This window comes from Microvirga calopogonii, from assembly GCF_003347665.1.
Classification (GTDB): Bacteria; Pseudomonadota; Alphaproteobacteria; order Rhizobiales; family Beijerinckiaceae; genus Microvirga; species Microvirga calopogonii.
Genome location: NZ_QDGA01000023.1, coordinates 1 through 81,275 on the forward strand (window position 1 = coordinate 1; position 81,275 = coordinate 81,275).

At 60.7% G+C, this 81,275-nt stretch carries 60 protein-coding genes and 2 pseudogenes; 29 read left to right on the forward strand and 33 right to left on the reverse strand.

Features of this window, described 5'->3' with window-relative positions; all coding sequences use genetic code 11:
* Positions 1 to 264: 264 nt before the first annotated feature.
* The 18 genes from DDF70_RS17680 to DDF70_RS17765 form a co-directional block, all read right to left on the reverse strand.
* Positions 265 to 1,608, reverse strand: a complete 1,344-nt coding sequence (locus tag DDF70_RS17680) for an erythromycin esterase family protein (RefSeq protein ID WP_114946178.1) — start codon at positions 1,606 to 1,608, stop codon at positions 265 to 267.
* A 127-nt stretch (positions 1,609 to 1,735) separates the two neighbouring features.
* Positions 1,736 to 5,680, reverse strand: coding sequence for a cadherin domain-containing protein (locus DDF70_RS38770; RefSeq protein ID WP_114946179.1), 3,945 nt, complete (start codon positions 5,678 to 5,680; stop codon positions 1,736 to 1,738).
* A 167-nt stretch (positions 5,681 to 5,847) separates the two neighbouring features.
* Entirely contained in the window at positions 5,848 to 7,596 is a 1,749-nt protein-coding gene (locus DDF70_RS17690; RefSeq protein ID WP_114946180.1) for a M14 family zinc carboxypeptidase, read from the reverse strand.
* Positions 7,593 to 8,450, reverse strand: coding sequence for an ABC transporter permease (locus DDF70_RS17695; protein WP_114946181.1), 858 nt, complete (start codon positions 8,448 to 8,450; stop codon positions 7,593 to 7,595). Before DDF70_RS17695 ends, DDF70_RS17690 begins: the two co-directional genes overlap by 4 nt.
* Positions 8,451 to 8,455: 5 nt before the next feature.
* Positions 8,456 to 9,376, reverse strand: coding sequence for an ABC transporter permease (locus DDF70_RS17700; RefSeq protein WP_114946234.1), 921 nt, complete (start codon positions 9,374 to 9,376; stop codon positions 8,456 to 8,458).
* Between the two features lie 108 nt (positions 9,377 to 9,484).
* Positions 9,485 to 11,011, reverse strand: a complete 1,527-nt coding sequence (locus DDF70_RS17705; RefSeq protein ID WP_114946182.1) for an ABC transporter substrate-binding protein — start codon at positions 11,009 to 11,011, stop codon at positions 9,485 to 9,487.
* Between the two features lie 27 nt (positions 11,012 to 11,038).
* Positions 11,039 to 12,919, reverse strand: coding sequence for an ABC transporter ATP-binding protein (locus DDF70_RS17710; protein WP_114946183.1), 1,881 nt, complete (start codon positions 12,917 to 12,919; stop codon positions 11,039 to 11,041).
* 171 nt (positions 12,920 to 13,090) lie between these two features.
* The gene (locus DDF70_RS17715) at positions 13,091 to 14,356 is read right to left on the reverse strand and encodes an aminopeptidase (RefSeq protein ID WP_114946184.1); all 1,266 of its coding nucleotides are present in this window, start codon (positions 14,354 to 14,356) and stop codon (positions 13,091 to 13,093) included.
* Between the two features lie 83 nt (positions 14,357 to 14,439).
* On the reverse strand, positions 14,440 to 15,546 hold the full coding sequence (modC, locus tag DDF70_RS17720) for a molybdenum ABC transporter ATP-binding protein (RefSeq protein WP_114946235.1): 1,107 nt from the start codon (positions 15,544 to 15,546) through the stop codon (positions 14,440 to 14,442).
* On the reverse strand, positions 15,546 to 16,241 hold the full coding sequence (gene modB / locus DDF70_RS17725) for a molybdate ABC transporter permease subunit (protein ID WP_114946185.1): 696 nt from the start codon (positions 16,239 to 16,241) through the stop codon (positions 15,546 to 15,548). Before modB ends, modC begins: the two co-directional genes overlap by 1 nt.
* A complete protein-coding gene (gene modA / locus DDF70_RS17730; RefSeq protein ID WP_114946186.1) occupies positions 16,238 to 17,053 on the reverse strand; it encodes a molybdate ABC transporter substrate-binding protein in 816 nt (271 codons plus the stop codon). The genes modB and modA overlap by 4 nt, the downstream gene beginning before the upstream one ends.
* Positions 17,054 to 17,117: 64 nt before the next feature.
* Entirely contained in the window at positions 17,118 to 17,762 is a 645-nt protein-coding gene (gene msrQ, locus DDF70_RS17735; protein ID WP_114946187.1) for a protein-methionine-sulfoxide reductase heme-binding subunit MsrQ, read from the reverse strand.
* The gene (msrP, locus tag DDF70_RS17740) at positions 17,762 to 18,706 is read right to left on the reverse strand and encodes a protein-methionine-sulfoxide reductase catalytic subunit MsrP (protein ID WP_114946236.1); all 945 of its coding nucleotides are present in this window, start codon (positions 18,704 to 18,706) and stop codon (positions 17,762 to 17,764) included. The genes msrQ and msrP overlap by 1 nt, the downstream gene beginning before the upstream one ends.
* Positions 18,707 to 18,787: 81 nt before the next feature.
* A complete protein-coding gene (locus DDF70_RS17745) occupies positions 18,788 to 19,462 on the reverse strand; it encodes an N-acetylmannosamine-6-phosphate 2-epimerase (protein ID WP_114946188.1) in 675 nt (224 codons plus the stop codon).
* 10 nt (positions 19,463 to 19,472) lie between these two features.
* Positions 19,473 to 20,327 carry a carbohydrate ABC transporter permease gene (locus tag DDF70_RS17750; RefSeq protein WP_114946189.1) on the reverse strand — a complete coding sequence of 285 codons (855 nt, stop codon included), beginning with the start codon at positions 20,325 to 20,327 and terminating at the stop codon, positions 19,473 to 19,475.
* Entirely contained in the window at positions 20,324 to 21,256 is a 933-nt protein-coding gene (locus tag DDF70_RS17755) for a carbohydrate ABC transporter permease (RefSeq protein ID WP_114946190.1), read from the reverse strand. The genes DDF70_RS17750 and DDF70_RS17755 overlap by 4 nt, the downstream gene beginning before the upstream one ends.
* A 62-nt stretch (positions 21,257 to 21,318) precedes the next feature.
* Entirely contained in the window at positions 21,319 to 22,566 is a 1,248-nt protein-coding gene (locus tag DDF70_RS17760) for an extracellular solute-binding protein (protein ID WP_114946191.1), read from the reverse strand.
* Positions 22,567 to 22,643: 77 nt separating this feature from the next.
* Positions 22,644 to 23,519 (reverse strand): hypothetical protein, encoded by an 876-nt coding sequence (locus DDF70_RS17765; protein ID WP_162820470.1) that lies wholly within the window; start codon positions 23,517 to 23,519, stop codon positions 22,644 to 22,646.
* Between the two features lie 158 nt (positions 23,520 to 23,677).
* Between DDF70_RS17765 and DDF70_RS17770 the strand changes: the two genes are divergently transcribed.
* The 3 genes from DDF70_RS17770 to DDF70_RS17780 all read left to right on the forward strand — a co-directional run bounded on the left by DDF70_RS17770 (position 23,678) and on the right by DDF70_RS17780 (position 27,331).
* Complete coding sequence (locus DDF70_RS17770; protein WP_114946193.1) at positions 23,678 to 23,995, forward strand: hypothetical protein; 318 nt, start codon at positions 23,678 to 23,680, stop codon at positions 23,993 to 23,995.
* A gap of 54 nt (positions 23,996 to 24,049) precedes the next feature.
* Positions 24,050 to 25,885 (forward strand): DEAD/DEAH box helicase, encoded by a 1,836-nt coding sequence (locus DDF70_RS17775; RefSeq protein WP_114946194.1) that lies wholly within the window; start codon positions 24,050 to 24,052, stop codon positions 25,883 to 25,885.
* A 240-nt stretch (positions 25,886 to 26,125) separates the two neighbouring features.
* The gene (locus DDF70_RS17780) at positions 26,126 to 27,331 is read left to right on the forward strand and encodes an extracellular catalytic domain type 1 short-chain-length polyhydroxyalkanoate depolymerase (RefSeq protein ID WP_114946195.1); all 1,206 of its coding nucleotides are present in this window, start codon (positions 26,126 to 26,128) and stop codon (positions 27,329 to 27,331) included.
* Positions 27,332 to 27,454: 123 nt separating this feature from the next.
* Here the strand turns inward: DDF70_RS17780 and DDF70_RS17785 are convergent, their stop codons facing one another.
* Complete coding sequence (locus DDF70_RS17785; RefSeq protein WP_114946237.1) at positions 27,455 to 28,264, reverse strand: DUF1194 domain-containing protein; 810 nt, start codon at positions 28,262 to 28,264, stop codon at positions 27,455 to 27,457.
* Between the two features lie 288 nt (positions 28,265 to 28,552).
* Between DDF70_RS17785 and DDF70_RS17790 the strand changes: the two genes are divergently transcribed.
* Positions 28,553 to 28,792 (forward strand): hypothetical protein, encoded by a 240-nt coding sequence (locus DDF70_RS17790; RefSeq protein ID WP_162820471.1) that lies wholly within the window; start codon positions 28,553 to 28,555, stop codon positions 28,790 to 28,792.
* 771 nt (positions 28,793 to 29,563) lie between these two features.
* Here the strand turns inward: DDF70_RS17790 and DDF70_RS17795 are convergent.
* A complete protein-coding gene (locus tag DDF70_RS17795) occupies positions 29,564 to 30,034 on the reverse strand; it encodes an HU family DNA-binding protein (protein ID WP_114946238.1) in 471 nt (156 codons plus the stop codon).
* A gap of 405 nt (positions 30,035 to 30,439) precedes the next feature.
* Between DDF70_RS17795 and DDF70_RS17800 the strand changes: the two genes are divergently transcribed.
* From DDF70_RS17800 to DDF70_RS17810, 3 genes are all read left to right on the forward strand, one after another.
* Positions 30,440 to 31,336, forward strand: coding sequence for a sugar kinase (locus DDF70_RS17800; protein ID WP_114946197.1), 897 nt, complete (start codon positions 30,440 to 30,442; stop codon positions 31,334 to 31,336).
* Positions 31,337 to 31,372: 36 nt separating this feature from the next.
* The gene (gene eda / locus DDF70_RS17805) at positions 31,373 to 32,038 is read left to right on the forward strand and encodes a bifunctional 4-hydroxy-2-oxoglutarate aldolase/2-dehydro-3-deoxy-phosphogluconate aldolase (RefSeq protein ID WP_114946198.1); all 666 of its coding nucleotides are present in this window, start codon (positions 31,373 to 31,375) and stop codon (positions 32,036 to 32,038) included.
* An 89-nt stretch (positions 32,039 to 32,127) separates the two neighbouring features.
* Entirely contained in the window at positions 32,128 to 33,768 is a 1,641-nt protein-coding gene (locus tag DDF70_RS17810; RefSeq protein WP_245435539.1) for an acyl-CoA synthetase, read from the forward strand.
* Between the two features lie 10 nt (positions 33,769 to 33,778).
* Here DDF70_RS17810 and DDF70_RS17815 read toward each other — a convergent pair whose 3' ends face one another.
* Entirely contained in the window at positions 33,779 to 34,579 is an 801-nt protein-coding gene (locus DDF70_RS17815) for an enoyl-CoA hydratase (protein ID WP_114946200.1), read from the reverse strand.
* A 128-nt stretch (positions 34,580 to 34,707) separates the two neighbouring features.
* Here DDF70_RS17815 and DDF70_RS17820 point away from each other — a divergent pair, with 128 nt between their 5' ends.
* Positions 34,708 to 35,280: a peroxidase-related enzyme gene (locus DDF70_RS17820; protein ID WP_114946201.1), complete on the forward strand. Its 573-nt coding sequence runs from the start codon at positions 34,708 to 34,710 to the stop codon at positions 35,278 to 35,280.
* A gap of 5 nt (positions 35,281 to 35,285) precedes the next feature.
* Here DDF70_RS17820 and DDF70_RS17825 read toward each other — a convergent pair whose 3' ends face one another.
* Positions 35,286 to 36,674: an FAD-binding oxidoreductase gene (locus DDF70_RS17825; protein WP_114946202.1), complete on the reverse strand. Its 1,389-nt coding sequence runs from the start codon at positions 36,672 to 36,674 to the stop codon at positions 35,286 to 35,288.
* A 105-nt stretch (positions 36,675 to 36,779) separates the two neighbouring features.
* A complete protein-coding gene (locus DDF70_RS17830) occupies positions 36,780 to 37,568 on the reverse strand; it encodes an SDR family NAD(P)-dependent oxidoreductase (RefSeq protein WP_114946203.1) in 789 nt (262 codons plus the stop codon).
* A gap of 432 nt (positions 37,569 to 38,000) precedes the next feature.
* Here DDF70_RS17830 and DDF70_RS17835 point away from each other — a divergent pair, with 432 nt between their 5' ends.
* From DDF70_RS17835 to DDF70_RS17875, 9 genes and pseudogenes are all read left to right on the forward strand, one after another.
* Entirely contained in the window at positions 38,001 to 39,089 is a 1,089-nt protein-coding gene (locus DDF70_RS17835) for an ABC transporter ATP-binding protein (RefSeq protein ID WP_114946204.1), read from the forward strand.
* 10 nt (positions 39,090 to 39,099) lie between these two features.
* On the forward strand, positions 39,100 to 40,200 hold the full coding sequence (locus DDF70_RS17840) for an ABC transporter ATP-binding protein (protein WP_114946205.1): 1,101 nt from the start codon (positions 39,100 to 39,102) through the stop codon (positions 40,198 to 40,200).
* On the forward strand, positions 40,197 to 41,093 hold the full coding sequence (locus DDF70_RS17845) for a carbohydrate ABC transporter permease (RefSeq protein ID WP_114946206.1): 897 nt from the start codon (positions 40,197 to 40,199) through the stop codon (positions 41,091 to 41,093). The genes DDF70_RS17840 and DDF70_RS17845 overlap by 4 nt, the downstream gene beginning before the upstream one ends.
* A gap of 122 nt (positions 41,094 to 41,215) precedes the next feature.
* Positions 41,216 to 41,974, forward strand: a pseudogene (locus DDF70_RS17850) (carbohydrate ABC transporter permease); the annotation flags it as partial.
* Between the two features lie 10 nt (positions 41,975 to 41,984).
* Positions 41,985 to 42,266: a DUF2160 domain-containing protein gene (locus tag DDF70_RS17855; RefSeq protein WP_114946207.1), complete on the forward strand. Its 282-nt coding sequence runs from the start codon at positions 41,985 to 41,987 to the stop codon at positions 42,264 to 42,266.
* Positions 42,267 to 42,420: 154 nt separating this feature from the next.
* Positions 42,421 to 44,124: an ABC transporter substrate-binding protein gene (locus DDF70_RS17860; RefSeq protein WP_425374089.1), complete on the forward strand. Its 1,704-nt coding sequence runs from the start codon at positions 42,421 to 42,423 to the stop codon at positions 44,122 to 44,124.
* A 134-nt stretch (positions 44,125 to 44,258) separates the two neighbouring features.
* Complete coding sequence (locus DDF70_RS17865) at positions 44,259 to 45,179, forward strand: S1C family serine protease (RefSeq protein ID WP_114946209.1); 921 nt, start codon at positions 44,259 to 44,261, stop codon at positions 45,177 to 45,179.
* A 350-nt stretch (positions 45,180 to 45,529) separates the two neighbouring features.
* Positions 45,530 to 45,730 (forward strand): annotated as a pseudogene (locus DDF70_RS38120) (helix-turn-helix domain-containing protein); the annotation flags it as partial.
* Positions 45,731 to 45,798: 68 nt separating this feature from the next.
* Positions 45,799 to 46,824, forward strand: coding sequence for a S1C family serine protease (locus tag DDF70_RS17875; RefSeq protein ID WP_114946210.1), 1,026 nt, complete (start codon positions 45,799 to 45,801; stop codon positions 46,822 to 46,824).
* Between the two features lie 48 nt (positions 46,825 to 46,872).
* Here the strand turns inward: DDF70_RS17875 and DDF70_RS17880 are convergent, their stop codons facing one another.
* The 4 genes from DDF70_RS17880 to DDF70_RS17895 all read right to left on the reverse strand — a co-directional run bounded on the left by DDF70_RS17880 (position 46,873) and on the right by DDF70_RS17895 (position 53,852).
* Complete coding sequence (locus tag DDF70_RS17880) at positions 46,873 to 48,108, reverse strand: adenylate/guanylate cyclase domain-containing protein (protein WP_114946211.1); 1,236 nt, start codon at positions 48,106 to 48,108, stop codon at positions 46,873 to 46,875.
* Positions 48,109 to 48,208: 100 nt separating this feature from the next.
* On the reverse strand, positions 48,209 to 51,394 hold the full coding sequence (locus DDF70_RS17885) for an efflux RND transporter permease subunit (RefSeq protein WP_114946212.1): 3,186 nt from the start codon (positions 51,392 to 51,394) through the stop codon (positions 48,209 to 48,211).
* 23 nt (positions 51,395 to 51,417) lie between these two features.
* Positions 51,418 to 52,566, reverse strand: a complete 1,149-nt coding sequence (locus tag DDF70_RS17890; RefSeq protein ID WP_114946213.1) for an efflux RND transporter periplasmic adaptor subunit — start codon at positions 52,564 to 52,566, stop codon at positions 51,418 to 51,420.
* Positions 52,567 to 52,787: 221 nt separating this feature from the next.
* Entirely contained in the window at positions 52,788 to 53,852 is a 1,065-nt protein-coding gene (locus tag DDF70_RS17895) for a patatin-like phospholipase family protein (RefSeq protein ID WP_114946214.1), read from the reverse strand.
* Positions 53,853 to 54,144: 292 nt separating this feature from the next.
* Between DDF70_RS17895 and DDF70_RS17900 the strand changes: the two genes are divergently transcribed.
* The 4 genes from DDF70_RS17900 (at position 54,145) to DDF70_RS17915 (ending at position 59,325) form a co-directional block, all read left to right on the forward strand.
* The gene (locus DDF70_RS17900; protein WP_114946215.1) at positions 54,145 to 55,029 is read left to right on the forward strand and encodes a glycosyltransferase family 2 protein; all 885 of its coding nucleotides are present in this window, start codon (positions 54,145 to 54,147) and stop codon (positions 55,027 to 55,029) included.
* Between the two features lie 528 nt (positions 55,030 to 55,557).
* The gene (locus DDF70_RS17905) at positions 55,558 to 56,907 is read left to right on the forward strand and encodes a polysaccharide biosynthesis/export family protein (protein ID WP_114946216.1); all 1,350 of its coding nucleotides are present in this window, start codon (positions 55,558 to 55,560) and stop codon (positions 56,905 to 56,907) included.
* A gap of 127 nt (positions 56,908 to 57,034) precedes the next feature.
* Positions 57,035 to 57,913, forward strand: coding sequence for a ParB N-terminal domain-containing protein (locus tag DDF70_RS17910; RefSeq protein ID WP_162820472.1), 879 nt, complete (start codon positions 57,035 to 57,037; stop codon positions 57,911 to 57,913).
* Positions 57,914 to 58,002: 89 nt separating this feature from the next.
* Positions 58,003 to 59,325, forward strand: coding sequence for an O-antigen ligase family protein (locus DDF70_RS17915; RefSeq protein WP_114946218.1), 1,323 nt, complete (start codon positions 58,003 to 58,005; stop codon positions 59,323 to 59,325).
* A 29-nt stretch (positions 59,326 to 59,354) separates the two neighbouring features.
* On the opposite strand, the gene DDF70_RS17920 is transcribed toward DDF70_RS17915, so the two are convergent.
* A complete protein-coding gene (locus DDF70_RS17920; RefSeq protein ID WP_162820473.1) occupies positions 59,355 to 60,392 on the reverse strand; it encodes a glycosyltransferase family 4 protein in 1,038 nt (345 codons plus the stop codon).
* Positions 60,393 to 60,569: 177 nt separating this feature from the next.
* Positions 60,570 to 62,831, reverse strand: coding sequence for a GNVR domain-containing protein (locus DDF70_RS17925; RefSeq protein WP_114946220.1), 2,262 nt, complete (start codon positions 62,829 to 62,831; stop codon positions 60,570 to 60,572).
* A gap of 851 nt (positions 62,832 to 63,682) precedes the next feature.
* Here DDF70_RS17925 and DDF70_RS17930 point away from each other — a divergent pair.
* The 3 genes from DDF70_RS17930 (at position 63,683) to DDF70_RS17940 (ending at position 66,932) form a co-directional block, all read left to right on the forward strand.
* On the forward strand, positions 63,683 to 64,486 hold the full coding sequence (locus DDF70_RS17930; RefSeq protein WP_114946221.1) for an exopolysaccharide biosynthesis polyprenyl glycosylphosphotransferase: 804 nt from the start codon (positions 63,683 to 63,685) through the stop codon (positions 64,484 to 64,486).
* A gap of 65 nt (positions 64,487 to 64,551) precedes the next feature.
* Entirely contained in the window at positions 64,552 to 65,796 is a 1,245-nt protein-coding gene (locus tag DDF70_RS17935) for a hypothetical protein (protein WP_162820474.1), read from the forward strand.
* A gap of 20 nt (positions 65,797 to 65,816) precedes the next feature.
* A complete protein-coding gene (locus DDF70_RS17940) occupies positions 65,817 to 66,932 on the forward strand; it encodes a glycosyltransferase family 4 protein (RefSeq protein WP_114946223.1) in 1,116 nt (371 codons plus the stop codon).
* 52 nt (positions 66,933 to 66,984) lie between these two features.
* Here DDF70_RS17940 and DDF70_RS17945 read toward each other — a convergent pair whose 3' ends face one another.
* Positions 66,985 to 68,124, reverse strand: coding sequence for a glycosyltransferase family 4 protein (locus tag DDF70_RS17945; RefSeq protein ID WP_114946224.1), 1,140 nt, complete (start codon positions 68,122 to 68,124; stop codon positions 66,985 to 66,987).
* A gap of 482 nt (positions 68,125 to 68,606) precedes the next feature.
* On the opposite strand from DDF70_RS17945, the gene DDF70_RS17955 reads away from it, so the two are divergent.
* Positions 68,607 to 70,172 (forward strand): hypothetical protein, encoded by a 1,566-nt coding sequence (locus tag DDF70_RS17955; RefSeq protein ID WP_162820475.1) that lies wholly within the window; start codon positions 68,607 to 68,609, stop codon positions 70,170 to 70,172.
* Positions 70,173 to 70,199: 27 nt separating this feature from the next.
* Here DDF70_RS17955 and DDF70_RS17960 read toward each other — a convergent pair whose 3' ends face one another.
* Together DDF70_RS17960 and pth are read right to left on the reverse strand one after the other, a co-directional pair.
* Positions 70,200 to 71,696 (reverse strand): hypothetical protein, encoded by a 1,497-nt coding sequence (locus DDF70_RS17960; protein ID WP_114946227.1) that lies wholly within the window; start codon positions 71,694 to 71,696, stop codon positions 70,200 to 70,202.
* A 69-nt stretch (positions 71,697 to 71,765) separates the two neighbouring features.
* Complete coding sequence (pth, locus tag DDF70_RS17965; RefSeq protein WP_114946228.1) at positions 71,766 to 73,721, reverse strand: aminoacyl-tRNA hydrolase; 1,956 nt, start codon at positions 73,719 to 73,721, stop codon at positions 71,766 to 71,768.
* Positions 73,722 to 74,138: 417 nt separating this feature from the next.
* Here pth and DDF70_RS17970 point away from each other — a divergent pair, with 417 nt between their 5' ends.
* Positions 74,139 to 75,281 (forward strand): glycosyltransferase, encoded by a 1,143-nt coding sequence (locus tag DDF70_RS17970; RefSeq protein ID WP_162820476.1) that lies wholly within the window; start codon positions 74,139 to 74,141, stop codon positions 75,279 to 75,281.
* Positions 75,282 to 75,458: 177 nt separating this feature from the next.
* Entirely contained in the window at positions 75,459 to 76,880 is a 1,422-nt protein-coding gene (locus tag DDF70_RS17975; protein WP_281024370.1) for a lipopolysaccharide biosynthesis protein, read from the forward strand.
* A 53-nt stretch (positions 76,881 to 76,933) separates the two neighbouring features.
* Here the strand turns inward: DDF70_RS17975 and DDF70_RS17980 are convergent, their stop codons facing one another.
* On the reverse strand, positions 76,934 to 78,583 hold the full coding sequence (locus DDF70_RS17980) for a calcium-binding protein (RefSeq protein ID WP_114946231.1): 1,650 nt from the start codon (positions 78,581 to 78,583) through the stop codon (positions 76,934 to 76,936).
* A gap of 430 nt (positions 78,584 to 79,013) precedes the next feature.
* On the opposite strand from DDF70_RS17980, the gene DDF70_RS17985 reads away from it, so the two are divergent.
* Together DDF70_RS17985 and DDF70_RS17990 are read left to right on the forward strand one after the other, a co-directional pair.
* Positions 79,014 to 79,901: a glycosyltransferase family 2 protein gene (locus tag DDF70_RS17985; protein ID WP_114946232.1), complete on the forward strand. Its 888-nt coding sequence runs from the start codon at positions 79,014 to 79,016 to the stop codon at positions 79,899 to 79,901.
* A gap of 495 nt (positions 79,902 to 80,396) precedes the next feature.
* Positions 80,397 to 81,275, forward strand: an 879-nt coding sequence (locus DDF70_RS17990; RefSeq protein ID WP_114946233.1) for a right-handed parallel beta-helix repeat-containing protein, incomplete at its 3' end; no start/stop codon positions are given.

Here is an 81,275-nt window from a genome sequence, read left to right on the forward strand (position 1 = left end):
CCTGAGGAGCCGCGCCAGCGGCGTCTCGAAGGAGGCTCCAGCGCGCACGGGAGACGCCCTCGTGCCCGGACAGCGTCCGGGACCTCGAGACGGTCACTGACATGACCTCCTCAGGATGAGGGCTGTAGGGGTGACACGACAGACCGGGATGGCCGGGACTGATCCCCGGATCAAGTCCGGGGACGGCCATGACGTGGAGGGGCGGCATTGAGGCGCTCATCCCCTCTCTCGTGGAAGAGAGGGGCAGGGTGAGAGCGAGCCGGATCAAAGCCCGAACGGGTAGGTCTCCGGCATCCCCTGCCCGTGGGCGTGGGTGAGTGGCGTGACGGCCCTGGTCTCCTCGAACCAGACGAAGGCGTCGAATTGCTCGGCCAAGACCGCCTCGAAGTAATGGCTGTAGAGTTCCGTCTCCGGGCGGTAGACGACGCCGATGGCCCGCTCCAGCCGAGGACGAGACAGAATCGCCGTGAGCTCGGCTTGGCCGTTCTCGCGCCAGTCGGTCAGGAAGCTTCCAAGCCCTGTCTCCCGGAAGATGCGCTCGTGGCTGTCGGGCCGTGCGGGCCGCACGGTATTGACCTGCATGGGCTCGTCCCAGTCGTCGGCGGCTGCCACCGTGCCTCGGTCGGTCCCGAAGCCGACGAGGACGGCCTCGTTGTGGTAGGCCTTGCGGCAAAGCTCGCCGATATTGAACTCGCCCTGCCAGCCCATGGCCGTGGCGTCCGCATTGCCGATATGCGAGTTGTGGGCCCAAACGACCGCCTTGGCGTTGTCACGCCGCGCGAGCAGGCTCTGCAGGGTCTCGAACATGTGCCGGTCGCGCAGGTTCCAGGATTCCGTCGCGCCTTCGTACATGATCCGGTAGTAATGCTCGGCTGCGTGGACGATCTTGGCGTTCTGCACCGCATCGAAAAATCCCTCGCCGCCATCGGCTTGGAGATAGTCCATGCGTTTGTCGAGAATGTCCTGCAGTTGGCGGAGCAGTGCCTCGTCGCAGGGCTTCTTCTGTCCGGTCAGCACGGCGCGGCCGTAACGGGCAGGGTCGGATTGCCACGGACTGAGGCAGCCGTAGCGAGCCCTCGCCTCCCGGGCCTCTTCCGGATCGACCTTGTCGAGATAATCGAGTACGGAACGGATCGACGTGTTCAGGCTGTAGACGTCGAGCCCGCGGAACTCGACACGCTCATCCTCCGCCCGCTCCTTGTTGAAATCGCGCATCCAGTTGACGAAGTCGTAGACCTCCTCGTTGCGCCACATCCATGTGGGAAACCGCTGGAAGGCCGTATCATCACCGTCGGCAACTGGGCGGTGGCGCACATAAGCGTCGATGCGCGCCGCGTCCGGCCAATCGGCCTCGACGGCGACGATGGTAAAGCCGTGCTGCTCGATCAGGCGTTTCGTGATCGCGGCACGAGCTAGGTAGAATTCCGACGTGCCGTGGGTCGCCTCGCCCAGGAGCACGACCTTGGCGTCGGAGAAGCGGTCGAACATGGCGCCGAAGGCTTCGCCGTCATCGAGATTCGGAAGCGCCTCGCCGTGATCCCTGACCACCGCGACCGCCTCATGAATCGAGCGCTCGGATTCGGGTTCCCTGAAAGAGAGACGGGCCATGACATACCTCACGCTATTGCCGCCGACGTGCCGGACCCGAGCCGCATCCACTGGACCAGGATCAGCTCTCTCTTCGAATTTCGTCCCCTGTTGAGGGCGAACCAGATTTACCACGCACGGGTGGTGTTTAACGACGGCGCGAGGGACGCGGTTCCTTTCGTGTGGTTGTCTGTGAACAAGAGCTGCGCCTCTCATTCAACTCTGACGAGGTGAAGCGGGAGCGCTCAACCGGCTCAGATCCGGCTGCGACTGCCGACGCTTTTTTTCTTTGCCGCTTCAGTCCTGTCCTGGGCCCAACTTCGGCATGACGGAACTGGAACGCCATCCTTGGAAGCGTCACATTCCACACAACAAAAGACCCTCTCCGTTCATATGACGGAGAGGGTCGAGGGGAAGCTCGTTCATTCAGATGATGTCGAAATCCGAAGCCGTCAGCTTGAGATTCTTCTGGAGGATCCCGATCTGCACCTGGGCTGCAGCGCCAGTCCCGTCCTTCGTAGGACAGAATCCCGGTTTTCTTGTCGTAGATGATCCGGTCCGACGCATCGTGGGCGACCTTGCCCGTGTAGAATGCCGCAGCCTTCAGCTTGCCGGGATGATCCTCCGTGCCCTTCCCGGCCTTGAAGTACTTGTCATCCAGCCAAATCCTGTCTTCCTTCGGCTTGAAATCGGCGAGTTTCTTGATGTTGGAGAAGGTCGGCTTCGCATTGAAGACGAACACGTCCTTGCCGGATCCGCCTGTGAGGACATCTCTCCCGCCGGCGCTCATAATGGTGTCGTCGCCGTCACCGCCCTGGATGGTATCGTTGTAATTCTCGGACCTGATGACGTCCCCAGACGATTTGGCGGCAATTCTCTCGTTCTTGATGTTGTTCACCGCGATCGTGAAGACCTTATCGAAGGACAGCCCGCCCTGGTCGGTCACGCGCAGCGTCACCTGGTGTGAGGTCTTGGTTTCGTAATCGATATTCGCGTTGGCGCGTACCTGGAGCTGGTTACCGACCACCTGGAACTTGGCGTCCGGATCGCTCACGAGCGCATAGGTGAAGGTGCTGCCCGCGTCGGGATCGGTGGCACCAAGCGTGCCGACCACCGCTCCGGCAAGGCTGTTCTCGTTGATGCGCGTTCCGGAAAGCGTAAGGCTGGCCGGCGCTTCATTGACGTTGTCTACGGCAATGGTGAGAACCTTGTCGAACGATAGTCCGCCTTGGTCGGTTACGCGAACGGTGACTTGATGAGCGGTCTTGGCCTCGTAATTCAAGCTGGCGCCGTTTCGCACCTGGAGCTGGTTGCCGACGACCTGGAACTTTGCATCCGGATCGCTCACGAGGGCGTAGGTGTAGGTTCCGTTCGCATCCGGATCCAACGCCCCGAGCAGCCCTACCGTTGTAGCGCCCGCGCTGTTTTCGTCGACACTGGATTTGGACAGGGTGACGCCGGTCGGAGCCTCGTTCACGTTGTTGAGCGTGATCGTGAAGGTTTTCTCGTAGCTGAGATTCGACTGATCCGTGACGCGGATCCGAACGTCGTGCGAGGTCTTGGCCTCGTAATCGAGAACCGCGCCGCTGCGGACCCGAAGCTCGTTGCCGACCACCTGGAACTTGCTGTCGGGATCGCTCACGACAGCGTAGGTAAACGTGTCGCCAGGAGTGTCCGTGGCGCTCAGAAGCCCGACGAGGGGGGCATTCTCATTCACGCTCGTTGCCGAAAGAGCGATGTCGGTCGGCGCCTGTGTGCCCGTCCCCTCCGGTTCGATGTTGTTGACGGCGATGGTGAAGGTCTGGTCCTTGTAGAGCCCACCCTGATCGGTCACCCGAACGGTGACCTGATGGGAGGTCTGCGTCTCGTAATCCAACGTTGCGCCGGTCCGCAGGCGAAGCTCGTTGCCCACAATCGCGAACTTGCTGTCGGGATCGTCGATGATCGTGTAGCTCAGGGCGCTGCCCGCATCGGGATCCGTTCCGGTCAGCACACCGATGGAAGAGCCGCCCGTCCTGTTCTCGTCGATGCTGGCATTGGACAACGTCAGGTTTGTCGGCGTTTCGTTGACGTTGTTGACGACGACCGTGAAGGTCTGGTCCTTGTAGAGCCCGCCTTGGTCGGTCACCCGGACGGTAACCTGATGTGAAGCCTTCCCCTCGTAGTCCAGCGTTGCGCCGCTTCGTACCTGAAGCTGGTTGTTGAGGATCTGAAACTTGCCGTCCGGATCGCTCAGGATCGAATAGGTCAAGACGCTGCCGGCATCGGGGTCGGTGCCGACGAGTGTCCCGATGGCGGCGCCACCGGTCCGATTTTCGTCGATGCTGGCGCTCGACAGGGTCAGGCTTGTCGGAGCCTCGTTGATGTTGTTCACGACAATCGTGAAGGTCTCGTCATAGGTCAGGTTCCCCTGATCCGTGACCCGGATCGTCACCTGATGCGAGCCCTTGGATTCGAAATCGAGCGTTGCTCCAGCCCTGACCTGAAGTTCGTTGTTCAGGATCTGGAACTTGCTGTCCGGGTCATCGACGATCGTGTAGGTGAATGTGCTGCCCGCTGTATCCGTAGCGCTCAGGGTGCCGATGGCATATCCGCCAGCCCGCGTTTCGTCCACGGACGTGGCCGACAGTGAAATATCGGTCGGAGCCGTGTTCGGATCGGTCGTTCCGGTGAGTGAAATCGTCTGGTCGGCGAATTGGGCGAACTGGACGTTGCGAAGCGTATCGACCCCGTCCTTGCCGGCGCGGGTATCCGTCACGGTGATGCTGCCGTCGCCGTTGACCACGAGCGTGTAGTTCGACCGGTTGCCTGAGAAAACGGCTGTGTTCGTGCCCGTTCCGCCGTCGAGGGTGTCGTTGCCCCACACGCCGGTCAGGGTGTCGTTCTCCGACCCGCCGTTCAGTACGTCATCGCCAGCACCACCCCACAGGACGTCATTGCCCGCCGATCCATTGAGGGTGTCATGGTTGTAGCCGCCATCCAATTTGTCTGCAGCAGAGGTGCCATTCCAAGTAAGGCCGGTCACATGCGCCGGGCTGCTGTAGCCGGCTGTAATCACGGCATTTGCCGGCTTGTTCTGCGGCGTGTAGTCGATCGTCTGGACCCCGTGAGCCTCAGGGTTTTCGAAGGGATGATAACTCCAAAGAAAAGCGCCATCGAGCCACTGGCCGCTGTAGTTCTTCATCACATGGTACAGAGCCTGATAGGCGTCCTGCTGTTCCTGGTAATCGACTGTGCCGCTGCCGGCCCAGAGACCGGGATCCTTGTTCGCCCCGTCCATGCTGCGGTAGCCGACCTCCGTGAAGAGCACCTGCTTTCCATACTGCTCCGCAAGCGACTTATAATAGTTGATCGCCGATTTGCCCTGATAGAGCGTGTCGCGGATCCAGCTATTGGCATGCGGCAGAATCCAGGCATCGATCATCTGGGCGACTGTCGGGGTGTTGCTGGTGGTGAGCGGAAGATAAGCGTCGACGCCGATGAAATCGACGCGATCCCAGAAGCTGACCTTCGTCACCTCGTCATAGGTGGCTGCATAGGTGATCTTGCCACCGTAGACGGCGCGGATTGAATCGATGAGCTCCACCCACTTGTCGCGATAGGTCGTGGTGCCGTTGCCGCCTTGGGCGGTCGGGATGATCCCGGGGCCGCTCAGACTCTTCATCTCTGTTCCGATGCAAAGGATCGGCGCGCCCGTCTCCTGCGCAAGCTGAGCGTATTGCAGCATCATCGCTTTGTAGTTCTGGAACCACAGCGGGATGTTCGTCGGCTGGATCTCCGCACGCCACGCATAGTCCTTGGACTCGACGTGCGGCTTCAGCATTACGTTCATGCCGCGAGAGGTCACGTCCAGCATCGCCGCCCGGGTCTGTGCGATGGTCTCGCTTTTGAACTGGCTCGTATCGGCCAGCCCCATCGTGTTGCCGTACTTGTTCTCCATGTAAAACGACGGGATGATCGCAACCGAACTCGCGCCGGTGTTGCGGATCTGGTCGAATGCCACGTCGGCCGTCGCGGTGCCCCAGTTGCCGCCCCAGTAGGATGGCAGGCTGATCCCCTCATAGGTAAGAATTTGATCCCCGGACATCGGCATGGTTCAACCCTCCTATGGCACCTTCTATTACGTTACAACATTGCTATAACAATGCAAGAGACGGTTTTTGGAGAAACTCCTCTCTTGCCGCGACAACACGTCCCTTATGCGAGCCTTGGGCTCCTGAGACGGCATGGACCAAGGCCCGCAGGCTCGGGCAGCGGATTTCAGGAAGTGCTTCCCATGAGTGCGCTATAGGCCTCCTCGGCTGCGATGACGGTGGCCATCTGGACCGTATGGGCGAAGCGGTAAGCCTCGCCGTAGATCGTCTCGTCCGGGAACTCCGTGATGAGGGTCAGCGGCGAGGGATGACGCTCATCGGCCGTGATCAGGCAGGGAATGTCGTTGATGATCTCGTACGGCGTCCCGCCGGAATGGATCGCGCAGATCTCGACTTGGCGGCGGTTGAACTCGGCCAGTCCCGGCACCGCCGAGAGGCCCGTCGTCACGGCTTCGACCAGGGTTCGGGCCGTCTCGCCCCATGAGGGATGATGCCTCATGACCAGGAAGAAACCCTTCGGGATCGACCAGAGCTCGAAGCCGCGCGGCAGATAGCCGGTAAACGGCCTCGTCCATTCGTGGGCCGGGTAGCCGTGGAAGTTGAGGTGCAGCTGAGCGCCGGAGAGTTCCAGCGCCTGGTTGCGCGCGCCGATCTCGTAGAGCGGCTCCTTGCGCCCGTATTCCAGATCGCAGCCGAGCGAGGTGTAGCGCGCCGCATGATGCATATGGCGCGGATTACTCTCGCACAGCCGCCCATGAAGGGCATAACCATCGGGATTCTCGACCGGAACATAAGCGACGTTGGTCTCGGGATTGGCCAGCAGACGGCGCACGGCTCGCAACGTTCCCACGGGAGCCGAGGTCTCGTTGGCATGCTGTCCGCTGGTGACGAGGACGGCCGGACGGGAGCCCGCACGGTAAATGCCTCGCACCGGACGTCCCTCCCGGGAGATCCCTTCAAAGGTTTCGCCGGGAAACGCCGCGAGTTCGCGATAGATCTGCTCGAGCCCAGGCGCGGCATCGGCCGTCTCGATGTCCTGCTCCGGTCTCGCCGGGTTTTGGGGCGGCCCGAAGGAGCGCAGCGTCACGCGGACATGCGCATCGCCGTCCCCGGCGCGGATATCGGGCACGATCTGGCCCGGCTGCACGCTGCGGTCCTCCGGCGGACGGCCCGACTTGCGCTTGAAGAACTCGAGCAGGGAGAAATAGAAGTCCTCGTGCAGCGCCTCGCGCGTGCTCATCACCTCGTCGCCGTAATCGAGCGGGCGCTCGATGCCGGGGATCGTCACGTCGATGGCGATGGTCTCCGCATAGGGCTCCGTGTCGGGCCAGTCATGGGCTGCGGCGGCTGCCATTACCTTGTGGAAGACCTGCTCGATCTCGGTCTCAAGCGGCTCGTCGAGGTCCGGCGCAGCATCCGGCCGCCCGGCGACCTTCAACCACCCGGTCGGCGTGAGGTCGACCTGATCGAGATGGTTGGGGCGCAGGCGGTTCGGCGCGAAGACCGCATGCTCCGCCACACGTCCGTCCTTGTCTTCGAGCGTGACACGATAGGTCAGATCGGCAACACCGGGTTCGAAGATGGTCTCGATGCCGTCAAGCAGGGCCGCCAGAGGATAAGCCTCCGAGAGGAAGCGGAGACGGTCGGCCTCCTCGTGCACCGGGTAGCGCACGGTGACGCGCCTCAGATTGCCGGTATCGAATTCTTCGAGGAAGGCATGGACGAGCGGCTTGTAGGCACTGCGCAGCCGTGCCCTGACGCCCGCTTCCGCCAGCACGGCTTCCGCCGCGCGCCGCGCCGCCTCGTCCTCGAAAAGCCAGGCTTCGAGCCGCACGCCGCGATGATCGTTCCTGGCCCATTCACGCAGGAGGGAATCGAGAGTGCGCGAGATACGCTCGTCGAGCAAAATCGTCATCGTGATGTCTGTCCTGTCGGATCGAGAAGGTCGCGCAGCCAATCACCCAGAAGGTTCAGGCCGAGCACGGTGAACATGATGGCAAGTCCCGGAAACACGCTGACCCACCAGGCCGTCTGCAGATAGGTGCGGCCGTCGGCCAGCATGCCGCCCCAGCTTGGGATGAGCGGATCGACGCCGAGGCCGAGGAAGGTAAGACTGCTTTCGAGGAGGATGTTGTTGGCCACGTTGAGCGTCATCAGGATGACGATGGGGCCGAGCACGTTGGGCAGGATGTGGGTGAAGATGATGCGACCGTTGCCGACGCCGATGGCACGGGCCGAGAGGATGAACTCCCGGTCCCGCAGCGCCAGCACGGAGCCGCGCACGAGCCGTGCATATTGCACCCATTGGGCGACGATCATGAAGAAGATGATCTTGTCGACGCCGGTGCCGAGAATGGCCAGGAACATGATGGCGAGCAGGATGAAGGGCAGCGCCAGCTGGATGTCGGCGAAGCGCATCAGCAGAACCTCGGCGATGCCGCGATAATATCCGGCGACGAGACCGACGATGGTACCGACGATGACCGCTCCCACCACCGAGAGAACGCCGACCGTGAGCGAGATCCGGCCGCCGACGATCACGCGCGCCAGCACGTCGCGGCCGAGCGGGTCCGTGCCGAGGGGATGCGCGAGGTCCTGGAACGGCGGCGTGAGACGGGCCATGAGATCCATGCTCTCGCCGCCATCCGGGAACAGGAAGCCCGAGAACAGCACGGCCAGGCCCATGCCGGCGGTCAGCAGGAGACCGAGGACGAGCTCGAACGAGCGGAAGTGCCGGCGCGCCGACGATACAGCCTGAGCGGCAGCCATGGACCCTACTCCGTCCGGATGCGCGGGTCGATCAGCCCATAGGCGATATCGACCAGAAGATTGATGAGAACGATGAAGAGCGCGAGCACCGTGATGGTGCCCTGGAGCACCGGGTAGTCGCGGTTCGAGATGGCGTCGAAGGCGAGCGTGCCCATGCCGGGCCAGTTGAACACCCGCTCGATGATGACGATGCCGCCGATGAGGCCGCCGAACTGAAGGCCGATATAGGTGACGAGCGGAATGGCCGAGTTGCGCAGGGCATGCTTGTAGAGGACGATCCGGTCGCGCAGGCCCTTGGACCGGGCCACCATGATGTATTGCTGCGAGAGCGTTTCCAGCATGGAGGTGCGCACGAGACGAACATTCGTGGCGGTGAGGATGATCGCCATGGTCAAGGCCGGCATGACGAAACTCTCCGGCCCCTCCATGCCGCTCGGCGGCAGCAGACCGAGCACGATGGAGAACAGGAGCACCATCATGATGGCGAGCCAGAAGTTCGGAAAGGACAGGCCGACGAGCGACAGAATGCGGATCATCTGATCCGGCCAGCGCCCGCGGTTCACCGCGGCATAGACGCCGAGAGGCACCGACAGGACGATGGAGACGATCAGGGACGTGAACGCCAGCAGGAGGGTGGCCGGCAGCGCATTGGCGATGAGCATGGAAACGGGCGTGCCGCCCATGAAGCTCTTGCCGAAATCGCCTATTGCCATGCCTTCGAGAAAGTCGAGGTATTGAACGAGGAACGGCCGCTCGAGGCCGAGCGCCTGCCGAATGTTCTGCAGATCCTGCTCGGTGACGTTGCCGCCGCCCATCAGCATGATCGCGGGATCGCCCGACAGCCTGATCGCGAAGGAGACGATCAGAGTCACTGCGAGGACCACGAAAACAGCCTGCAACAATCGTTTAAGGATGAAGCCCGCCATCGGGTGGTCCTTCTTGCACTCGGAAAAACGGCCCCGCAAACGCGAGGCCTCATCTTGAAACTCAACGCCCCGGACACTCACCGCGAAGGGGATGTCCGGGGCAACTTTTTACTCCACCGTCGTTTCCGTGAAGCGGAAGCGTCGGTCGGCGGGGGCGTCGAAGTTCTTCACCCGCTTGTTCACGCCGTAGAGCGTGTTCTGGTTGTAGAGCGGAATCTCGAGCGCCTGATCGGCCACGTAGCGGGCGATCTCCTGGAGAACCTTCTCACGCTCCTTCACGTCGTACATCGTGCGCTGCTTTTCGAGCAGGGCGTTCAGCTTGGGATCGTTGTCGTACGGGTTCCACTTCTCGCCCGAGTGATACATCAGGTAGGCGGTGTTGTCGTAGTCGAAGGTCCATCCGCCCCAGGCGTTGTGCCAGGCTTCGCCGGTCTTGCCGTTCGGAATGATGTCGTTGAGCAGAACCGGAGGCTCATGCGGCTGGAGCGAAGGCTTGAGGCCGAGAGCCTGGAGGAAGCCGGCGGCGGCCTGCGCGACCTCGCGGAAGGTCGCGTCGTTGCCGCGGAAGTCGATCCGCACCGGGGCGCCGGCGGGAACCTTGGCCTGCTGCAGCATCTGCTTCGCCTTCGCGAGATCGAACGGCAGCGGCTTCATGCTCGGATCGTAGCCGAAGGACAGGTCGGACTGGAAGCTTGCAATCGGCTTTGCGTGACCGAGGAGAACGGCCTTGATGATCGCGTCACGGTCGATGCCCATGATCAGCGCCTTGCGGACGTTCACGTCCTTCGTGATGCCTTCCTTGGTATTCAGGCGCAGCGCGACGACGGTCGGACCGGTGATGCTGATCAGACTCAGGTTGGGGCTTTTCTCGACCGTCGGCGCAAGACCGAACGGGATGAGGGTCGCCACATCGATGCGGCCTGCCTGCAGCTCGGCCACCTGGGTGTTCGCCTCGGAGATGAAGCGCGTCACGACCTTGTCGAGCTTCGGCGCGCCGCCCCAATGCTCGGGGAAGGCTTCGAGCGTGAGGCTGACCTTGGGCGTGTATTCCACGAACTTGAACGGCCCGGTGCCGACCGGGTTCATGTTGAAATAGGCGTCGCCCTTTTCCTGGATGTACTTCGGCGGCACGATCATGCCGCCATAGCCGGCGAGCTTCGTCAGCAGGACGGGATCCGGCTGCTTCATGACGAAATCGACCGTTGAATCGTCGACGACCTCCACATGGTCGATGGAGTTGTAGTTCGATTGCTGCGGGCCCTTCTTACCCTCCTCGCCGAGGAGACGGTCGAAGGTGAACTTCACGGCTTCCGCATTGAACGGCTCGCCGTTGTGGAACTTCACGTTCTGGCGCAGCTTGAAGCGGATCCGGTTGTTGTTGTCGAGGAACTCCCACGACGTCGCGAGACCGGGCTTCAGCTTCATATCCGCGCCGCGAGCCGTCAGTCCGTCGAAGATGTTGTTGGCGGCGGACGACCAATCGACAAGGAACGTGTCGATGGGATCCCAGCTGCCCGGATCGATGGCGACGGCGGTGGTGAGCGTTCCGGCGGCCTGGGCGCCGGATGCCATCAGCGGCGCCAGCGCGACGGCGGCCGTCAGGCCGAGCGCTTTCATCGTAGCAGAGAACTTCATTTTCTTATCTCCCTTATCATTCGCTTCTCAAGCAGCCCCGCGGAGCTGATCGGTCTCGATGGCAACCCAATGACCCGGCTCGACCTCGCGCATGCGATGGATGGCGGGCTCCTGTCCCACCGGGCGCACGGGGCTCGGAATTTCGCCCTCTATCCGCGTCCTGGCTCGCTCGCGCTGCGGATCGGCGATCGGCACGGCCGAAAGCAGCTTGCGGGTGTAGGAATGCTGCGGGTTCTCGAAGATGGCCTGACGGGTGCCGAGTTCCACGATCTGGCCGAGATACATCACCGCGACGCGATGGCTGATCTTCTCCACCACGGCCATGTCGTGGGTGATGAAGAGGTAGGACAGCCGCTTCCGCTCCTGGAGTTCCATGAGCAGGTTGACGATCTGCGCCTGGATCGACACGTCGAGCGCGGACACGGATTCGTCCGCGATCACGAGCTTCGGGTTGCTCGCAAGCGCCCGTGCGATGCAGACGCGCTGCCGCTGGCCACCCGAGAACTCATGCGGATAGCGCTTGGCATGCTGCGGCTGCAATCCGACCTGCTCCAGTAGCTCGTGCACCCGCCGCTCCCGCGCCTTGCGGTCGCTGATCAGGCCATGGACGATGATCGGCTCCGCGATGCTGTAGCCCACCGTGTGGCGCGGATCGAGCGACGCGAAGGGATCCTGGAAGATGTACTGGATTTCCTGCCGCAGACGCCGTCTTTCGCCCTGGCTCATGGCCGCCATGTCGCGCCCGTCGAAGCGCACGGTGCCGCCCGTCGGTTCGACGAGCTGCTGCAGCGTGCGCCCGATGGTGGACTTGCCGCTGCCGGATTCTCCCACCAGCGCCAGCGTCTCGCCAGGATAAATGTCGAAGCTCACCTCCTCGACCGCATGGACCCGGTGGGTCACGCGACCGAAGAAGGTCTTGCCCACATCGAAGCGCGTTGTGAGCTTGTCTACCTGGAGGATGGGCTTCGTGTAATCGGCCGTGTTCTGCTCATGGGTCTCGCCCACCGCCTTGGCCACACCACCATCCATCACCATCACGGGCGTGCGCTTCGGGAAAGGCAGTCCCTTCAGGCTGCCCAGGCGCGGCACTGCGGACAGAAGGGCTCTGGTGTAGGGATGCTGAGGCGCGGCGAAGATGTCACGCACCGGCGCCTGCTCCACTTTCTCGCCCTTCCACATCACCACCACATCGTCGGCCATCTCGGCCACCACGCCCATGTCGTGCGTGATGAAGATGACGGCGGTGCCCATCTCCTGCTGGAGATCGCGGATGATGTTGAGGATCTGCGCCTGGATCGTCACGTCGAGCGCGGTCGTCGGCTCGTCGGCGATCAGGAGCTTCGGATTGCAGGCGAGCGCCATGGCGATCATCACGCGCTGGCGCATGCCGCCGGAGAGCTGGTGCGGGTAGCGGTCGAGCAGCTTGTCCGCGTCGGGCAGTCGCACCTTCTGCAGAAGCTCCTTCGCGCGCTGGCGCGCATCGCGCGCACCCAGGCCCTGATGCAGGATCAGGGTTTCGGAAATCTGGTTGCCGATGGTGAAGACGGGATTGAGCGACGTCATCGGCTCCTGGAAGATCATCGCGATGTCGTTGCCGCGAATATCCCTCAGTTTGGCATCCAACGCCTTGACGAGATCGATCGCGTCGCCCCCGTCGGGGCGGAACAGAACCTGTCCGCCGGTGATGCGCCCGCCCGTGTAGTCGGTCAGGCGCATGATCGCCAGCGAGGTGACGGATTTGCCGGACCCGGACTCGCCGACAACCGCCAGGGTCTTGCCCGGCTGCACATCGAAGCTGACGTCCTTGACGGCTTTGAAGGCGCCCTCCCCCTTGCCGAACTGCACCGACAGGGAGCGAACCGACAGGAGGGCTTGGTCCTGAGACCTACGATTGGCAGTATCCGTCATCTATCCATGCTCGCGAGATGGCACGGAGCTTAAAATGCATAAGCTCTGTACCTCTTTGATACCTGTCTTCCATCACAGTGGCGGACCCGGTCCGTCAAGCTCTGTTTGCGTCGGATCAGGCAATCTTCGGCGGCATAGGTGCCGAAACCGCTGCAATACGCCAGACTCGCGTTATGACGTAACCCATTCACCGCCGCGCATGAGAGGCTCGGGCCTTCCGCCCTGCGTAATGCCATCCACGTCGATCTGGTCTGAACCGATCATCCAATCGATATGGATCAGGCTCTTGTTGGAACCCCGCGAGGCGAGTTCCTCCTCGCTCATCGTTCCACCGTCGCGGATGCACTTGCTGTAAGCTTGGCCGAGCGCGATGTGGCTGGAGGCGTTCTCGTCGAAAAGAGTGTTGAAGAAGAGAAGCCCGCTTTGCGAGATCGGCGACGAATAGGGCACGAGAGCCACCTCGCCGAGGCGGCGTGCGCCCTCGTCCGTGTCGAGAACCTTGTTCAGAACGGCCTCGCCGGTGCGCGCCCTGCTCTCGACGATCCGGCCGGCCTCGAACCGCACCTGGATGTCCTGGATCAGGGTCCCGTTGTAGGAGAGCGGCTTGGTGCTCGACACATGCCCGTCCACCCGGTCCTTGTGCGGCGTGGTGAAGACCTCCTCGGTCGGGATGTTGGCATTGCAGACGACGCCGTTCTTCGCCTTGGTCGAACCGCCGTTCCATTCATGCCCGTCCGCCAGGCCGATACGGAGATCGGTGCCGGGCCCGCGGAAATGGAGCGCGGCATAGTTCTTCCCGTTGAGCATGCGCGTGCGCGCCTGGAGGTTCGCGTTGTGCGCCTCCCATGCGGCGATGGGATCGGGCGTATCGACGCGTGAGGCCGAGAAGATCGCCTGCCAGAGCTTGGCGACGGCCACGTCCTCCGGAACGTCCGGGAACACGGTCTTCGCCCAGGCGGGGGTCGCGGCGGACACGATGGTCCAGTTGATGTCGAACCCGGCGATCATGTTGAGGGCCGGCATGTAGGCCTTCGAGCGCGCCCGGTTGGCGCGGGAGACCTTCTCCGGATCCTCCTTGGCGAGCAGGGACGGATCCTCGCCGACGATGGCGAGTCGCGCCGCGCCGTTCCTGTAGGCTGCCGCCATGCCTTCGTAGAGCCAGGCCGGAGCCGTGTCGAAGCTCTCGTCACGGGCATTCCGGAAGCGCATCAGCGCGCTCTCCTCGTCGGAGAAGATCGTCGTGACGAGGGAGGCCCCGGCCTTGTAGGCGTGTTCCGTGATGCGCCGCACGAGGGCGACGGCGTCGAGCGGCGCGGTCACGACCAATTCCTGCCCGGGCTTCAGCCCCAGTCCGACGCGGACGGCAACCTCCCCCAAGCGGTCGAGAAGCTTGGCATGGGATGCGGCATCGGTCGGATCGCGGAATTGCTCGTTCATGGTCTGACGCTCTCGAAGCTGGAAACATTGGCCGGAGAGGCTACACGGCTCTGCCGCCGACGCAACCTCGACGGGAGGGAATATCACATATGCTGCGGCACTACGGTCCCGAGAGCTTCCGGATCGAAGGCAATGCTCTTGATGATGGCGTGGACGGGAAGCCCCGGAGCAAGGCCGAGTTCGCTCACCGATTTGCGGGTCACGCGGGCCACGAGATTGTCCCCGCCGCAATCCAGCATCACGTCGACGCTCGGACCGCCGGCATCGTCGATGGAGGAAATGAGTCCGGGCAGGACGTTGAGTGCGCTCAGCCCCTCGGGCCGGTGCAGCGAGAGGATGATGTCGCGGGCGCGAAGGCGAACACGCAGGGAGGTGCCGATGGGGCGGTCGATCCGCGGCACGGTCAGGGGACCGGCCTTGGCCTGAAGGATGGTCAAACCGAAGCTGTCCTCATGGCGCAGGACTTGGGCCTCGACCAGGGCGCCGGCTTCCGCCGGACCGGCTTGCGCGAAGAGATCGGTATGCCGCAGGATTTCCGACGCGGAGCCCGATGCCGTGACCCGGCCTTCGGACAGGACGACGATGGACGTGGCAAGCCTTGCGATCTCGGCCACGGAATGGCTGACGAGAACGATGGGCACCCCGCCCTCGTCGCGCAGCCGCTCGATATAGGGATAGATCTCGGCCTTTCTCGCCTCGTCCAGGGAGGCCAGCGGCTCGTCCATCAGCAGCAATTGCGGGTCGGCCAGAAGCGCCCGACCGATGGCGACCCTCTGCTTCTCGCCGCCCGACAACGTGGACGGCCGCCGTTCGAGCAGATGGCTGATGCCGAGAAGATCGACGACATGATCGAAGCTCGTCGTCCTTTCTCCCTTGGGCGTGAACCAGCGCCCGAAGAGCAGATTCCGGCGCACATCGAGATGAGGGAAGAGGCGTCCTTCCTGGAAGACATAGCCGATCCTGCGCCTGTGCTTCGGCACGAAGACGTTCTTCTTCGTGTCGACCAGCACGCGATCCTGCACGACGATCCTGCCGTAGTTCGGTCGGACGAGGCCGCCGATCGCATTCACGATGGTCGTCTTGCCGGAACCGGACGGGCCGAACAGGGCCGTCAGCCTGCCGCCGGATCGAAAGCTCGCCTGCAGGACGAACCCGCCCTGCTCATGCCGGATGTCGACCCCGAGGATCATCACGCATGGACCCGTAAGCGCGCGCGGCGGGCCAGCCATTCGGACATCCAGAGCGCCGCAATGGATATAACGATCGAAACGAGCGTCAGCCGCATCGCTCCGCTCTCGCCTCCCGGCACCTGCGTATAGGCATAGATGGCACTCGGGATGGTCTGCGTTTCACCGGGGATGTTGGATACGAAGGTGATCGTTGCGCCGAACTCGCCCATCGCCTTCGCGAAGGACAGCACCATGCCGGCGATGATGCCGGGAATGATCAGCGGCAGCGTCACGACCGCAAAGACCCAGATTGGATGCGCGCCCAACGTGCCGGCGGCATCCTCAAGCTTGCGGTCGACCGATGCGATGGACAGGCGGATGGCACGCACCAAGAGCGGAAAGCCCATGATGGCGCAGGCGAGTGCGGCGCCCGTCCAGCGAAACGACAGGACGATACCGAACTGCTCGGCAAGAAAGGAGCCGATGGGCCCGCGGCGGCCGAAGCCGATGAGAAGAGACCAACCCACCACGACTGGCGGCAGGACGAGCGGGAGGTGTACGACCACGTCGAGCGCCTGCCTTCCCCAGAAGCGGCCGCGTTCCAACAGCATCGCCATGGCGATGCCCGGAACGAGGCTTGCGGCCATCGCCACGAAGGCGACCTTCAGGCTGAGGCGGACGGCCGTCCATTCCTCGGGGGAAAGCCAATCCGTCACGAACCCGAGGTCGCCTTGCCGACGAACGTGAAGCCCTGCTTGTCGAAGAACGGCTTGGACTTGTTCGAGCGCAGGAAGGCCAGGAACACCGCGGCGTCGGGATTGGCCGAGTCCATCGTGAGCGCGACCGGATAGACGATCGGCGGGTGGCTCTCCTTCGGGAACGTCGCGACGATGCTCACATTCGGATCGGACACGGCATCGGTTCTGTAAACGATGCCGAGCGGCGCCTCACCACGGGACACAAGCAGGAGAGCGGCGCGAACGTTGTCCGCCTGCGCGACCTTGTCCTTCACGCCGGCCCAGGCGCCGAGATGCTCGAGCGCGGCCTTGCCGTATTTTCCCGCCGGAACCGCATCCACATGGCCCATCGCCAAACGATTGCTGCCGAGGATGGCAGCGAGATCGACGCCAGGCTGGAGCGCAACCTGCATGGTCGAGCCCTTGACCGCGACGAGGACAAGCGCATTGCCGAGCAGGCTGACGCGGCTCTCCGGCTTGATCAGTCCCTTCGAGGCCAGATAATCCATCCAGTCGAGGTCGGCGGAGAAGAAGACATCCGCCGGGGCACCGGCCTCGATCTGCTTGGCGAGCGCATTGCTGGCCGCATAGGAGATCGTGACCCGCTTGCCCGTCTCACGCATCCAGGAGGCTCCGGCGTCGTCGAGCGCATTCTTCAGGCTCGCCGCCGCGAAGACGATGACATCCTTGGTCTGGGCCGACGCCGCGCCGACCAGCGTGAAGCCGGAGAAAAGCAGGCCGACAAGAACCGTCTTCGCAAATTTGCCAATCGAAAGACGCGTCCAACCCATCTTCAGTCTCCCGCTTGCAGGTGGCCCGCTCGGTAAAGACATCCTAGTGAAGTCGCCGGGGTCTTCAAGCGGCGCGCCGCCTCGAAGAGGGCTTCTTCACCATCGGGCGGACCAGCCGATAGCCGAGCAGAACGGCGACAATGGCCGTGTAGACAAGCGGTTCGGGCGGCCAGGACTTCACCACCAGGAGGAAGTGCAGCGCCGCCCCGATGGCCGCGAGATAGACAAGGCGGTGCAGCTTCGCCCAGGCCTGTCCACCCATGCGCCGGATCGCAGCGTTGTTGGAGGTCACCGCCAGGGGGATGAGGATGACGAAGGTCGCCATGCCGATGGTGATGTAGGGCCGTTTCACGATATCGGCCACGATCGCCGCAAGATCGAGGCCCTGGTCGAGCACGAGATAGGTGGTGAGATGCAGGGCGGCATAATAGAACGCCAGCAGGCCCAAGGCGCGGCGGTAGCGCAGCAGGTTGATGTTGAAAAGCTGGCGCAGCGGGGTGATCGCCAGGGTGGCGATCAGGAAGCGCAGAGCCCAAAGACCCAGCGCCTGCTCCAGGTAGCGCATCGGGTCGGCCCCGAGCCGGTCGTTGATGCCCGCATAGAACAACCAGACCGCCGGGATGAAGCCGACGATGTAGACGGCGATCTTCGGCACCTGAGGCAGGGCAAAGCCTTTCCTCTCGCCCTGAACGGAGGCTCGTCCCGCCATCAGTAGAGCTTTCGCAGGTCCATGCCGGTGTAAAGGCTCGCCACCTGCTCGGCATAGCCGTTGAACATCAGCGTCGGCCGACGCTTCGCGAACAGGCCGCCCTCCCCGATGCGCCGCTCCGTCGCCTGGCTCCAGCGGGGATGGTCCACGCTGGGGTTCACATTGGCATAGAAGCCGTATTCGCTCGGCGCCTGCTTGTTCCAGGAAGTTGCCGGCTGCTTGTCGACGAAGCTGATCCGGGTGATCGACTTGATGCCCTTGAAGCCGTATTTCCACGGAACGACGAGACGGATCGGGGCGCCGTTCTGGTTCGGCAAGGTCTCGCCATAAAGCCCGACTGCCAGGAGGGTCAGGGGATTCATGGCCTCGTCCAGGCGCAGCCCCTCCACATAGGGCCATTCGAGCACCGGAAAGATCGTGTCCATGCCGGGCATCTGCTCCGGCCGGAAGGCGGTCTCGAAGGCGACGTATTTCGCGCTGCCCAGAGGCTCCACCCGCTTGATCAGGTCCGCCAGCGGGAAACCGACCCAGGGAATGACCATGGACCAGCCTTCGACGCAGCGCATGCGGTAGATGCGCTCCTCCAGGGTCGACGACTTGATGAGATCCTCGACGGCGAACTCGGCAGGCTTACCCACCATGCCGTCGACCTTGACCGTCCAGGGGGAGGTCTTGAGGCTGCCGGCCTTTGCCGCCGGATCCTCCTTGCCGGTGCCGAACTCGTAATAATTGTTGTAGCTCGTGACGTCCTCGCGGCTCGTCTTCTTCTCGTCCGTGGAGAACGGGCTCTTGGCGGCGGACAGGGGCGCGGCTTCCAGGCCCTTCGGCAAAGCCGCCGCCAATGCCAATCCGGCAGCGCCTGCCATCCATTGGCGGCGATTGAAATAGACCTCCCGAGGCGTGATTTCGGAAGGCAGGATATCGTCTGGGCGGCGGATCAGCACGGCATCACCTCGTTTGGAACCCATTGTGAATGGGTACACCCGAGAACGCCAGAAGTAGTCTCACTTTTCCGTTACAAGTTTTCATTCAAGGCTGGTGGGCTGGACGAACCGCCTGGTGATTTCGCGCGGGTTCGTGATGGCAGTCCCCACCACCACCGCATGGGCTCCACGCCGAAAAGCTTCTGCAACGAGATCAGGCGTATCGAACCGCCCTTCCGCAACGACCGGCACCGGCAGTCCCGCAACGAGCGCTGACAGAAGCTCCAGGTCAGGTCCCGGGCCCTTGCGGGAGGCTGTTTCCTCCGTATAGCCGGCGAGCGTCGTTGCGACATAGGTCGCGCCGGCGGCATGGGCGGCCCGCCCCTCTTCCAGGGTCGCGATGTCGGCGAAAACCTCCCGGCCCAGTTCCGTCCGAATGCGGCCGATCAGGCGCTCCACCGGATCGCCATCGCGCGCGCGCGGCGTGGCGTCGATGCCGATGATGTCAGCGCCCGCCATCGCGATCTGCTCCGCCTGCGCGAAGCCGGGGGTGATGTAGACCGGAAAACGGTCGTCCCATACCTTCGAAATCCCGATGATCGGGAGGTTCGTCACAGCACGGATCGCCGCCACGTCCGCCTCGCCGTTGGCACGTATGCCTTTCGCGCCGCCCGCCTCCGCGGCCCGTGCCATGGCGGACATGTAGACGGGACCGTGCAGCGGATTGTCGGCCCGAGCCTGGCAGGAGACCACGAGAGCGCCTTTCGGGATCAGCATTGTCCGTCTCCTACTTCACGGCGCCTGCGGTCATGCCCTGGATGAACTGGCGCGACAGGGCGATGTAGAGGAGCGTGATGGGCGCGGCCGCGATGGTGAGACCCGCAAACAGCATGCCCCAATCGGTGGTGTATTCGCCCATGAAGGTGGTCAGGCCCTGCGGCAGGGTCTTGCGCGCATCGGTCTGGATGAAGACCAGCGGAAAGAAGAAGTCGTTCCAGATCGGCACCGCGTTCTGGATGGCCGCAATCGCCATGGGCGGGCGCGCCAGCGGCAGCATGACCGACCACATGATGCGGGGCTCGGACGCGCCGTCGATGCGCGCCGCGTCCTCGAGTTCCGCCGGCAGGGTGCGCAGGAAACCCGCCATGATGAACACGGTGGATGGCAGACCGATGGCCGTGTAGGTGACGATCAGGCTCCAGCGGCTGTCGAGGAGACCAAGGTCGCGCAGAAGGATGAAGAGCGGGATTACCGCGAGCTTCAGGGGCAGCATCAGTCCTGCCAGGAAGAACAGCAGGATGAACGTGTTGGTACGCGACTCATAGCGCGCCACCGCGTAGCCCGCCATGGTGCCCAGCACCAGGATCAGGATGATCGAGGTGCCCGTCACGAGAACCGAGTTGACGAAATAGGTCGGCATCGCGGTTTCGCCGAGCACCTTGGCGAAGTTCTGAACCTGCGTGAAATCGGGCAGCGCGAAGGGATGCTCGAAGATCTCGCCCGTCGTCTTGAAGGCGGACAGCACCATCACCACGACCGGATAGAGCATGATGAAGGAGTTCGCGATCAGGATGACCTGCGCGAGCAGGACGAACGGAATGGCTTGGCGCGTTGCCGGCGTATCGGACGTGATGGCGGTCAAAACTGGATCTCCCGACGGCGCAGCCACAGGGTCAGCATGGACGCGAAGACGACGATGAAGAGAAAGAGGAGCGTGGCGAGTGCCGAGCCCATGCCGAAATTCTGGATGCTGGCGCTCTGGTTTCCGAAGGCGGTGCGGTAGAAGACAAGGCCAAGCACGTCCGTGGAGCCGAAGGGCGAGCCGTCGAGACCGACCATCACATAGGGAATCTCGAACCAGTTGAATGCGCCGATGAAGAGCAGCGTGAAGAGAATGGTGGTGCTCGGCGCCACCAGCGGCCACACGATGTTCTTCAGAAGCTGCCACTCGTTGGTGCCGTCGAGCCGCGCCGCCTCGATGACCTCCGGCGGGATGCGCTGCATGCCCGCGAGATAGACGAGCGCCGGGAAGCCGACGAAGTGCCAAGCGTTGGCGAGGATGAGCGCCCCAAGGGCCGTCGAGGAATCGCCCAGCCAAGGCTTGGCCCACGAATCGAGCCCAAGCGAATAAAGGGCCTGATTGATGATGCCGAAATTCGGATTGAGAAACAGCTTCCAGAGGAAGCCGACGATGATCGTCGACAGCACCACGGGCACGAAGACCGCGATGCGGTGGAAGCGGAAACCGAAGGGCTCCTTGTAGAGAAGCCAGGCGAGCAGGAACCCGCCGCCGTTCTGGATGATCATCAGCGCAATCAGAGCATAGACGTTGTGCAGGAACGCGTTCCACACCACCGGCGCCATGGTGGTGCCGAACAGCACTTCCTTGAAGTTCTTCAGGCCGACGAAGGGCCCGCGCGCCAGTCCCTGCCAGTCGTAGAAGGCATAGGCGAAGGCCGACAGGATCGGATAGACCACGAACAGCGACATGAAGGCGATGGGCGGGACGACGAGAAACGCCACCCATAAACGGTGCTTCAGCGTGCGGGGCTGTTGGCGCGAGGCTTGCATAACATGCATTCTTTCAGAAAAAGGCGGCAGGCCTCACAGCATGCCGCCTTTTCATTGGTGTCTTACTTCTGGAACGGCTTGTAGTAGGTCGCGATGCCCTTGTTGATCTCGGCAGCGGCCTGCTCCGGGGTCTGCTGGCCGGCGAGCATCTTCTGCACGTTCGACTGCAGCAGCACCGAACCGCTCGGCTCCTGATAGCGGAAGCGCACGAGCATCAGGTACGACATGGAGTTCTCGGCGAGCTTCGCCACGTCCTGCGTGATCGGATCCTCGATCTTGATGCCCTTGATCGGCGACAGGTTCTTGAGCGTGTTGGTGAAGGCCGTGCCGTATTCCGGCGTGGCGAGGAAGCGCACGAACTTGAGCGCCGCGTCCTTCTTCTCGGTCTTCGCATTCACCGCATAGCCGCCGTCGTAATAGGTGGCGATCAGCGCCTGGTCGCCCGCCTTCAGGACGGGAGCCGGGAACACGCCGAGATCGAGGGTGGGGTTCTGGTTCTTGAAGTTCGCCACCTCGTAGGAGCCGCCCGCGAACATGGCCGCGCGGCCCGCCACGAAGAGCTGCTGCGAGGACGGGTAATCCACGCCGGTGAAGTTGGGCGCGAAGTACTGGCTGATGTCCTTCAGCTTGGCGAGGGCGCTGACGAAGCGCGGATCGGTGAAGTTCGCCTTGCCGGACACGATGTCGGCCTCGAAGTCCTTGCCGAGCATGGACGAGAGGAGGCCGCCCACGATGGTCTCGTTCTGCCAGGCCGTTGCCGTGCCGTTGGAGAACGGGTTGATGTTCTTGGCCTTCAAGGCTTGCGCCAGGGACATCATCTCGTCCCAAGTCTTCGGCGGGTTCAGGCCGTTATCCTTGAAGATCTTCTTGTTGTAGACGACGAGCTGCGCCTGCATGGCGAAGGGAACCGCATAGACCTTCCCGTCCGAGCGCAGGGTCTCGGCCGCGAGCGCCGCTTCCGGGAAATTCGCCAGTTCCGGCACGTTCTGCTTGTCGAGGGCGAGCAGATAGCCCGGGGTCGCGATGGTCTCGAGGTTGCCGTAGGCGCGAACCTGGATCACGTCCGGACCGCGACCGGCGGCGAGCGCAGTGGACAGGATGGTCTGGTAGTTCTCCGGCGCGTAGGTCTCGAACTTCACCGTAATGCCCGGCTCGGCGGCCTGGAATTTCTTGATGATGTCCTGGTAGAAAGCCTTGTCTTCCTGGCGCCAGCTCCAGAAGGTCAGCTCGGTCTGGGCCATGGCGGCCGTGCCTGAGAGCAGGAAGCCCGCGGCGGCAGCGCCCATCAGAATGCGTCGGGTCAGTTTCATTGTCGGTTCCCTCATCGTTGAAGTCCTTGTCCTCCCACCACCCGGCCTGATTCTCGGCCATGCCGGGCGGAATTCCTTCAGCCATATGGCTCGGCTGAGATCACGAGAAACGTCGCGTCGTCGTGGGTTTTAACACGAGGATAAGCGCCCGCCATGAGGTCGCCCCGCTCTCTTTCCCGCAATTCCTGCATCAGCTCGGTCCCCTTGCCTGCCGCAAGCCGGGCATGCAGGGTACTGTCCGAGTACGCTCCGAACACATCGACGAGCCTCATGAATCCGTCGGTCGCCACGACGATCGGGGCGCCCGCTTCCACCTGCGCGTCGAAGCGCAGTTCTCGCCCGGCCCATGGGCGGCGCGGGTTCACGACCCAATAGCCGTCCGGCCGATTGAGCCTGGCACGGTTCTCGAGGATCTGGCGCCTGACTGCCTCGGGGATGGAGCCTGGCTCATGCTCCCGGGCCCCGAGGGCCGCCAGGGTCTTCCTCTCGAAAGGCTTCGCCCGTTCGTCGCTCCAGCGAACAATCCCCTGCTCCGTGGGCACGAGAGCGATCACGTCGCCGAGGAACCGGCCCTGCACGGCGATGCGCCCTCTCTCCCCAGCTCCAGCCTCGATCAGGCCGAGGCAGGCGGAGGGCGCCTGATGGTCGTCAATTTCCTGCAAATGGGCCGTGACCTCCCGAAAGACCGCATCGATGGCGGCTTCGAGCCGGCTCAGCATCGCATCGGCATCCATTTCCCCGGCGAGGTGCATCAGCCGGTCGCCGACGGTTCCGGCGAGCCAGGCGGCATCGCTGCCTCCGGAGGTGAGCTTCTCGTCCGAAAGCCCGGTCGCCCCGTCGATGACCCAGGCAAAAGGTCCGTGCAGGCCGATCCCGTCCTCATTGACGCGGGAGCCTGGCAGGGACAGCCGGTCCAAAGACCGGAAATGGGGAATGAGTCCAGTCGGGTTCACGAATTAACTGGTCTCATATTGGTCGCTTCGTGTCTATACTGGTCTTAAGTGCTTTTCACATGCTTCGCGAGACCGGAAAGTCTTGAGGCCTTTCGGTTTGATCGAATTCCGCACCTAGGCGTTAGTGCTTTGATCAACCTATTGTCGAAGGAAGAGCCATGGTCACCCTGGAAATCGACGGCAAGGCGGCCGCCGTGACGAACGCGGACGAGGAACAGGCCCGCGAACTCTTTTTCAGTGAGAGCTTTAAAGATGACCTAAAGTCGTTTAAGAGCGAGGGCCGGTCCCTCTGGGACGGCTCAGCTGCCTTGACGACACGGCCCGCATCGGAACATGAGATCGATGCCTTCTATGAGGCCCTGGATGAAGAGGACGAGGTCGACGAAGACGACGAAGACAATGACGGCGACCTCGATATCGATGTCGTGTTCCTGGTGTCCATCGACGAAATTGACGACGCCGCCGCCTCCGGCTGATCATTCCTAACGGAGCCCTTGGTAGGCTCCCCAACACGGTTCAGCCCTATTCACATGCCTTTTCCCAAGACCAATCCCAGCCTCGAACGCGCCCTTGCCGACCGAGGCTACAACGACCCGACCCCGGTCCAAGCCGCCGTGCTGGAGCCGGATGCCCGTGACCGCGACCTCCTCGTCTCCGCCCAGACCGGCTCGGGCAAGACCGTTGCCTACGGCCTCGCCATGGCATCCACTCTCCTGGGCGACGCCGAGCGCTTCGACGCCCCGCGCGAGCCTCTGGCCCTGATCATTGCCCCGACCCGCGAGCTCGCTCTCCAGGTCAACCGCGAACTCATCTGGCTCTATGGCCCGGCGGGTGCGCGGGTGGTTTCCTGCGTCGGCGGCATGGACGTGCGCCGGGAGCAGCGGGCCCTGGCCGACGGCTGCCATATCGTCGTCGGAACGCCGGGCCGCCTGCGCGACCACCTGGAGCGCGGCCGCCTCGACACCTCGAAGATGCGCGTCGTGGTGCTCGACGAGGCGGACGAGATGCTCGATCTCGGCTTCCGCGAGGATCTGGAGTTCATCCTCGACGCCACGCCCGAGGATCGGCGTACGCTCCTGTTCTCCGCCACCCTGCCGAAGAACATCATCACCCTGGCCCGACGCTATCAGCGCGAGGCGCATCGCATCGACACCTTGGTCGAGAACGAGCCGCATGGCGATATCGAATATCGCGCGCTCAGGATCGCGCCCAACGAGGTCGAGCATGCGGTCGTCAACGTGCTGCGTTTTTACGAGAGCCGGGGCGCCATGGTGTTCTGCCATACCCGCGAGGCGGTGCGTCACCTGCATGCCAGCCTGATCGAGCGCGGCTTTGCGGCGGTCGCCATCTCGGGCGAGCTGACTCAGAACGAGCGCAGCAACGCCCTGCAGTCGTTGCGCGACGGCCGCGCCCGCGTCTGCGTGGCGACCGACGTGGCGGCCCGCGGCATCGACCTGCCCGATCTCGGCCTCGTGATCCATTTCGACCTGCCGAACGATCACGAAACGCTCCTGCACCGCAGCGGCCGCACGGGCCGCGCGGGCCGCAAGGGCGTGTGCGTGATGCTCGTGCCCTATACGCGCCGGCGCAAGGCCGAGAGGCTGATCGACATGGCCGGCGTCGACGTGACCTGGGCCGGTCCGCCCACCGCCGATGAAATCCGCCAGCGCGACCGCGAACGCATGATGCAGGATCCGATCTTCTCCGAAGAGGCGACGGAAGAGGATCTCGCCATGGCGCGGGCTCTCCTTGCAGAACGCTCGGCCGATGACATCGCCAATGCCCTGGCGCGGTTCTTCCGCGCGCGTCTGCCTGCGCCGGAAGAAATCGTCGATGCAGGCGCAGATCGCGAGCCACGCCAGCGCAAGGACAAGCGCGAGCGGCAGGACGAGCGCCAGCGCGGTTTCAAGGAGAGAGGCCGCGGTTCGTCCGACGAGGGCTTCGAACGCTCGTCCGAGGATATGGTGTGGTTCCGCATGAGCGTCGGGCGCCGCAACAACGCCGACCCCCGCTGGCTGCTGCCGATCATCTGCCGCCTGGGTCACGTGACGAAGAAGGAAATCGGCTCGATCAAGATCTTCGATCGCGAGACCAAGTTCGAGATCGCCAAGTCGCATGCGCCGAAATTCGCCGCAGCCGCGCGCAAGTCCAATGACGAGGACATTCGCATCGAGCCCGCAGATGCGGGACCGGGCAAGTCACACGACAGGCGCCCCCGTGAGGGCAAGCCGTGGGACAAGCCGAAAGGCAAGCCGTCCCAGGAGAGAGGCGGACCTCCTCCGTACCGGACGGCCAAGGACAGCAAAGGTCCGAAGGACCAGAAGCGCCCGAAGGACAAGAAGAGATCTTCGGAGAAACGCTCCTGATGAAGGAAACAGGCCGGGACAGCAGCGTGTCCCGGCCTGAATTTTTTGCGCTCAACGATGGTGAGGCGATATCACGCTGTCCGTCTCCGTTTCGTAGGAGAAGTGGGCAAGCTCCTGAGACGGTCTCCAGGGAAGCTGCTTGCATTGCGCATTGCAGCGAGACTATTGTGCGATGCAACATAAACCCCATATGAGGCGTTGGCTTTGAGATAACTCCTTACCCGAAAGGGCCCAGTCATTATGCAACGCTTAGGGCAAATGATTCGCCAATTGGCACATTACCGCCGCCAGTGGGAAACCGTTATGAACGCGGCGAACGCCGCATCCCCTGCGATGGGAACTCCATCGGTGCCTTCGCGGCTGAACGAAGTCAGCGGATTCGGCTCCAATCCCGGCAATCTGAGAATGTTGACTTACGTTCCGGAAAGTCTGCCGCCTTCACCCGCCCTCGTGGTTGTCCTGCATGGATGCACGCAGACGGCGGCAGGCTATGATCATGGCTCGGGCTGGTCGGCGCTCGCGGACCGCTACGGGTTCGTTCTGCTCTATCCCGAACAGCAGGAGACCAACAACCCGAAGCGCTGCTTCAACTGGTTTCAGCTTGCCGATATCGAGCGGGACCGCGGCGAGGCTCATTCGATCCGGCAGATGGTCGAGCACGCGATCGAGCGGCACGGCCTTGATCGCCGCCGGATCTTCGTGACCGGGCTCTCGGCCGGCGGCGCAATGACCTCGACCATGCTCGCTGCCTATCCGGAGGTCTTCGCCGGGGGCGCCATCATTGCCGGCCTGCCCTATCGCTCCGCCACCAGCATTCCGGAGGCCTTCGAGTGCATGTTCCAGGGGCAGACGCGTTCCGCCGAGGAATGGGGAGCCCTCGTACGGGAAGCGTCATCCCACAGGGGACCGTGGCCCAAAGTGTCCGTGTGGCACGGCAGCGCAGACGCGACGGTCAAGCCGATGAATGCGGGCGAGATCATCAAACAATGGACGAATGTGCACGGGCTTCGTGCCGAAGCGAGCCGCAGCGACGTCGTGGACGGCTACCCGAGACGCGCCTGGGCCAATGACGCAGGCGACGAGATCATCGAGGAATATGTCATCACCGGCATGGCGCACGGCACGCCCTTGGCCGTCGGCAACGACGAGCACAATTACGGTACGGCCGGCCCCTTCCTGCTCGATGTGGGCATCTCGTCGAGCTACCGGATCGCGAAGTTCTGGGGGCTGACGGAACCCTTCGAAGGGAGAGTATCGAGCCAGAGCGCCGATGACGCTGCCGCCCGCGACACGACAGCGACCGTTCACGTGCTCCCCTCCGCAACGGAAGCGCCCGACATGGAGAGCCCTGCGCACGCTGCGCAGCGGAGCAAGCGGCCGCCGTCTCAGTTGGATATCGGCGCGGTGATCACGAAGGCACTCAGGTCCGCTGGCCTCATGAAATGAGCATGGAGGTGGCTCCACGCGCGTGGAGCCAACTCATCCTTGCGGGGTCGCATTCTTTGGCGATGGATCGGATCCACTCCATCGAAAATTCTCCCGGTGGGCACAGAGGAGTTGGAGCGCCCTTCAGGGCTTCTTATCCTGGCTCAGCAGATCTTCCTGCTTGCGTCTTTCCCCCGTGATGCAGTTCATGCTTCCCAACTGGGCCGGCATGATCAAGGACCGCGCATCGCCAACCCCCGCGACCTCCCGCATGATCTTTGTGCGGACCATCATGGCGAACTGCTCCGGATCATGCAGGGGAAGCACGAAGGAGCCGACGCCCCCGATCACGCACTCCCTGTAGTAGAGATCCAAATCCTCCTGCTCTGCAGTGCCGGTGCCACGAGTGAACATGATGGGCAGGCCGTTGATGATGATACCGTCCGCGACTGCCTCGTCGCGCGCATAGGTGACATGGCGGCCGTCGTTGTTGGGACCATCTCCCGATATGTCGATGACGCGGCGGACCGGACTCCCTCCTAGCTGCTCGAAGAGCTTGCGGCTTTGGTCGATGATTCCGGAAATCGAGGTCATTCCCGCTTGGCGAATCGGCTGATAGGCGAGCTGGTTGGAGAACGACATCGCCTTTTCAGGGCTGTCGATGATCGTCCACGGCACGATGACCCGCTGATCCTTGACACCGGACCATTCCACATAGGTGACGGCGATGCGGCCGTTCAGGCCGCTCCCGATGGCCTCATGGACGAGAGAGGATCGGAAGGCATCGATGAAACCTTCGCGCTGAAGACCCTGCTCGTCACTTTCCATCGAGGACGATACATCGACCGCGATCACGAGGGCGACATCGAGCTGGGTTTCCGGAGCGGGTCCGCCAGCAAGAACATCACCGGCCAGAAGAAAGAACGCGAGAGTACTCAGGAACATATTCGCCATGACCATCTCCGTTCCCGGCCTTCAATCGCGCGATCCGCGGCCAAGATTACTGTCTGTCAACGTTTCAATCAGGCATTTGATACGCAAACTTGGCCGATAAATTGGCGAGTTTACTTGGCGTCGCGAATACTCCCCTTTTCCCGACGGCTGCGAAACGGCGGGCAACCGCCGACCATTCGTTTTCGGAGCACGCCCGGAATACGTAACAAAATCCACCCTCTATACGCAGAGCAGACAGGGATGACCCGTTCGAGTAGATATTTCTTACGCTACGCAAAGGGCAAAACCATGAAACCGGATATGGATCTGATCGGCGCTCTCACCAGCTTCTCCGTCGGTACGCTCGACGGCCGCGACGCGATGATGGTGATCGAACTCGCGACAACGCCTGAGGAATACGAGCGCGGCATCCGCCACCAGATGCCGGTTGCCATGACGCCCGAGCACGCCCGGGAACTCGGCGAGGCTCTGCTGCTCGCAGCCAAGGCGGCCCAAATGGGCGAGGCTCCGAGCTACGCGTTCAACTGATCTATCCTTCGCCTCCAAAAGCGCGAAGATCAGTCGATCATGGGTCACACGCCGAGCATGCGTTCAGATCGGAATGAAGATGATCATGGTGAGCCCGAACGCAGTCGCGGCCGAGTGCGGAATCAACAATTTGCGTAGCGCTCTTCAAAGAGAGGAGCATCGGATAGCATCCCAAAAGTACAATCCACTTTCAGGTCCGATGCCCTAGAGTGCACCGTACGCCCCTGTGGGCCGCTCCAAACGATGCTCTGGGGTGGGAAGAAACGACGCTGATAGTTGAGCGTTTCTACCGGCCCAATTGTGCTCGACCAGAATCAAGTATCCATAAGCCAGAGTATACCTGCAGCATCGATGGCAGTTTCGTTGCGCTGGACGCTTGCGCGGTGATTGACGCCATGACGGGCGTACGTGCCGAGATGTGTGCCCGAGGAAGGTTTCCTGCCCAAAGTGCTACCGGGTCGTCGGGCGAAGGACATGTGACTCGAACAGCGCCCGGCCATCCTGTGCATGCAAGGAGGCGAGGCCTCTCAATCCAGTCTTACTGAGAAGCGGGAGGCTTTCATCGCGACACTCAGGAAGACGCCACCGCCCCAGAGCTGTCTCCACTTGCGAGGAAGCCTCTCTCCTCCGCGCCGGGCCGCATTCTGCCGCTGAACCGGACCCCTTCACCGAACAATACCCTCAACGAACAGAGCAAGGCGGATGGCCGCCTTGCTCCCTGTCGGAAACCTGATGGGACATGCGTCGGGCGCTGTCCCCGTCGCTCAAGGATCAGATGGATTCCTTGAGGTCCTTGGCAGCGCGGAAAGCGATCTTCTTCGAAGCCTTGATCTTCACCGGCTCGCCGGTCTGAGGGTTGCGGCCCATGCGAGCGGCGCGCTTGCGCACCTGGAGGATGCCGAGGCCAGTCAGGCGAATCTTGTCGCCCTTCTTCAGGCTCTTGGCGATCATCTCGACAACCTGGGTCAGCATCTCGTTGGCTTGGCGCTTGGGAACCTCGTGCAGCTCGGAGAGCTTCTCAGCGATGTGGCGCAGCGTCAGGATCGGGGACGATGCCGAGGAGGAAGCCTTCGCAACCTTCTTCACGGCCGCCTTCTTCGCCGGAGCCTTGGTCGCAGCAGCCTTGCTGGCGGCCTTCGCGGGTGCCTTTGCAGCCTTCGACGATGCCTTCGCTGCAGCCTTAGGGGCCGCAGCCTTCTTGGCCGGGGCCTTCTTGGAAACCTTGGTTGCAGTCTTGGCCATCAGAAACTCCTTATTGTAGATGGTGAATGCATAAGACAGCAGAATCTCAATAACGCTTTCAGCCAAGAATTAAAGATGGCAAAGCCGGCTTTCCGCACAATAGTACGAGTTACTTGTCGATTTCTCGTCAAGAATGGCCTGAATGCTAGCTCCGCAAGGCTTTGAAGCGCGCTCCGTATCCGACGCCTGACAGGAATCGCATGCAAAGAAACGTCGCCGGCAGAACCGCATTTCGAGTCCGGATAGGGGTTATCCCACGGTTGCCCTGTCTCTTTCTCGTCTTAGGTCTGGACATCCGGGGATATTTTGATGTCCCCTCTCCTGTCGCAAAATTGCAGTATTCCGGTTATTGGATCGGCAACGGGCTGAGGCTCTCCACGTTCCGAAACGCGCCACGGTGAAATTATGACAAAAGTCGCCTGCATCGGTGAATGCATGATCGAGCTTCGGGAGGAGGCCGATGGCCGGCTGTCCAGAGGCTATGGCGGCGACACCTTCAACACGGCCGTCTACTTGGCCCGTCTCGGAACCCGGACCGACTACATCACCGCGCTGGGAGACGACAGCTGGAGCGACGAGCTGATCGCGGCCTGGAACAAGGAAGGCGTTGGGACGCAACAGGTGCTGCGCCTGCCCGGGCGTCTCCCGGGACTCTACATCATCCAAACCGATCCGAAGGGCGAACGCCGTTTCTCCTACTGGCGCGAAACCGCAGCCGCGCGTCTGCTGTTCCAGGCGCCGGAAGCCGCGAGCGTCATCGAATCCATCGGCACCTACGATCTCGTCTACCTCTCGGGCATTTCGCTTTCTCTCTACGGGGAGAGCGGCCGCGAGCGTCTGTTCGACGTTCTTCGCGACGCCCGGTCCAGGGGCCGGCGGGTTGCATTCGACACGAATTTCCGCCCGCGCGGCTGGCCGGATCCGGAGGTCGCGAGGGCTGCCTTCCGTCAGGCCTTCGAATGCGCCGACATCATCCTCGCGTCCACGGAAGATCTCGATCTCCTGTTCGGCGACAAGGGTGTGGACGAACTGCTGGCTTTCTCCGACCGGGCGGAGATCGTCCTCAAACATCCCGACCTGACCTGCCGCGTCCTATCGCAAGGTGAGGACATTCTCGTGCCCGGCAAGCCTGCGGAAGACGTGGTCGACACCACGGCGGCCGGCGACAGCTTCGCCGCCGCCTATCTGAATGCACGCCTGTCGGGGGAGACTCCTCGTTCCGCTGCGGCGGCAGGACATCGCCTCGCCGGACAGGTCGTGCGCTATCGCGGCGCGATCATTCCGCGCGAGGCCATGCCATAGAGCCTTTCGATCATCTCCATCCAGGGAGTTCCTGTCATGCCTCAAGACCAGAAGGACCTCGCCAGCGCCCGCAGCAAGACGCTGGCCGATCTCCTCCGCGCCGGCCCCATCGTTCCGGTGATCACGCTGGAGCGTGTGGAGGATGCCGTTCCCCTCGCGCGGGCTCTCGTAGCGGGCGGGCTGCGCCTGCTGGAAATCACCCTGCGCACTGCCGCTGCAGCAGAATCCGCAGCCGCCATCATCCGGGATGTGCCGGAGGCCATCGTCGGCATCGGGACCGTTCTGACCCCGAAGGATCTGGAGCGTGCTCAGGCCCTCGGCGCACGCTATGCCTTGAGCCCCGGTGCCACGCCGGACCTGCTCGAAGCGGCGAGCCGGAGCGAGATGCCGTTCATTCCCGGCATCGCGACTGCCTCCGAGCTGATGGCAGCCCTCGCCCATGGCTTTCAGACCGTCAAGTTCTTCCCGGCGGTTGCAGCCGGCGGCATTCCGGCTCTCAAGGCCCTTGCCGGACCGTTCCCGCAGGCGCGCTTTTGCCCGACGGGCGGGATCGACGAGAAGAACGCCCGGGACTGGCTCGCCCTGTCGAACGTCGTGGCGATCGGCGGATCGTGGGTCTGCCAGCCCTCGGATATTCGTGCCCAGGCCTGGGGCGAGATCACGGCGAAAGCGCAGCGCGCCATGATGTCGATCAAGGAATGAAGCTCCGCGGGTCGTTCAAAGGCTGACATTTCGTAGGATTGTCAGTGTCCTTCCCCCTGGCGATACTCGTCGGCGGGGGAGGAATGCCCGTGACCTCAACGATCTACGATACGAACCTCGACAAGAATCCGGCAAATTTTCAGCCGCTGACGCCGCTCTCCTTCCTGGAGAGGGCCGCGAGCGTTCATCCGGATCGTCCGGCCGTGATCCACGGCTCTCTCGTTCGCAGCTATCGTGACTTCTACGCCCGGGCCCGGCGCCTAGCGTCCGCGCTCGCCAAGCGCGGAATCGGTCGCGGCGATACCGTCTCGGTCATGCTTCCCAACACGCCCGCCATGCTCGAATGCCATTACGGCGTCCCCATGGCCGGCGCCGTGCTCAACACGCTGAACACGCGCCTCGACGCCAAGATCATTGCCTTCTCTCTGGAGCACAGCGAAGCCAAGGTGCTGATCACGGACCGGGAGTTCTCGGCCACCATCAAGGCGGCGCTGGCGCAATCTTCGGTTAAACCCCTCGTCATCGACTATGACGACCCTGAATTCACCGGCCCCGGCGAACGGCTGGGTACCATGGAATATGAGGAACTGCTGGCCGAGGGCGATCCTGAGTTTGCCTGGAATCCACCTCGGGACGAGTGGGACGCGATCACCCTGAACTACACCTCAGGCACCACGGGCGACCCGAAGGGCGTCGTCTATCACCATCGCGGCGCCTACCTGCTCGCCATGGGCAACATCCTCACCGCCGGCATGGGGCAGCATCCCGTCTATCTGTGGACATTGCCCATGTTCCACTGCAACGGTTGGTGCTTTCCCTGGTCGCTGTCCATCGTCGCGGGCACTCATGTCTGCCTGCGCGCAGTCCGCGCGAAGCCCATGTACGACGCGCTTGCCGACCACGGGGTCACGCATCTCTGCGGTGCACCCATTGTCATGTCGACGCTGCTCAATGCGCCTGCTTCCGAGAAACGCCCCCTGCCCCATGCGGTCAAATTCCTGACGGCCGCGGCTCCCCCGCCGGAAGCTGTGCTCGCGGCCATGAAGGCAGCGGGCTTCGACGTGACGCATCTCTATGGCCTGACGGAAGTCTATGGTCCGGCGGTCGTCAACGAGTGGCATGAAGAATGGGATGCGCTCGACTCAAGCGGCTATGCGGCCAAGAAGGCTCGTCAGGGTGTGCGCTATCCGGTGCTGGAAGCCCTCGACGTGCTCGATCCGGAAACGATGCGCCCGGTACCTGCCGACGGGCAGAGCCTCGGCGAGGTCATGTTCCGCGGCAATGTCGTCATGAAGGGCTATCTCAAGAATCCGTCCGGCACGGCAAAGGCCTTCGAGGGCGGCTGGTTCCATTCCGGCGACCTCGGCGTGAAATATCCCGACGGCTACGTGCAGTTGAAGGACCGCTCCAAGGACATCATCATTTCCGGCGGCGAGAACATCTCGTCCATCGAAGTGGAAGATGCCCTCTACAGGCATCCTGCGATCCAGGCGGCTGCCGTCGTCGCGATGCCGGACGAGAAATGGGGCGAGACGCCCTGCGCCTTCGTGGAGCTGAAGCCCGATCAGTCACTCCCGGCGGAGGACATCATAGCGTGGTGCCGGCAGCATCTCGCCTCCTACAAGTGCCCCCGCACGGTCATCTTCACGGAGCTGCCCAAGACCTCCACGGGCAAGATCCAGAAGTTCCAGCTGCGGGAGATGGCCCGGGCTCACAAGGCCGGAGTTTGATCGGGGCGATTCATCGCCCCTTCCACACGGGCTTACGTTTCTCGATGAAGGCATCGATCCCCTCGGCGGCATCTTCAGCCATCATGTTGCAGGCCATGACGTCTCCGGCATAGGCATAAGCCTCCTCCAGGCTCATGGAGCGCTGACGGCTGAACATGGCCTTTCCCGTCCGGATCGCAACCGGGCTCTTGGCACAGATATCCGCCGTCAATGCGGCAACGGCCTCGTCCAGCATGGCATCGGGCGCTACCCTGTTGATGAGCCCGAAAGACAGGGCCTCGCTGGACGAAATGAAACGCCCGGTCACCAGCATGTCGAAGGCGTGCTTGGGTGAAACGTTGCGGGAAAGCGCCACGGCCGGCGTGGAACAGAACAGACCCACATTGATGCCCGAGACGGCGAAGGTCGCGCTCTCGGCGGCAACAGCCAGATCGCAGGAAGCAACCAGCTGGCAGCCCGCGGCGGTCGCCATGCCATGCACGCGAGCAATGACCGGAACGGGCAGGTTGATGATCCCCTGCATCACCCGGCTGCACTGCGCGAACAGCGCCTGATAATACGCCTGCCGCGGGTTGGCCCGCATCTGCTTGAGGTCGTGCCCCGCACAGAAGGCCCTGCCTGAAGCGGCAAGAACGACGCAGCGGACCGCGTCGTCCTCCTTCAACTCGTCCAGCGCTTCCTGGAGCGCCGTCAGCATGTCCTCGGACAAAGCATTGAACTGGGCAGGACGGTTGAGAGTCAGCGTCACGACCCCATCCTGCTCGTCGCGCATCAGAATGTCATGGCTGGACGCGGCCTGCTGGGCACTCATCGGCGTTCTCCTCCAGATCGGTTCTCGCACATTGTATGGAGGATCCAACCTGAATAAGCTCGATCTGGCAATAAGACCTCGAGGCACGCCACCTCGTATACAGGGTCTTACTCGAAGAGGTGCCAGTCGTGAGCAAGCCGCCGATCAGCCGCTTTCCCGTCCCTGAGATCTCCGGCCTCCCGGAGGATATCCGCACACGGATCCTTGCGGTTCAGGAGAAGTCGGGCTTCGTGCCGAACGTCTTTCTCGTGCTGGCTCGCCGACCGGACGAGTTCCGCGCCTTCTTCGCCTATCACGACGCCTTGATGGACAAGCCCGGCAATCTGACCAAGGCCGAGCGAGAGATGATCGTGGTGGCGACAAGCAATGCCAACCAATGTCAATATTGCGTCGTCGCCCACGGGGCGATCCTGCGGATCCGTGCCAAGAACCCGCTGATCGCCGACCAGGTCGCGATCAACTACCGCAAGGCCGACATCACGCCCCGCCAAAAGGCGATGCTGGATTTCGCCATGAAGGTCGCGCTGGAGGCTTATTCGGTCGGCGATGAGGATATTGCGACGCTCGCCTCTCACGGCTTCTCGGAGGACGATGTCTGGGACATCGCGGCCATCGCGGCATTCTTCGCCATGTCGAACCGCCTCGCCAATGTCACCAGCATGCGGCCGAACGACGAATTCTATTCGCTCGGCCGTGGCTGAGCCCCTCAGACCGAAAGCACCTTGCCCGGATTGAGACGGTTGTCGGGGTCGAGCGCCCGTTTCACTGCACGGGCGAGCTCCATCTCGGGAGCTGCGCGGTAGCGTGCCAGCTCGCCCACGCGGTACTGGCCTATGCCGTGCTCGGCCGAGATGCTGCCGCCGAAAGCCGCCACCACGTCGTGCACGATGCGGTTCACCAGGCCTGCGTCGTGGCCTGCATCCACGAGAACATTGTAGTGGATGTTGCCGTCGCCGAGGTGTCCGAAGGCGTTCACGCGCGTGCCCGGTGCGCCGGCGGCCAGCGCCTCTCCCGCTTCGATGAGGAATCGTGGCACCTCGGTGAGCGGAACGGAAACGTCGTGCTTGACGCTCTTGCCCTCCCGCGCTTCGGATTCCGTCACGTGCTCGCGCAGGGCCCATAGCTGGGCGGCCTGAGCGCCTGATTCGGCGATGACGCCGTCGAGTGCGATCTCCTGCTCGAAGGCCGTGCCCAGCATGGTTTCGGCAGCTTCACGCAGGCCAGCGAGGCTGGAAGCCGCTTCGATCAGCACGAACCATTCGCCCTCGGCGATGGGTGCTTTCAGGCCAGCGTGCCTGGCGACGAGCTGCATGGAGGTGGCCGAGATCAGTTCGAAGGCCGAGATCTGATCGCCCAGTTCGTCCTGGGCGAGTTCCAGAAGGCGCAGGGCCGCTGCAGGGTTTGCCACCGAGAGCAAAGCCGTCACCGCATGCTTGGGGCGCGGCAGAAGCCTCAGGACCGCCGCCGTGACGATCCCGAGCGTTCCCTCGCTGCCGATGAAGAGCTGTTTCCAATCATAGCCCGCATTGTCCTTGCGCAGTTTCCGCAATCCATCGACGAGCGTGCCGTCGGGCAGGACGACCTCGAGGCCGAGCACGAGGCTTCGGGTCATGCCGTAGCGCAGAACGTTCACGCCACCCGCATTGGCCGCGATCACCCCGCCAATGGTGGCCGAGCCCTCGGCCGCCAGGCTGATCGGCAGAAGGCGCCCCGCCGCCGCAGCGGAATCCTGGGCGACTTTCAGGATGCACCCGGCCTCGGCCTCGATGGTCAAGCCGACAGGATCGACGCTGCGGATGGCCGCCATGCGGTTGAGCGACAGAACGACCTGTGTGCCGGACGCATCCGGCACCGCCCCGCCAGCAAGCCCCGTGTTGCCTCCCTGCGGGACAATTGCGGCACCCGCCTCGCGGCAGATCTGCACGATCTGGGCAACCTGCTGGGCCGTGGAAGGACGGACGACGCAGGCGGGTTTGCCCGGAAAGAGCCTGCGCCAGTCGATCGCGTAAGGCTCGAGATCCGCCCCCTCCGTGATGACGACCGAAGGGCCGAGAAGGCCGGTCAGGCGTTGCAGCAGGTCCGTCGCGTTGGCCATGGAAAAATCCCTCGCGGTTTCACCACCGCTCCTGACTGATCAGGATGCAATCGTCAACGTAGCAACCGCGAGGAATTCATGGGAGCATCCGCAACAAGGTGGCGATCAGCGCTTGCCCGACCCCGGCTCGGCCATCTTGCGGTGCTGTTCGGCGAGCATGCCGGCCGGTGTCACATTGGCAAGAATCGTCGTGAACTTGTTCTTCCACCCGCTCACCACGTCCCCCTCGCCGTTCATCATGGCGTCGAAGCCGACCTTCGCCACGGTGGCGGGATCGTCCTTCTTGTCCTGACCGATCCGCGTGTCTTCCATGCCGGCGCGTTCGAAGAACTCGGTATCGGTCGCGCCTGGCATCAGGCAAGTCACCGTGATGTTCGTATCCTTCAGCTCATTCCGCAGGGCAAAGGAGAAAGAATCGATGAAGGCCTTCGTGCCGTTGTAGACGGCCTGGAAGGTGCCCGGCATGAACCCGGCGATCGAGCCGGTAATGAGGATCTTGCCCTCGTTCCTGGCTCGCATGTCCCGGCCGACCTTCTGGATCAGATAGATCGTACCGGTGATGTTCGTGTCGATCACGTGGCGTGCTTCGGAAAAATCCTGATCGAGGAAGCCATGACCGAGCCCGTGCCCGGCATTGGCCAGGAGCGCACCGACCGGCCGCCCTTGAGCCGCAGCGTAAAGCTTGTCGACGCCCTCGAGAGTAGCGAGGTCGGCCTCGACAGCATGGACCTTTGCCCCGAGAGCCTGGAAGTCCTTCGCCGCATCGTGGATGGCAGTTTGATCAGCCGCAATCAGCAGATCGTACCCGTTCCGGGCACAAAGCTTCGCGAGTTCGTACCCAATGCCCGAGGAGGCACCTGTCACGATGGCAAGCGGCTTTGCGGTATCTGGCATAGCATTCTCCCAGCCGATGATAAGGATGGACCCGGCCACAAGTGGAGAGAAGCGCAACCGGCATGTGGTGCTTGAACTCCTGAAAGGCGCTACAGTTCAATTGCGCATCAAGCAGCCAGCCGTCCGGCGCGAATAACCTTGACAGTTCGGTCCGGTCAAAGACCAGTTCCGTGAGGGTATTGGACAGTTGCTTTCGCAATGGGGGCAAGATACCTTCACCATAACAATAAAAGAAAGCTTACGCCCTTAAGGGCTGTGGCTGGGAGAAGCGCTCTTGGGTTCGCAAGAATCGGCGACGTTCGGCGTCGCGGTGAGTGGTCGCGCATGCGGGCATGACATTGCCCGAAACGCGGTGGGGCGTGACCCCGCGACGATCCCTCCATATCCTGTCCTTGACGCTCCCCATGCAGCTCACGGCGGAGGGGCGCGCCGATGACCCTTGCCCTGGAAGGCGTATCGAAGAAGGTCGGATCAGCCACGCATATCGATGATGTCAGCCTGACCCTGGAGCGCGGCTCCCTCAACGTCCTGCTTGGGGCGACGCTCGCGGGCAAGACCTCACTCATGCGGCTCATGGCCGGACTCGATTCACCAACGAGCGGCCGTGTCCTCGTCGGTGGGCAGGACGTGACTGGATGGCCCGTGCAGCGCCGCAGCGTGGCCATGGTCTATCAGCAGTTCATCAACTACCCGTCGCTCGATGTCTACGAGAACATCGCGTCGCCCCTACGCGTTGCAGGCCTGCCGAAAGATGAAATCGACAAGCGCGTCCGCGAGGCCGCCAAGCTTCTGAAGCTCGAGCCTTATCTCGACCGCAAGCCGCTGAACCTCTCAGGCGGTCAGCAGCAGCGCACCGCGATCGCCCGGGCGCTGGTGAAGCGCGCGGATCTCGTCCTGCTCGACGAGCCCCTGGCGAATCTCGACTACAAGCTCCGCGAGGAATTGCGCGAGGAGCTGCCACGGGTCTTCGCGGCATCGGGCGCCGTTTTCGTCTATGCGACGACGGAGCCGTCGGAGGCTCTGCTCCTGGGCGGCAACACGGCGACTCTGTTTGAGGGCCGAGTGACCCAATTCGGACCGACGCCGCAGGTCTACCGTCGTCCGCGCGATCTGACCACGGCGCGGGTTTTCTCCGATCCGCCACTCAACACCCTGAAAGCCCGTAAAGCGGGCGGCAAGGCGGTCCTGAGCACGGGGGCAGAGATCGACACGGCGGGCCCGCTCGCAGCCGTCCCTGACGGGGAGTACACGATCGGCTTCCGGGCTCATCACCTCACCCTCGAACCGGCAGGCCCCGATGGGATCCCCATTCCGGCTGTCGTTTCCGTGTCCGAGATCACCGGGTCGGAGAGCTACGTCCACCTCGATGCGCGCGAGCATCGCCTCGTTGCGCTCATGCCCGGCGTGAGGCGGTTGGAGCCGAAATCCACCGTCACGGCCTATATCGATCCGCGACACCTGTTCCTGTTCGACACGGAAGGCCGCCTGGCCGCCGTCGACCCGGCCCAGAAGGCCGCGTGAGGAGAGACGGATGGCCCGCATCACCCTCGATCATCTCGCCCATGCCTACAGGCCCGATCCCCGCACGGCGGACGATTACGCCCTGAAGGAAATCAACCATGTGTGGGGCCAGGGCGGCGCCTATGCGCTGCTGGGGCCGTCCGGGTGCGGCAAGACCACCCTGCTCAACATCATCTCAGGGCTGGTCCGTCCCACGCGCGGGCGGGTTCTCTTCGACGACCTCGATGTCACGGATCTCCCGACGGAGGCGCGCAACATCGCCCAGGTGTTCCAGTTCCCCGTGGTCTACGACACGATGAGCGTGCGTGAGAACCTGGCCTTCCCGCTCAAGAACCGACACGTCCCCCGCGACAGGACCACCCGGCGTGTCGAGGAGATTGCGCGTCTTCTCGACCTGACCCGGGTGCTCGACCGCAAGGCGAGCAACCTTACGGCGGACATGAAGCAGAAGATCTCTCTCGGACGCGGCCTCGTGCGTCCCGACGTGGCAGCCATCCTGTTCGACGAGCCCCTCACGGTGATCGACCCGCACCTGAAATGGCAGCTGCGCTCGACCCTCAAGGAGATCCACCGCGCCCTCGACATCACCATGATCTACGTGACGCACGATCAGACGGAGGCGCTCACCTTCGCCGACAAGGTCGTGGTCATGCATGACGGCGCCGTGGTGCAGACCGGAACGCCCGACGAGCTGTTCGAACGCCCGGCCCACACCTTCGTCGGGCATTTCATCGGCTCGCCGGGCATGAACATTCTTCCCTGCAAGGTCGAAGGCGCCACGGCCTTCATCGGCAATCAGGCCATTCCTCTGCAGCGGATCTATCGCACGCTCTCCGACGGTGAGCGGGTCGAACTCGGCATCCGGCCCGAATTCGTGCGCCTTCAGCCGAGAGGCTCCGGACTGCCCGTCCGGGTGCGTCGCATCGACGATATCGGTCGCGCCCGCATCGCCCGCGTGGAGATGAGCGGACGACCTCTGGCTGCCAGCGTCCCGGACGATATCCCCATCGACGGGAATGAGGCATCCCTCGCGTTCGATCCGCGCCAGATCCACATCTATGCCAACGGGCACCTCGTCTCGGGAGAGCCCATCGGAGGGGGGCGGGTATGACGAAGACCGTCAACAACAGAGCTTGGTTCTTCGTTCTTCCGGTCTTTGCCATCGTGGCCTTCTCGGCCGTCCTGCCGCTGATGACTGTGGTGAACTACTCGGTCCAGGACACTTTCGGCAACAACCAGTTCTTCTGGAATGGAATCGGCTGGTTCCTGGAACTGCTCGATCCATCGACGGAACTCGGAGGACGCTTCTTCGGCGCCCTCTGGCGCACCCTTCTCTTCTCGGCGATCATTCTCATGATCGAGGTGCCGCTCGGCATTGCGGTGGCGCTCGCCATGCCGCGAGAGGGCTGGACCGTCGCGCTCTGTCTCGTCCTGATGGCTCTGCCGCTGCTCATTCCATGGAACGTGGTCGGCACGATCTGGCAGGTTTTCGCCCGTGGCGATATCGGCCTGCTCGGCTGGACGCTCAGTCGCATCGGCATGGATTACAACTACACCAACGATCCCATCGACGCCTGGGCGACGCTGATCGTGATGGATGTGTGGCACTGGACGAGCCTCGTCGCGCTTCTCTGCTATGCCGGACTGAAATCCATTCCCGATGCTTATTATCAGGCCGCCCGTATCGACGGCGCATCGCGCTGGGCCGTCTTCCGAACGATCCAGCTGCCCAAGATGCGTCGCGTTCTGCTGATCGCCGTGCTCCTGCGGTTCATGGATTCCTTCATGATCTACACGGAGCCCTTCGTGATCACCGGCGGCGGCCCGGGCAACGCCACCACGTTCCTGTCCATCGATCTGGTGAAGCTGGCCCTCGGCCAGTTCGACCTCGGCAAGGCGGCGGCCATGTCGCTGGTCTACAACCTGATCATCCTCGCCATCTGCTGGGTCTTCTACACCGTCATGACCAACGTGGATGCCGAGCGGGAGAGAGTCGAAGCATGACCGGGACCATCGCCGTCGGCACCTCAGAAACAAGACCCGTCGCCACCCCTCTCGCCGCGAACCGTGCCCTGTCCGGCCCGCGCGTCAACGGCCGCGTGGTGGTGATGACGCTCTACCTCCTGTTCCTGATGCTGCCGATCTACTGGCTCGTGAACATGAGCCTGAAGACGAACATGGAAATCACGTCCGGCCTTACCCTCTGGCCGAGGGAAATCACCTTCGACAACTATATCAGGATATTCACCGATCCGAGTTGGTACTCGGGGTACATCAACTCGCTGACCTATGTCGTCATCAACACGGTCCTGTCGATCTCCTTCGCGCTCCCGGCGGCCTATGCCTTCTCGCGCTACAGATTTCTCGGCGACAAGCACCTGTTCTTCTGGCTGCTCACCAACCGCATGGCGCCGGCTGCGGTCTTTGCCCTGCCCTTCTTCAATCTCTATTCCGCCATCGGGCTCTTCGACACGCCCTGGGCTGTGGCCCTTGCCCATTGCCTTTTCAACGTGCCGCTGGCCGTGTGGATCCTGGAAGGCTTCATGTCGGGTGTTCCGCGGGAGATCGATGAAACCGCCGCCATCGACGGATACTCGTTTCCCCGCTTCTTCGTGAAGATCTTCATGCCGCTGATCGCCTCGGGCATCGGAGTCGCGGCCTTCTTCTGCTTCATGTTCTCATGGGTCGAACTGCTGCTGGCGCGCACCCTGACCTCGGTCAACGCCAAGCCCATCGCCGCCACCATGACCCGCACCATCTCGGCCGCCGGCATGGACTGGGGGCTGCTCGCCGCTGCCGGCGTCCTCACCATCGTGCCGGGCGCGCTCGTGATCTGGTTCGTCCGCAACTACATCGCCAAGGGCTTTGCCCTGGGTCGGGTTTGAGGAGAGCGCCATGCCTGATCTCGCCTGGATGGCCTGGACGTGGCAGACTGGCCTCTTCTTCGCCGGCATCGCGAGCCTCCTGCTCGTCATGACCCTGCTGGCAGTCCAGCGCCCGGAGACGGAACGTATCGGCGTGTTGCGCATTCCCACGACCCGTGGCGACCGCCTCTTCATCTCGCTTCTCGGTGCAGCTTTCATCCACCTCGCATGGCTGGGCCTCATTGGCCCGGACCTGTGGTGGGCTTCCGGCCTGTCCCTGCTCTACGCAGCAGCCGTGTTTCGCTACGTCTAGGAGGGATGGCTCAAGAAAGCTCTTCGGTTAGCCCGGACCGGAGGGAAACAAGACCAGCATACAAGCCGGCCAGGGCATTACCTGGGAGGAATGAATGAAACTCACCCAATCTCACCGGCACTTGAAGCTGTTTGTCACAACAAGCGTCCTCGCCATGGCGCTTGGCTCCAGCGCCGCTCTCGCGGGCATGGAAGAGGCCCGTCGCTGGATCGACAGCGAATTCCAGCCTTCCACTCTCTCCAAGGATGAGCAGTTGAAGGAGATGGAATGGTTCGTGAATGCGGCCAAGCCGTTCGTGGGCCAGGAGATCAACGTGGTCTCCGAGACCATCACGACCCATGAATACGAGGCCAAGACCCTCGCCAAGGCCTTCACGGAAATCACAGGCATCAAGATCAATCATGACTTGATCCAAGAAGGCGACGTGGTGGAGAAGATCCAGACGCAGATGCAGTCCGGCCGCAACATCTACGACGCCTGGGTCAACGATTCCGATCTCATCGGCACCCACTTCCGCTACAAGCAGGCTATCCCGCTCGACGACTGGATGGCGGGCGAAGGCAAGGACGTGACATCGCCCACTCTCGATGTTGCCGATTTCATCGGCAGGTCGTTCACCACGGCGCCCGACGGCAAGATGTATCAACTGCCGGACCAGCAATTCGCGAACGTCTACTGGTTCCGCTACGACTGGTTCCAGCGCCCGGAATTCAAGGAGAAGTTCAAGGCCAAATACGGCTATGACCTCGGTGTGCCGGTGAACTGGTCGGCCTATGAGGATATCGCCGAATTCTTCACCAACGACATCAAGGAGGTCGACGGCGTCAAGGTCTACGGCCACATGGATTATGGCAGGAAAGACCCGTCGCTCGGATGGCGCTTCACCGATGCCTGGCTCTCCATGGCCGGGAACGGCGACAAGGGCATTCCGAACGGTCTGCCGGTGGACGAATGGGGCATCCGGATGGAAGGCTGCCGCCCCGTCGGCTCCTCCATCGAGCGCGGCGGCGACACCAACGGCCCCGCAGCCGTATATTCCATCGCCAAATATCTCGAATGGATGAAGAAATACGCTCCGCCTCAAGCGCAGGGCATGAACTTCTCCGAGTCGGGGCCGGTGCCGGCACAAGGCAACATCGCCCAGCAGATCTTCTGGTACACGGCCTTTACCGCCGACATGGTGAAGCCCGGTCTTCCCGTGGTGAATGCGGACGGCACGCCTAAATGGCGCATGGCGCCCTCGCCTCACGGCTCATACTGGAAGGAAGGCATGAAGCTCGGCTACCAGGACGCCGGCTCGTGGACGCTGCTGAAATCCACTCCTGTCGATCGCCGCAAGGCGGCCTGGCTCTATGCGCAGTTCGTCACGTCCAAGACGGTTTCGCTGAAGAAGAGCCATGTGGGTCTCACCTTCATTCGTGAAAGCGACATCTGGGACAAGAGCTTCACCGAGCGAGCGCCCAAGCTTGGCGGGCTGATCGAGTTCTACCGCTCTCCCGCCCGCGTGCAATGGACCCCGACCGGCAACAACGTGCCCGATTATCCGAAGCTCGCGCAGCTCTGGTGGCAGAACATCGGCGATGCGGCTTCCGGCGCGAAGACGCCGCAGGAAGCGATGACTTCGCTCGCCAATGCGCAGGACGAGGTGCTCGGTCGCCTCGAGCGCGCCAACGTGCAGGGTGAATGCGGCCCGAAGCTGAACCCGAAGACCTCCGCCGAGGAGTGGTTCAAGAAGGCTGAAAGCGCCGGCACCATCGCGCCCCAGCGCAAGCTCGCGAACGAGAAGCCCAAGGGCGAGACGGTGGATTACGACACGCTCATCAAGAGCTGGCCCGCCTCCCCGCCGAAGCGCAGCTGACGCATAGAGGCCCCGCCCGGCGGGCGGGGCCTTTTCTCGTGTCGGGGGCAGCCACATCACCTAGCCGCCCGGCCAGTATCAGGGAAGGACGTTTGCCTGCAGGATCGCCCGGACGATGACCGAAAGGGTTTGTCATGCCAGATCCAACAGCCGGCTTCTCCCTCGACACGATCTCGAACCATGTTTCTGATTTGCTCGATGGTATCGCGCCACGGCTCGTGACGGTCCGTGGGCGCCGACGTGGGACCTCGAGCGGCTTTCTCTGGCGCCCCGGCCTCATCATCACCGCGGAAGAAGCCTTGGAGGCGGACGAGGACATCGCGGTCATGCACCCCGATGGGAGCAAAGTCGCGGCAGGCCTCGTCGGTCGCGATCCAAGCACGGATATCGCCCTTCTCCGTATAGAAGAAAGTCCGCTGGAGGATATCGCCTTCAGCCCGACGGATGGTCTACGCGCCGGTCATCTCATTCTGGCGGCGGGGCGACAGCCGGAAGGGCCGAGTGCGGCACTGGGGATCGTGTCCCTTACAGGCGCGGCTTGGAAGAGTCTGCGCGGCGGCCATATGGACCGCAGGATCCATCTGGATCTCAGGCTCGACTTCCAATCGGAAGGCGGGGTTGCCCTCGACACGAGCGGGCAAATCGTCGGCATGACGGTATTCGGTCCATGGCGCCGCGTCCTCGTCATCCCGTCGGAGACCATCGAGCGCGTCGCTCCTCAGTTGCTTGATAAAGGTCGTGTCGCTCGTGGCTATCTGGGCCTCGGACTCCAGCCGATCCGCATCGACAAGGCCGCAGCCGACACGGCAGGACTCAGCGAGCCGCGCGGCCTGATCGTCGTCAGCATGGACCAGGACGGGCCGGGGCAAAGGGCCGGTATTCGCCAAGGCGACATTCTCATCCGCTGGAACCATGACGCCCTGCCCTCCGTCCGCCGGGTCTACAGGCTCCTCGGGCCTGAGAGCGTGGGTCAATCGGTCGATCTTGGAATCGTGAGGGCGGGTGAACATATCACTCTTGCCGTCGAGATCAGGGAGCGCCCGACACCTCAATAGCCCATTGACGTCACGAGGGTGAAGCCTTGCACAGGGTGGCACTTCACATCGACGATGAGAGCCTGCTCGACCGCATCACCGCGATCCTGGCCGACGAGGCCGGCATCGATCTCCTGAACCCGGTTAACCCCGATGTGGTGATCACGGACCATCTGCCGTTCTCAGAGGCGGCGCCAACGATCGTCCTGGGCGATGAGTTGAGCGGATTCGAGATGCTCAAGGCCGGAGCAAGCGGGGTTCTCTCCCGCCATATCGACGCCTCGGGCCTTATGCTGGCCGTGGAGACCGTGAAGAGAGGCTTCGCCATCCTGCCGCGAAGCGGGATGGGAAGCGGCCAAGACCCGTCACGGGACGATCTGCTCACCGCGCGCGAGCTCGAAGTTCTGCGGCTGCTGGCGGAAGGCGCCTCGAACAAGCTCATCGCTCGCAAGCTTGGGATTTCATTCCACACCGCGAAATTCCACGTCGCCTCCATCGCGGCGAAGCTCGACGCGACAGGACGAACGGATGCAGTCGCCCAAGCCGTCCGCCTCGGTCTCATCCTGTTGTGATCCGGCCCTTGGCCTTAACGCCCCGCATCACCACATGATGTGAAATAGCGTTAACCTTGGAGGGCTCAATGCTCGATCGCACTCCAACCTTTCTACTCAACACCGATGAATCCGCAACCACCTCGCAGCCGATCTCCGTTCCTCCCGAGGACGATATTCTGCTCGATTCCTACTCGCAGGCCGTGACGAGGGTGGTGGACCGGATTGGTCCCGCGGTGGTGCGGGTCGAACCACAAATCTCTGGCCGTACGGCCGGGATGGGTTCCGGTGTCCTCATTTCGCCCGACGGGCTCCTTCTCACCAACAGCCATGTCGTGCAGGGAGCCAAAGAGGCGAAGCTCACGGGCTCTGATGGGCGCACCATCGAGGCACGGGTCATCGGGGACGATCCGGACACGGATCTCGCCTTGTTGCGCGCCAGCGGCGACAGACTTCCCTTCGCTACCCTGGGCGATTCCAAACGGCTGAAGCGTGGTCAGATCGCAATCGCCATCGGCAATCCCCTGGGGTTCGAATCGACCGTCACGGCGGGCGTGGTTTCGGCCCTCGGACGGAGCCTGCGGGCGAAATCGGGACGGCTCATCGACGACGTGATCCAGACGGATGCAGCCCTGAACCCGGGCAATTCCGGCGGTCCGCTCGTGGCGACCTCCGGCGAGGTGATCGGCATCAACACTGCCGTCATCATGGGAGCGCAGGGCATCTGCTTTGCCGTCGCAAGCAACACGGCGAATTTCGTCGTTTCGGAGCTGATCCGCCACGGTCGCGTCCGCCGCGCCTCGATCGGCATTGCCGGACAGACGGTGCCCCTGCCGCGGCGCATCAGCTATGCGGCCGGATTGGCCGGGACCCACGGCGTGGTCATCGCCGCCGTGGAGCCGGACAGCCCCGCCGACCAGGCCAAACTGGAACAGGGTGATGTCATCCTCTCGCTCGACGGAGAGCCGGTCGGTGGTGTCGACGATCTCGTACGCCTGCTGAACGGCGAACGGATCGGACGCTTCGTCGAACTCGTTCTGCTCAAGAAGGGCGAAATGCGCACCGTGACGATCACCCCGGTGGAGCGCAGGATGAAGACGGCCCGCTCCGAGTGAGCGGCGACAGGAATTTTGAGCGGATCTCCGGGTCTGTTCCGGGTCCGCTCAAGTCTGACTTTCGTCCAGCCATGCAGGATCGAGCGTGAACAGCTCCTGCGGCCGGGCGATGCCCCGAAGGGCATACCGGCCGACCGACACCAGACATTCCCGGTCCTCCTCCGCCGCTGCCGAGAAGAAGGCGGACGACACCAGAACATCCCTCTCGACGGAGCGGCACAGTGCGCCGATTCGACTCACCTCGTTCACGGCAGGTCCGACCACCGTGAAATCGAGCCGATCCTGGCTGCCGATATTCCCGTAGAACACCTCGCCGATGTGCAGGCCGAGATAGGCCGAGGTAACCGGCAGGTTGCACGACAGGCGCTCTTCGTTCAGCGCCCGTATCCGTGACTGCATCAAACGCTCCGCCTTGAGAGCGCACCGGCAGGCCTGGCTTGGATCCTCCTCCTTGAAGATCGCGAGCGCCCCATCGCCGATCAGCTTCAGGACATCGCCGCCCGCCTCGTAGATGGATGAGATGATCGCTTCCGAATAATCGTTGAGGAAGGGTATGATCTGCTCGGGATCGGCCGTCTCCGTAATGTGGGTGAAGCTGTGCAGGTCGCTGAACCACAGGACGGACTGGATCCGGTCCGTGACGCCACGGGCGATCCGGCCGCTCAGGACGAGCCGCCCGGCATCGCGGCCGAGATAGGTCTCGACAAGGGTTTTCGCGATGCGCGCCAGCGAGGCGCATTTCACGGCCAGCATCAAGGGCGATGCCAGCTCACGCAACAGCGTGATCTCTTCGTCTCCGAAGCCGGAAGGCACATCCGTCGTCCACGAAGAAAAAAAGGAATCCATCTCGCCGATGGCCCCTTCGGCTTCGAAGCGATGGATCAGGACCAGATAATCCGTCTGCCCCTCGGCGCGGAGATCCGTGAGAACCGAGAAGTCCTCGATGTGACCTGGACCGAGCCGCCGACGCAGGAAATCCTCACCGCTTGCCCAGAGATGATAAAAGGTGCTGCGGCGCCAGTTTTCCGCCGCCTGCCCTTCCACGTTGGTACGGCCATATTCGATGATCGAATTGAGACCGTCCTGATCGTCACGATGCCATCGGAAAACCCGACCTTCGTGGATCGGGTGCAGCGTATCGATGATGATGTTCACCCGGCAGACAGGCAGTCCTTCCTGAGCAAGGCGGGTGCAGAAGCCGCGCAGGAGCTCCAGCTCGGACATGCCGGCCAAGCCGGCCTCGGTGACCCATTTCGCGATGTGTGCTGCCTGGGCTGTGTCCATAGAAATCTCTTCACGATATCAATGCGTCCGACCTTTCATGCCAGCATATGGGGCGCCGGGTAAAGTCGAACAGCGATCACGCGGGCCGCACGGCCCTCGCCTACTCGGCCGGGGACGCTCGAGTTTCCATGGAGCCGGCCCGCTTCGGGCTGGCGCGCTTGAAGAGGCGCAGCACGACGAGCCGGACCGCCACGTAGAAGACCGGCGTGAGGAAGAGGCCGAAGACCGTCACGCCGAGCATTCCCGAGAACACGGCCGTACCGAGGGATCGGCGCATCTCGGCTCCGGGTCCGGTCGCGATTGCGAGCGGGAGCACGCCGAGGATGAAGGCGAAAGCCGTCATCAGGATGGGCCGCAGGCGCAGCCGGCACGCCTCGACGACGGCTTCCACCGGCGTTTTGCCGTCGAACTCCGCCTGCCTTGCAAACTCGACGATGAGGATCGCATTCTTCGCCGCCAAGCCGACGAGGACCACGAGGCCGATCTGTGTCAGGATGTTGTTGTCCAGGCCTCTGATCATGACGCCGATCAGCGCCGAGAGAACGCTCATCGGCACGATCAGGATGATGGCGATGGGAAGCGACCAGCTTTCGTACTGGGCCGCAAGCACGAGGAACACGAAGAGCACGGACAGGGCGAAGATGAACACGGCCGTGTTTCCGGTCTGTCGCTCCTGAAACGCCAGCTCCGTCCATTCGAAGCCCATTCCAGGGGAAAGGTTCTGCCGGACCAGCGCCTCCATGGCATCGAGCGCAGTGCCGGAGGACACGCCGGGCCCAGCATTCCCCTGCAGAGCCACCGAGGTGAACATGTTGTAGCGCTGAATCAGGTCGGCTCCCGAAATCTCCCGCATCTCCACGAGGGTGCCCAGGGGCACGAGAGCGCCCGTTGATGACCGGACCCGAAGCCGGTTGATATCCTCCTGGTCGATCCTGAAGCGCTGATCGGCCTGCGCGCGAACCTGGTAGACGCGGCCGAACGCGTTGAAGTCGTTCACATACGCCGTGCCGAGATTGATGCGGAGCGTCTCGAAGATGTTCGGGATCGGCACGTTCAGGATGCTCGCCTTCTGACGGTCGATTTCCAGATAGACCTGTGGCGAATTCGCCGAGAAGGTGGTGAAGACGCCAGCGAGGTTCGGGTTCTGCCGCGCCTGTCCCATCAGCTGGTAGGCGACCGCCAATATACCGCGCACATCGTCGCCGGTCCGGTTCTGGATCTGAATCTTGAAACCGCCCGAGTTTCCGAGTCCGCGGACGGGCGGCGGCGGGATGGCGATGATGAATGCCTCCTCGATCTGCTGCATGCGGGCGAAGAGATCGCCGATGATCTTGGCCCCGGAATCACCCGCCTTGATCCGTTCGTCGAACGGCTCGAAGCCGGCAAAGATCGCCGCAGCATTGGTCGCATTGGTGAAGGTGGCTCCCGAAAAGCCCGCGAAGGCCACCGCGTTCTTAACGCCGGGCGTCTCCTGGATGATCTTGGATGCCCGCTGCACCACCGCATCCGTGCGCGCCAGGGAAGAGCCGTCCGGCAACTGGATCACGACGATGGCGTAGCCTTGGTCGAGGGTCGGGATGAAGCCGCGCGGGACATGGTTGGCGATCCAAACGGTGCCGGCCAGAAGGCCGACATAGACCGGCAGCACGATGAGCTTGTGCCGCGCCAGCGTCCCAACCGCTCTGGCATATCCGTTGGACGTGACATCAAAGCCACGGTTGAAGCCATTGGCCAATGTACGCCCGACCCGGGCAACCGGGTTCCTGGAATGCCCATGACTGTGCGGCTTCAATAGGAAAGCTGCCAGGGCCGGAGAAAGCGTCAGTGAGTTGAACGCCGATATGACAGTAGACACGGCGATCGTCAGGGCGAATTGTCGGTAGAACTGACCGGAGATGCCAGGAATGAAGGCGGTGGGCACGAACACCGCGACGAGAACCAGCGCGATGGCCACGACCGCGGTTCCGACCTCGTCCATGGTCGTATGGGCGGCGTCTCGCGGCGTCATGCCGAGAGCGATGTTGCGTTCCACGTTCTCCACCACGACGATGGCATCATCGACCACGATGCCGATCGCCAGCACCATGCCGAACAGGGTCAGCGTATTGATCGAGAAGCCGAGAGCCGCCATGAAAGCGAAAGTGCCGATCAGGGAGACCGGGATCGCCACGATGGGGATGATCGCCGTCCGCCAGCTCTGCAGGAAAATGAAGACCACGATCACGACGAGCGCCGTGGCCTCGAACAACGTCTTGTAGACCTCGTTCACGCTCTCGGAGATGAACTCCGTGGGATTGTAGACGATCTGGTACGCGATGCCCGGCGGGAAGTTGCCTTTGAGCTCCTCCATGGTCCGCGTGATCTGCTCGGATGCTGCGAGCGCATTGGTCCCTGGCCGCTGGAAGATGGCCAGAGCGACCGCGGGCTTGCCGTTCAGATAGGAATTGGTGACGTAATCCTGGGCACCGAGTTCGATGCGTGCGACGTCCTGCAGCCGAACGAGGCGTCCCTGCGGTGTCGCCTGGACGATGATCTGGCGGAACTGGCGTGGATCCTCGAACCGCCCCTGCGTCGTCACCGTCAGCTGGAACGCCGCATCCGTCGGCGTCGGCTCCTGGCCCAAGGCGCCGCCGGAGACCTGGACGTTCTGCTCCTGGATCGCCCTCACCACCTCGCTCGACGTCATCCCGTACGAGGCAAGCTTCTCGGGATCCAGCCAGACGCGAAGGGAATATTGCCGCTCGCCGAAGATGATGAGGTCGCCCACCCCGTCGAGACGGAGCAGGATGTCGCGCACATAGTTGCGGGCATAGTTCGAGACATAGAGCTGGTCGTAGGATCCGTCCGGCGAGAGCATATGGACGACCATCATCAGGTCGGGCGAACTCTTGAGCGTCGTCACGCCGAGACGGCGCACCTCCTCGGGCAAGCGCGGCGTCGCGATCGCCACCCGGTTCTGGACGAGCACCTGGGCCTTGTCGAGATCGGTGCCGAGCTTGAACGTGATCGTCAGCGCCATGGCGCCGTCGCCGGTGGAATAAGAGGACATATAGAGCATGTCCTCGACGCCGTTGACCTGCTGCTCCAGCGGCGTGGCGACCGTGGCCGCAACCGTCTGCGCATCTGCTCCCGGGTAATTCGCTCTGACCACCACGGTGGGCGGCGCGATATCCGGGTATTGCGCGACCGGCAGGGTCGAGTAAGCGATTCCCCCGATGATCAGGAAAAGCGCCGACAGGACCGTCGCGAAGATGGGACGGTCGACGAAGAAATGGGCGAAGCGCATGCAATCGCACTCCTGGCGTGGGATCAGCTGCCGTTTCGTTCCCGCACCGGGGGGAGCGTTATCATCTGGGGCGTAATCGGCGCCCCGGGCCTGACGCGAACGAGGCCGTTGACGACCACTGTCTCGTTTCCGGTCAAACCGTCACGAATCACCCTGTAGCCGTCGATCCGCGGGCCGATGCGAACGGGCTTGAGATTCACGGTGTTATTCTCGCCGACCACATAGACCACCCGCCTGTCCTGGTCGCTTCCGATCGCTTCGTCAGGCACGAGGATACCCTTGTAAGGATCGGAGGCGCCGACAGTCACACGGCCGAACAGACCGGGTGTCAGGAAGCGATCCTTGTTCTCGAACACGGCACGCACGCGGATCGTGCCGCTTGCCGAATCCAGCCGGTTGTCGACGAAATCGAGATGTCCCTTGCGCGGCTCCAGGCGCTCATCCGTCAACCTGAGAACGACCTCATTGGTCTCTCCGTTGGCCGAGGTATTGGTACCTCCACGGGACTGCCTGGAGAAAGCCAGGAACGAGCGCTCATCGACATCGAAATAGAACTGGATCGGATCGAGCGAGAGGACGTTCGTCAGGATCGTCTCATTGGCGTTGACCAGATTGCCCTCCGAGACGAGCTTGCGCGAAATGCGCCCCGATAATGGAGATTTGATCTCCGTGAATTCGACATCGAGCTGGGCCTGCCGGAGAGCCGCCTGGGCACGATCCAATTCGGCCTTGGCCGTCAGGAACGATTGCCGGCGCTGATCGTAGAGTTGATCGGTGATGTTCCCGCTCCGACGCAACTGCTCGGCGCGATCGAGATCGCTTTGCGCGAATTCCAAACGGACCTGCGAGGATGTGACGGCCGATTGCGCCTGCTCAAGCGAATTGCGGTAGGGCCGCGGATCGATGGTGAAAAGAAGGTCTCCCGCCTTGACGAAAGTGCCGTCCTGAAAATGAACCTTGTCGAGATACCCGGATACCCGCGCCCGGATATCCACCTGATCGATGGCCTCGAACCGTCCGATGAAATCGTCCTGCTCGACGATGTCCTTCATGATGGGTTTTGCCACAGTCACTGGTGGAGGCGGCGCGGGGCTGCCCTGCGCCAATACGGGATTCGTCGCAAACCAAGAGAACAGAACGCTGGAAACAAGCACGGACCGAGGAAAGCGCATGCGTAACCTCCTGATCGACATGACGGACGCAGCACTGCGCCTCCAAATTCTAGATTATGGCCCTCTGCGCGGAGGCACGCAAAAGTGCTTTTGTTCTTATTGCAGGGCAATATTACGCATTGTTGAAACCCTGACAAGGTACGCAACATTAATACACTTTGACCGGGATCGCTCGCCGCAAATTGCAATAGGAAACGGTCTTGAGCTTGGGAGCGAGTTTCTCAGGTATAGGCATTGCGGAGATCAAGGGTGCTTTGCTGTCCAATATACCGGTAGTTTTTCGCAAGCCATGCGCGAGCCGCCTTCCTGCCGAGATCTTTCAGCTCCTTGAAGAAGCTCCATTGAGCGCTAAGGCGCGACGCCGCTGTGAACTCATCGAGTTTATCACCGCCATGGATTCGATGCATGAGGACCCGCTTGTAGTCCGCGGTCGAGAGCTTTCCCTCGTCGATCAGCCGCGTCACGAATGCGACCGCTCTGAACTGCTCAAGCAGATTGGCATTGAATGTGATCTCCGTCAGCCTGTTCTGGATCTCCTGCACGCTCCGAGGTGTCGAGCGGCGCTCGATCGGATTGATCTGCACCAGCAGGATATCGTCCGATTCGGTTTCGTAGAAGAGCGGAAAGAGCGCCGGATTGCCTGTGTAACCACCATCCCAATAGGGCTCGCCTTCGATCTCGACGGCCTTGAAGAGCATGGGCAGGCATGCAGAGGCCAGAACGTGATCCACGGTCAGCTCGGGGCCCTTGAAGACCCTGATCTTCCCGGACCAGACGTTGGTCGCCGCAATGAACAGTTTCGCATCTCGACACGCCCTCACCCGCTCGAAATTGATCAGGCTGTTGAGAGCGTCGCGTAGAGGGTTGATGTCGAGCGGATTGAGATCATACGGACTTGCGACCCGGGACCAAGCATCGAACCAGAGATTCGAAGATCCGTTCATGCTCCAATAGCTCAAGAGACGGTCGAAGAGCGATCGCTGAATCGGCGAGAGCACGCCGTCGAGGCTCACACGTTTCCAGAACTTTCGCAGCTGCTCGCGCGCTCCGTCACGGCCTCCCTCGAGCCATCCTTCGAAGACAACGACCGCGTTCATCGATCCAGCGCTCGCGCCGGTGATCGCCTCAATCGTCAGCCTCCCGTCCTCAAGAAGATAATCGAGCACACCCCAGGTGAAGGCGCCATGCGCGCCACCACCCTGCAACGCCAGGGATACGGTCTTCTCGGCATTGGGACACACCAGGCCCCGTACAGGGCTTCTGCGTTTCTCGGCTCGACCCGTCATTGCGATCTCCAAGTCTCGGTCGACAGATTACCACCAGGACGGCGCCCAAGCGCAAGTCGGAGCCTCACCCATTGCCCGGGACAAGCGATCGACCACGTCAAAGGAACATGGGCCCCGGCCAAGCTTGGCTTCCGTGGACCGATGAGACACACTAGAGCCTCGGACCTGCAAGTGGGTTCATTTTCCGCCGGCGCGACCCTTCGGTTCAGCACGGTGTCCAGGACCCGCGGCGGTCGAGCGGAATGTATGGAAAAAGGCATAATCTCGGCCCTGATCATGCCGGAGCTCAAACATGATCGTGCGTCTGCCCAAGTCGGCTCAATGGAGATTACTTCAACTGAAACTTATCATCCAGTCGGCTGCTGCCCGCACAGCCATGCGCTGGCGGATCCATCGATCACGTCGCCCCCACAACCTACCAGGGGAACTCGTCGTATCCCTGACCTCTTATGAGGCACGTTTCGAAACTCTCCCGCTGACCTTACGTGCGCTTCTCTGTCAGACCATCAAGCCGGATCGCATTGTTCTTTGGGTGTCTTACGAAGACGAAGCAAAGCTTCCAAAAGCCGTGACGAGGCTCAAGAGATATGGCCTGGATATTCGCGTAACGGATGACTTTCGATCATTCAAGAAGATCATTCCGTCGCTGAAAGCGTTTCCGGAGGCATTCATCGTAACGGCTGATGACGACGTATACTATAAACAAAATTGGCTCGCAGATCTGGCATCTGCATCGGCGGGGCGAAGGAACCTCATCGTCTGCCACCAGGCAAGGAAGATAAACATAGATCCGTATGGTCACCTGCAACCATACGGAACATGGCCTTATATCACCGAGCCGGAAGAATCCTCTGCCGTTTTCCCTGTCGGGCGTGGCGGTATCCTCTATCCTCCGTCAGCTCTCGCACGCGAAGTCCTGAACCATGATGCTTTCCTCGAACTTTGCCCGAAAGCCGACGACGTTTGGCTGTACTGGATGGGCCGCAACGCGGGAAGCGTCTATCGCAAGATCGGTCGCTCGGAAATTGCTTGGGATTGGCCAGGAACGCAAAAGGTCGCGCTTTTTCGTGAAAATCTCCAATCCAACTTGAACGATTCACAGATCGATGCCGTTGCCAAACGCTATGGATCTCCTGTTTTCCGTGGAATGCCGCGCCCCGAAGATCAAATGCGGTAACAGGCCGAGAAGCTCCGGCGTGCTTTGGACATTGCAATGGATAGCTGGCGCAATGGCACCTTCTTTCAACCGAGACCTGTTGTGATGCCGCCTGCTCCGAAGAACGAGATCGGATGCACTATTCTTCGGATGTCGGATCCTATCACAAAGCGATTCACCGCAAGGGAATGGAGCATCGGAGCACCACGAAAGTGAATTCCTCTGTCGAACTTATGCCTTATCGCCAAGCTTCATTTTTCTATTGGACATTTCGGCGGGACTGCGCTGAAGGAGGTTTGATTTATTTATTGACATTCCGACGGTTCAAACGAATATGTCTGCGGAACTTACGCTCCGCCGACGTACACAGAGTACTGAGTTTCCTGAATGTACATGCGTGGAAGAGCTGAGCCTGCGGTCTGTTGAATATGGTCGCTCGCGTCTCCAATAAACTTATAAATTTCTGGTGGCTGATTTTAGTCTCATAGTGAGCAAGGTGAGCTGCTGCCTGGCCTGAGACAAGAGAATATTGTCAAGCGGAGAGGCTGCATGAGCTCTCAGGATTATCCGCTTACCCGAAGCTTTCGGAGTGCAGTCCAAAGCGTCCTGGGCTGTTTTGCTGTCTGGATCATATTCCTTGCCCTTCTTCCCGGTGGGGCCGCTGCTGCAGAGTATCGCCTGGGTCCGCAGGACAAGATCAGGATCAAGGTCGCTGAATGGCGGGCTGGCAAGAGCGAGTATTTCGACTGGGCAATCCTCATGGGTGAGTACACCGTGAATGCCTCAGGTAGCATCGCGCTACCGCTTCTCGGCAACCTGCCTGTCAAAGGACTGACGGTTGATGAACTTGCAAGGCTCGTTGCCGAAACTCTCCAGACACGGGCCGGGATCCCCAACCGCCCTGAAGCCGCTGTCGAGATCATCCAATATCGTCCAATCTATGTTGTCGGAAGCGTCCAGCAGCCCGGTGAATATGCCTATCGGCCAGCGCTAACCGTCCTGCAGGCGATCGGCTTGTCGGGAGGCCTCTATAGGCAAACGGAATCCGGCCTGATCCGCCTCGAGCGCGACAGGGTTTCCGCCATTGGCGCCTATGAAAGCGCACGTCTCGAGATCCGCCGCCTGCTGGTGCGGCGCGAACGTTTGACCACTGAGCTGGCCTCGGGGCCGCAGATCCCGACCCCAGATGACCTACGCGACGATCCCGATGCCCCCCGTCTCATCGCAGATGAAATTGCGGTCATGAACGCACGCAGTGACGCTCTGCGCTCTCAACTGGCCGCCAATGCCGAGATCAAGGATCTTTTCTCGAAGGAAATCGTAAGCCTGGAGCAGAAAGTCACAGCACAGGAGCGGCAGATCGCCATTGCACGTCGTGAGTTGCAGACCGTCGGGAACTTGGTTGAGAAAGGCCTTGCAGTCAGCTCGCGTGAATTTGCGCTTGAGCGCACCCTGGCAGACCTCGAGAGCAAGATGCTCGACTATACGACCGCGATACTGCGAGCGCGCCAGGAAATCAGCAAAGCGGATCGGGATGCCACCGACTTGCAGGCCGACCGGAAGGCGAAGATCGAAGCTGAGAGGCAGGAGACGGAAGCCGCTATCGATCAGCTCAGGTCGCGCCTCGCGACGTCTCAGAGCCTCATCAATGAAGCCACAACGACAGCGCCTCGACTCCTCATGGAGAGAATGGAAGCCACACGGCAGATTACCTTCTGGATCGTGCGGCAGAGCGACACGAACTCGATCAGGATTTCAGCCGACGCGGACACGGCTGTTGAGCCGGGTGACGTCATCCAGGTTGAACAGAGCACCACCGCGGACACCAGAGCCGAGTGGCCTGATCGAAACGCCGTGAGCATGGATTCCAACATGCAGTCCCGCTCCAAATCCAATTAATGAACGATGTCATCCTCCATGGTCCAAGCAAGAGATCTGTTTCGGCTAGAGCATGGCTCCGCACCTACAAGAAGGCAACCACTGCACCCGGCGACCATATGCCTTCACATTGCTGATGGAGATTCTGATGAGACCGATTTCAACGGAAGGGCTTGAAAAGCCGACAAGTATCGACGCCGGCGCCGTACCGATGCTTCAATGGCTGAAGATTGAAGATCTCCTGGTCGACCCCACTTACCAGCGTCCTATTGTCGGCCAAGGTCGCCGGAATGTTATCCGGATTGCCCAGTCCTTCTCATGGTCCTGCTTCTCGCCAGTGGTCGTCTCTCCCATCGAGGGAGGAAAGTTTGCCATCATTGATGGCCAGCACAGAACTACTGCCGCGGCACTGGCCGGATTTGATAGTGTTCCCTGCCAAGTTGTCATCGCGGCGCAAGAGGACCAGGCGATCGCCTTCAAGGCCATCAACGGCGTGACTGTCCCTATCTCGCCAATGGCGCTGTATTCGGCCGCTGTCGTTGCACGAGAGCCGTGGGCTATTGAAGTTGCCGATGTGTGCCTCAGGGCAGATGTGGAATTGCTGCGATATCCCCTCCCCGTCGAGCGCCAACGTCCCGGTCAGACGATGGCAGTCGGCGCGATTGCGCGTTGTCTCAATCGCTACGGTCAGGCAACACTGATTACGGCGCTCCAGTGCGTCACCCAGACCAACAACAATGTCCCGGGGGCGCTCACAGCCCGAGTCATCCGGGCCATCTGCGAAGTCCTTCACAGCAACCCCCTTTGGAGAGACAGCGGCCTGACACTGCTGGAAGCGTTCGACTCAATCGACTTGGCCACGCTTCAGAGCGAGGCGGCCCTGCACACGGGTCCGACCCGCACGAGTCAGGTTGAGTTCATGATAGAACGAATTCGAGCAGAGCTTTTCAGCTTGATGCCGAGGCCACAAATACCGCTTCAGACGTGGTCTCAGGGTGTACAGGAACTCCAAAGTGCCACTAGTTGAAGTGGTAGTCGACGGTCAAGGACGTTCATCGGGCGAGACTCCGGGCCCATTGATGTGCGGATCCGTCCCAGGATAATGAGGCCGACGGTATGGAGACAAGCATACCGACCTTTCCGACGCCGATCGTGCTTGGCGTGTTTCTCGCATTAGCCCCCACCACGATTCTGGCGGCACTGCGCCTGAGGGACAAGCTGGCATGGTTTCTCCTTGGCGCGGTTTGGCTGCGCTATCTCATGTCGGCGCTCCATCAGTACACCTACTCTCCGTCTCTCGCCGGACTGTCGCTTAATGCACTGGCGTCAGTTGCAGTTGCTGGCGTCGGCGTCCTGATGCTCGATAAGCGCTTCCTTTTCTTGAAGGCCTTGGCAGGGATCTATCTGGTGATCCTCGTTCTGGTCGCTAGTGCAGCCGTCAATCGCTATCCAGGAGCCGTCGGGAGTCTTGCCAAGTGGGCCTATCTGACCGCATTGGCTGCGATTACCTATGAACTTTTTCGCCGGCATGGATCGACCGCGATCTTCACTGCCCTACTGACGGTCTTTCTGCCACCCCTTGCCTTGCAGTTTCTGTCGGTAGCCATGGGATTGGGGAAACTCAGCGAGTCGGATGGTTCCATATGCTTCATAGGCGGCTACAACCATGAAGCTGCATTCTCCATCATCATTCTCACCTTTCTCTACTGTGTCTGCTTCCTGGAGGCTGAACGTCCTAAGCTCGCCTTTGCGTGCATGCCGATCGTGATGGCGGCCCTCCTTCTCGCCAATTACAGAACGTCTCTTCTGGCGTCCCTACCAATTATTGCAACAACGATCTTCTTCGGCACACTCAGGCGCTTTTCACCCTCCGATCGCCCCTTCCTGATCATCGTTCTATGTCTGGCTGGAGCTACCCTCCTGTATGCCGCAGGGGTCGCCATGCAGGGCCGTTTCGATGACCTGTTCACAGCACTTGCGAGAAGCCCCGAACTCATCAAGCCTCCCGAACAATACACAAGGGCAGAGGGCGAGCTTTTATCCGCTCGCGCGATCATCTGGAGTCGATATATCAGCGCATACCTGAACGGCTCTCTCACCAACTATATGCTAGGTTACGGCCCCGAATCCTGGGAGGACACATTCACATTGTATGCGCATAATACATTCGTGTCCGCTCTTTACGAGACTGGATCAATCGGCCTTGTGAGCATCGTCCTCCTGTTCGCACTGCTTTTCCGCCTCGCCTTCCGGACCACGCGGAACCATCGCACCCTGATCGTGAGCGCCCATACAGGGTTTCTTTTGCTCAATCTCGCCACGATGCCGTTATGGATGATCGAAGGCAATGTTCTCCTGGCGCTCACGCTCGCCTACACCATGTACAGGCAGGCCGCTCGACGACACTCGCAGGTTTCGGAGCAGCTCAAGACAACGTGATCATCATGATGGATGAATAGGCTCCTCGGTCAGTGCTTACGCCCCAGGCGCACCGGAGGACTTTTGATCCGGTTGTAGATCTCGACGACCTTTTGAGCATGAGTGCTCGCAGAAACATCATCAATGACCCGCCGCCGGTCCTGCCCATGAAGGACGAGCTCATTCGGATTCTGCATGACCTTTAGCACATGCAAGGCGTAATCGTCCGCAGTGGCGTCCAATGGAACAAGCCCCCCCCCACGCCAGCGATTCCAGGTTTCCCGATAGCCCGCACTGTCCGTCGCGAGGTACGGCGTTCCAGTAATGATCGCTTCGACCAAAGTCCGTCCGAAGGGCTCTCTCATCGAGGTCGCGAGAAGGAGATCAAGCGCAGCTATGTTTCGTTCGCCGGGCATATGGAACCCTGCGAAGGTGACCCTATGAGCTATTCCGAGATCTCGGGCAAACGTTCTCAGATCATCCTCCGCTTCGTCACCCTTGCGTCCGAATGTGACGAAGTGGCAGTCGCGCCGCTCACGAGCGATCCTAGCACAGACGTCGAGGAAGAATCGCGGCCGTTTCCAGTTCCAGAAATTGCCTACGAATCCAATCAGGAATGCCTTTTCCGGACATCCGAGTTCGCGAGCGAAACGCCTTCCTTCCATCCGGATCCGCTCATCGGCCGATACCATGATCGGATTGAGCACAAAGGTTCTTTTATCCGGAGAGATGAACTCAACATTGCTCTCGCATGCCTCGGAAATGCAGATAATCTGATCTGCAAGGTTTACGAGCATACGTTTAGGCAACGTCATGTGATTAAGAGACCGGTGGTGATAGACGATGTGTCTGCCCGAGAGCCGAGCCACCGGCCCCCAGGACTGAACGGCCGACAGGTCATTGAAATGAAAGATGCTGTCTGCGGGGATGCCCTTGATGAGCTTCCATCGGTTCGCAAAGCGCAAGGCATCGACTGCCGGATGATGGCGCGATACGGGCGGCTCGCCGCAATCGATGACCGCGAGCCCTTGGTGGCGTGCTTGCTCGGCGAGCCTGGTCCCACCAGGGCAGAGGACGATACAGCGCATGTCATGCTCGTCCTGAAGAACTTGGCCCAGGGTTAAGGCCGAGACATGACTGCCTCCGATTTCACTTCCTATGAAGGGGAAGATTACGGATCCTGCCGTCGTTGACCGGATGTCCTCCGATGAAGCACAGAGCGGCGTCATTGATTCACTCATGTGCATGTGCCCAGCAACAAATCGCTAGTACCAACGTAGAGACTTCAGATCCACGCGGTTCAGAACCACACCGATCCATGGCAACTCACCCATGTCGATGCCGAGCAAGGTCTCTCTAATGAAGTCAGCGCGGGTTCGTCCCCAGTCAACAACGAGAAGTGCACTCTCCACCATTGATGCCAAGACCCTTGCATCACTGCTCACGCTGAGCGGCGGAGTATCGACGATGACATAATCGAATGCGTCTCTGGCTTCGCAAAGAATCTCCTCGAAGCGCTCCCGCGCGATCAGTTGATTGGAATGGATGAGGTCGGGACGGCTCACCGTCGGAAGGAGGAGAAATGTGGACCCCGGAACCACGTGCAAAGCCGAGCGCCAAGCCTTTCCCTCAGCGAGAACTTCAAGCAAGCCGGTCTCCGCATCGGGAACAAGCGTCTTGCTCAAGGTCGGATTTCCGATATCGCCATCGATCAGCAGGCAGGTCTTCCCAGCATTTGCCAGCACCGCCGCCAGATTCGTCGCGAGGAGTGTTCTCCCAGCTTGTGGCTCTACAGACAATACTGTGAGAACTTTTGCGCTATTGCCTGAGTGCCGATGGATAACGGTTGCTGCAATGGATCTCATCGCCTCTGCAAATTCCGATTGAGGAACGTCGATGGCAAAGCGGAGAAGATCAGGCAAGCGGTTTCGCTTAGGTTCCGCCGAGGTGTTCGGCGTCATCCAGGACCCCCACGTCGAACTCAACCGGGCAGGAAATATTTTCGGCAGCAGCCCTACGCAGCTTAGACCGAGTTTCTCCCGAACTTGGACTGCAGTTCTAATGGTATCATCTCGCCGCTCACGGATCGCTCCACATGCACCGCCAGCGATAGCGCCCAGGAAGGCCGAGAGGATAAGGATTGGGATCGTCTTCGGGTGGCTCGGGCTCATGGGTGGAACAGCAGGGGTCACGATGCGGGCATCTCCTATCGGGAAGGATTGCTGCTGAACCGTCTGCTGATAACGCTCCATGAAAGATTGATAAAGGCTCCGATAGGTGTCTGCGGCCCGCTCGAGCTCTCTCAGTTGTACAAGTCGATTGTTTGCATCCGCGGCATTGTCAATCAGCTTGCTCACACTCTTGTCCAATGTCTCGAGACGAGATTTTGCTATTTGGTAGTCACTCTCATAGCTTTCTGCGATGCGGCTGAGTTCGGAAAGGATCTGCCGTTGGATATCACTCTTCTCTAACTTGTACTGGACAGCCCTCTCGTGCTCAGGACCAAAGCGCGAGACGATCTCAGCTTCGCGCCTGCTCGCATCCATGAGTCTCACCTGAAGTTCACTGACGGTAGGATTAGTTATGGCCTCGCCAACCTGCATCTCGGTTTGGCCCGAACTCAGAACCGTACGGATGCGATCAAGGCGTGCGGAAGTCCGCGCAACATCTCCACGGGCTACGCTTAGCTGTGCGTTCAGTTCTGAAAGCTGCAACTCCGATACGAGTTGTCCACCCACGGCTATAAGGTTGTTCGCAGCACGGAACTTCTGAACGGCGAGATCGGAATCCACGGATTGCTGCCGCAGCTCGGCAAGGCGCGCCTCGAGCCATGTGTTTGCCCGCCGGGTCGCTTCATACTTTGCATCCAATTGTTCCGTCAGATAAGCATCCACATAGGCGTCGGCGATCTGCACGGCCTGTTTTGCGTCTGATCCGGTGTAGCTTACGGTAATGACATAGGTCTTCCCGACCCGAGCGACAGTGATCTTGGAAAGAAGGCGGTAGACGGCCCCCCAACGCTGAGCCGCTTCAGCCTGAGCCGGATCCGTTTGAATGTTCTCGGTCGGACCTGTCACCCAGGCGATAATGTCACGCGTCGTGTCCCCGAGCCATTGAACCACCCAAGTTAGCAACCATCCCTGCGGGGCTTGAAAGGTTGCATTGTTCACAAGGTCCAATTTGTTGACGACTGCGAGAGCAATTGTCTCGGACTTCATGACCTCGACTTGACTGTCGGCGACGATAGGAGCGTCAATTCCAAGGTCTGTGACAGCAGAAACATCTTGGACTGCCCGAACCTGGCGTCGGTCAATCACGATGCTTGTCGTGGCAGTGTAGAGCGGAACCGATGTTGCGACATAGATCACTCCAAGAACTATCCCGACCAGAGTCCCCCCGATAATGATGCGGGATTGACGACGGATGGCTGCAAATATCGATTTCAGGTTGATGTAATCATCGCCGTGCTCTTCCATCGGGAAAGGTTCGGCGACTTGCTGGGCCATTCGTCTTGAAAGCTGAAGCATGACGTCTCTCCCGACACCGATCCTAAACTTGATAAGTTTAGGTAGGTTCAACCTTCCTATGTCGAATACTCTCGTGCTTGGATCAGTGCCGGCTCAAACGAGCGAGGTCCTCGGTCAGCCTACAAACAAGTAGTTACGGTGACGCTCAGCGCTTTGGGCAAGCCTACAGTCATTGTCTCAAATCCCGAAACGCTCATCCCAGCTTTCCGATGCAGAATGCCAAGTTTGCATGCTTTCGAACAAGTCGATCTGGATCAGAAGCTTTGCCGCAGCTCTTCCTTTCATGCTTGATGGCTTCTCAGTGTTCTTCGGTCTAACCGATCAATTTCATATCTAACGAACTTCACGTTCGTCCGTACACGTCTTCTGTCCTGCACATGACGATGAGACAGCTCATTTTGTCTCACGCTAGTTTAGCACACGAGAAGTTCACCAAGGCCCCTATGATCGCACCAAGCGTCTCCTAGCCATATCACTCGAACTACTGAACCTCTAGGCCGTGCTCTGATTAACGAAATTCTCCATCTTCCGCATTCTCAAGCAGGCACGGCACCCCAAGCTAATTTAGTACCTCTCGGTTCGACCAAGCCGATCGCGCATTCCTGAGATCCTTTCGCGCGGACCGTCCTTGATTATGGTTAGGCAGAACCTAATTCCCCTTCGCGAATTTAATACTTATCTGACACAGGAACTGCAAAGATTTTATCTTGCATATTAAGTAATTATCGGCGTTTTGCTTTTATTTACTGCTCTTCACAGCGCAGTGGAGAGCGCTATCTGACCCACGGGTTATCAAGGTTATCGAATATGGATCCGGCCTCGACATTCCTCCCACCGGTTCCGGGGATACGATGGCGGGGCGGCAGACGCAAAAAGATGAGGGTATCGATCTTCATCTGTTTGCGCTGCACGCAGGTCGACTTCGTTCGTGCTGCCATGGGCAGAGTAAAGTCACGTTTCAAGCCACTGTACATCCTGAGGAGACGCTAGACGTGACGGTACCACATCCATCCTCACTGATATCGATCTACGCTTTCGATGCTAACTACGCAGCCCTCAGTCGAGTGGGACGCGCGCAGAAGCGCGTACTGGATATCGTCGCTTCTTGTATCATCTTAGCGACGATCTTTCCCGTTCTTGCGATCATTGCAGCTGCGATCAAGATCGACTCTGCAGGTCCTGTCATCTTCCGCCAGACCCGTGTGGGACTTAACGGACAATGCTTCAGTATTTATAAATTCCGGACGATGACGGTGCTTGAGGATGGCGAGTTAATCGTTCAGGCGAAACGCTGCGACCCAAGAGTCACCCGCATCGGACGGTGGCTAAGGCGCTCAAGCTTCGACGAGCTTCCACAACTGCTCAACGTCTTGAAAGGTGAGATGTCGCTCGTAGGTCCGCGGCCGCACGCTTTGGCGCATGACCATGCATTCGCGAAGCTCATAAGCAGCTACGCAATCCGCGGTCGCGTTAAGCCAGGCATTACAGGCTTGGCGCAGATTCATGGCCTGCGTGGAGAAACAGTGACCATCCAAGCTATTCAGAGACGTGTTGAACTCGACGTCGAGTATATAGCGCGCTGGAGCATACTTCTGGATCTGGAGATCCTCGTTCGAACGACCAAGGAAATCATCAGACCTAGGAACGCGTACTGAGCCGAGTTCCGACATACTTGTCTGAGCCTTACTTGCGGCTTTCGCTCTAAGGCCTGGAGGCTTGCATGATCCCTCGCTTGCAACCGGCACAATGCATGTGGCGCAAGCTCATGGTCGCCGCTCTCCTGCATCTCGGGAGCATCCAAGTGTGTTTCGCGATCACCGCGGAACATCGCACCCTGTATGTAAGTCCTTCAGCTACGGGGACCAGAGACGGAACGAGCTGGGACAATGCCGGTTCATTAGACATGCTTTCGCTGTTCATTTCGCGTGTCGGTGCAGGTGGGACGATCCTCCTCCGCGCAGATGCCGGGCCTTATCGAACTGAACGGCAGATTTCGATCCGCTCGGGGGGATCTCCAAATGCGCCTGTCACGATCGCAGGCGCGAATATCTCCGGAACGCCTGCAAGAGCATTGATAGAAGGCAACCGTTCTGAACCCTGGACCGTGGGAAGCAATCCCGGATCAGAGGCATTCCGTCTTGAATCCGGCGCCAACTACCTTCGCTTCGAGAGCCTCACGTTTCAGAATCAGGGCAATGGCTGCTTTCGCGTCTCAAGCGATGTTCAAGGGCTTGAGCTTCAGGATATTGACGCTCGTAACGTTCGGCGCTTCTTCGAGAACGGACCTGGAACGGCCGATAAGATAGCGAGCGTAACAGGCCTCACCATCCGCAGAGTGACCGTGCGCGGCTATTCCAAGGGTGCGATACGACTCAGCGGCAATTCGAGCGATATCATCATTGAAGACGTTATGGGAGACAGCGAGCGTCAGGACGGAGACGACTTCGCGATCGGCGTTGCCCTGCAGGGATCGGTGAAGAATGTCCTGCTGCGCCGTGTAACGATGATGAACAGCCAGGACACGACGCATGGCTACTGGAACGGCGATGGCTTTGCAACGGAGCGACACGTTTCCGGAGTCAGATTTGAGGACACCGTCGCAGCCGGATCCACCGACGGCGGCTATGACATCAAGTCCTCGGAGACGATTCTGATGCGGACGAGGGCGGAAGACAACATGCGGAACTACCGCATATGGGGCAATGTCAAGGTTGTCGACTGCATAAGCCGTGATCCCAATAAGCGCGGCGGAAACGGCAAGCAGAACCACTTTTGGGTAGCCAAGGACGCGCGCGTCGAGATTTCGGGATGCCGAATAGAAGGAGGAGACGCAAGAACCATCGCGTTCCAAATTGAGTCGAAAGGCGAAGTGATCGTTCGGGATTCCGAGATCAGCATAGGCCCCGACGCCCGCATGTCGCTCATTGAGACCGGTGGATCACTCGATAGCAGAGGCATCCAATAGGGCCTGAGGAGGCGGTGGTCATGAAGATCTGCGTCCTTGGACTGCGAGGCATCCCGTCGGTCGTCGGCGGGATCGAAACTCACTGCGAGCAGCTCTATCCCCGACTGCAGGGCCGGCGATCTTCCGACAGCTTTACGATAATCGGCCGGCGTTCCTATTGCGGAGACCAGTCGTCTCAATTCAATGGCGTGGAGGTAGTAGCGCTTCCGCATATGAAAAGTAAGCACCTCGAGGCGATTTCAAATTCCATTATCGCCTTGCTCTATGCCAGATTTCAGCTTCATGCAGACATCGTTCATATACATGCGATCGGGCCGGCGCTTGTGGCTCCCATCGCGAAAGCTCTTGGCTTGACTGTCGTCGTAACGCACCATGGAACGGATTATAACCGCGACCGATGGCATGCTTTGGCAAAAGGAGTGCTTCGAATAGGTGAGTTCTGCGCCTTGCATTTTGCCGATCACGTTATCGTTGTTTCTCCATCCCTGACTAAGAACCTGAAGAAGCGCCATCAATCGCGCTCATCCCACATCACCTTCATCCCGAACGGTGCGAACCATGTCCTTGATGTCACTGCGTGGCAAGCCGCCAGTTCAGCGCTGTTGGACAGGTTCAACCTGAAGCCTGGTAGGTACGTTATCACTGTCGGCAGATTGGTTCCCGAGAAGGGCTTCGACTGCTTGATCAGGTCCTTCAGGCGTTCGAACTGCGGCATGAAGTTGGTCATCGTTGGCGATGCAGGGATGGATCAATCCTTTGTTGATACGCTTCATCGCGAGGCCGACGAGAACGTCGTTTTCACAGGCTACCTGAGTCAGCCAGATGTCGTTGTTCTCCTCCGGCATGCTTCGCTCTTCGTCCTGGCCTCTCGGCATGAGGGCTTGCCGATTGCCGCGCTGGAGGCAGCCATGAGCGGGTGCCCGGTTCTTCTCAGTGATATCGAGGCGAACCTCGATCTCGGGTTCCCATCGACAAGCTACTTTCGAGTCGGAGATGTCGAAGATCTGGAGCGTAAGTTACGGGCGCCGCATCATACATTCTCAGTGGACCGGCCGGCTGTTCTGAATGATTACGACTGGAACAGGATCAGTGAGGCGACGAGCCAAGTTTATACGAGGCTGATGTCTTCCACATAGATTTCATTCCGCCGCAACATCTTTTGAGGCAAGCCGCGCATAGGAACGGGGCTCATGAGTCGGCACGTATCCTCTTGTAGACTGCGAGAACGTTCTCCGCGTGTCGCGCCGGAGAAAGCTCGTCTGCAATCTTACGCCTGACCTCGGTCGGGAGAGCCGTTCCCTTGGGATCGACTAGAACGTCCAAAGCAACCTTGGCGAATTCCTCGGCCGTTGCATTCTTCGTGACAAGACGCCCGCCAGCCCACCGCCGGGCGATTTCACTGTGACCTGCATCGTCGGTTGCCACGTAGGGGATCCCGAGCAGCAATGCCTCGACGAGGGTTCGGCCGAACGGCTCAGCGAGCGCAGGGACGAGCAGGAGATCCAGTGTGGCGAAGTTCTTTTCGGACGGCGACCGAAACCCAGGAAGGATAATCTTGTCACCGATCCCGAGTTCATCGGCTTTCTTCTTAAGATCGGCTTTCGACTCCTCACGGTCGGAACCGAACAAGGCAAAGCGTGCGTTCGGCAGCGTTTGGGCAATAATACTACACACATCGACGAAGAAGCCGGGCCTCTTGCGTCTCTGCAGATTGCCGACGAAACCGACCAGAACAGCGGTTTCATCCACTCCCCAAATCTGATTGAACTCGGCTCTCCATCCCGAGTCAGGATCAAAGACCGGCTCTGAGAATGGATTGACGATGCTGTCTATCTCAGCCTCTCGCAGAAAGCCGAGATTGCGGCGGCACGGTTCGGAAATGCTGATGACGGAATGAGCCATTTGCAGGAGCTTTCGATCCAGCACCGACATGTTGAGAATGGCACGGTGATGGTACACCACCGGAAGTCGGAGCAGTTTCGCTGCGCTTCCCCAAGCTTGAAGCGTCCAGAGATCGCTGCAATGAATGATCGCGCCAGATCCATAGCTTCGCAGGGTACGGACACGCTCCGGAAGCTTTAGGAGATCGGCGAGAAAGTCGCGCCGCTTGGCTGGAACATCAGCAGTCGCTAGCACCTCCAACCCCATCTCGGCGGCGCTTTCCGCAACCTGCGAATGGGCAGCAGCCACGATGACGGACCTGATCTTGTATCGTGTGCCCAAAGCACGAGCCAGATGGAAGGTGGAGATATGACTTCCGCCGACACCCATACCGGTAAATGGGAAGAGGACTGGGCCAATCGCCGCGCTTGTCTTGGATAGCATCATCCGGCTTCTGATCCTGGATCGCCTCCCCAAGGCAAAGCACGAAGCTACTTGAAGCGCCGGAATAGGAGACTTTCCCCTCAGGTCCGATTGCTCGTGATCAAGTGGCCGCCGGCCTCGTGGGCCTTCTTCGGAGTTTTCATCCTAGTACCGTTTCGTCTCCGAGGCCACCGCTCGGCTCCGTCTCGAGCTCAGCTCGTCCTAGTATTCATTGACGAACCCCTGAAGCAACCGAGACGATTTGCTAAATTAGTTCAGATGCGTCTCCTGATGAGAGAAATCGAAGAAAACATCCTGAGCGAAACCGGATCCACTTTTTCGCATGCCGCGTTAGTCCTATACATGATCGACGGCTTGGATCTGCCCATGGCGGGCTTTTCCTTTCATCTTCCATAGCGCTGCGATCCTGCTGAAGAGAGAGGATTTTCCATCGCCTTTGGTGTCACTCACTCTTGAGCGCGTTCCAGCGCCGCGGGAGGATGATCATGGAGAGCGACAATCGCCGACAGCCGAAGGACGATCTGACGTGGCCCCGCGAAAACGGCGTCCACCCTCGCAGCTTCCTTTTCACTCTCGATACCCGTTATGACGCTCCCGGGCTTGACCATGTTCTCGTGCCTATCGGAAAGCTCCAAATCTCGCCGGACTATCGCTGCTATACCGTTGCGAGCCAAGAGTCATTCTTGGTCCTTATCGGCCATTGCATCGACTTACGGGCTCCTGCCAATCAGGAAGCCGATGCGGCCAGATCCCTCTTGCAGGCAGCGCTACATGATGGCATCGAGATGATGCTAGCCGCATCCGACCACATGCTCGGCCGTTACACGGTCATCTGCTACAGCCGAGGAATGTGGACCGTCTTCAACGATGCATGCGCTACGCGGTCCACCTATTTCGCGGAGGATGCAAACGTAATCGCATCCCATTCGACACTCATTGGCCGTGCCCTTGGTCGAAAGGCACGTCAGGAACTTTTCCGGCATTTCCGATATGGATTACCCGGCAACGTCTCGCCTGTCGTTGGCGTTCGTGTCCTTCCAGCCAACTTCTCTCTTGATCTCCAGAGCAAGAAGCTCACACGGTTCTGGCCCCGCCGACGTAGGGTCGAGAGAACAGTCGAGGAGCTCATCTCTCCTCTTGAGGATACGCTGACGAGAACTGCGGATGCCATAGCGCTCCGTTGGACGCCGGCCCTCTCCTTAACCGCCGGGATCGACAGCAGGACGACGTTGGCCGCGTTCTCGCATATCCGCGCCACGGTTCCATTCACCTATTATCGCGGGCCGGATGATACGACGGATATCGATGTCGCGGACATGCTGTGCCGGTCCGTCGGGTTAGACCACCGGCGCCTCGCTGTCGTGGATCGGTCGGAGGCTCCATCGATATATGCTGCTGCTGACGCGATGACGGACTACAAGCACTTCGATGAGGCGAGCGCAATGTACTTCAAGGCGTTCGCTCGTGGTAATTATATTCACGTCCGGTCGAACCTTGCTGAGATCGGCCGCGCGTTCTGGCGACGGCATCCCGTAATGCCAACGCGTTTCGGGCCGGATAATTGGATCGACGTTGCAACTCATCAGGACCGCCAAGGCGAACCGCTTCGCCGAGAAGCCATGCGTTACATGCAGGATGAGATGAAAGCCTTCATCGGCTTAGCCGGGTATGATCTCTCAGACCCCTTCAACCCTTCTCTACTCGGCTATGATGCCTGGGACCTCGTCTACTGGGAGCATCGCATGTCGACTTGGCATGCGCAGGTTTTGTTAGGCTCGGACTTTGCCTTCGATACGCAAGTCATCTTCAATTCGCGCGCTGTTCTGGATCTTCTCCTGTCCGCGCCGCTGAAGGATAGAGCCAAGGCATCGCTGTTCCATCAGTTCATCGACCGGAGGTGTCCTGAATTCAGGAGTATTCCAATCAACCCCCGATCATCCCATCGTAGTATGGAGGATCTGATCGTCGGAGCCTACCGCAGACTTCGCCGGAGGTTTCCCATTCTCAGATCGCTCGACCGTTCTACGAACGTAATGACCAGGTTGCGATAGCGGAACGGTCTGGAACAGGCTGCCACGTCATGGACTGTCGCTCAATTTAAGCGTGGCTTCATGTTCCCGCACGGCTCTATCAGAATCCGAGGCCGCACGCAGTCGATCCAGGGAACGCTGGTACCTTGACAGGGAGCGGCGAAAGAGATCGGCCTCGATGCTGTCCAAGCCCTGTGCCAGTGTCGCCGCTGCCAGCTTCTTCTGACCGAAGACACTGCGCGGCACACCAGCCTCTTCGGCAATTCTTCTGGGAATGGGGCGATCATAGGTTCCGCGATAGCGCCATTGCCGCACCTTCCTCGGGAGCCATCTTGAATCCCAGAACCGTTGCAAGAGAGGATGTGTTTTCAATCCAAGGACCGGAATGTTGATCGCGAGTGATCGGATCTGCAGGATCCGGCCGCTCCTCCAGGGCCGCATTTCGTCTGATAATCCTATTGCTTGCAGCAGGGGATGGGCCTTGAAGCCAAGCATCGGAACCGGAATGTGAAGGAAACCCACTCTCAAGCGGAATTCTCCGATGCTCGCGCCGGAACTATCTCCTCTTTTGAGGGTGGTCGACGGGTGCAGGGAGGGATCCCAGATCTTGTCCCCGTGGAAGCCCGTCAGAACCGTCCTCCCTGCCAGTAGCTCGTCTGGAGCATGGAGGCATTCGTCCAGAACGCCCATTCCAATATAGAAATCCGACAGCCGATCTATGTCGGAATCCGTGACCGACTCCCGGCCTCCATCTCCTTTCTCGGCAGATCGTGATCGGTCCTGCCGGCTCAGCGTCTCGGCTCGCATACCAAGTGCGCGCGCAGCCTCGATGCCGGCATCGGCATGACCGGATCGCGCATTGTTGATCGTGATTGCCAGGCAGTCTCTATCCACTTGCTTTGCAAGCGCCGCGCATGCTGTCGAATCATAGCCTGTCGACAGGTAAACCGAAATGCCCTTGCTTCCGTATGTGTCGCTTGCCTGTCGAATGATGGAGAGAAGGAAACGACGATAGGTCTCGAATGACGTGACCCCCGACAGATCGGAGTCTTGGATGCTCTCTCTGGGCTCGCTTCCCTCACGACACTGAATGATGGCATTGAAGTATCTGTAGAGGCGGAGATGCGGCGTTTCATAGATATCCCGCCGGTATCGATCGAGGCCTTGAACCAACGTCTCCAGCTTGCTTCGAATGCTGCTGGATTCAAACTCTGTCACGCCTGCGCCGGTCAACACAAACGGCAGTGAGTTCGAGGCAAATAATGCATCTGGGGTGATGGCAACATAGACTGCTTCCGCAGTATGGCTCGGCGCAATGAGTGAAAGACTATCTCCGTCCCAGACACCGCCAGACCCCAGGTAGATACCGTCCGCTCTCAGGGACCGTGGACTATCGGTTCCGGCCCATCCGCCCTCGAAGAACCAGTCGGAGTGACACCGAACACCCGCTCCATTCACCAGCTCGAGAGTGCTGCCTTTCAGCCTTGAAAGCCAAGCTTGTCGCGGCGTATCCCGGCTAGATTTGACGATGATGTTGCTTCGCATCGACTAGATCCAAAGATGCAATCGAGATCGGACGCCCACTTGGCAAAATATAGCCGTTTGAACGCCGGTTTACTGCGATATGGCACGTTGATTATACAACCACTTCGTCACTTCTCGCGGGATTATATCACCCGCAACCTCTGCGCAGACGCGGCTGACGGCTACTGAATCCTTAGGTGAGAAGGGACTTAGTACGTATCTGGCCGCGCTGTCCGGCCCTGCCGGCCTTCCTACTCCGATTTTGACCCTTGTGATGGAAGCAGAGCCGAATGCCTGGAGCACCGATCGAACGCCCCTGTGTCCGCCGTCACTTCCCTTGGCGCGCACGCGAACGGCACCGAGTGGAAGATCCATATCGTCGTGAACAAGGATGCATTCGTCCGGACCGAAGCGAAACTCGTCTGCCAGGCTCTGGAGAACGGCGCCGGTTTGGTTGACGTGGACCATCGGCTTGACTAGGCACAGCTTTGCCCCGTTCCATGTCGTGCTCGCCAGGAGGGCATCCGGATAGGATGTCCATTCCACGCCGAAGAAGCGAGCAAGATCGTCGAGAGCTTGATGCCCAACATTGTGCGGGCTTTGGCGAAGCTCAGCCTCCGGGTTCCCGAGCCCGATGATGAACATCATTCCAGGGCCACCATTCGGGAGTTCCATCGGCACGGAATTCTCTTTTGTGTCACTCGTTACATGAGGGCGCAGCGCATGAACTCTTGGCGTCGGTGACGCCGTCTCTTCCGGCACTATTTCAGGGCTCTTTGCGCCTTTGCCGGGTTCCGGATCCGACATCTCAAGAAGTGAGTAGATCAGGTCGAATCTGTCCGCTCGCTCAGACGCCTTGAGAAGGACCAGATCGCCCGCTTGGAGAACCTTGTCCAGATGATCCCGAGCCTGCGCGACCGAGGCAAAGATCCAGAGCGAATTCCCTCGTAGAGTGTTTTTGACCTTTGAGCACTTCGATGCTTTCGGGCCGACGAAGATGACCATGTCGGCTGCTTCAAGGGCAGACTTGGCGACCCGCTTGTAGGTCGTCTCCGAGTTCCCGGTATAGTCGGAAATGGTTCCGATCACGATAATCTTTCGAGATGCTCTGGCGTCCTTCATGAATTCAAGAGCCGGCGGTATGGAGTTAAGGGACGCCTTTATGTCATCGCGAATGAAAGTGATACCGCGGGCTCCGGATATCGGCTCCATTCGCCTCTTGTTCGGCATGACACTGCTCACAGCTCGTGCGGCATCGGCAAGGGGAACCCCCAGCTCAAGGCCCACGCTAAGGGCTGCGAGTACGCAGGGTACCCAGTGCTTACCGCAAAGTTGCGTCTGGATACGGTAGCGCCCCCCGTCGTGAAGGCACTCGAAGGCGAGCCGATTTGGCCAAGCACCGTCGATGTTCTCCGCTCGCACCATTGCATCAGGCGATAATCCATAGGTCACGGCCTTGCCTCGAAACCGCGAGCGCATCGCCAGGACATTGGGGTCGTCGGCATTGAGGACCGCCACACCGTCTTGGGGCAGCATTGCTATGAGCTTGCCCTTTTCAGCCGCAATTTCTTCGATGCTTCCGAATGCCCCGATGTGGTCCGTCCCGATGTTCGTCACAACTCCGATGCGGGGTCTGACGAGGTCCAGGGGGCGCTCGAGAGCAACCCTTTGACCACCTATGGCCGCAGCTATTTCCTGAACGCAATAAGCGTGGCTTGGCCTGACCTGATAGATTGTTTCATGAACGGCCAAGTTATCATTGGCCCGGCTCTTGTGCCCCGTGAACCGGGTGGAGAGGATAGCGTGAATTAAATCCTTCGTCGTCGTTTTGCCTGTACTGCCGGTCACGCCGATAAAGACGACCCGGCCGAGCAACCCGACCCGGTAGAACAGCACGAGCGCCCGGCCGAGGCCTGTCAAAGTGCCGCGTATCGGCGAGGGGAGCCTCTGGCTCAATTTCCTCAAGACGATCTTCGGGCGCCACCCCTTGGCGCTCTCTTGACCTGTACTGCTCCATGACAGGCGTAAACGATCAACGACATACATGGCGGGCTCTCCCTCCGACTTCGTGCGGAATGGGACAAGAGTTCAACGGTCTGCCGTAAAGTCTTTGCATCCTCGCCTAGGAAGGCAGAGTCAGGCTTCGATTCTCTGCGCCGCGACTTCCGGTATCTGGGAAGCTTCGGCAGTAAACGTATCGTCGATGCAGCTCCACATACAATACCGGGATCCAGCTCCATGCGCCATGATCCTAGCCCTGCCTCTGGTCATCGGAATGGAGACAGCGCGAGAACCGTCTAAATTAGATGCGCCCGCGCCAAGCGGTTGCTTCAATCGTTCAGCTAGAGGCGCAAGTCTGTGCTATCATTCCTGCAGGTCTCCAGAACTAAGCTCGGCCTTGCCCGCCGGGGTGGACATGCCTCACTCATGACGAACGAAGCACGAGCCCCGAGGATCCTCTTCGTGATCAACTCGCTCGAGGGCGGAGGAGCCGAACGGGTGATATGCCTTGTGGCGTCCGTCCTGGCGGAAGCCGAGACGAACTGGAGGGTGTCTCTTGTCACTCTCGACCAGACACCTGACAGCTACTCACCTTCGGAATGCGTTTCCCGTATTCGTCTGAATGCACGAGGAAGCCTTTTACGGAGCATGACCGCCCTTCATAGGCTGCTTCGTAGGGAGAACCCCGATATTGTCGTCAGCTTTCTAACGCGTTCGAACTGTGCTGCAATTGCCTGCTCGCGTATGGCGCGTATCCCGTGCATCGTGAGCGAACGCGTCCATACCACAAGTCATCTCTCGTCTGCTCATGACTGGCGCCTGAAGAAAACCCTTGTCAGGCTCCTCTACCCCTCTGCGGATCGGATCATCGCCGTCTCTCATGGCATCAAGAATGATCTCATTGAGAACTATGGAGTGGCTGCATCGAAGCTAACCACGATCTACAACCCGGTCGATACCGGCAGAATCGAGGATGCCGCGAGGACGTCTCCTTCTGTCGATCTTCCTCCGGACTTCATCGTGGCAGTGGGGCGCCTGGTGCCAAACAAGAACTTTACGATGCTCCTGCGTTCCTATGCTGCTGCGGGTATCAGCAGCTCGCTCGTGATCCTCGGAGAAGGTGCTGAACGGTCCAGTCTTCAAGCTCTCGCCCGCGAGCTTGGCATTTCCGACAGGATTCACTTGCTTGGTTTCGCTGCCAATCCCCACGCTATCATGGCCAGGGCCAGATTCTATGTGTCGGCGTCCAATGCGGAAGGATTTCCGAATGCGATGATCGAGGCCATGTGCATCGGTCTTCCTATCGTTTCGACGGATTGCGATTCCGGCCCATCCGAGATTCTTCAGGGAGCTGCCGGAGAGCCCAAGGTGACGGCACTGACGATGGCCAAGTCCGGCATCCTGGTTCCAACCAATAACGAGCACGCCATGACCGCCGCGCTTCGGATGATGAGCGAGGCTCCCAATCGCAAATACTTCGCCACCGCAGCCAGGAAGCGTGCGCTCGACTTTTCCCTTGACCGTACTCTGGCAGAGTATCGATCCGTCATTGGTACGAGTCTCCCATCCCTCACGAGTGGGAGGCGGCTGAACGCGCCAGCATGACCTTTGTCGTAAGTTCCCGGCATCACAATCAGGATGAGCGATGACGACTTCCCTGGACCGGCTTCGGAACCACCTCAGCATGACTCTCTGCCAGTTCGTCTGCACTCACAAGGCATGCATTGCACACCGGGCAGTCCGATGACCAAAAGGGTCTCAACTGCGCGAGCCGTCGTGTTCATGGGAGCAGCTCAGGTTTGCAGGTTGCTGGTTACGTTCGTAACCGCTCCGATCCTGGGACGCTTGCTCCATCCGGCCGATTTCGGCCTGATTGCGACCTCGGCGCCTATCATCGGCTTCGTTACGATGATCCAGAACCTCGGCCTGACCCAGGCGCTCATTCAACGGCAGACAATCACGAAAGGTCAAGCCAACACGCTGTTCTGGCTGTCGCTGCTCCTCAGCCTTACATTCGCCGTCGGGCTCGTCGTTCTGGCACCCTTTCTCGCGGGGTTTTTCGAAGAGCCACGTCTGACGGCGGTCATCTGGGCCGGGGCGGCGCTCACGGTATTCTCCGTCATCGGTGAGCAGCCGATGGCGCTCTTGACGCGTAGCCTGCGCTTTAGGTTGCTGGCCTGCCTCGATATCCTCGGCGTCGTTGTCGGGGCCGCGCTCGGGGTTGCGGTTGCCTGGTACACAGGCAGCTACTGGGCCCTGATGGTGCCACTCACGTGCGCGCGAATCCTGAACCTGTTCGTTTCGGCCATCGCGGCGCGATGGTTCCCGGGGCGCCCGCTCTGGGACGAGGCTGCGCGGCAGATGATCGGCTTCGGTGCCGGCCTTTCCATGTTCAACATCTTGAACTTCTTCGCACGCAGCGCCGACAATCTGATGATTGCAAAAGCCCACGGCGCCGTTGCGCTCGGATTCTACGACCGCGCCTACCGGCTCATGCTTCTGCCCCTCACGCAGGCGACCTGGCCCTTGAGCCGCGTCATGACGCCGATCCTCTCGCGACTGCAGAACGAGCCGGATGAGTTCCGCCACACCTATCTCAACAGCGTAAGCCTCCTGATGATGGCCGTTCAACCAGGCGTATTGTGCGCTGTGGTCTTTTCCGATGCGACTGTCGCACTGCTCCTCGGAAGCAAATGGACGGAAGCCGCGCCCATCTTCGCGTGGCTTGGGATTGCAGCGCTGCACCAGACCTTCACGTCGACACTGGGCTGGCTCTTTATCAGTCAAGGCAGGATGCGTGATCTCGGGATTGTCGGCATTGTGGCCTCAACATCAACGATAGTCTCGTTCGCCGTCGGTCTTCCCTGGGGGCCCCTTGGCGTGGCCATCGCCTATGTCGTCAGCGATTACGTGTTCCGCCTTCCGTTCATATGGTATATGGCGGGGCGCGCGGGCCATGTGAGCATCGCCGACATTCACCGGACCGTTCTTCCCCATGTCACCGGCCTCGTGGTGAGCGCGTGTACATTGATGCTTGGCAAGGAGTTTCTGCATACTCCGTCGATCATCGAGCTTGGCGGCGCCCTCGCCGTCACTTACGCCATCAACCTCGCAGTGCTTATGCTCTTCAGGTCCAAGCGCATCCTGATCATCAAGACTCTTAAAGCGACATATCAGGATGTCATACTACGCCACAATGTCTGATGCAGGATAAGGTCCGGCGCATCGCAGCGCCGAACCTTATCGCCTGTCGTCCGTCAGATCACGAGTATATCGGCCGCGGTCAGTCGTGCGTGGTTACTGATCGTTGCCACATGGACGGCGGTCGCTGCGCCATTTCCGTCGGAATCATAGAAAAGGCCGCCGGATCTGGAATCGTAGATGACGTGATCGTTCGCATCGAGAGCCTTGGTCCCGGCAACGAAATTCGTTGAACTGAGAGTCCCGACCTTGAGTTTGCCGAACACGCCGTTCTCGAGGCTGATGACGTCCTCTCCCGGGCGGAAGTCCACGATGGTCGCAGCAGCCGTCTTGCCGCTTGGCTTCGTGTCGAACACGAAGGTGTCGCTGCCCTTGCCGCCCAGGAGAACATCCGCTCCGCCCTTGCCGCTGATCGTGTCGTTGCCCCTGTAGCCGAAAATCGTTTCCGCCGCCGATGTCCCGGTCAGCTTCTCGGAACCGTTCGTGCCGTATCGCGCACCGGGCGCACCACTCGCGGATGACGGGGCGGATGCGGTCGATGCCTGTGATGTGATCCCGGCTTTGCTGGCTGCATCGAGGAGAAGAGATGACGTGGAATGAAGGCCCGATAGTTTCCCGGCCGTAGAAATCTGGGTACCATTCACTTCAAGAACTGCACCGGCCTTCCAAAGGTCGAACACAGTCAATCCGGGGTTCTGGTCCGAAATATACCCGGATGTCACTTTCCCATGCGAATTCTCACCCAACCAGAAATGGTCCGTCGATGCACTTCCGCCGAAATGCCTTGGATCAAGACTCTGGCTGTTTTCCATTGTGATGGAGTCGCTCCAGAAACGGTAATTGCGGTTGTTGCCAACGGCAATGGCATCGACCAGAACCGTGTTGCTGGATTTCAGATCGTAACCCGCATCTGTGTTGCCGAACGCCACGGTGTTCTCGAAACGGATGTTGTAGGTCCCGCCTTCTGTGGAAAATCCGTCTCCATTCCAGTACTCGTTGCTTGCTCCACGGGCATGACTGTTCTGCATCGTCACGTGTCTGAAGAGCACGTTATGAACGGTCCCGTCGAGCGAAACGCCGAACACGTATTGCTCGGGCGTGGTGGGATCGCCGCGTCCTATGACATCCTCGATGACGATGTTTCTGCTGTCGTACTGGAGCTTGATGGCGTTGTGCGAGTACTTGTCGATGTCGACATTCCGCAGGGTCAAGCCATCGATGCTAGCACTGGAATAGCCGCTCGAAACCGTGTTCGCCACGAAGCGCTTCACGTTCGTCGCATACATGTCCTGAAGCGTGATATCCTTGATATCGGCGCCGATGCGAAATGCTCCGTCACCGATGTTCCTGAACGCCATATCCTCGAACTTGAGGTGATCGGCTCCGGACAGCAACCGGAACACTTCGGATCCGACGGCCTTGCCGGTCGTCCAATCCGTGGCGCGGGTTCCATTGATCTGGGCGAGCTTCGTATTGCCATTCCCATCAACGCCCCGAACCGTCACTGGAGCGCCAGCGTTGCCGCCGCTCTTGATCGTGATTTGGCCCGAAAGATTGTACGCGCCCTGGTCGGCACGCAGGAGAACCTGCCCCCCGGCGCCGGCCTTGCTGATGAAATTCGAAAGACTGGAAAGAGTGCCTGCGTTGGCCAGAGATGAGCCGTCACGGCTTCCTGATCCTGTCGGCGAAATATAAAATGTAGCCAATGTTATATGCCCCTATTTTTAAGTAATCGCTTCGCGCGACCGTTTTGCCGGATGTCGTTGCATCCGGTGCTTTTGTTGTCCGATCGCGTGAGATCATCGTGCAATCGGGCAAAGCTGCGCTGGTTGTTATTGCAACTTGATCACGCAACCTTGCCTAGGAAAAATCCCTATCATGCGACGGATGCCGCTGTATAGTTGACATTATGCGACAATACGCCAGCGCCACTCGGATGATCTTGTGCAAATAGTCTCTCGTGACATCTTTATGCCTAGATGGAAGATCGCGATCATTTCAGAAATTAGCGACGACTACACAGGCTTGGGATCCCGAATGCTTGATGAACAAGCGAGTTGCCTTATAAACGGGATGGACGGCGCTCGTTGCTGGCGCGCGCCCGACGCTGCGGCTCACCAATGAGGCTTCGCAAGTATGGAGCACCCACGAGTCTCGGTTGTCATCCCGACTTATCGAATGGATGTGCAGCTTCGTGAATGCCTGACGTGCCTCGCCCAACAAATCTATCGGAATTTCGTTGTTGTCGTTGTCGATAACGACGCTGAGATAGGCGAAGGTCCGTCGTCTAGGATCCAGGCGCTGATTGATGAGTTCTCCGCCATCGGCCTTCCCGTGGTTGCGATGGCACATACAGAACCGGGATCATACAATGCGAGGCACGCGGGCGTTCTCCGTACTCGTTCGGAATTGATCGCTTTCACGGATGCGGATTGTCGCCCCCGGTCTTCCTGGCTGGAATCGGCGGTCGCAGCATTCGACCTTCACCCCAATGTCGGTGTCATTTCGGGCCCAGTGGTGCTTTTCGCTGCAGATGACGGCCCTGTGTCGTCCTACGAAATGCGTCACAGCTACCTTGCGCGAAACGACATCGATGACGGTTGCATCACGGCGAACTGGCTCATGTCGCGGCGGGTCTACGACGAACTGAATGGCTTCGATCTTTCCCTGAGGTCGGGCGGAGACGTCGAATTCTCGCAGAGGATAAAAGCCGCAGGTTACAGTCTCGTATGGTCCGACGTCATGATCGTCGAGCATCCGACACGTACATCCCTCCAGGAACTGGTCAGAAAGCACCGTCGAACTCTTGGCGGAGCCTGGAACCGGAGCCCGCAATCATTTCGCGCCTTGCGCGTTCTAAAACATGTCCTCAAGCGAGGTTGGCGACGATCCCGATCAATCCTTCAGGACCCGAAGGTCGACGCAGAACGTGCAGCCGGAATTCTGAGGGTGCAACGCGCGGTCACATTGGCTGAACTCCGCGAGGTGCTCCGGCTGGCTCTCGGCGGCAAACCCGAACGTTGACTCGGAGCACGAGCCCGACCTCCCGACGATCAGGTGCGATTCATTTCATGGGCTAAATCTTTGGTCTTGCGATCTGCCTGCGTGGTTCTGCGGAGATCGCCAATCGCATTCGGGCTACTGCGCCATAGCTAAAAAATTCTGACCTGTCATGCTTTGGCCCTATTCTGAAATCAAAACCCCTTCCTAGTGTTTCCGAGCAATCCTTCAGCTCATGATATTTGGAAGGAGAAATCATGTGATCACGTTAGAAGTATCCTTCGTCTGAGTAAGAATATGAAGTGAGTATTTTCCTGAGTTTATCACATCAGAATTCCTCACAATTCCTCCCCTAGACTATCTCCTCTCATACGCCACACGGCATCAACATTCATAATATTGAGATTGCGTTCAGCGCCCTGCGCCTGAGCCAACAATCCTCTTTGCCGAAGAAGAGCGCGTTCTGCGCAATTCACATTTCATCAAACCTTTCCCTAATCCTTTTGAGCGAGAAGAATCATGGCTACATTTTACGTTTCGACCACGGGCAGCGACTCGAACTCGGGGGCTTCGGGCAGCCCGGTCAAATCGATCACCAAAGCCGCCGGGCTCGCCAAGGCGGGCGACACCGTGCTGGTCTCCGGCGGCGTCTACAACGGCAACGTCTCCATCTACAACAGCGGCACCGCCTCGGCGCCGATCACCATCAAGGCCGCCGACGGCGCGCATGTGGTCATCGACGGCAGCCAGTCCGCCTCGGGCTCGGATCTCGTCACCATCACGGGCGACTACGTCACCTTCCAGGGCTTCGAGGTGCGCAACGCCAAGCGCGGCGGCATCAGCCTGTGGGAGACCCATGACACCAAGATCCTCGACAACAACGTGCACGACAGCGTGCGGGTCGGCATCTGGGCCGGCGGCAATGTCGGCAACTCCTACAACAACCTGATCGACGGCAACGAGGTCTGGCACAACGTGCTGGAGAACAGCAGCCGCTCGATGACCGGCGGCGGCTGGGCGCAGGGCATCAGCCTGGACAAGTCGGACGGCAGCGTCATCAGCAACAACTACGTGCACGGCAACTACGGCGAGGGTGTCGGCGCGATGTTCACCAAGGATGCCAAGATCACCGGCAACAAGGTCTACGACAGCTTCAGCGTCGGCATCTACCTCGACAACGCGCAGGGTGCGGTGGTGCAGTCCAACACCGTGGCGCACACCTACGACACGGACTTCTACCGCGGCGGCAAGCCGGCCACGGGCATCGAGATCGCCAACGAGAGCGGGGATCGCCAGCTTCCGTCCTCGGGTCTGGTGGTGACCAACAACGTGCTCGGCGGTGTGGGCGACGTGCATTACAGCACCTACGGCGCCAACACCGGACTGGTGAACTCGACG

Excerpts from the sequence above, each read along its gene's own strand:
- eda (WP_114946198.1), top strand. The coding sequence starts at position 31,373 with ATGCCTCAAGACCAGAAGGACCTCGCCAGCGCCCGCAGCAAGACGCTG.
- DDF70_RS17680 (WP_114946178.1), bottom strand. The coding sequence starts at position 1,608 with ATGGCCCGTCTCTCTTTCAGGGAACCCGAATCCGAGCGCTCGATTCAT.
- DDF70_RS17745 (WP_114946188.1), bottom strand. The coding sequence starts at position 19,462 with ATGCTGATCCCGAAAGGCGCTCTCGTGGTCTCCTGCCAGGCTCGGGCC.
- DDF70_RS17840 (WP_114946205.1), top strand. The coding sequence starts at position 39,100 with ATGGCCCGCATCACCCTCGATCATCTCGCCCATGCCTACAGGCCCGAT.
- msrQ (WP_114946187.1), bottom strand. The coding sequence starts at position 17,762 with ATGGCGGGACGAGCCTCCGTTCAGGGCGAGAGGAAAGGCTTTGCCCTG.
- DDF70_RS17760 (WP_114946191.1), bottom strand. The coding sequence starts at position 22,566 with ATGAAACTGACCCGACGCATTCTGATGGGCGCTGCCGCCGCGGGCTTC.
- DDF70_RS17790 (WP_162820471.1), top strand. The coding sequence starts at position 28,553 with ATGAAACCGGATATGGATCTGATCGGCGCTCTCACCAGCTTCTCCGTC.
- DDF70_RS17715 (WP_114946184.1), bottom strand. The coding sequence starts at position 14,356 with ATGAACGAGCAATTCCGCGATCCGACCGATGCCGCATCCCATGCCAAG.
- DDF70_RS17815 (WP_114946200.1), bottom strand. The coding sequence starts at position 34,579 with ATGAGTGCCCAGCAGGCCGCGTCCAGCCATGACATTCTGATGCGCGAC.
- DDF70_RS17795 (WP_114946238.1), bottom strand. The coding sequence starts at position 30,034 with ATGGCCAAGACTGCAACCAAGGTTTCCAAGAAGGCCCCGGCCAAGAAG.
- DDF70_RS17885 (WP_114946212.1), bottom strand. The coding sequence starts at position 51,394 with ATGCGCTTCGCCCATTTCTTCGTCGACCGTCCCATCTTCGCGACGGTC.
- DDF70_RS17930 (WP_114946221.1), top strand. The coding sequence starts at position 63,683 with ATGGCGGGGCGGCAGACGCAAAAAGATGAGGGTATCGATCTTCATCTG.
- DDF70_RS17890 (WP_114946213.1), bottom strand. The coding sequence starts at position 52,566 with ATGCGCTTTCCTCGGTCCGTGCTTGTTTCCAGCGTTCTGTTCTCTTGG.
- DDF70_RS38770 (WP_114946179.1), bottom strand. The coding sequence starts at position 5,680 with ATGCCGATGTCCGGGGATCAAATTCTTACCTATGAGGGGATCAGCCTG.
- DDF70_RS17900 (WP_114946215.1), top strand. The coding sequence starts at position 54,145 with ATGATCGTGCGTCTGCCCAAGTCGGCTCAATGGAGATTACTTCAACTG.
- DDF70_RS17845 (WP_114946206.1), top strand. The coding sequence starts at position 40,197 with ATGACGAAGACCGTCAACAACAGAGCTTGGTTCTTCGTTCTTCCGGTC.
- DDF70_RS17700 (WP_114946234.1), bottom strand. The coding sequence starts at position 9,376 with ATGGCGGGCTTCATCCTTAAACGATTGTTGCAGGCTGTTTTCGTGGTC.
- modA (WP_114946186.1), bottom strand. The coding sequence starts at position 17,053 with ATGGGTTGGACGCGTCTTTCGATTGGCAAATTTGCGAAGACGGTTCTT.
- DDF70_RS17860 (WP_425374089.1), top strand. The coding sequence starts at position 42,421 with ATGGCGCTTGGCTCCAGCGCCGCTCTCGCGGGCATGGAAGAGGCCCGT.
- DDF70_RS17830 (WP_114946203.1), bottom strand. The coding sequence starts at position 37,568 with ATGCCAGATACCGCAAAGCCGCTTGCCATCGTGACAGGTGCCTCCTCG.
- DDF70_RS17925 (WP_114946220.1), bottom strand. The coding sequence starts at position 62,831 with ATGCTTCAGCTTTCAAGACGAATGGCCCAGCAAGTCGCCGAACCTTTC.
- DDF70_RS17945 (WP_114946224.1), bottom strand. The coding sequence starts at position 68,124 with ATGATGCTATCCAAGACAAGCGCGGCGATTGGCCCAGTCCTCTTCCCA.
- DDF70_RS17935 (WP_162820474.1), top strand. The coding sequence starts at position 64,552 with ATGATCCCTCGCTTGCAACCGGCACAATGCATGTGGCGCAAGCTCATG.
- DDF70_RS17940 (WP_114946223.1), top strand. The coding sequence starts at position 65,817 with ATGAAGATCTGCGTCCTTGGACTGCGAGGCATCCCGTCGGTCGTCGGC.
- DDF70_RS17895 (WP_114946214.1), bottom strand. The coding sequence starts at position 53,852 with ATGACGGGTCGAGCCGAGAAACGCAGAAGCCCTGTACGGGGCCTGGTG.
- DDF70_RS17780 (WP_114946195.1), top strand. The coding sequence starts at position 26,126 with ATGCAACGCTTAGGGCAAATGATTCGCCAATTGGCACATTACCGCCGC.
- DDF70_RS17905 (WP_114946216.1), top strand. The coding sequence starts at position 55,558 with ATGAGCTCTCAGGATTATCCGCTTACCCGAAGCTTTCGGAGTGCAGTC.
- DDF70_RS17755 (WP_114946190.1), bottom strand. The coding sequence starts at position 21,256 with ATGCAAGCCTCGCGCCAACAGCCCCGCACGCTGAAGCACCGTTTATGG.
- DDF70_RS17695 (WP_114946181.1), bottom strand. The coding sequence starts at position 8,450 with ATGGCTGCCGCTCAGGCTGTATCGTCGGCGCGCCGGCACTTCCGCTCG.
- pth (WP_114946228.1), bottom strand. The coding sequence starts at position 73,721 with ATGTATGTCGTTGATCGTTTACGCCTGTCATGGAGCAGTACAGGTCAA.
- DDF70_RS17985 (WP_114946232.1), top strand. The coding sequence starts at position 79,014 with ATGGAGCACCCACGAGTCTCGGTTGTCATCCCGACTTATCGAATGGAT.
- DDF70_RS17960 (WP_114946227.1), bottom strand. The coding sequence starts at position 71,696 with ATGCGAAGCAACATCATCGTCAAATCTAGCCGGGATACGCCGCGACAA.
- DDF70_RS17710 (WP_114946183.1), bottom strand. The coding sequence starts at position 12,919 with ATGACGGATACTGCCAATCGTAGGTCTCAGGACCAAGCCCTCCTGTCG.
- DDF70_RS17955 (WP_162820475.1), top strand. The coding sequence starts at position 68,607 with ATGGAGAGCGACAATCGCCGACAGCCGAAGGACGATCTGACGTGGCCC.
- DDF70_RS17690 (WP_114946180.1), bottom strand. The coding sequence starts at position 7,596 with ATGACGATTTTGCTCGACGAGCGTATCTCGCGCACTCTCGATTCCCTC.
- DDF70_RS17775 (WP_114946194.1), top strand. The coding sequence starts at position 24,050 with ATGCCTTTTCCCAAGACCAATCCCAGCCTCGAACGCGCCCTTGCCGAC.
- DDF70_RS17975 (WP_281024370.1), top strand. The coding sequence starts at position 75,459 with ATGGGAGCAGCTCAGGTTTGCAGGTTGCTGGTTACGTTCGTAACCGCT.
- DDF70_RS17705 (WP_114946182.1), bottom strand. The coding sequence starts at position 11,011 with ATGAAGTTCTCTGCTACGATGAAAGCGCTCGGCCTGACGGCCGCCGTC.
- DDF70_RS17880 (WP_114946211.1), bottom strand. The coding sequence starts at position 48,108 with ATGGACACAGCCCAGGCAGCACACATCGCGAAATGGGTCACCGAGGCC.
- DDF70_RS17785 (WP_114946237.1), bottom strand. The coding sequence starts at position 28,264 with ATGGCGAATATGTTCCTGAGTACTCTCGCGTTCTTTCTTCTGGCCGGT.
- DDF70_RS17875 (WP_114946210.1), top strand. The coding sequence starts at position 45,799 with ATGCTCGATCGCACTCCAACCTTTCTACTCAACACCGATGAATCCGCA.
- DDF70_RS17770 (WP_114946193.1), top strand. The coding sequence starts at position 23,678 with ATGGTCACCCTGGAAATCGACGGCAAGGCGGCCGCCGTGACGAACGCG.
- DDF70_RS17915 (WP_114946218.1), top strand. The coding sequence starts at position 58,003 with ATGGAGACAAGCATACCGACCTTTCCGACGCCGATCGTGCTTGGCGTG.
- DDF70_RS17910 (WP_162820472.1), top strand. The coding sequence starts at position 57,035 with ATGAGACCGATTTCAACGGAAGGGCTTGAAAAGCCGACAAGTATCGAC.
- DDF70_RS17800 (WP_114946197.1), top strand. The coding sequence starts at position 30,440 with ATGACAAAAGTCGCCTGCATCGGTGAATGCATGATCGAGCTTCGGGAG.
- DDF70_RS17865 (WP_114946209.1), top strand. The coding sequence starts at position 44,259 with ATGCCAGATCCAACAGCCGGCTTCTCCCTCGACACGATCTCGAACCAT.
- modC (WP_114946235.1), bottom strand. The coding sequence starts at position 15,546 with ATGATCCTCGGGGTCGACATCCGGCATGAGCAGGGCGGGTTCGTCCTG.
- DDF70_RS17835 (WP_114946204.1), top strand. The coding sequence starts at position 38,001 with ATGACCCTTGCCCTGGAAGGCGTATCGAAGAAGGTCGGATCAGCCACG.
- DDF70_RS17855 (WP_114946207.1), top strand. The coding sequence starts at position 41,985 with ATGCCTGATCTCGCCTGGATGGCCTGGACGTGGCAGACTGGCCTCTTC.
- DDF70_RS17825 (WP_114946202.1), bottom strand. The coding sequence starts at position 36,674 with ATGGCCAACGCGACGGACCTGCTGCAACGCCTGACCGGCCTTCTCGGC.
- DDF70_RS17920 (WP_162820473.1), bottom strand. The coding sequence starts at position 60,392 with ATGCGCTGTATCGTCCTCTGCCCTGGTGGGACCAGGCTCGCCGAGCAA.